At 65.7% G+C, this 109,879-nt stretch carries 116 protein-coding genes, 1 tRNA gene and 2 pseudogenes (1 of these 119 cut by a window edge); 62 read left to right on the forward strand and 57 right to left on the reverse strand.

The window, feature by feature from the left end; all coding sequences use genetic code 11:
• On the forward strand, positions 1-250 hold the 3' portion of the coding sequence (locus tag JQ617_RS03640; protein WP_212025958.1) for a hypothetical protein. It extends 17 nt beyond the left edge of the window; 250 of the gene's 267 nt are visible here — the last part of the coding sequence; its start codon lies off the left edge, out of view; the stop codon is at positions 248-250.
• A gap of 50 nt (positions 251-300) precedes the next feature.
• Here JQ617_RS03640 and JQ617_RS03645 read toward each other — a convergent pair.
• The 4 genes and pseudogenes from JQ617_RS03645 to JQ617_RS03660 all read right to left on the reverse strand — a co-directional run bounded on the left by JQ617_RS03645 (position 301) and on the right by JQ617_RS03660 (position 4,666).
• A pseudogene (locus tag JQ617_RS03645) lies at positions 301-1,527 on the reverse strand (ABC transporter substrate-binding protein).
• Positions 1,528-1,543: 16 nt separating this feature from the next.
• Positions 1,544-2,530 (reverse strand): Bug family tripartite tricarboxylate transporter substrate binding protein, encoded by a 987-nt coding sequence (locus JQ617_RS03650; RefSeq protein WP_212024480.1) that lies wholly within the window; start codon positions 2,528-2,530, stop codon positions 1,544-1,546.
• A 50-nt stretch (positions 2,531-2,580) separates the two neighbouring features.
• The gene (locus JQ617_RS03655; protein WP_212024482.1) at positions 2,581-3,777 is read right to left on the reverse strand and encodes a CaiB/BaiF CoA transferase family protein; all 1,197 of its coding nucleotides are present in this window, start codon (positions 3,775-3,777) and stop codon (positions 2,581-2,583) included.
• A 1-nt stretch (position 3,778) separates the two neighbouring features.
• Entirely contained in the window at positions 3,779-4,666 is an 888-nt protein-coding gene (locus JQ617_RS03660; protein ID WP_212024484.1) for an IclR family transcriptional regulator, read from the reverse strand.
• A gap of 224 nt (positions 4,667-4,890) precedes the next feature.
• On the opposite strand from JQ617_RS03660, the gene JQ617_RS03665 reads away from it, so the two are divergent.
• Entirely contained in the window at positions 4,891-5,733 is an 843-nt protein-coding gene (locus JQ617_RS03665) for a hypothetical protein (RefSeq protein WP_145660213.1), read from the forward strand.
• 4 nt (positions 5,734-5,737) lie between these two features.
• On the opposite strand, the gene JQ617_RS03670 is transcribed toward JQ617_RS03665, so the two are convergent.
• Both JQ617_RS03670 and JQ617_RS03675 read right to left on the reverse strand, forming a co-directional pair.
• Positions 5,738-6,400 (reverse strand): response regulator, encoded by a 663-nt coding sequence (locus JQ617_RS03670; RefSeq protein WP_063682861.1) that lies wholly within the window; start codon positions 6,398-6,400, stop codon positions 5,738-5,740.
• Positions 6,397-7,782, reverse strand: coding sequence for a sensor histidine kinase (locus JQ617_RS03675; RefSeq protein WP_212024486.1), 1,386 nt, complete (start codon positions 7,780-7,782; stop codon positions 6,397-6,399). Before JQ617_RS03675 ends, JQ617_RS03670 begins: the two co-directional genes overlap by 4 nt.
• A gap of 189 nt (positions 7,783-7,971) precedes the next feature.
• On the opposite strand from JQ617_RS03675, the gene JQ617_RS03680 reads away from it, so the two are divergent.
• Positions 7,972-8,826 carry a DUF3280 domain-containing protein gene (locus JQ617_RS03680; RefSeq protein ID WP_212024488.1) on the forward strand — a complete coding sequence of 285 codons (855 nt, stop codon included), beginning with the start codon at positions 7,972-7,974 and terminating at the stop codon, positions 8,824-8,826.
• Position 8,827: 1 nt separating this feature from the next.
• On the opposite strand, the gene JQ617_RS03685 is transcribed toward JQ617_RS03680, so the two are convergent.
• The 3 genes from JQ617_RS03685 to JQ617_RS03695 are packed head-to-tail and all read right to left on the reverse strand — an operon-like array spanning position 8,828 to position 11,866.
• Positions 8,828-9,859 carry an L-idonate 5-dehydrogenase gene (locus JQ617_RS03685; protein ID WP_145660198.1) on the reverse strand — a complete coding sequence of 344 codons (1,032 nt, stop codon included), beginning with the start codon at positions 9,857-9,859 and terminating at the stop codon, positions 8,828-8,830.
• Between the two features lie 27 nt (positions 9,860-9,886).
• Positions 9,887-10,654, reverse strand: coding sequence for a glucose 1-dehydrogenase (locus tag JQ617_RS03690; protein ID WP_063682865.1), 768 nt, complete (start codon positions 10,652-10,654; stop codon positions 9,887-9,889).
• 12 nt (positions 10,655-10,666) lie between these two features.
• Positions 10,667-11,866, reverse strand: a complete 1,200-nt coding sequence (locus JQ617_RS03695; RefSeq protein WP_212024490.1) for a mandelate racemase/muconate lactonizing enzyme family protein — start codon at positions 11,864-11,866, stop codon at positions 10,667-10,669.
• A 178-nt stretch (positions 11,867-12,044) separates the two neighbouring features.
• Here JQ617_RS03695 and JQ617_RS03700 point away from each other — a divergent pair, with 178 nt between their 5' ends.
• A complete protein-coding gene (locus JQ617_RS03700) occupies positions 12,045-12,812 on the forward strand; it encodes a GntR family transcriptional regulator (protein ID WP_063682867.1) in 768 nt (255 codons plus the stop codon).
• Between the two features lie 25 nt (positions 12,813-12,837).
• Complete coding sequence (locus JQ617_RS03705; RefSeq protein WP_212024492.1) at positions 12,838-14,202, forward strand: MFS transporter; 1,365 nt, start codon at positions 12,838-12,840, stop codon at positions 14,200-14,202.
• Between the two features lie 109 nt (positions 14,203-14,311).
• Here the strand turns inward: JQ617_RS03705 and JQ617_RS03710 are convergent, their stop codons facing one another.
• The 4 genes from JQ617_RS03710 to JQ617_RS03725 all read right to left on the reverse strand — a co-directional run bounded on the left by JQ617_RS03710 (position 14,312) and on the right by JQ617_RS03725 (position 19,060).
• A complete protein-coding gene (locus tag JQ617_RS03710; protein ID WP_212024494.1) occupies positions 14,312-14,548 on the reverse strand; it encodes a hypothetical protein in 237 nt (78 codons plus the stop codon).
• Positions 14,549-14,676: 128 nt separating this feature from the next.
• A complete protein-coding gene (locus tag JQ617_RS03715; protein ID WP_212025959.1) occupies positions 14,677-15,927 on the reverse strand; it encodes an arsenic transporter in 1,251 nt (416 codons plus the stop codon).
• A gap of 63 nt (positions 15,928-15,990) precedes the next feature.
• Complete coding sequence (locus tag JQ617_RS03720; RefSeq protein WP_212024496.1) at positions 15,991-16,431, reverse strand: EamA family transporter; 441 nt, start codon at positions 16,429-16,431, stop codon at positions 15,991-15,993.
• A 151-nt stretch (positions 16,432-16,582) separates the two neighbouring features.
• Complete coding sequence (locus JQ617_RS03725; RefSeq protein ID WP_212024498.1) at positions 16,583-19,060, reverse strand: hybrid sensor histidine kinase/response regulator; 2,478 nt, start codon at positions 19,058-19,060, stop codon at positions 16,583-16,585.
• A 214-nt stretch (positions 19,061-19,274) separates the two neighbouring features.
• On the opposite strand from JQ617_RS03725, the gene JQ617_RS03730 reads away from it, so the two are divergent.
• From JQ617_RS03730 to JQ617_RS03745, 4 genes are all read left to right on the forward strand, one after another.
• Positions 19,275-20,393 (forward strand): zinc-binding metallopeptidase family protein, encoded by a 1,119-nt coding sequence (locus tag JQ617_RS03730; RefSeq protein ID WP_212024500.1) that lies wholly within the window; start codon positions 19,275-19,277, stop codon positions 20,391-20,393.
• 175 nt (positions 20,394-20,568) lie between these two features.
• On the forward strand, positions 20,569-22,584 hold the full coding sequence (locus JQ617_RS03735; protein WP_212024501.1) for an acetyl-CoA carboxylase biotin carboxylase subunit: 2,016 nt from the start codon (positions 20,569-20,571) through the stop codon (positions 22,582-22,584).
• A gap of 189 nt (positions 22,585-22,773) precedes the next feature.
• Positions 22,774-23,640 carry an isocitrate lyase/PEP mutase family protein gene (locus tag JQ617_RS03740; RefSeq protein WP_212024503.1) on the forward strand — a complete coding sequence of 289 codons (867 nt, stop codon included), beginning with the start codon at positions 22,774-22,776 and terminating at the stop codon, positions 23,638-23,640.
• The gene (locus JQ617_RS03745; RefSeq protein WP_063682877.1) at positions 23,637-23,936 is read left to right on the forward strand and encodes an acylphosphatase; all 300 of its coding nucleotides are present in this window, start codon (positions 23,637-23,639) and stop codon (positions 23,934-23,936) included. The genes JQ617_RS03740 and JQ617_RS03745 overlap by 4 nt, the downstream gene beginning before the upstream one ends.
• 167 nt (positions 23,937-24,103) lie before the next feature.
• Here JQ617_RS03745 and JQ617_RS03750 read toward each other — a convergent pair whose 3' ends face one another.
• A complete protein-coding gene (locus JQ617_RS03750; protein ID WP_212024505.1) occupies positions 24,104-25,624 on the reverse strand; it encodes a PAS domain-containing hybrid sensor histidine kinase/response regulator family protein in 1,521 nt (506 codons plus the stop codon).
• A gap of 154 nt (positions 25,625-25,778) precedes the next feature.
• Between JQ617_RS03750 and JQ617_RS03755 the strand changes: the two genes are divergently transcribed.
• The 4 genes from JQ617_RS03755 to JQ617_RS03770 are packed head-to-tail and all read left to right on the forward strand — an operon-like array spanning position 25,779 to position 28,886.
• Positions 25,779-26,336 carry a GbsR/MarR family transcriptional regulator gene (locus tag JQ617_RS03755; protein ID WP_063682879.1) on the forward strand — a complete coding sequence of 186 codons (558 nt, stop codon included), beginning with the start codon at positions 25,779-25,781 and terminating at the stop codon, positions 26,334-26,336.
• 16 nt (positions 26,337-26,352) lie between these two features.
• A complete protein-coding gene (locus tag JQ617_RS03760) occupies positions 26,353-27,018 on the forward strand; it encodes a DUF4166 domain-containing protein (protein ID WP_212024507.1) in 666 nt (221 codons plus the stop codon).
• Complete coding sequence (locus tag JQ617_RS03765; protein ID WP_212024509.1) at positions 27,015-28,451, forward strand: TIGR01777 family oxidoreductase; 1,437 nt, start codon at positions 27,015-27,017, stop codon at positions 28,449-28,451. The genes JQ617_RS03760 and JQ617_RS03765 overlap by 4 nt, the downstream gene beginning before the upstream one ends.
• A gap of 9 nt (positions 28,452-28,460) precedes the next feature.
• A complete protein-coding gene (locus tag JQ617_RS03770; protein ID WP_212024511.1) occupies positions 28,461-28,886 on the forward strand; it encodes a hypothetical protein in 426 nt (141 codons plus the stop codon).
• Between the two features lie 3 nt (positions 28,887-28,889).
• On the opposite strand, the gene JQ617_RS03775 is transcribed toward JQ617_RS03770, so the two are convergent.
• Entirely contained in the window at positions 28,890-29,741 is an 852-nt protein-coding gene (locus tag JQ617_RS03775) for a LysR family transcriptional regulator (protein WP_212024513.1), read from the reverse strand.
• 111 nt (positions 29,742-29,852) lie between these two features.
• Between JQ617_RS03775 and JQ617_RS03780 the strand changes: the two genes are divergently transcribed.
• Positions 29,853-30,275, forward strand: coding sequence for a tautomerase family protein (locus JQ617_RS03780; RefSeq protein WP_212024515.1), 423 nt, complete (start codon positions 29,853-29,855; stop codon positions 30,273-30,275).
• 45 nt (positions 30,276-30,320) lie between these two features.
• Here the strand turns inward: JQ617_RS03780 and JQ617_RS03785 are convergent.
• Positions 30,321-31,033 (reverse strand): annotated as a pseudogene (locus tag JQ617_RS03785) (DNA helicase).
• A gap of 200 nt (positions 31,034-31,233) precedes the next feature.
• Entirely contained in the window at positions 31,234-31,971 is a 738-nt protein-coding gene (gene lipB / locus JQ617_RS03790; RefSeq protein ID WP_212024518.1) for a lipoyl(octanoyl) transferase LipB, read from the reverse strand.
• Between the two features lie 81 nt (positions 31,972-32,052).
• On the opposite strand from lipB, the gene JQ617_RS03795 reads away from it, so the two are divergent.
• Complete coding sequence (locus JQ617_RS03795) at positions 32,053-32,295, forward strand: FliM/FliN family flagellar motor switch protein (RefSeq protein WP_008141759.1); 243 nt, start codon at positions 32,053-32,055, stop codon at positions 32,293-32,295.
• A 173-nt stretch (positions 32,296-32,468) separates the two neighbouring features.
• Positions 32,469-32,553, forward strand: a tRNA-Leu gene (locus JQ617_RS03800).
• Between the two features lie 140 nt (positions 32,554-32,693).
• On the opposite strand, the gene JQ617_RS03805 is transcribed toward JQ617_RS03800, so the two are convergent.
• On the reverse strand, positions 32,694-33,515 hold the full coding sequence (locus JQ617_RS03805) for a DUF2182 domain-containing protein (protein ID WP_212024520.1): 822 nt from the start codon (positions 33,513-33,515) through the stop codon (positions 32,694-32,696).
• Between the two features lie 51 nt (positions 33,516-33,566).
• Positions 33,567-34,196 (reverse strand): DUF1326 domain-containing protein, encoded by a 630-nt coding sequence (locus tag JQ617_RS03810; protein ID WP_212024522.1) that lies wholly within the window; start codon positions 34,194-34,196, stop codon positions 33,567-33,569.
• A gap of 406 nt (positions 34,197-34,602) precedes the next feature.
• Between JQ617_RS03810 and JQ617_RS03815 the strand changes: the two genes are divergently transcribed.
• The 5 genes from JQ617_RS03815 to JQ617_RS03835 all read left to right on the forward strand — a co-directional run bounded on the left by JQ617_RS03815 (position 34,603) and on the right by JQ617_RS03835 (position 38,416).
• Positions 34,603-35,778, forward strand: coding sequence for a lipase family protein (locus JQ617_RS03815; protein ID WP_212024524.1), 1,176 nt, complete (start codon positions 34,603-34,605; stop codon positions 35,776-35,778).
• A 235-nt stretch (positions 35,779-36,013) separates the two neighbouring features.
• Positions 36,014-36,622 (forward strand): cysteine hydrolase family protein, encoded by a 609-nt coding sequence (locus JQ617_RS03820; RefSeq protein ID WP_212024526.1) that lies wholly within the window; start codon positions 36,014-36,016, stop codon positions 36,620-36,622.
• 85 nt (positions 36,623-36,707) lie between these two features.
• On the forward strand, positions 36,708-37,784 hold the full coding sequence (locus tag JQ617_RS03825) for a flavodoxin family protein (RefSeq protein ID WP_212024528.1): 1,077 nt from the start codon (positions 36,708-36,710) through the stop codon (positions 37,782-37,784).
• A gap of 104 nt (positions 37,785-37,888) precedes the next feature.
• Positions 37,889-38,218, forward strand: a complete 330-nt coding sequence (locus JQ617_RS03830) for a four-helix bundle copper-binding protein (protein WP_212024530.1) — start codon at positions 37,889-37,891, stop codon at positions 38,216-38,218.
• 9 nt (positions 38,219-38,227) lie between these two features.
• Positions 38,228-38,416 (forward strand): hypothetical protein, encoded by a 189-nt coding sequence (locus JQ617_RS03835; protein ID WP_212024532.1) that lies wholly within the window; start codon positions 38,228-38,230, stop codon positions 38,414-38,416.
• A 20-nt stretch (positions 38,417-38,436) separates the two neighbouring features.
• Here JQ617_RS03835 and JQ617_RS03840 read toward each other — a convergent pair whose 3' ends face one another.
• A complete protein-coding gene (locus JQ617_RS03840; protein WP_063682946.1) occupies positions 38,437-38,694 on the reverse strand; it encodes a hypothetical protein in 258 nt (85 codons plus the stop codon).
• A gap of 248 nt (positions 38,695-38,942) precedes the next feature.
• Between JQ617_RS03840 and JQ617_RS03845 the strand changes: the two genes are divergently transcribed.
• Complete coding sequence (locus tag JQ617_RS03845) at positions 38,943-39,317, forward strand: hypothetical protein (RefSeq protein WP_063684780.1); 375 nt, start codon at positions 38,943-38,945, stop codon at positions 39,315-39,317.
• A 63-nt stretch (positions 39,318-39,380) separates the two neighbouring features.
• Here JQ617_RS03845 and JQ617_RS03850 read toward each other — a convergent pair whose 3' ends face one another.
• Positions 39,381-40,661, reverse strand: a complete 1,281-nt coding sequence (locus JQ617_RS03850) for a polysaccharide deacetylase family protein (RefSeq protein ID WP_212024534.1) — start codon at positions 40,659-40,661, stop codon at positions 39,381-39,383.
• Between the two features lie 162 nt (positions 40,662-40,823).
• Complete coding sequence (locus JQ617_RS03855; RefSeq protein WP_212025960.1) at positions 40,824-41,594, reverse strand: polysaccharide deacetylase family protein; 771 nt, start codon at positions 41,592-41,594, stop codon at positions 40,824-40,826.
• 116 nt (positions 41,595-41,710) lie between these two features.
• Here JQ617_RS03855 and mgtE point away from each other — a divergent pair, with 116 nt between their 5' ends.
• The 4 genes from mgtE to tolA all read left to right on the forward strand — a co-directional run bounded on the left by mgtE (position 41,711) and on the right by tolA (position 45,815).
• On the forward strand, positions 41,711-43,132 hold the full coding sequence (gene mgtE / locus JQ617_RS03860; protein WP_212024536.1) for a magnesium transporter: 1,422 nt from the start codon (positions 41,711-41,713) through the stop codon (positions 43,130-43,132).
• 374 nt (positions 43,133-43,506) lie between these two features.
• Positions 43,507-43,824, forward strand: a complete 318-nt coding sequence (locus tag JQ617_RS03865; RefSeq protein WP_212024538.1) for a helix-turn-helix domain-containing protein — start codon at positions 43,507-43,509, stop codon at positions 43,822-43,824.
• 121 nt (positions 43,825-43,945) lie between these two features.
• On the forward strand, positions 43,946-44,764 hold the full coding sequence (locus JQ617_RS03870; RefSeq protein ID WP_212024540.1) for an aldo/keto reductase: 819 nt from the start codon (positions 43,946-43,948) through the stop codon (positions 44,762-44,764).
• Between the two features lie 49 nt (positions 44,765-44,813).
• On the forward strand, positions 44,814-45,815 hold the full coding sequence (tolA, locus tag JQ617_RS03875; RefSeq protein ID WP_212024541.1) for a cell envelope integrity protein TolA: 1,002 nt from the start codon (positions 44,814-44,816) through the stop codon (positions 45,813-45,815).
• Between the two features lie 187 nt (positions 45,816-46,002).
• On the opposite strand, the gene JQ617_RS03880 is transcribed toward tolA, so the two are convergent.
• Positions 46,003-46,722, reverse strand: a complete 720-nt coding sequence (locus JQ617_RS03880) for a DUF599 domain-containing protein (RefSeq protein WP_212024543.1) — start codon at positions 46,720-46,722, stop codon at positions 46,003-46,005.
• 123 nt (positions 46,723-46,845) lie between these two features.
• On the opposite strand from JQ617_RS03880, the gene JQ617_RS03885 reads away from it, so the two are divergent.
• From JQ617_RS03885 to JQ617_RS03905, 5 genes are all read left to right on the forward strand, one after another.
• Entirely contained in the window at positions 46,846-47,508 is a 663-nt protein-coding gene (locus tag JQ617_RS03885) for a glutathione S-transferase family protein (RefSeq protein WP_212024545.1), read from the forward strand.
• Positions 47,451-47,963, forward strand: a complete 513-nt coding sequence (locus tag JQ617_RS03890; protein WP_349630593.1) for a YidB family protein — start codon at positions 47,451-47,453, stop codon at positions 47,961-47,963. Before JQ617_RS03885 ends, JQ617_RS03890 begins: the two co-directional genes overlap by 58 nt.
• Positions 47,964-48,151: 188 nt before the next feature.
• Positions 48,152-48,355 carry a hypothetical protein gene (locus JQ617_RS03895; protein WP_018647393.1) on the forward strand — a complete coding sequence of 68 codons (204 nt, stop codon included), beginning with the start codon at positions 48,152-48,154 and terminating at the stop codon, positions 48,353-48,355.
• A gap of 156 nt (positions 48,356-48,511) precedes the next feature.
• Positions 48,512-49,504 carry a hypothetical protein gene (locus JQ617_RS03900; protein ID WP_212024547.1) on the forward strand — a complete coding sequence of 331 codons (993 nt, stop codon included), beginning with the start codon at positions 48,512-48,514 and terminating at the stop codon, positions 49,502-49,504.
• Between the two features lie 42 nt (positions 49,505-49,546).
• The gene (locus tag JQ617_RS03905) at positions 49,547-49,987 is read left to right on the forward strand and encodes a DUF1489 family protein (protein WP_145666537.1); all 441 of its coding nucleotides are present in this window, start codon (positions 49,547-49,549) and stop codon (positions 49,985-49,987) included.
• On the opposite strand, the gene panC is transcribed toward JQ617_RS03905, so the two are convergent.
• Positions 49,984-50,835 (reverse strand): pantoate--beta-alanine ligase, encoded by an 852-nt coding sequence (gene panC / locus JQ617_RS03910; protein WP_145666534.1) that lies wholly within the window; start codon positions 50,833-50,835, stop codon positions 49,984-49,986. The genes JQ617_RS03905 and panC overlap by 4 nt on opposite strands.
• A gap of 281 nt (positions 50,836-51,116) precedes the next feature.
• Between panC and JQ617_RS03915 the strand changes: the two genes are divergently transcribed.
• The 4 genes from JQ617_RS03915 (at position 51,117) to JQ617_RS03930 (ending at position 54,903) form a co-directional block, all read left to right on the forward strand.
• Complete coding sequence (locus JQ617_RS03915) at positions 51,117-52,040, forward strand: division plane positioning ATPase MipZ (protein WP_063682960.1); 924 nt, start codon at positions 51,117-51,119, stop codon at positions 52,038-52,040.
• A gap of 341 nt (positions 52,041-52,381) precedes the next feature.
• Complete coding sequence (locus JQ617_RS03920) at positions 52,382-53,242, forward strand: alpha/beta fold hydrolase (protein WP_212024548.1); 861 nt, start codon at positions 52,382-52,384, stop codon at positions 53,240-53,242.
• Positions 53,243-53,363: 121 nt separating this feature from the next.
• Positions 53,364-54,110: a vWA domain-containing protein gene (locus JQ617_RS03925; protein WP_063682963.1), complete on the forward strand. Its 747-nt coding sequence runs from the start codon at positions 53,364-53,366 to the stop codon at positions 54,108-54,110.
• 67 nt (positions 54,111-54,177) lie between these two features.
• Positions 54,178-54,903: a DnaJ domain-containing protein gene (locus tag JQ617_RS03930; RefSeq protein WP_212024550.1), complete on the forward strand. Its 726-nt coding sequence runs from the start codon at positions 54,178-54,180 to the stop codon at positions 54,901-54,903.
• Positions 54,904-55,116: 213 nt separating this feature from the next.
• Here the strand turns inward: JQ617_RS03930 and JQ617_RS03935 are convergent, their stop codons facing one another.
• A complete protein-coding gene (locus tag JQ617_RS03935; RefSeq protein ID WP_212024552.1) occupies positions 55,117-56,967 on the reverse strand; it encodes a D-alanyl-D-alanine carboxypeptidase in 1,851 nt (616 codons plus the stop codon).
• 388 nt (positions 56,968-57,355) lie between these two features.
• Between JQ617_RS03935 and JQ617_RS03940 the strand changes: the two genes are divergently transcribed.
• The 4 genes from JQ617_RS03940 (at position 57,356) to clpA (ending at position 61,396) form a co-directional block, all read left to right on the forward strand.
• Positions 57,356-57,691 carry a phasin family protein gene (locus JQ617_RS03940; RefSeq protein WP_063682966.1) on the forward strand — a complete coding sequence of 112 codons (336 nt, stop codon included), beginning with the start codon at positions 57,356-57,358 and terminating at the stop codon, positions 57,689-57,691.
• Between the two features lie 49 nt (positions 57,692-57,740).
• Positions 57,741-58,013, forward strand: a complete 273-nt coding sequence (locus tag JQ617_RS03945; RefSeq protein WP_212024554.1) for a hypothetical protein — start codon at positions 57,741-57,743, stop codon at positions 58,011-58,013.
• Positions 58,014-58,368: 355 nt separating this feature from the next.
• The gene (gene clpS, locus JQ617_RS03950; RefSeq protein WP_026312603.1) at positions 58,369-58,701 is read left to right on the forward strand and encodes an ATP-dependent Clp protease adapter ClpS; all 333 of its coding nucleotides are present in this window, start codon (positions 58,369-58,371) and stop codon (positions 58,699-58,701) included.
• Positions 58,702-58,984: 283 nt separating this feature from the next.
• Positions 58,985-61,396: an ATP-dependent Clp protease ATP-binding subunit ClpA gene (clpA, locus tag JQ617_RS03955; protein ID WP_063682967.1), complete on the forward strand. Its 2,412-nt coding sequence runs from the start codon at positions 58,985-58,987 to the stop codon at positions 61,394-61,396.
• Positions 61,397-61,466: 70 nt separating this feature from the next.
• On the opposite strand, the gene JQ617_RS03960 is transcribed toward clpA, so the two are convergent.
• The 6 genes from JQ617_RS03960 to JQ617_RS03985 form a co-directional block, all read right to left on the reverse strand.
• Complete coding sequence (locus tag JQ617_RS03960; protein ID WP_212024556.1) at positions 61,467-61,925, reverse strand: PEGA domain-containing protein; 459 nt, start codon at positions 61,923-61,925, stop codon at positions 61,467-61,469.
• 130 nt (positions 61,926-62,055) lie between these two features.
• Positions 62,056-63,477 carry an MFS transporter gene (locus tag JQ617_RS03965; protein ID WP_212024558.1) on the reverse strand — a complete coding sequence of 474 codons (1,422 nt, stop codon included), beginning with the start codon at positions 63,475-63,477 and terminating at the stop codon, positions 62,056-62,058.
• Positions 63,478-63,625: 148 nt separating this feature from the next.
• On the reverse strand, positions 63,626-63,787 hold the full coding sequence (locus JQ617_RS03970) for a hypothetical protein (protein ID WP_212024560.1): 162 nt from the start codon (positions 63,785-63,787) through the stop codon (positions 63,626-63,628).
• 71 nt (positions 63,788-63,858) lie between these two features.
• Complete coding sequence (locus tag JQ617_RS03975; protein ID WP_212024562.1) at positions 63,859-64,884, reverse strand: aldo/keto reductase; 1,026 nt, start codon at positions 64,882-64,884, stop codon at positions 63,859-63,861.
• A gap of 117 nt (positions 64,885-65,001) precedes the next feature.
• On the reverse strand, positions 65,002-65,232 hold the full coding sequence (locus JQ617_RS03980; RefSeq protein WP_212024564.1) for a hypothetical protein: 231 nt from the start codon (positions 65,230-65,232) through the stop codon (positions 65,002-65,004).
• A gap of 92 nt (positions 65,233-65,324) precedes the next feature.
• The gene (locus tag JQ617_RS03985; protein WP_212024566.1) at positions 65,325-66,281 is read right to left on the reverse strand and encodes an AraC-like ligand-binding domain-containing protein; all 957 of its coding nucleotides are present in this window, start codon (positions 66,279-66,281) and stop codon (positions 65,325-65,327) included.
• 198 nt (positions 66,282-66,479) lie between these two features.
• Between JQ617_RS03985 and JQ617_RS03990 the strand changes: the two genes are divergently transcribed.
• Complete coding sequence (locus JQ617_RS03990) at positions 66,480-67,496, forward strand: carbon-nitrogen hydrolase family protein (protein WP_212024567.1); 1,017 nt, start codon at positions 66,480-66,482, stop codon at positions 67,494-67,496.
• 27 nt (positions 67,497-67,523) lie between these two features.
• A complete protein-coding gene (locus tag JQ617_RS03995; RefSeq protein ID WP_212024569.1) occupies positions 67,524-68,564 on the forward strand; it encodes a phenylacetaldoxime dehydratase family protein in 1,041 nt (346 codons plus the stop codon).
• Here the strand turns inward: JQ617_RS03995 and JQ617_RS04000 are convergent.
• Complete coding sequence (locus JQ617_RS04000; protein WP_212024571.1) at positions 68,561-69,199, reverse strand: HAD family hydrolase; 639 nt, start codon at positions 69,197-69,199, stop codon at positions 68,561-68,563. The two genes, JQ617_RS03995 and JQ617_RS04000, sit on opposite strands and share 4 nt — an antisense overlap.
• A gap of 71 nt (positions 69,200-69,270) precedes the next feature.
• Positions 69,271-70,287 carry a TRAP transporter substrate-binding protein gene (locus tag JQ617_RS04005; RefSeq protein WP_212024573.1) on the reverse strand — a complete coding sequence of 339 codons (1,017 nt, stop codon included), beginning with the start codon at positions 70,285-70,287 and terminating at the stop codon, positions 69,271-69,273.
• A 21-nt stretch (positions 70,288-70,308) separates the two neighbouring features.
• Here JQ617_RS04005 and JQ617_RS04010 point away from each other — a divergent pair, with 21 nt between their 5' ends.
• The 4 genes from JQ617_RS04010 (at position 70,309) to tsaA (ending at position 73,062) form a co-directional block, all read left to right on the forward strand.
• Positions 70,309-71,349, forward strand: a complete 1,041-nt coding sequence (locus tag JQ617_RS04010; protein ID WP_249156613.1) for a lytic transglycosylase domain-containing protein — start codon at positions 70,309-70,311, stop codon at positions 71,347-71,349.
• 101 nt (positions 71,350-71,450) lie between these two features.
• Positions 71,451-72,191: an AzlC family ABC transporter permease gene (locus JQ617_RS04015; RefSeq protein WP_212024575.1), complete on the forward strand. Its 741-nt coding sequence runs from the start codon at positions 71,451-71,453 to the stop codon at positions 72,189-72,191.
• A complete protein-coding gene (locus JQ617_RS04020; protein WP_212024577.1) occupies positions 72,188-72,538 on the forward strand; it encodes an AzlD domain-containing protein in 351 nt (116 codons plus the stop codon). The genes JQ617_RS04015 and JQ617_RS04020 overlap by 4 nt, the downstream gene beginning before the upstream one ends.
• Before the next feature lie 32 nt (positions 72,539-72,570).
• Positions 72,571-73,062 (forward strand): tRNA (N6-threonylcarbamoyladenosine(37)-N6)-methyltransferase TrmO, encoded by a 492-nt coding sequence (gene tsaA, locus JQ617_RS04025; protein WP_212024579.1) that lies wholly within the window; start codon positions 72,571-72,573, stop codon positions 73,060-73,062.
• 191 nt (positions 73,063-73,253) lie between these two features.
• Here tsaA and JQ617_RS04030 read toward each other — a convergent pair whose 3' ends face one another.
• From JQ617_RS04030 to JQ617_RS04045, 4 genes are all read right to left on the reverse strand, one after another.
• Positions 73,254-73,682, reverse strand: coding sequence for an HIT domain-containing protein (locus tag JQ617_RS04030; protein WP_212024581.1), 429 nt, complete (start codon positions 73,680-73,682; stop codon positions 73,254-73,256).
• Between the two features lie 52 nt (positions 73,683-73,734).
• Positions 73,735-74,976, reverse strand: coding sequence for a GNAT family N-acetyltransferase (locus JQ617_RS04035; protein WP_212024583.1), 1,242 nt, complete (start codon positions 74,974-74,976; stop codon positions 73,735-73,737).
• Between the two features lie 221 nt (positions 74,977-75,197).
• Positions 75,198-75,944, reverse strand: a complete 747-nt coding sequence (locus tag JQ617_RS04040; protein WP_212024585.1) for a glycerophosphodiester phosphodiesterase — start codon at positions 75,942-75,944, stop codon at positions 75,198-75,200.
• Between the two features lie 5 nt (positions 75,945-75,949).
• Positions 75,950-76,417 carry a RidA family protein gene (locus JQ617_RS04045; RefSeq protein WP_014494672.1) on the reverse strand — a complete coding sequence of 156 codons (468 nt, stop codon included), beginning with the start codon at positions 76,415-76,417 and terminating at the stop codon, positions 75,950-75,952.
• A gap of 231 nt (positions 76,418-76,648) precedes the next feature.
• On the opposite strand from JQ617_RS04045, the gene JQ617_RS04050 reads away from it, so the two are divergent.
• The 3 genes from JQ617_RS04050 to JQ617_RS04060 all read left to right on the forward strand — a co-directional run bounded on the left by JQ617_RS04050 (position 76,649) and on the right by JQ617_RS04060 (position 78,580).
• Entirely contained in the window at positions 76,649-77,494 is an 846-nt protein-coding gene (locus JQ617_RS04050) for a cell envelope integrity EipB family protein (RefSeq protein ID WP_212024587.1), read from the forward strand.
• Positions 77,495-77,764: 270 nt separating this feature from the next.
• Complete coding sequence (locus JQ617_RS04055; RefSeq protein ID WP_063682982.1) at positions 77,765-78,166, forward strand: RidA family protein; 402 nt, start codon at positions 77,765-77,767, stop codon at positions 78,164-78,166.
• A 12-nt stretch (positions 78,167-78,178) separates the two neighbouring features.
• The gene (locus JQ617_RS04060; RefSeq protein ID WP_212024589.1) at positions 78,179-78,580 is read left to right on the forward strand and encodes an NUDIX hydrolase; all 402 of its coding nucleotides are present in this window, start codon (positions 78,179-78,181) and stop codon (positions 78,578-78,580) included.
• Positions 78,581-78,659: 79 nt separating this feature from the next.
• Here the strand turns inward: JQ617_RS04060 and JQ617_RS04065 are convergent, their stop codons facing one another.
• Positions 78,660-79,067 (reverse strand): ACT domain-containing protein, encoded by a 408-nt coding sequence (locus JQ617_RS04065; RefSeq protein WP_212024591.1) that lies wholly within the window; start codon positions 79,065-79,067, stop codon positions 78,660-78,662.
• A 193-nt stretch (positions 79,068-79,260) separates the two neighbouring features.
• Here JQ617_RS04065 and JQ617_RS04070 point away from each other — a divergent pair, with 193 nt between their 5' ends.
• The gene (locus JQ617_RS04070) at positions 79,261-79,416 is read left to right on the forward strand and encodes a hypothetical protein (protein WP_167358202.1); all 156 of its coding nucleotides are present in this window, start codon (positions 79,261-79,263) and stop codon (positions 79,414-79,416) included.
• Between the two features lie 16 nt (positions 79,417-79,432).
• Here the strand turns inward: JQ617_RS04070 and JQ617_RS04075 are convergent, their stop codons facing one another.
• Positions 79,433-80,722 (reverse strand): DNA polymerase IV, encoded by a 1,290-nt coding sequence (locus JQ617_RS04075; RefSeq protein WP_212024592.1) that lies wholly within the window; start codon positions 80,720-80,722, stop codon positions 79,433-79,435.
• Positions 80,719-81,030, reverse strand: coding sequence for a DUF3572 domain-containing protein (locus tag JQ617_RS04080; RefSeq protein ID WP_145666728.1), 312 nt, complete (start codon positions 81,028-81,030; stop codon positions 80,719-80,721). Before JQ617_RS04080 ends, JQ617_RS04075 begins: the two co-directional genes overlap by 4 nt.
• A gap of 237 nt (positions 81,031-81,267) precedes the next feature.
• On the opposite strand from JQ617_RS04080, the gene JQ617_RS04085 reads away from it, so the two are divergent.
• Positions 81,268-81,633 (forward strand): response regulator, encoded by a 366-nt coding sequence (locus tag JQ617_RS04085; RefSeq protein ID WP_027553080.1) that lies wholly within the window; start codon positions 81,268-81,270, stop codon positions 81,631-81,633.
• A gap of 14 nt (positions 81,634-81,647) precedes the next feature.
• A complete protein-coding gene (locus tag JQ617_RS04090; RefSeq protein WP_212024594.1) occupies positions 81,648-83,021 on the forward strand; it encodes a PleD family two-component system response regulator in 1,374 nt (457 codons plus the stop codon).
• Positions 83,022-83,222: 201 nt separating this feature from the next.
• Here JQ617_RS04090 and JQ617_RS04095 read toward each other — a convergent pair whose 3' ends face one another.
• On the reverse strand, positions 83,223-83,828 hold the full coding sequence (locus JQ617_RS04095) for a TetR/AcrR family transcriptional regulator (RefSeq protein ID WP_212024596.1): 606 nt from the start codon (positions 83,826-83,828) through the stop codon (positions 83,223-83,225).
• 129 nt (positions 83,829-83,957) lie between these two features.
• Here JQ617_RS04095 and JQ617_RS04100 point away from each other — a divergent pair, with 129 nt between their 5' ends.
• Positions 83,958-85,196, forward strand: a complete 1,239-nt coding sequence (locus JQ617_RS04100) for an MFS transporter (RefSeq protein WP_212024598.1) — start codon at positions 83,958-83,960, stop codon at positions 85,194-85,196.
• A gap of 75 nt (positions 85,197-85,271) precedes the next feature.
• On the opposite strand, the gene JQ617_RS04105 is transcribed toward JQ617_RS04100, so the two are convergent.
• Positions 85,272-86,189, reverse strand: a complete 918-nt coding sequence (locus tag JQ617_RS04105) for an NADP-dependent oxidoreductase (RefSeq protein WP_212024600.1) — start codon at positions 86,187-86,189, stop codon at positions 85,272-85,274.
• A 348-nt stretch (positions 86,190-86,537) separates the two neighbouring features.
• Here JQ617_RS04105 and JQ617_RS04110 point away from each other — a divergent pair, with 348 nt between their 5' ends.
• Together JQ617_RS04110 and JQ617_RS04115 are read left to right on the forward strand one after the other, a co-directional pair.
• Complete coding sequence (locus JQ617_RS04110) at positions 86,538-87,221, forward strand: type 1 glutamine amidotransferase domain-containing protein (protein ID WP_212024602.1); 684 nt, start codon at positions 86,538-86,540, stop codon at positions 87,219-87,221.
• 538 nt (positions 87,222-87,759) lie between these two features.
• Positions 87,760-89,409, forward strand: coding sequence for a winged helix-turn-helix domain-containing tetratricopeptide repeat protein (locus tag JQ617_RS04115; RefSeq protein ID WP_212024604.1), 1,650 nt, complete (start codon positions 87,760-87,762; stop codon positions 89,407-89,409).
• Positions 89,410-89,433: 24 nt separating this feature from the next.
• On the opposite strand, the gene JQ617_RS04120 is transcribed toward JQ617_RS04115, so the two are convergent.
• The 3 genes from JQ617_RS04120 to JQ617_RS04130 all read right to left on the reverse strand — a co-directional run bounded on the left by JQ617_RS04120 (position 89,434) and on the right by JQ617_RS04130 (position 92,424).
• Positions 89,434-90,666: an acyltransferase family protein gene (locus JQ617_RS04120; RefSeq protein ID WP_249156617.1), complete on the reverse strand. Its 1,233-nt coding sequence runs from the start codon at positions 90,664-90,666 to the stop codon at positions 89,434-89,436.
• A gap of 531 nt (positions 90,667-91,197) precedes the next feature.
• Positions 91,198-91,497: a hypothetical protein gene (locus JQ617_RS39890; RefSeq protein ID WP_249156619.1), complete on the reverse strand. Its 300-nt coding sequence runs from the start codon at positions 91,495-91,497 to the stop codon at positions 91,198-91,200.
• A 597-nt stretch (positions 91,498-92,094) separates the two neighbouring features.
• The gene (locus JQ617_RS04130; protein WP_212024610.1) at positions 92,095-92,424 is read right to left on the reverse strand and encodes a hypothetical protein; all 330 of its coding nucleotides are present in this window, start codon (positions 92,422-92,424) and stop codon (positions 92,095-92,097) included.
• Positions 92,425-92,506: 82 nt separating this feature from the next.
• Between JQ617_RS04130 and JQ617_RS04135 the strand changes: the two genes are divergently transcribed.
• Entirely contained in the window at positions 92,507-92,752 is a 246-nt protein-coding gene (locus JQ617_RS04135; protein ID WP_186467613.1) for a hypothetical protein, read from the forward strand.
• Positions 92,753-92,857: 105 nt separating this feature from the next.
• On the opposite strand, the gene JQ617_RS04140 is transcribed toward JQ617_RS04135, so the two are convergent.
• The 4 genes from JQ617_RS04140 to JQ617_RS04155 form a co-directional block, all read right to left on the reverse strand.
• A complete protein-coding gene (locus JQ617_RS04140; RefSeq protein ID WP_212024612.1) occupies positions 92,858-93,097 on the reverse strand; it encodes a hypothetical protein in 240 nt (79 codons plus the stop codon).
• 247 nt (positions 93,098-93,344) lie between these two features.
• On the reverse strand, positions 93,345-93,512 hold the full coding sequence (rpmG, locus tag JQ617_RS04145; protein WP_057756569.1) for a 50S ribosomal protein L33: 168 nt from the start codon (positions 93,510-93,512) through the stop codon (positions 93,345-93,347).
• A gap of 207 nt (positions 93,513-93,719) precedes the next feature.
• Positions 93,720-95,045, reverse strand: coding sequence for an LLM class flavin-dependent oxidoreductase (locus JQ617_RS04150; protein WP_212025962.1), 1,326 nt, complete (start codon positions 95,043-95,045; stop codon positions 93,720-93,722).
• Positions 95,046-95,228: 183 nt separating this feature from the next.
• Entirely contained in the window at positions 95,229-96,566 is a 1,338-nt protein-coding gene (locus JQ617_RS04155; RefSeq protein ID WP_212024614.1) for an amidohydrolase, read from the reverse strand.
• Between the two features lie 119 nt (positions 96,567-96,685).
• On the opposite strand from JQ617_RS04155, the gene JQ617_RS04160 reads away from it, so the two are divergent.
• On the forward strand, positions 96,686-97,237 hold the full coding sequence (locus JQ617_RS04160) for a hypothetical protein (RefSeq protein ID WP_212024616.1): 552 nt from the start codon (positions 96,686-96,688) through the stop codon (positions 97,235-97,237).
• A gap of 10 nt (positions 97,238-97,247) precedes the next feature.
• On the opposite strand, the gene JQ617_RS04165 is transcribed toward JQ617_RS04160, so the two are convergent.
• The 4 genes from JQ617_RS04165 to topA are packed head-to-tail and all read right to left on the reverse strand — an operon-like array spanning position 97,248 to position 103,592.
• On the reverse strand, positions 97,248-97,997 hold the full coding sequence (locus JQ617_RS04165) for an NUDIX hydrolase (protein WP_212024618.1): 750 nt from the start codon (positions 97,995-97,997) through the stop codon (positions 97,248-97,250).
• 39 nt (positions 97,998-98,036) lie between these two features.
• Positions 98,037-98,477 (reverse strand): DUF983 domain-containing protein, encoded by a 441-nt coding sequence (locus JQ617_RS04170; protein ID WP_212024620.1) that lies wholly within the window; start codon positions 98,475-98,477, stop codon positions 98,037-98,039.
• A complete protein-coding gene (rnr, locus tag JQ617_RS04175) occupies positions 98,471-100,825 on the reverse strand; it encodes a ribonuclease R (RefSeq protein ID WP_212024622.1) in 2,355 nt (784 codons plus the stop codon). The genes JQ617_RS04170 and rnr overlap by 7 nt, the downstream gene beginning before the upstream one ends.
• 19 nt (positions 100,826-100,844) lie before the next feature.
• Complete coding sequence (gene topA / locus JQ617_RS04180) at positions 100,845-103,592, reverse strand: type I DNA topoisomerase (protein WP_212024624.1); 2,748 nt, start codon at positions 103,590-103,592, stop codon at positions 100,845-100,847.
• Positions 103,593-103,915: 323 nt separating this feature from the next.
• On the opposite strand from topA, the gene JQ617_RS39895 reads away from it, so the two are divergent.
• From JQ617_RS39895 to JQ617_RS04195, 3 genes are all read left to right on the forward strand, one after another.
• Positions 103,916-104,059, forward strand: coding sequence for a hypothetical protein (locus JQ617_RS39895; protein WP_232992230.1), 144 nt, complete (start codon positions 103,916-103,918; stop codon positions 104,057-104,059).
• A gap of 247 nt (positions 104,060-104,306) precedes the next feature.
• Positions 104,307-104,549: a hypothetical protein gene (locus JQ617_RS04190; RefSeq protein WP_212024626.1), complete on the forward strand. Its 243-nt coding sequence runs from the start codon at positions 104,307-104,309 to the stop codon at positions 104,547-104,549.
• An 86-nt stretch (positions 104,550-104,635) separates the two neighbouring features.
• Entirely contained in the window at positions 104,636-104,986 is a 351-nt protein-coding gene (locus JQ617_RS04195) for a hypothetical protein (RefSeq protein WP_212024627.1), read from the forward strand.
• Positions 104,987-105,035: 49 nt separating this feature from the next.
• On the opposite strand, the gene JQ617_RS04200 is transcribed toward JQ617_RS04195, so the two are convergent.
• Both JQ617_RS04200 and JQ617_RS04205 read right to left on the reverse strand, forming a co-directional pair.
• Positions 105,036-105,590: a flavodoxin family protein gene (locus JQ617_RS04200; RefSeq protein WP_212024629.1), complete on the reverse strand. Its 555-nt coding sequence runs from the start codon at positions 105,588-105,590 to the stop codon at positions 105,036-105,038.
• A 203-nt stretch (positions 105,591-105,793) separates the two neighbouring features.
• A complete protein-coding gene (locus JQ617_RS04205; RefSeq protein WP_212024631.1) occupies positions 105,794-106,261 on the reverse strand; it encodes a winged helix-turn-helix transcriptional regulator in 468 nt (155 codons plus the stop codon).
• A gap of 121 nt (positions 106,262-106,382) precedes the next feature.
• Here JQ617_RS04205 and JQ617_RS04210 point away from each other — a divergent pair, with 121 nt between their 5' ends.
• Both JQ617_RS04210 and JQ617_RS04215 read left to right on the forward strand, forming a co-directional pair.
• Positions 106,383-107,156: a glucose 1-dehydrogenase gene (locus JQ617_RS04210; protein WP_063683006.1), complete on the forward strand. Its 774-nt coding sequence runs from the start codon at positions 106,383-106,385 to the stop codon at positions 107,154-107,156.
• A 177-nt stretch (positions 107,157-107,333) separates the two neighbouring features.
• Positions 107,334-107,516, forward strand: coding sequence for a hypothetical protein (locus JQ617_RS04215; protein ID WP_063683007.1), 183 nt, complete (start codon positions 107,334-107,336; stop codon positions 107,514-107,516).
• 58 nt (positions 107,517-107,574) lie between these two features.
• Here JQ617_RS04215 and JQ617_RS04220 read toward each other — a convergent pair whose 3' ends face one another.
• The gene (locus JQ617_RS04220; protein ID WP_212024632.1) at positions 107,575-108,183 is read right to left on the reverse strand and encodes an FMN-dependent NADH-azoreductase; all 609 of its coding nucleotides are present in this window, start codon (positions 108,181-108,183) and stop codon (positions 107,575-107,577) included.
• Positions 108,184-108,266: 83 nt separating this feature from the next.
• On the opposite strand from JQ617_RS04220, the gene JQ617_RS04225 reads away from it, so the two are divergent.
• Positions 108,267-108,677: a winged helix-turn-helix transcriptional regulator gene (locus tag JQ617_RS04225; RefSeq protein WP_212024634.1), complete on the forward strand. Its 411-nt coding sequence runs from the start codon at positions 108,267-108,269 to the stop codon at positions 108,675-108,677.
• Here JQ617_RS04225 and dprA read toward each other — a convergent pair.
• A complete protein-coding gene (dprA, locus tag JQ617_RS04230) occupies positions 108,674-109,816 on the reverse strand; it encodes a DNA-processing protein DprA (RefSeq protein WP_212024636.1) in 1,143 nt (380 codons plus the stop codon). The genes JQ617_RS04225 and dprA overlap by 4 nt on opposite strands.
• Between the last annotated feature and the right edge of the window lie 63 nt (positions 109,817-109,879).

Genomic DNA, 109,879 nt, shown 5'->3' on the forward strand with positions numbered 1-109,879 from the left:
CAGTGACTACCGCAACGCGGCCGCCGCGCAGGCTTACGAGATCGCCTGGGACTTCCTCACGCGGACCGGCGCTGTCCGCGATGACTACGAGGCTTGCGTGTTCCTGGCCCAGCGCGTTGCCGCAATGGTCGACGAGGGTCAGAGCAACCGCATCCGCATGGCCAATCGCGCCATCTCCGAATATCAGCGCTTTGTCGCGGAAACCGATGACCTCATCCGCACCGGAGGTCGTCGCAGTAGCAGGCTTTGAGGGCCGCATCGGATGCGGCTCGGGATCGGTCGGGCCGTCTCGCCGGCAACCTACTCCTTTGCGTCGTCGGTCACGACGCCGCCGATCTTCTGCCAGCGCTGACCGTCGAACTGCACCATCTGAAACTGCTTGTTGACGCGGTAATCGGTCGGCGTGGTCGTGACCGAAATGCCCGGCAGGGTCAGGTCGAGCTCGATGTTCCTGAGATTGGCGGCCTGACGCATCACGTTCTCGCGGGTGAGGTCGTCGCCGCATTGCTTCAGCACCTGCACGAGAAGCTGTGCGGTGATGTAGCCATAGACGTTCAGGTTCGAGTCCTTGTCGCCGTCGGGGTAGTACTTCGCCATGAAGGCCAGATAGCGCTTCATGCCGGGATCGTCCGTCCATTCGGGATCGGCGGAGTCCTTGACATAGCCGACGCTGACGACGCCCTTGGCGTTGTCGAGCCCGGCCGGCTTCAGCACGGCGCTGACCGAGGAGGCGTTGATGTCGATGATGTGCAGCGGCTTCCAGCCGATCTCGGCGACCTTCTTGATCGCCTGCGCCGCCTGCTTCGGCGTCGTGGCACTGAACAGTACATCGGCGCCGGCGTCCCTCAGCCGCAGGATCTGGGAGTCGATGGTCGGTTCAGTGATCTCGTAGGACGTCTCGGCCACCACCATCTTCGCCTTGTCGCCGAGACCGGCCTTGAGACCGGCGAGGTAATCCTTGCCGAGGTCGTCGTTCTGGTAGAGCACGCCGATCCTGGCGTTCGGATGATTCTTCAGAAGGTATTGCGCGTAGATCCGGCCCTCGACGAGGTAGGACGGGTTGAAGCCCATGGTCCATGGAAAGTTCTTGGGATCGGTGAAGCGTGCCGCGCCGGTCGCGGCGAAGAGCTGCGGGACTTTCCTGGCATTGAGATATTTCTGCACGGCGACGTTCGGCGCGGTGCCGATGATCTGGAACGTCAGCAGCACCTCGTCGCTTTCGACCAGCCTGCGGGTCTGCTCGACCGTCTTCGGCGGCGAATAGGCGTCGTCATACTGGATCAACGCGACCTTGCGGCCGTTCACGCCGCCCTAGTCGTTGATCATCCTCATATAGGCGGCCTGGGTCTTGCCGATCACCGCGTAGGCCGAGGCCGGACCGCTGAGCGGCACGGTCTGGCCGACCTTGATCTCGGCGTCGGAGGCGCCGGGATCGTACTTCTTCTGCGCCTGTGCGGGTGCAACGAGCAGCGCGAGGGCGACCGCCGCGCCCGCGGCGCGCTTGAGACAATCCTTCGTCATGTGCATGTCCTGTGCGTGAGGCTCATTCGCCCTTGAGACCGGCCTCGCGGATCAGCGCGGTCCATTTGCTGGTTTCGGTGTCGATGAACTGGCCGAACTCGGCGGCGGTGCCGGCGCGCACTTCCAGGCCCTGGGCTGTCAGCTTGTCCTTGATCGCGGGCTCGGCGAGCGCGCGGAGCACTTCGGCCTGAAGCTTGTCGACGATCGCGCGCGGCGTCGTCGATGGCGCCATGAAGCCGTACCAGCCGGCAGCAGCCACGTTGGGAAAGCCCTGCTCGCGCAGGGTCGGCGCTTGCGGGTAGAGCGCGCTGCGCTCGGGAGAGGCGACGCCGAGCACGATGAACTTGCCGCTCTGGATATAGGGCAGTGCGGTCGGCAGCGCCGTCAGCGTCGCATCGACGCGGCCGGCGAGCAGCTCGGTGTAGGATGCCGCATCGCCCCGGAACGGAATGTTGAGACCCTTGACGCCCGCATCCCTGAACAGCAGCTCGCCGGCAAGATGCGGCTGCGAGCCGGCGCCGGGCGAGGCGAAGGTCAGCCCGTCCGGCTTCGACTTGCCGTAGGCGACCAGCTCGGGGAGCGTCTTGAACGGCGCGTCCGCGCTGATGATCAGGAACAAGGGCGCGATCACCGCCATGGCGACCGGCTGGAGGTCCTTCCGCTCGTAGGTCAGCTTGCCGAACAGTGCTTCGGCCGTGGCGTAGGGCGCGGCGACATAGAGGAGGGTGTAGCCGTCGCCCGGCGCATGCGCGACGGTGTCGTTGGCGATGCGGGTGCCGGCGCCGGGCTTGTTCTCGACGATGAACTGCTGACGCAAATTGCGGCCGAACTCCTCGGCGAGAAGACGCAGCGAGATGTCGTTGGAGCCTCCGGGCCCGTAAGGCGAGATCAGCCGCACCAGGCGCGAGGGCCAGGCGTCCTCGGCGGTGGCGCTCGAGCCCGGGCAGGCGATAAGGCCGCCGGCGATCGTGCCGAACACGGTCCGGCGTGTGACCTTGAACGATGCCACTGTGTTGTCCTCCCTTTTGTTTTTGTTGTTTCGCTATTGTCGTTTCGACGTCAGATCACCTTCCGTTGGGTGAGCTGTTCGATTTGCTGCTCGGAGAGACCGAGCCAATCGCGGTAGACCTCGCGATTGTCCTGGCCGACATCGCCGGCGGCGTTGCGCATTCGGGTGGGATCGACGGTGAAGCGCGGAACGGCGTTGGTCATCGCGACGGTGCCGAAATCCCGATCGGGCACGCGCGTGATCACCTCGCGTGCCTTCACCTGCGGATCGCTCGCGATCTGGTCGATCGCATAGATCGGCGCGAGCGTGCCCTCGGCGGCGTTGAATTTCGCAAGGACCTCGTCGAGCGGATGCGCGGCGCACCACGCGGCGAAGATGTCGTTGAGCTCGGAGGCGTGCTTGACGCGCCGGTCATTCGTGGCGAAGCGGGGATCGTCGATGAGGTCGGGCCGTCCGATCGCCCGGCAGTTCGCGGCGTAGAGCGCGTTGGTCGATCCCGCGAGCGTCACCCAGTGACCGTCGCTGGTGCGAAACACGGCGGCCGGAGCCGAATAGCCGTTGGCGTTGCCGATGCGGCCGCGGACGACGCCGAGCTGGTCGTGCTCGATGGCGAGGACGTCGAGCAGGCGGAAATTGGCCTCGGTGAGGGCGAGATCGATTTCCTCGCCGGGAGCATCGGGGTCGCGCGCCCGCTTCCACAGCGCGGCGAGCACACCGACGGCGCCGAACAGGCCGCCAATCGAGTCCCCGATCGGATATCCGGGATGGGTCGGCTCGCCCGCGCTCTCGCCGGTGATGTAGGTGAGGCCGCCCATGGCCTCGAAGATGCGGGCAAAGCCGGGGCGCTCGCGGTAGGGCCCATCCTGCCCGAACGCGGTGGCGCGCAGGATGACGAGGCGCGGCTGGATCGACCACAGCACTTCCTTGGACAAGCCCCAGCGGTCGAGCGTTGCCGGACGGAAATTCTCGATCAGCACGTCGAAGCGTGGAAGCAGCCGCTTGAACAGGGCAAGCCCGTCCGGCGTGCGCAAATCGAGGGTGGCGAACTTCTTGTTGCGGTTGGCGGCCTTCCACCACAGCGGCTTGCCGTCCTTGAACGGCGGAAACGAGCGCACGCCGTCGCCAGTCCCGGGCATCTCGATCTTGAGGACATCGGCGCCGTAGTCGGCGAGCAGCGTTGCAGCGAACGGCGCGGCGATGATCGTCGCGATGTCGAGAACCTTCAATCCCTCGAGCGGCCCAGCCATGTCATTTCCTTGCGCCTATGATCTTCTTCTGTTTTTGCGGCGCCGTCTGGGAGGCGGCCGTCTGCTTGACGATGGCGCGGATGCTGTCGGCGAGTGCCGCGATGCGCGGGCCGATCTCGCTCTCCAACTGTCCCGGCTGGAGCCGGAACGCGGGGATGCCGCAATTGATCGAGAAGGATTGCCGACTTTCGCTCATGTGAAACAGCGGCGCGGCGACGGCGTGGATCGAGGCCATGTACTCGCCCCAGCAGGTGCAGAAGCCGCGGCCGGCGCATTGCGTAAGGCCGGCGCGGTAGCTGTCGCGAAACGCCGCCCAGAGCTCGGCATCCTCGCTTGCGATGCGTTGCTCGAGCATCGTTGCGTCGGATGCGGACAGGGTCGCAGCCGCGGCACGGCCCATCGCCGTCAGCACGACCGGAATGGGCATGCCGATGTCGGGGACGTGCGGGCCGACGTCGCCCGAGCGTGCGGTCTCGACATAGATCATCGAGGTGCCGTCGAGCAGGCCGATCGAGACGGTGCCGCGCACGCTCTGCGCCAGTTCCTGCATCATCGGGCGCGCGATCTGGCGGAACTGCATGTCGGCGAGCAGCGGATGGGCCATGCGCAGGGCCCGCGCGCCGACGCGATATTTGGCGCGCGCGGAATCGTAACGGAGATAGCCGAGCTCGGCGAGCGTGTGCGTCAGCCGCGCCACCGTCGGACGCGGGATGCCTGTCAGCCGCGACAGCTCCAGATTGCCGAGCAGCGTCGACCCGGCCTTGAACGCCTCGAGCACCACGAGACCTTTGGCCAGCGTGGTCGCGAAGGCGGCGTCATCGGCGCTCGAAGCGAGCGTCGCGGCTGCGGAAGGAAGGGTGTGAGTGGGTTTGGCCGCGGTTCGATCCATGCGGCTTTCATGGACCTTGCGCAATCAGCTGTCCAATAGATTCGCTATTTTACGCTAAAGTGTCCATTATACGGACATCAATGCGCGTCAGATTGCGCGCTCCGCCCTGGGAAAAAATGCCCAGAGAGCACTGCTGCACACAGATTTTTGTCGTGATTCCGTAGCTTCCTGTGACAGGATTATTACGAAGACGTGTCACGTCGATTACAGCGGAGCGATTCATCATGTTGCAGTGGCAGGCGCGGTCAAATCCCCTCGCGTGGTGGTGGGGGTCCCTGACGCTTGTCAGTGCGGCCAACATTCTCGTCTGGTTCATGCTGTACCGCGAGTTCTACCCGACGGTCGCGGGCAGCATCAGCGGCGGCTCCGACATCGGGCTGATGCTGCTGCTCTGCGCCGGCTATGTGTTCGGCTGTGCCTTCCGCTCGGTGCTGCCGCGCGCCGACGTGCAGCGCATCTGTCTGTTCGACACCTGGCTGTCGAGCGTCGTGGTCGGCCGCACCGTTGCAACCGTGGCCGAGCTCTGCTTCGTCGCGCAATGGGCGATCATCCTGCATCAGCTCGGTCGCATGACGGGGGCGGAAACCGCGGTGAACATCGCGCTCGTGATCGTGCCCATCATCATCATCGCGGAGTGCTTCTCCTGGTACGCGGTGGTGACGACGAACTTCCTTTTCAACGCGATCGAGAACTCGCTGTGGGCGGTGACCTTCTTCCTCGCCGGCATCGCGCTGTGCCGCCTGATGCCGGAATTCCAGGGGCCGGTGCGCTGGGCGATGATCGCGGGCATCATCGGCATCGCCTGCTTCCTCGCCTTCCTCGTCACCGTCGACGTTCCCATGTATCTCAGCCGCTGGCGGGCAGGGCATGCCGAGGGCAACAAATTCCTCGGCCTGCTCGAAGGCCTGCATGACGTCTCGACGCGCTGGGTGGTGACCCACGACATCGCGCACTGGAAGGGCGAGCTGACCTGGATGTTCCTGTATTTCAGCGCGGCGGTGTGGTCGAGCCTCGCGCTCTGCGCGCTCTACGCCATGGAAGGCTATCTGACGCGCTACCTGGCCTGAGCGATCACGCCTCGCCGAGATCCACCTGCGTCAGCAATCCCTGGCGCAGCGCGAGGCGCACCAGCTCGATGTCGGAGCCGACGCCCAGCTTGTCCTTGATCAGCGAGTGCAGGTTCGCCACCGTCTTCGGGCTGACATGCAGCGTCTCGGCGATCTCGTCGGTCGTCCTCTCGGCGAGCAGCAGCCGCATCACCTCGAACTCGCGCGGGGTGAGCACGTCGGCCGCCGAGCTCTCGCCGGCGAGCCGGCTCATTGCAAGCTCGTGGTCGATGTCGGGGCTGATGGCGATCTTGCCGGCGAGCACGTCCATCACCGCGCGCACCAGCGTCTCGGGCGGGCTGGTCTTGGTGACGTAGCCGCGCGCGCCGGCGCGGATCGCCTGCACGGCAAAGCCGGCATTCTGGTGCATGGTGAAGACCAGGATCTTCGCGCCCTTGTCCCATTGCCTGATGCGTCTGACGGCCTCGATGCCGCCGATGCCGGGCATGCTGAGGTCCATGACCACGAGGTCGGGCGCCTCGGATTTGAACAGGCGATAGGCTTCGGTGCCGTCGGCGGCTTCCGCGATCACGCGAAGGCCCGGCTGTTTCTCGAGCACCGAACGATAGCCCTCGCGGACGACGGAATGGTCGTCAACCAGCAGGATGGTGGCATCGCCCGCGCTCATGCCGCGTGATCCAGCATCGGCCGGTCGGCGGCTTCGAGCGGGATGACGACGCGCAGCGCCGAGCCGCCGTTCGGTCCGGCCTCGAAGCTCAGCCGGCCGCGCAGCGCCGCGACGCGCTCGCGCATGCCGAGCAGGCCCATGCCGGATTTCGCAGCGGGATCGTTCGAGCGTCCGTCATCGTCGACCGCAAGTGCGATCTCGCCGGGGCGCATCGTCAGTTCCAGGCTGACCTTGGAGGCGTCGGCGTGCTTGGCGGCGTTGGTGAGCGCTTCCTGCACGATGCGGTAGAGGTTGGCGCTGATCGCGGCCGGCAGGGTCTCGACGGCGCCCTCGAAGCGGATCGAGAAGCGCGTCTGGCCGCGGCTGCGCCCGTTCCAGCCCGCGACGAGGCCTTCGAGGCTGGCGACGAGCCCGAGCTCCTCGACATCGGGCGGCCGCAGCCGGAACAGCGCACCGCGCAGCGTCTCCATCATGCCGGTCGCGGTCCGCGAAATGCCGTCGCATTCGGACAGCAGGGAAGGGCAGTCCTGCGCCGCGGTCTGGCGGGCGGATGCGGCAAGCGCGCGGATGGCGGCGAGCGACTGGCCGAACTCGTCGTGCAGCTCGCGGGCAAGATGGCGCCGCTCCTCGTCCTGCAGCGCGATCAGCTTCCGCGTCAGCTCGTTGCGCTCGGCCAGGGCGGTGTCGAGGCTCTGGGCGAGATGGTTGAAGACGTCGCGGATGGCGGAGAGCTCGGCGAGGTCGAACGGCGGCAGCCGCGTGGTCAGGTCATTGGCGGCGATGCGCTCGAGACCGGTCCGGATCATGCGGGTCGGGCGCAGCGCGCGCGCCAGCGCCGCGTAGACCAGCACGCAGAGCAGCGGCAGGGCGATGGCAAGCGCCAGCATCAGGCGGCCGGCCTCGTGCCAGGCCTCGGCGGTCTGCACGGCCGGATCGACCGAGACCACGGTCTCGCCGAGCCTGGTGCCGCGCACGATCACGGGCCGCGCCGCCTCGCGGCCGGGGTCGAACAGGCTGCGGTAGAAGGCGGCGAAGACCTGCGGGGGCGGGTTGGACGGGATCGGCGCGCCGCTGCAGAAGCGCTGCAGGATGTCGCCGGCAGGTCCCCGGAAGGCCAGGCAGAGGCCGGGCGTCATCACATAGGCCGAGACCGGGTCGAGGTTGGGAAAGTCCGAGCGCGGGTTCGCCACCCACTGCACCTTGCCCTGCTGCAGCTCCAGCGATTTCGCCACGATGGCGGCGATGCTGTCGCTGCGCGCATGCGCGGCGCGGTCGGCCTCGAGCAGGAAATAGGCGGAGATCGCGGCGAAGCATGCGGCCAGGATGGCGGCCACGCGCAACGTCAGACGGACCTTGAGATCGAACCTCGGACGGTTCCACATCGGCAGGCACCTGATGCGAACGGAATTGTCGCCTCCGCATTAAACGGCAGAACGCAAGCGGCGGGAAGGCTGGGCGTTACCGCAGTGCAATGTCGTGAAATTTTCCCGGTGCTCGCCGGGACGGGCGCTGCTGCGCGGCGCCAGGACCGCCGTCCAGACTGTCGCGCCGCTCCATCGCACGAGGCCCGCATGCGCCGTATCGCTCTGATCCTCTCCGCCCTTCTATTTGTTCTCCCGGCAAGCCAGTCGCCGGCCGGTGCCGAGGCCATCGGCGTTGCCATGGACGATTTCAGCTATACCGACACATCGGCCGAGCCGGCCAACCAGACCGCGGCGCACGAGCGGCGGCTTCAGGCGTTCATGGCGGCGCTCAGGCGGGATGTCAGTGCGGATGGCCGGTACCGGCTCGCATCGGCCCAGGACGGCGCGGCGTTCAAGGTCATCGGCGGCATCCAGAAGACGAGCACGCTGGTGCAATGGGCCAAGGTCGCGGTGATCGACGTCGGCGCCAAGAAGCTGGTGATGGACAAGCTCTACACCTTCCGCGGCGACAATGATGAATCATGGGAGCGGGCCGAGATGTTCGTGTCCCGCGAGGTGATGGCCGCGCTCAGCACGCCCGCACCGGTCGCGCTGGCGGTGTTCGATTTCGAGCTGGAGGACACGACTGCCGCATCGGCGGGGGCATCAGCCGCCTCGGATGCGTCCTACCTTGCCGAAGTCACCGCCGGCGTGCGGGAGGAGCTAAGCCGGTCCGGCCGCTACCGCATCGTCGATGTCGGCGGCGAGGTGAAGGCGCGCGCCTTGCGCGACTGCGGCGGCTGCGAGGCCGCGATCGCGCAAAAGCTCGGCGCGGACCAGTCGTTGATCGGCGTGGTGCGGCGGGTCAGCCGCACCGAATACACGCTGGGCTTCCAGGTCCGCGACACCAGGACCGGCGCGGTGCTGGCGCGTGGCGACAGCGGCCTGCGCATGGGCGCAGACTATTCGTGGAAACGCGGGGCGGTCCGGCTCGTGAGCGAAAAGCTGGTCACGAGCCAGTAGTTCAGAACGTCAGCTGCACCTTCATCGACTGCGAGCGGTCGCTGGCGAGCTCGAAGGCGGCGACCGCGTTCTCGAACGGCATGGTCGCCGTGATCAGCGGCTTCACGTCGATCAGGCCTTCGCCCATCAGCCGCACCGCAAGCTCGAACTCGGGATCGAAGCGGAAGGTGCCGCGGAGCTGCAATTCCTTGGCGACGATGGCGTTGATCGGCAGCGTCATGTCGCCGCCGAGGCCGAGCTGTACCAGCGTCGCGCCGGGACGGAGCACGTCGAGCGCGGCGCGCAGCGCCGCCTGGTTGCCGGAAGCCTCGAACAGCGTGTCGAACACGCCCTTGCCGGCGCGCCAGGGATCGAGGGCGGTGGCGTTGGCGGCGACATTGATCGCGTGCGTGGCGCCGAGCTTCTTTGCGACCGCGAGCGGCGCATCGGCGACATCGGTGACGACGATCTCGGACGCACCGCCGAAGCGCGACACCAGAATCATCAGCGCGCCGATCGGGCCGCAGCCGGTGATCAGCACGCGCTTGCCGAGGAGGGGGCCGGCCTGCTTGCCGGCGTGCAGGCACACCGCGAGCGGCTCGGCGACCGCGGCCTCCGCCAGCGAGAGCTTGTCGGAGATCGGCACGGCCTGCGTCGCATCGACCGTGATGAATTCGCGGAACCCGCCCTGCACATGGGGAAAGCGCATCGCGCTGCCGAGGAAGCGCATGTCGAGGCACTGGTTGCGCATGCCTTCCTGGCAATGCAGGCATTGGCCGCACGGCTTGCTCGGATTGACCGCGACGCGCGTGCCAGCCTTCACGCTGGTGACGCCGTCGCCGACCGCCGCGACGACGCCGGCGATCTCGTGCCCCAGCGCCATCGGTTGCTGGATGCGCACGACGCCGAAGCCGCCGTGATGGTAATAATGCAGGTCGGAGCCGCAGATGCCGCCATTGGCGATCTTGACGCGGACCTCGCCCGGGCCGGGCGCCGGATCCGGATAGCTGTCGATCCGCAGGTCTTTCGGGGCGTGGATGACGACGGCGCGCATGGCCTGCTCCTTCGTTGTCTTCTCAGGTCACATCGCGGCGATCATGCCGCCGTCGACATAGATGATCTGGCCGTTGACGTAGGTGGACGCATCGGAGGCGAGGAAGATCGCCGCGCCCACGAGCTCGTCCGGCTTGCCCCAGCGCTTGGAGGGAATGCGGCCCATCAGCCAGTTGTTGAAGTCGGGGTTGTTGACCAGCGCCTCGTTCATGTCGGTCAGCATGTAGCCGGGGCCGATCGCATTGGCCTGGATGCCGTGCTGCGCCCATTCCACCGCCATCGAGCGGGTCAGGTTCTTGATGCCGCCCTTGGCCGCCGTGTAGGGCGCGATGGTGGGGCGGGCGAGCTCGCTGCCGAGCGAGCCGATATTGATGATCTTGCCGCGCTTGCGCGGGATCATGCGCTTGCCGGCCTCGCGGCCGATCACGAAGGCGCTGGTGAGATCGGTCTCGATCACCTTGCGCCATTCGTCGGTGGTGAACTCCGCCAGCGGCTTGCGGTGCTGGATGCCGGCATTGTTGACGAGGATGTCGACCGCAAGCCCCTCGCGGTCGAAGCGCTCGAAGGCGGCGACGATGGCGGGCTCGTCGGTGACGTTGAACGCCGCGCCCTCGGCCTGATGCCCGGCGGCGCGAAACTCGGCGACGGCCTGCTCGACGCGCTTGGGATCGACGCCGTTGATGATGATCTTGGCGCCGGCCTTGGCCATGCCCTCGGCAATGGCGCGGCCGAGTCCGCGGGAGGAGCCGGTCACCAGCGCGGTGCGGCCGGAGAGATCGAAGAGGGAGGTGCTCATCCTAGGAAATCCTCAGACGTTGGAGCGGCGCACGGTGAGATCGGTGCGGTCGAAGACGGCGGGCAGCAGGTCGACGCCGAGGCCGGGCCCTTCCATCGGGAAGACATAGCCGTCCTTGATCGTGGGCATCGTCGTGACGAGCTCATTGTACCAGCCCTTGTAGAAAGCGCGCACCGATTCCTGGATCAGCGTGTTGGGCTGGCTGAAGGACATGTGGATGGCGGCGATGAAGCCGATCGGGCCGATGCAGTCATGCGGTGCGAAGGGCCGGTGATAGGTCTCGGCCATTGCCGCGATCTTGCGGCCTTCCGTGAGACCGCCGGTCCAGCACAGATCCGCCATCACCACGTGCATGGCATCGCGGTCGAGCATGTCCTTGTAGGGGAAGCGCGAGCCCAGCGTCTCGCTGGCGCAGACCCAGACGTCGGTCGAGCGGGCGTATTCGGCCAGCGCCTGCGGCGAGTTCATGCGGATCGGGTCTTCGTACCAGGTCGGCTTGTAGGGCTCGAGCGCGCGCGCGATCTGCTTGGCGGTCGGCAGATTCCACAGCGAGTGGAGCTCGACCATGATCTCCATCTTGTCGCCGACAGCCTTGCGGATTTTTTCGAACGGCTCGATCGCCTGCTTCATCTGCGCGGCGGTGATGTAGAGGCCCTTGTTTTCCTGCGCGGCGGGGTCGAACGGCCAGATCTTCATCGCTGAGATGCCGCTTTCCAGCAGGCTTTCGGCGAGCGCGTCGGCGCGGTTCATGAAGCCGTCGAGGTCCTCATAGGGACCCTTGTTGGCGCCGAGATTCCAGTTCGCGACCGGGCTGATATTGGTCGAGCGCACATACTGCGTGCCGGCGCAGGTGTTGTAGATGCGCTGCTTGTCGCGGCAGAGGCCGCCGAGCATCTGATGCACGGGCTGGCCGCAGACCTTGCCGAACAAATCCCACAGCGCGATGTCGATCGCGGACGCCGCGCGATATTCGACGCCGGTGGAGGACTGCGCCATCGGCAGGTTCAGCATGTCGCGATGGATCGCTTCGATGTGCAGCGGATTGCGGCCGAGCAGGCGGCCGGCAAAGGTGTCGTGGATCTGCGCCTCGACGGCGCCCGCGCCATAGAAGGTCTCGCCGAGACCGATCACGCCCGCGTCGGTGTGGACGCGCACCCAGATGACGTTGGAGAATTCCTCGGTACGCAGCGTCTCGATCGACGTGATCTTCACGGCCATTATCCTCCCATCGCACGGCGCCTCGCGCCGACTTCTCATTTCGCAGTGCAGCATGCTGCATGTCGTGCGGAAGTCTTACGCCTGCTTGTAATATATCACAACATGTTTTAAGGGTGCCACAAACAAGGCGCCGCGGAACAACGAGAGCGCGAACCTGACGGGAGTGAACGACATGGCACGGCGCAAGCGCGCGCTCGAGGTGGTGCGAAACGACGACGACGGCGAGGGCAGGCCCTCCCGGCGTAACCGGCTCAACTTCTTCGAGCTGGCCTACCAGAAGATCGAAGAGCTCCTTGTTCATTGCGAGCTCAAGCCCGGACAATTCATGACGATGCTGGAGTTGCAGCAGATCACCGGCTTCGGGCGCACACCGGTGCATCACGCCGTCAATCGTCTGTCCGCAGATACGCTCATCATCATTCGTCCGCGCCACGGCCTGCACATCGCGCCGATCGACCTCGCGCGCGAGCGCATGCTGCTGGGCCTGCGCCGCGACATGGAGCGTTTCGTCATTCGCCTTGCGGCCGATCGCGCCAGCCTCTCGCATCGCAATCAGGCGCTGCACATCGAGCGGCTGCTGCGCGAGCGCCGCGCCAGCCTGACGCTGGACGAATTCAACAGCATCGACCGCCGCATCGACGCACTGGTGCTCGAGGCGGCCGGCGAGCCGTTCCTGATCCATACGCTGCGGCCGTTGCACACGCTGTACCGGCGCATCGGCTACATCCATCACCGCTTCATGCCGGGGCAGGCCGACCTCTCCGGCACGATCGATCATCATCTCGCCATTCTCGCCGCCGTGGCGGGCCGCCGCGTCGAAGAGGCGGTGAAGGCCAGCGACGCGCTGATCGACTACATGGGCGAGATGTTCACGGGCATGGAGGCGGGGATCGACCCGCGCCTGCTCGATTGCAGTATCGAGCCGCTGCTCGGCGCGTAAGAGTTTCGAAGAGAGGACCAAGAGAATGTCAACGATGGCAATGCCACAACCGACCGCGAGCGAAGCCGCGGTCCGCTATCTCATCACGAACTACAGTCCCAAGGGCAACAAGGTCGGCTGGCTGATGATGGCCTCGATCCTGGTCGAGGCCTGGGACCTCTATTCGATCGCCTTCGTGCTGATCTTCATCAAGGAGCAGTACAATCCTTCTGCACTGATGCTCGGCCTTGCTGCGGCAGGCACGCAGGGCGGCGCGCTCATTGGCGCGCTGCTCGGCGGCTGGCTGTCCGACAAGATCGGCCGCCGCGTCATGTTCCTGACCACGATGGTGATGTTCATCGTGCTGGCGCTGGCGCAGGCCTTCGTGCCCGATATCACCTGGCTGATCGTGATCCGCTTCCTGCTCGGCATTCCGCTCGGCTCTGATATCTCGACCGGCTACACCTACATCATGGAATCCATGGCCAAGGGTGAGCGCGAGGTCATGGGCAACCGCTGGCAGTTCATGTTCGCGGTCGGCGAGGTGCTGACTATCGGCGTCATCGTCATCTTCCTGCTGATCGACATGCAGCACGAGATGCTGTGGCGCGTGACGCTCGGCCTCGGCGCCGTACCGGCACTGATTATCCTGATCATGCGCCATGACGTGCCGGAGACGGCGGTGTGGCTGGTGCAGAAGGGGCGCTATCGCGAGGCCAAGCAGGTCGCGCGCGAGATGTTCAACGACAATCTCGACATGCTGCCGGACCACGACGTGGAGATGCCGAAGGTCTCGACCCGCGACTTCCTCGCCGACCTCAGGAAGGACCCGATCCGCTGGCGCGCCACGCTGTACGGCTGGATCGCCTGTTTCGTGCAGGCCAGCGAATTCTCGACCTTCGCATTCTACCTGCCGGTCCTCTTCGTCATGGTCGGCGTGTCGAGCGTGCTCGGCATCAACCTGGTGACGATGGCGCTGTTCTCCTTCGCCGCCCTGTCGGGTTGGGTCGGGCCGCTGCTGACGCCGAAGATCGGCCACCGCGGCATCTCGATCGCGGGCTTCGCGATCGTGCTGGCCGCGTTGCTGGTCGCAGCCTTCGCGCTCTACACCGACAACAAGATCCTGCTGCCGTTCGCGGCGGCTGCGATGCTGTGGGGCCATTATTGGGACGCGTCGAACTGCATGACGATCCCGACCATGGTCGCCAGGCCGAAATATCGCGGCACGGCCAGCGGCTTCGCCTACATGTTCGTGAAGCTGCCGTCGTTCCTGGCGATCTTCCTGTTCCCGACGGTGTTCGCCGCGATCGGGCAGGCGAACGCCACGCTGATGGTCGCGATCTTCCCGCTGATCGGATTGCTCGCCGCAATCTTTATCCTGCCGGAAGTCTACGGCTACGAGAACGACTAGAGCATGATCCGGAAAAGTGCGAAGCGGTTTTCCGACAAGATCATGCTCGAACAATAGACTCTGAACGTTGCCCGGTCGCGGCCTTGCGGCCGCGATCGGGCTTCTCCCGCTACGGGCTCAGGAAGACCGGGTCGATTCCGGCTCCGTGGCCGAGCAGGCCGATGGCCTGAAGCTGGGCGGTGTGAAGATCGATCTGAACGATGGCGAACAGGGTGAACAGCGCCGCTGCGGTGACGATCAGCAGGGGGTGAGACGTCTCGGCCCGTCTCTCGTTCGGCGCAATGAAGCCCTGAATCGCGCGACGCAGGGAAAAGCCCCGCGGCAATGCCTTGGATTGGATCTGCATGATGAACCTTCCTTGCCGCGCCAAATCCGTCTGACCTGCGCGACAATGAGAGTCTAGCCGCGGCTTCGCCGGCGGCATTGATGCACCGCAAATAGCTGCAACTGATTTCCGAGACGGCTCTGCCGCCGCTACCTGATGGCCGCCGCCAGCGCCGCGATCAGGGCCGGTGGCGTCACCAGCATGCCGAGCTTGAGGAACGGCCAGGCGCCGACCTCGATCTTCTCGCGGCGAAGCGCGACCAGCCACAGGATGGTGGCGAGCGAGCCGGTCACCGACAGGTTGGGGCCGAGATCGACGCCGATCAGGATGGCGCTGACGACGGGCGCGGGCAGGTGATCGCTGGCGGCGACCGAGCCGGCGACGAGCCCGACGGGAAGGTTGTTGGCGATATTGGTGGCGAGGGCAGTGGCGATGCCGACGCTCCAGGCGGCCTGGGGCACCGATTGCGCGACGGCCTGGTGCAGCAGCGCGCTGAGCTGTCCGATCACGCCGGTCTTGATCAGGGCCTCCACCATCACGAAGAGCCCGCCGACCAGCGGCAGCACGCTCCAGGATACGCCCTTCAGCACGGGCAGCGGCGACTGGCTGCTGATCAGCAGCACCAGCGCGGCCGTCACCACGCCGCAGATGAAGGTCGGCAGGCCCAGTTGCTTGTCCAGTGCAGAGGCCGTGACCAGCACAATGCCGATCGCGACGATGCCTATGGCGGTCAGCTTGCCGCCGCGGCCGAGCTTCGGATGCGGCACGCTGCGCGCAATCGTCTCTTCCCTGAGCGCCCGGTGCTGGGTCAGGCGCAGGACGATGTAGGTCAGCAGGATCGAGGCCGCCGAGGGCAGGGCGAACAGGCGCAGCCATTCGGTCAGTTGCGGCATGCGCGCGCCGAACACGACGAGGTTGGCGGGGTTAGAGATCGGCAGCACGAAGCTCGCGGCATTGGCGATGAAGGCGCAGACGAACAAATAAGGGAGCGGCTTGGCGCCGGCCGCGCGCGTCGCGGCGTAGACGGCGGGTGTCAGCACGATCGCGGTGGCGTCGTTCGAGAGCAGCACCGTTACCAGCGTGCCGACGAGATAGATCAGCAGGAACAGCCGCTGCGGCGAGCCGCCTGCATATTCCACCGCGAGCGCGGCGAGATAGTCGAACAGGCCTTCGAGCCGGGCGAGCTCGGCAATCAGCATCATGCCGATCAGGAAGAGATAGACGTCGAGGCCCTTCTCGATGCCGACAAGCGCGTCCTGCCAGGACAGCAAGCCGAGCAGAACGAGGGCGCCGGCGCCGATGACCGCCCAGATCGCCTCGGGCAGGCGAAACGGCCGGATGATGACGCCTGCGGTCGCAAGCGCAATGATGCTCCAGGCCCAGATGGCGTCAGACGGCACGGTCGGCAAGTTGATCTCCAGAAACCGCCCCTGACTACCGTTCCCCGGATCAATCCGCCAGCCTCAAAACTTGACCGCAAGCAGCACCGCGCCGGCACCGATCATGGCGATGCCGAGCCAGCCTTGGCCCGTCGGACGCTCGCCGAGAAAGGCGAAGGCGAAGAGGGCGACGAGAACGACGCTGAGCTTGTCGATCGGCGCCACCAGCGTGGCGGGCCCGAGCTTCAGCGCGCGGAAATAGCAGAGCCAGGACGCACCGGTCGCAAGTCCCGACAGCACGAGAAACAGCCAGGTTTTCGACGAGACCGCCGAGGGCACGACGAATTGCCCGGTGAAGAACAGCAGCACCGAGAAGGCGAGCAGCACAACGATGGTGCGGATGAAGGTGGCGAGGTCCGGATTGATGTTCTCGACGCCGACCTTGGCGAAAATCGCGGTCAACGCGGCAAAGCAGGCCGAGAGCAGCGCCCAGGTCTGCCAGGCGGAGAGGAGGGCGGGTTTCATATCATCGGGATCCGTTGTTTCGGGACGGCGACCAGCGCCGTTATTGCGAGCACAGCGAAGCAATCTAGGAGTCTTTCCGCGGGAGACAGTCTGGATTGCTTCGCTACGCTCGCAATGACGAATTTGTGGCAGCTTCGTGCAACTATAGCACTCACCTCGCCACCGACAGCTTCTCCGTGATCGCCTTGCGCAGGATGCGTGAGAGCGACTCGACTGAATAGGGCTTCTGGATCAGCTCGAAACCGCGATGGGCGTTTTCGGCGAGCACGTTGCTGTAGCCCGAGGTGAGCACGACGGGAAGGCCCGGATAGCGCTCGCGGATGATGCCGGCGAGCTCGACGCCGTTCATGCCGGGCATGATGACGTCGGAGAAGACGAGATCGACGGCGAATTCGTTCTCGCCGAGGATGGCGAGCGCGGCATTGGCATTGGCGACGCGGCGGGTGACATAGCCGAGGTCTTCCAGAAGCTCGGTCGAGAACTGGCCGACATCGTCGTTGTCCTCGACCACGAGCACGCGATAGCCGCGCCCGGTGGTCGCGGCCTCGCTGGTCAGCGCTGCCGCTTCCTTGTCGGCGGTCGGACTCTGCGCCTGCGGCAGGTAGATGGTGAAGGTCGCGCCTTCGCCCTGCGCGCTCGTCACCGCGATGTCGCCCTCGGACTGCTTGGCGAAGCCGAAGGCCTGGCTGAGGCCGAGGCCGGTGCCCTTGCCGACCTCCTTGGTGGTGAAGAAGGGTTCGAAGATGGATTCGAGGTGTTCCGCCGCGATGCCGCTGCCGGTATCCCTCACCGAGATCGCGACATAGTCGCCGCCGCGGGCCGATTGCGCGCGCAGGCCCGGTATGCCCTGGACCTTGCAGACCGCGATGGTGAGGCGGCCTTCGCCGTTCATGGCGTCGCGGGCGTTGATGGCGAGGTTGATCAACGCGGTCTCGAACTGGGCGACGTCGGCGACCGTGAAGCAATCGGCGTCCTGGATTTCGACGGTGATCTCGATGCGACCGCCGACCAGCGGCCGGACCAGCTGCGCCACGCCCTCGACCTGGCTGCCGACGTTGAAGATCTGCGGCTTCAGCGGCTGCCGGCGCGCGAAGGCGAGCAGCTGCGCCGTCAGCTTCGAGGCGCGCTCGACGGTGTCGGAGATGGCATCGACATAGCGGCGGCGGCGCTCTTCCGGCAGCTCGCGCCGGCGCAGGAAGTCGGTCGCCGAGCGGATGATGGTGAGGAGGTTGTTGAAGTCGTGCGCGACGCCGCCGGTGAGCTGGCCGATCGCCTCCATCTTTTGCGACTGCCGCAACGCTTCCTCGCCGCGTCTGCGCTCGGTGATGTCGACGGCCTCGGGCACGGCGCCCGTGATGTTGCCGTGACGGTCGAGCACGGGGCGCATGCCGAATTCGAAATCGCGTTCGCCGATCGGCAGGCGCAGCCGCATCTCCAGCCGCACCGCTTCGCCCTTCAGCACCGTGTCGAAAGCGTCGCGCACGGCGGCGCTCATGCGTTCGGTGCCGGTGAACCAGGGCGTCTCCCAGAACGGCTTGCCGATCACGTCGGCAGAGCTCGCCTTGATGCCGTCGAGCGCGGTCTTGTTGGCGTAGAGCAGCTCGCCCTTGAGATTGACGAGGCCCTGATACTGGTTGCTGGTCTCCAGGATCGCGAGCAGCCGGGCCTCGTTGGCTTCGAGCTCGGCGGTGCGCTCGGCGATACGCTCCTCTAGCGTCTCGTTGAGCTGCCGGAGCTCGATCTCGGCCTGCTTGGCCACGGTGATGTCGTGGGCGACGCCGATGAAGCCGATGTGCTTGCCGGTCGGGTCCCAGCGCGGCTGCGACTCCGAGCGCAGCCAGCGCCATTCGCCGTCGGCATTCTTGTAGCGCGCTTCCAGCACGAACGGTTTCAGCGAGGCCTCGCCCTGCACCGATTGCTGCAGCACATGCGGCAGGTCGTCCGGATGCAGCACCTTGCGCCAGTCGAAATCGATGGCCTGGTCGTAGGGCAGGCCGACGAAGTCGACATAGGCCTGGTTGGCGAAGGAGCGCTTGCGGTCGAGCTTGGTGACCCAGATCGGCACCGGCGCGCTGTCGGCGATCAGCCGGAAGCGCTCCTCGCTCTCGCGCAGCGTCTCGCGCGCCAGCGCTTGGTCGGTGATGTCGATGTGGGCGCCGACCAGGCGGGTGGCGCGGCCATCGCCGTCGCGCTCGAGCTTGGCGACGACGCGGATCCAGCGGGTCTCGCCGTCGCTGGGGCGAATGATGCGGTATTCGGCGGTGTAGTCCTCGCTGGTCCCGGCGAGCGCATCGAAGAAATGGTTGACCGCGGCATCGCGGTCGTCGGGATGGATGCGGTTGACCCAGTCTTCGTGCGATTCATCGGTGGCCTCGGGAGGCAGGCCATGGATCATCAGATATTCCGGCGAGCGGCGGTTCTTGAAGCCTTCGCGGAAGTCGACCTCGAGGCCGCCGACCTTGCCGATGCGCTGGATCCGCGCGAGCTCGGCTTCGCGCTCCTGGAGCGCGCGATAGGCGTTGTCGCGCTCGCGCGCGACGTCTTCGAGGTGCTGGCGCAGCCGTTCGGCGGCGATGGTCTCGGGCAAGGGATCGTTCAAGGCGTCGGCCGTTGTGATGCGTGAGCGCACGTGCCGGCCCGATATTCACACAGACAAAGCGCGATAGCCATTGCTCAAAAGGGAATAACAGGGAAATGCGCCGCCGGACTGCGTTTGGCGGGTATGAGCGAACGCCCGGTCTGGCTATTTGTTCCAAACATTGGAACGATGAGCCGCCGGCGCGCGTATCTGCGAGGCGCCGCAACTCTCATGCGTAAGACTCCCTTTCCGAAGAGGCTAAATCTTGAAGCTCTTTGTCTGCCAGGCCTGCGGCAACGTCCTCTATTTCGAGAACCGCGCCTGCGAACGCTGCGGTCACCGCGTCGCCTTCCTGCCGGAGAAGGAGACGATGTCCGCGATCGAGCCCGTGGGGGAGGGTGAGGCTGCGTCCTGGACGACGCTGGCCGACAAGGGCAAGGGGCGCATGTTGTGCCGCAACGCCGACTACGATGCCTGCAACTGGCTGACGGATGCCGGCGACACCACGGGCTATTGCCGTGCCTGTCGCCACAACGGCATCGTGCCCGACCTCTCCGATCCCGCGCAGCTCGCCGGCTGGCGCGAGCTGGAGGTGGCGAAGCACCGGCTGTTCTATTCCCTGATCCGCTGGAAGCTGCCGCTCAAGACCCGGCAGGACGATCCCGAGCACGGCCTGCTCTTCAACTTCCTCGCCGACGATCCCAACAGCGGACAAAGGGTCATGACGGGCCATGACAACGGCCTGATCACCATCGCTCTGACCGAGACCGACGACATCGAGCGGGAGCGGCGTCGGCTCGAGATGGGCGAGCCCTACCGCACGCTGCTCGGGCATTTCCGCCACGAGGTCGGGCATTATTTCTGGGACGTGCTGGTCCGCGAGGGCGGCAAGCTGGAGGCCTGCCGCGCGGTGTTCGGCGACGACACGGCGGATTACGGCCAGGCCCTGCAGCGCCATTACGCGGAAGGCGCGCCGCCGGACTGGCAGCAGAACTACGTCTCGGCCTATGCGACGATGCATCCCTGGGAAGACTTCGCCGAAACCTGGGCGCACTATCTCCACATCGTCGACACCCTGGAGATGGCGTCCGAGTTCGGCATGGAGGTGCGGCCCAAGGTGGACCGCGACGGGGAGTTGACGGCGCGCATCCGTTTCAACCCCTACGAGGCAAGGGACGTCCAGGCGCTCGTCGATGCATGGCTGCCCTTCACCTTCGCCATGAACAGCGTCAACCGGGCCATGGGCCTGCGCGACCTCTATCCGTTCATCCTGTCGCAGGCGGTGGTCGGCAAGCTGGGCTTCGTCCACGGCCTTGTGCGGGACGTGGCCAAGGCGAGGACCAAGGACAGCACCAAGGACAGCACCAAGGCCGGGAAGGCCTGAGGCCGCCGGGGGCTTGCCGAGCCGTTGCGGTCTTGCGCTGGTACGCCAGAGCGGGCCGGATTTAGACCGTTGCCTCCGGCCCATTTTGATGTACCACGGGAGCCACACGGCCCGTCCCGATAGGCCCCAACGGGTAAGGGAAGGGTCCCGCCCAAGGTCGAGACTCAAGAAAAGCATGTTCAAACGCATTCTGATCGCCAATCGCGGCGAAATCGCCTGCCGGGTCATCAAGACCGCTCGCCGCATGGGAATTCAGACGGTTGCGGTCTATTCCGAGGCCGACCGCGACGCCCTCCATGTCGAGATGGCCGACGAGGCCGTGCTGATCGGCCCGCCCGCCGCGGCCGAGAGCTATCTGGTGATCGAGAAGATCGTTGAGGCCTGCCGCAAAACGGGGGCCGAGGCCGTGCATCCCGGCTACGGCTTCCTGTCGGAGCGCGAGGCGTTCCCGCGCGCGCTGGAAGCCGCCGGCATCGTCTTCATCGGCCCGAACCCGGGCGCGATTGCCGCGATGGGCGACAAGATCGAATCCAAGAAGGCGGCCGCCAAGGCCAAGGTCTCAACCGTGCCGGGCTATCTCGGCGTCATCGAGGACGACAAGCACGCGGTCCGCATCGCCGACGAGATCGGCTATCCCGTGATGATCAAGGCCTCCGCCGGCGGCGGCGGCAAGGGCATGCGCATCGCCCATTCGAAGGCCGAGGTCGCCGAAGGTTTCAACCTCGCCAAGGCCGAGGCCAAGGCCTCGTTCGGCGACGACCGCGTCTTCGTCGAGAAGTTCATCGTCGATCCCCGCCACATCGAGATCCAGGTGCTGGGCGACAAGCACGGCAACGTGATCTATCTCGGCGAACGCGAATGCTCGATCCAGCGCCGCAACCAGAAGGTCATCGAGGAAGCGCCGTCGCCGCTGCTGGATGAAGCCACCCGCCGCAAGATGGGCGAGCAGGCCGTCGCGCTGGCCAAGGCCGTGAACTACGATTCCGCCGGCACCGTCGAGTTCGTCGCAGGCCAGGACAAGAGCTTCTACTTCCTGGAGATGAACACGCGTCTCCAGGTCGAGCATCCCGTCACCGAGCTCGTCACCGGCGTCGATCTCGTCGAGCAGATGCTGCGCGTTGCCGCCGGCGAGAAGCTCGCGATCAGCCAGAAGGACGTCACGCTCACCGGATGGGCCGTGGAATCGCGGCTCTATGCGGAGGACCCGTTCCGCAACTTCCTGCCCTCGATCGGGCGCCTGGTGAAGTATCGTCCGCCGGCCGAGGTGAGCAAGGACGGCATCACCGTGCGCAACGACACCGGCGTGCAGGAAGGCGGCGAGATCTCGATCCATTACGATCCGATGATCGCGAAGCTCGTCACGCACGCGCCGTCGCGCGCCGCGGCGATCGAGGCGCAGGCCACCGCACTGGACTCGTTCTATGTCGACGGCATCCGCCACAACATCCCGTTCCTGTCGGCGCTGATGCATCATCCGCGCTGGCGCGAAGGCAATCTGTCGACCGGCTTCATCGCCGAAGAATTCCCCAAGGGCTTTTCGGTGCGCGTGCCCGAGGGCGAGGTCGCGCGGCGGATCGCCGCGGTCGGCGCCGCCATCGATCACGTGCTCGGCGAGCGCAAGCGCCAGATCTCCGGCCAGATGGGCGGCCGCGTCGTGCAGCGCGAGCGCCGCCGCGCGGTGTGGCTCGACCGGCAGGAGATCCAGCTCGAGGTCGCGCGCGAGGGCGAGGCGATCGCGATCCGTTTCATCGATGCCGAGGGCAAGGCGGGCAAAGCCCATCTGCTGCAGTCGCCGTGGAAGCCGGGCGATCCGGTCTGGCAGGGCACCATCGACGGCCATTTCGTCGCGGTGCAGGCGCGGCCGGTTCCGAACGGCATTCGCCTTGCGCATCAGGGCGTCGAGGTGCCGGTCTATGTCTGGACCGAAGCCGAGGCTGCCTCGGCCCGCCTGATGCCGGTGACGACGGCGTCCGACACCGGCAAGAAGCTGCTCTGCCCGATGCCCGGCCTGATCGTCTCGATCGCGGTGACCGAAGGGCAGGAGGTCAAGGCCGGCGAGACGCTCGCGGTGGTCGAGGCCATGAAGATGCAGAACGTGCTGCGCGCCGAGCAGGACGGCACCGTGAAGAAGGTCCACGCCAGCGCCGGCGCGACGCTCGCGGTGGATGCGCTGATCCTGGAGTTTGCGTAAGCGTGGGTTGGCCCGGTGGGGCCACAAACGCCGTCATTGCGAGGAGCGTAGCGACAAAATTGCGAAGCAATTTTGCGCTGGCGACGAAGCAATCCAGAATGCCTCCGCGGATGCATTTCTGGATTGCTTCGCTTCGCTCGCAATGACGGAGTATGGTGCGGCCTCCGTGACCTAACCGAGATATCACCCATGGCCTTTCGTTCCCGCCGCGAGAAACTGCGCTCCATCCTGTCGGGCGGGACCTGCGTCCATCCCGGCTCCGTCTACGACGCGATCTCGATCCGCATCGCCGAGGATCTCGGTTTTCCGCTCGGCATGTTCGGCGGCTCGGTCGCTTCGCTCGCCGTGCTGGGCGACCCCGACATCACCCTGATCACGCTCACCGAGCTCTGCGAGCAGATGCGGCGGATGTCGCGCGCCTCAGCGCTGCCCGTGCTGGTCGATGCCGATCACGGCTACGGCAATGCGCTCAACGTACGCCGCACGGTGCAGGAGCTGGAGACCGCGGGCGCGGCCGGCCTCACCATCGAGGACACGCTGCTGCCTGCCGCCTATGGTGAAGCCAAGGCGCAGCTGATCTCGCTGGAGGAGGGCGTCGGCAAGATGAAGGCGGCGCTGAGCGGGCGCAACGATCCCTCGCTCGTCATCATGGGCCGCACCGGCGCTGCCTCGATCAGCTCGATCGAGGATGCGATCCGCCGTGCCAGGGCCTACGAGGCCGCGGGCGTCGATGCGCTGTTCTTCACCGGCATCAAGTCCCGCGCCGAGCTCGAGGCGATCGCAGCGGCGACGCGCCTGCCGATCGTGCTCGGCGGCGCACCGGACGAATTGAACGCGATCGACTACCTCCAGAGCCAGCGCGTGCGCATCGCGCTGCAGGGCCATGCGCCGATCGCGGCGGCGACGCAGGCCGTCTACGAGACGCAGAAGGCGCTCCGCGAAGGCACGCCGCCGAAGGCGCTCAAGGGCCTGGCCTCCGCCGAGCTGATGGGCCGGGTCATGCGCGAGGCCGAGACCAAGGCGCGCAGCGCCGATGGTCTCGGGCTGAAGACATGAGCCGGGCGATCCTCCAGGTCATGGTCCGCGGCCGCGTGCAGGGCGTCGGCTATCGGGCCTGGGTCGAATATCAGGCGACCGCGAGCGGCCTCGAAGGGTGGGTCCGCAATCGCCGCGACGGCAGCGTCGAGGCACTGCTTGCTGGCCCGCCGCAGCACGTCGCCGAGATGGTGGCCCTGTGCCGCCACGGTCCGCCGTCCTCGCGCGTCGACAGCGTCACCAGCGAGACGGCGAGCGCAGATGAGCTGAATCTGCGGAGGGCAGGGGAAGCGTTCTCGGTGCTGCCGACGGTTTAGGTGCGCCTGGACGGAAGGTCGTCATGCCCGGGCTTGTCCCGCCTGCGCGGCCGAAGCCGCTTCGGCGAGGCGAAGGCCCGGGCGATCCACGTTCTTCGTATTGCGCGGCAAGGCGTGGATGGCCGGGTCAAGCCCGGCCATGACGGTGAGGGGTGAGCCCGAGATCGTCACCTCGGCAGCTTGGCGATTGCCTCGCTCAGCTCGTGGATCTCGTACGGCTTGCGCAGAATCGGGAAGTCGCCGCGGACGTGGGCGGCGACGTCGCTGTAGCCGGTGGCGAGCAGGATCGGCAGGCCGGGACGGATCTGGCGCAGATGATGGGCGAGGCTGAGCCCGTCCATCTTGCCGGGCATCACGATGTCCGAGAACACGAAATCGACGCCGTTGGTCTCGATCTCGCGCAAGGCGGCTTCCGCGTCCGCCACGCGGCGCACCTGGTAGCCGAGCTGCTCCAGCAGCCCGATGCTGACGAGCGCGACATCGGGATTGTCCTCGACCAGCAGCACCGTGCCGCTGCCGTGGAACGCCGGTCCTCCGGTCGGCTCGCGCGCGGGCGTGCCCTCGGCGCGCGGCAGCAGGATGGTGAACGTCGTACCCTTGCCGAGCTCGCTTGCGACCTTCACCGTGCCGCCGGCCTGATGGGCGAAACCGTGTACCTGGGACAGGCCGAGCCCGGTGCCCTTGCCGATCGGCTTGGTGGTGAAGAACGGCTCGAAAATCTTGTCGACGACGTCGGCGGGAATGCCGAGCCCGGTGTCGGCGATGTCGATCGCCACGAACTCGCCGGCGAGGTGAGCCTCGTCCAGCGCGACGTTGCGGGCGCGGATCGTCACCGTGCCGCCGTCCGGCATCGCGTCGCGCGCGTTGATGACGAGGTTGAGCAGCGCGGTCTCGAGCTCCGAGACGTCGGTCTTGAGCGGCCAGACCTTGCGGTCGATGTCGAAGGCGAGGCGCACGGAACTGCCGACGCCGGCGTCGAGCACCTCCCGGATCGCCGTGATGCGCTCGGCAAAATCGATCAGCTGCGGGTTGACGCTCTGCCGCCGCGCGAAGGTGAGCAACTGGTTGGTCAGCGCGGCGCCGCGCTTGGTCGCGGTCTCGATCGCCGAGATCGCGCGCTGGAGCCTGATATCGTCGTCGACGCTCTTCTTCACGATGTGAAGGCTGCCGCTGATGATCATCAGGAGGTTGTTGAAGTCGTGGGCGACGCCGCCGGTGAGCTGGCCGAGCGCATCGAACTTCTGGGATTCGGCGAGCTGTTTCTGCATCGCCTCGAGCTTGACCTGCGTGTTGCGCCGCTCGGTGATGTCGCGCGTGATCTTCGCAAAGCCGATCAGCTCGCCGTCCTCGTAGATCGGGTCGATCACGACGCTCGCCCAGAAGAAGGTGCCGTCCTTGCGGACGCGCCAGCCTTCCTCCTCGTAACGCCCCTTGTCCCGGGCGATGCCGAGGGCGCGGGCGGGCTTGCCGTTGGCGCGATCGGTCTCGGTGTAGAAGCGGGAGAAGTGCTGGCCGAGGATCTCTTCGGGCGTATAGCCCTTGATGCGCTCCCCGCCGATGTTCCAGCTCGTGATGATCCCCTTGGGATCGAGCATGTACAGGGCGTAGTCGGCGACTCCTTCCACCAACAGCCGGAAACTGCGTTCGCTTTCGAACAAGTCTCTCTGCTGACTGGACTTTTTAACCATTCCGGACCCCGCCTCGACCCGGGCAAACGCTCGGGCGGGCGTTTGGTTCCGGCCGTCTGGGAACTTTTTAGGCAAATGCCGCGGACGGTATGCAGGAGCGCGCATCCGAGCAAACGCCCTTGACAGTCAATCGCATCTATCAGATATTTCTGTCATGACAGAAATAACCGGAAAGAAGAAACTCCCTGCCGCCGTCGAGCGCTTCATCCTGCATTGGGGCGACATGGGGGATCAGTGGGGCGTCAACCGCTCGGTCAGCCAGATCCACGGGCTGCTGTACCTTGCCGAGGCGCCGATGACGGCAGAGGACATCGCCGACACGCTCGGCATGGCGCGCTCCAACGTCTCCAATTCGCTGAAGGAGCTGCTCGCCTGGAATTTGATCCGGCGCGTGCCGATCCTCGGCGACCGCCGCGACCATTACGAGGCCGAGACCGACATCTGGGAGGTCGCAGCCCGCATCGCGGCGCGGCGCAAGGAGCGGGAGCTCGATCCGGCGATCGCGGCGCTGCGCGCCTGCGTCTCCGATGCCACCGACGATCCCACCATCAATCCGGTCGCGAGCAAGCGGCTGAAGGAGATGCTCGCCTTCACCGAGCTCGCCGATCACTGGTTCATGCAGATGCTGAAGGTGCCGCGGCCGCGGCTGGTCGCCCTGATGCGGCTTGGCGAGAAGATCGCCAACCTGCTGCCGCTGGGCAAGGTCAAATAGTGTTGAGGAGGTTGCGATGACGTCGGCGAGATTATCAGGCTCCAACGTTCCAACCTCCGCTCACATCAAACTGCTCGACGACCGCCGCTTCCGCGCGCTGCTGTCGGCCGAGGATTGGGGCCGCTTGCCGCTGGCAACCTGGCGGCGCTTCTCGAAGCGCGTCGCCGACGGCGACAGCGTGGTCTATGTCGGCGTGGTCGACGAGGTCTCTTTCAGCGACATCGGCTGGTGGTTCGCGCAGGCCGCACGCCTGATCGGCGGCCCGTTGCCGACGGGGCGCGACATCGGCGTGCCGATGATCGTGACGGTCACCGAGGACGCTGCGACCAGCGGCCAGACCTGGACGCGCATCTGCGCGCGCAAGCGCGGCTTTCCGCAGGTGATCCATTCCGCCAAGCGTTTCGCCGGCCCGACCGGGCTCGAGGAATATGTCGGCTTCGGCGTCTCGATGGCGCTGCGCATCGCGGTCGAGGGACAGGCGCTGACCTTCCGCAGTGCCGGTTACGGCCTGCAATTCGGACGTCTGTGGATCCCGCTGCCGCAATGGCTCACGCCGGGCGATCTCACGGTGACGCACAGCGATCTCGGCGAGGGCGCCTTCCGCTTCACCCTCGATGTCATTCATCCGCGTTACGGCGCGCTGATCCACCAGTCCGCCGTCTTCAGGGAGGCCGTATCATGACGCCGCTGCTGTGGACCCTCATCGCCATCCAGATCGTGATGGGTGTGTTCGACACTTTCTATCACCACGAATTCACCGAGCGCCTGGCCTGGCGCCCATCGCAGCGCTTTGAGCTGAAGCTGCACGGCATTCGCAACATGCTTTATGCGCTGCTGTTCCTGCTGCTGGGCTGGCTCGAGGTCTATGGTGTGCTGGCGCTGCTGGTCATCGCGGTGCTGGTCGCCGAGATCGTCATCACGCTGATGGATTTCGTCGAGGAGGATCTGAGCCGCAAGCTGCCGCCGAGCGAGCGCATCAATCACACGCTGCTTGCGATCAATTATGGCGCGATCCTGGTGCTGCTGCTGCCGGTGCTGATCGCCTGGGCGATGCAGCCGTTCGGCGTGAGCGTCGTCTATCAGGGCCTGCTCAGCATCGCCGCGACCGCCTGCGCGGTTGGCGCAGCGCTCTGCGGCATCAGGGACTTTGCCGCGATGCGCCGGCTCGGCCGCATGCGCAGCGTTCCCGCAGCCGGGCTCGTCGAGAAGCTTCCCGGCCGCAAGACCGTGCTCATCACCGGCGCCACCGGCTTCATCGGCAGCCGGCTCGCCGCGAGCCTCAGCGGGGCAGGGCATCACGTCATCGCGCTGATCCGCAATCCCGCCAAGGCCGACATGCTGCCGCCGCCGGTGACGCTGATCACCAGCCTCGAGCAGCTTGCCGCGGACGCGCCAATCGACATCATCGTCAATCTCGCGGGCGAGCCGATCGGCAATGGCCTGTGGACCGACGCGAAGCGCGCAAAGATCATCGGTTCGCGCATCGACATGACCGGCGAGGTCGTGAAGCTGATCGAACGGCTCGAACGTAAGCCGGAGGTTCTGGTCAGCGGCTCCGCGATCGGCTGGTACGGATTGTGGGCCGACCAGGTGTTGACGGAGTCGGCGAAGTCGCACGCCTGCTTCAGCCACGAGCTCTGCGCGGCCTGGGAAAAGGCGGCGCGGCCGGCGGAAGAGCTCGGCGTTCGCGTGGTGTACTTGCGCATCGGCCTCGTGCTCGGCACGGAGGGCGGCTTCATCACGCGCATGCTGACGCCGTTCGAGTTCGGCCTCGGTGGTCCCATCGGCACCGGGCGGCAGTGGATGTCCTGGATCGAGCGCGACGATCTGATCCGGCTGATCGCCTATGTGATCGCAACGCCGGATCTCGCAGGACCCGTCAACGCCACCGCGCCGATCCCGGTGACCAACGCAAAGTTCACCGAAGAACTCGGCCGCCGTCTGCACCGGCCCGCGGTGTTCCGCATTCCCGGCGGCCTGTTGCGCCGGATCGGCGGCGGCCTTGCCGACGAGCTCCTGCTCGGCGGTCAGCGCGTGCTGCCGAACAAGGCGCTGAGCCGCGGTTTTGTGTTCCGGCACGAAACGCTGCGTAGTGCGTTCGAGGCGATCTTGTGAGATGCTGTCATGTCCTGCGAGGCTTGCGCACGAACAAGGCGAGGTTGGTTTGGCGGATGCCTGACGGCCACGGCCGTTATTCAGTTGTTCGTTCTGTTCCTTGTCTCATTGGTCGGCGCCAGGCGCTTTGCCGTACTGTCCGTGTGGGATTTCGTCTTCGCGATCTTGTTCGGCGCGCCGGTGATTTTGTTCTTTGTTTGCGTGCTTAGCGGCATTCCGTCAGTTGCGATAATTTGGCTGAGCGAGCGGTTCTGCATCCGGTCATCGCTATTCTTCAGCTCTGCTGGCGGGCTGGTCGGAGCCGTGAGCCAAACTGTGTTCTCTGGAGGGTTCGACGGCCTGAGCTGGCTCTTTGTCGTGGCCGGATTCTCTGCTGGAGTGGCCTATTGGAAAATCGCGGGACGATACGCAGGCGAGGAAACGTCGCCGGTCTGAGCGCTAAGCCGTCACGCTCCGGAACGTCGCCGCCACCGCACGCAGGGCAGCCAGCTTGGCGGGATCGCTGACTTTCGAATGCAGCATCACCTTCGAGCTGCCGAGCTTCGGCAGCTTGTGCGCCGGCCCGATGTCGATCAGCCCGGGTGGCGCGATCCGTCGCGCCAGCGGCGCGATGGCGAGCCCTGCAAGCGCTGCGGCAACCACCGCCGTGACGCCGCCGCCGACGAAACGCTCGCGCCAGGCGATGCCGGCCTTGTCGAGTGCGCGCACGGCAACGGCGCGGACGCCGCAGGGCGGGGCGAGGGTTGCGAGCGGCAGTGGCTCGCCCTTCGGCAAGGCGAAGCGTCGTGCGGCGAACCAGGCGAACTCGTCCTCCGTCAGCTTCTCGCCGCCGCGACGGCTGCCTTCCTGGCGGACGATCACGGCATCGAGCTCGCCGGCGTCATGGGCATCCTGCATCTCGCGCGAGAAGCCGATGGTCACGGCGAGGGTGAGGTTCGACGACACCGCGTGCAGGCGTTCGAGCAGCGGCACCAGTTCGGGGCCCGCCGCGTGATCGGAGATCCCGAGCGAGAGCGATTGCGCGGCCGGCGCTTCGCCCGAGAGCGCGCGGTCATGCGCCGCCATCAGCGCGCGGGCGCGATCGAGGAAGCCTGCGCCATCCGCGGTGAGCCGGACCGCGCGCGGCGAGCGCTCGACGAGACGCTTGCCGAGCAAGGTTTCCAGCCGTTGCAGCTTGAGGCTGACCGCCGCCTGCGTCGTGCCAAGCGCTTCGGCCGCACGCGTAAAACTCTGGAGGTCGGCGACCAGCAGGAAGGCCTGGACCGTGGCGATGTCGAGTGTTGCTTTCATTATGAATCGTTATCACTGGTATCAGAGGAGATAAGATACCAAAATGACGAGGGAAGGTCTAGCTTCTCACCAACGCCGCGCAAACAGCGCGACTTCCTGAGGAGAACGACAATGCCCCTGATCACCGTATCCTATACTTCGTCCCGCCAGTCGCCCTCGCTGAAGGCCGACATCGCAAGCGCCGTGTCCGACCTCACCGCAAAGATACTGCACAAGGACCCCAAGGTCACCGCCATCATCGTGAAGCCGGTCGATGCGAACGACTGGTTTGCCGGCGGCAAGTCGCTCGCCGAGCAGAAGCTCGCCAGCTACTGGATCGACATCCACGTCAGCGAGGGTACCAACACCAAGGACGAGAAGGCGGCCTATCTCGCCGCGATGTTCAAGCGCATGGCCGAGATCCTGGGCCCGCTGCATCCCGAGACCTATCTGCATGTCGACGAGGTCAAGGGCGACGCCTACGGCTTCGGCGGCCTGACCCAGGAGCGGCGCTACATCGCCGGCAAGCTCGAGGTCGCGCTGCAGGCGGCTTGATCCCGCAGGCCGCGGGTGAACCATCTCGCCCGCGGCCTGAGGTCTTCAGCTTGCGGCCCGGAACTGAACTTCCGCATTGTTGATGAAGCACGTCTTGTCGAACAGCGACAGGTCCAGCGGGTTCGGCAAGCGGACGTCGTCAAGATCAGGGCAGGGCTTGGCTGCGGGATCGTAGGACCGGTCGATCTGCGAGATGAAGGCGACGATCAGACCCCTGTCGCGCGCGAACGACTTCAGCGTGCGCACCTGCACGGTGAGGTCGGGGTTCTCGCGCCTCTGGTCGAGCAGTTGCAGATAGTCGATCACGACGAACGTGCCGCGCTTCGCCGAAGCCATTTGTTTCACGACGTAGTCGGCACTGATGGCGTCGGAGCAATCGACCTCGAACAGCTTGTCGAACTGCGCCGGCTCCACGCCGATTGCGCGCAGCCGGTCCAGCACGTCCCGCTCGGTGTATTCGAGCGAGAAGAACGCAGCGCGATGGCCCGCCTTCATGGCCTCGACGGCCAGTTCGAGGCTCATCAGCGTCTTGCCCTGACCGGGCCGAGCGCCGACCAGCACGAGGTCGCCGGGCCGGAATTGCGGAAACATGCGATTGGCCGGCGTTATGGCCGCGGCCTTCGCCGCGAGCATGCTCCAGGCGGAAACCCCTCCGTTGCGGCGACGCGGTCGAGCGCGTCGTGCAGCGGAATGCCGGCCTCGCGGGACAGGCGCTTTGCTTTTCGCTTGAGATGATAGATCGGCGCAGACAGCTTCATCGTCAAAACCTCCCATTGCGAGCAGAAACGCAATCCCTCCTTATGCCGGGCGCTCGAACAGTCGGTCCGATGATCAACTCGCCCGGCATGAGGTCTGCTTTCCCGGCGGAGGGGGGAGGCGTGGGCGGCGCCGGACTCGAACGTAACCGATTCCGCGCCTGCAGAGAACGCGCGAGCTTTAGCTGTCCAGCGGGAAGGGGTCAGACGGCCGCTTCGGGCACCAACGCCTTGGTCGGTCCGAACAGCTCTTCAAAGGCCTGCCGCAGCGCGACGTCGACATCGGCCAAGGTCACGAGCTGGCCGAGATCGACCAGCGAGGTGACGCCGTAGCGGGGATCGGCAACGCCGCAGGGCACGATGCCGGCGAAATGGGACAGCTCCGGCTCGACATTGATGGCGATGCCGTGGAACGAGACCCAGCGCTTCAGCCGTACCCCGATCGCCGCGATCTTGTCCTCGTAGTCAGGTCCCTTGTCGGGCCGCCTGACCCAGACGCCGACCCGGTCCTCGCGCCGCTCGCCGCGGACGTTGAAGGCGGCGAGCGTCTTGAGGATCAGCTCCTCCAGGCTCGCGACATAGGCCCGCACGTCCGGCCGGCGGCGCTTGAGGTCGAGCATGATGTAGGCCACCCGCTGGCCGGGCCCGTGATAGGTCAGCTGCCCGCCGCGCCCGGTGGCGAAGGTCGGGAACCGGGGATCGAGCAGGTCCGAGTCCTTGCCCGAGGTGCCCGATGTGTAGAGCGGGGGGTGCTCGAGCAGCCAGACCAGCTCCGGCGCCTCGCCCGCGGCGATCGCTGCAACGCGCGCCTCCATGGCGGCGACGGCCTCCGGATAGGGCACAGGGCCATCCGAGATTCGCCATTCGACGGGTTCGCCGCCTGCGGCGGAAAACGACGTCAAATCGAGCTCTTGGCGGGGGTTTTGAGGCGAATTAACCATTGGCTAACCATAACGTGGTGATCATCTCGGGAGCAAATGCCAAGTCCTTGGCGTAAGTCTCCAGTTGCGGCGGTCCCGACAGTGCCCACTCTCGATAAAGTCACCGTGGATCTCATGGTCGTCCTCGGGACGACCACGATGCCGATCCATCAAGTATTACGTCTTTCCCGCGGCGCCATCATCGAGCTGGACGCAACCGAGGCCGACGAGGTCAAGGTGCTCGCCAACAACCTGCCGGTCGCCTCCGGCGTCGTGCTGGTCGACCGCAACCGAATCGCGGTCGAGGTCAAGCAGATGCTGCCGCGCACGCAGGGGACGCGGTAGCGCGCTCGGCAGCCGATAGGACCGATCCGGGCAGGGATCGGGATTTTCTTGCCAAGTTTCCTGCCAGGCTTGTGGAATTCAGGGCCTTTGCAGGCTTGTATCCCCCTGATGGATTTGTTAGATCGGCGGCCGCTGATCCGGCCAGCCTAATCACCTCAGGCCGGTATCTTCTTGCGCTCGTGGCGGAACTGGTAGACGCGCTGCCTTGAGGTGGCAGTGGGTAACACCGTGGGGGTTCGAGTCCCTCCGAGCGCACCATACCCTCATCAAGTATTTGATATTTTGTCTCTTTCGTGAGTCCCGCTCGGGATTCGCCTCCTGCCAGCGGCAGTTTGGTCGCTCCGTGGGACTCATGCGAGTCGCTGCTTGTTGCGAGCTCGGCGTCCGCGACCCGCAAATCACCGCGGCAAGGACAGCAGCAGCCAGCCGCCCGCGGCCACGCATCCAATGCCGGCAGCGCGCGCGATCCAGCGTCCGATCGGCGTGAGCTTCTCCAAAAGGACAAGCAGCGCCAAAAGCGCGATCCAGAGCACGTTCATCGCACCGCCGACGAACAGCAGCGCCATCAAGAACCAGCAGCAGCCGACGCAATAGCCTCCGTGCCGAAAGCCCAGCAGCAGGCAGCCTCGCAGGTCGCCGCGAAAGCCGCCGTGGCGCATCAGGAACAGAAACGGCGACTGGCATTGGGCGAGACAGACGTCCTTGAGCGGTGTCCACTGATAGACGCCCGCCGCGATCAGCACGATGGCGCCGAGCAGGTTGCTCGCGATCGCCATCCGGGAATCCAGCAGGGCTGCCCGCTCGATCGCCCATTGGACAAAGGTGGCTGCCAGCGAGAAGCCGCACCAGGCGAGGAGATAGCCGGCGGCAAACCAGCCGGTCGCGGCGAATGGCTTGCCTTGCGCCTTACCCTGCCGGCCGACGCGGGCGTACATCAGGATCATGGGCGCGGCCGAGGGCGCCATCATTCCGACCATCATCACCGCCCACATCAGGAACACATAGGCGAACTCGATCGTTCGCCAGGGTTCACTGGCCGGCAGCATGATTCCGATCCCGGCCGGGATCATGCGGAAGTCGGTCATGTCCATGCCGCCCATGTCCATGTCGTTGGCGAGCCAGAGCACATAGCTCCATGCCAGCGCGACAAGGAGGCCGATCGCGCCGCCGACGATCCAGCGATCGCGTCTCAGCACGGTTTCCAGGGGGCTGTCCGTCATCTGCGAGCGACGTTGGCGGCCCTGATGCGGGGCCGGTCTCGGGAGTTTACGTCACGCCTGGTTCGACCAGCGGATCGGCGCGTAGAGGCCGTTCCTGCCGGAATTGTCCCAGTGCATGCCATGATCGCTGAAGGTATTGCCGGCGGCGCCGACGGCCATCACCATCGCGTCGGGGCTGACGGGATGGCCGATGTTCGCCCACATCTCCCCGCTCGGATGCATGGTTGGCAAGGGATCGACGGACATGTGCAGGATGCCGGGGATTTCCGCGGACCGCGTCTTGCCGTCGATCCGGAACGTGATCGGCACCTTGCGCACCCCGAGGTTCTTGCTGATCAGCGGCGCGAACGCGGCCATCGGGCCGCCGGCACTGCCGGTGAAGATCGCAGCCAGGGCCTCGGTCTGCTCGTCATTGGCGCGCTGATCGATATAGGCGGCCACCGACCAATCTCCGTCCGCCATGACTCCAGGCGCGTGGAGGACGACGAGCACATTCATCCCATCGAGCGCGACATCGCCATACCGGCCACTCTCGATGTGGAAGATCAGCGGTACGTTGCAGAAGCCCTCGGTCGGCCGCGCGGTCAACGGGGGCGCCGCCGACACCAGGCAGGGACACACGATGCTGCAACTGCAATTCTCGAAATAGTCACCGGAAAGGTGCCATGGGACATCCGCCATTGCTCTCTCCCGCCTGGCTGAACCCGATAGATGCTTTCGAATGAGCTACGTAGGGTTGAAAGCTACGCCCCGTGGGGAAGCGCCGCAAGCCGATTCCACCGGCAGATGCCTGGTGTCGTTTCTCGCAAAGCCCAATCGGATCGAGATCGCCGATCGCCACAGTCGACGTGCCGCCGAATCCCGAACGATGGACGCGCCGCGGTTTCGGCCTGCGGATTCTCCCTGCTCACGCAAATGTTCCCCGGAATAGCCCGTCAGGGACGTGGATCGATCGACATCTTATTATTGCAATCCAGTGCTATTACACCCTATAATTGATCAACTCCAAGAGATGCCAAATGTTGGTTGCTGGCTTCCGGGTTCCGAACACGGGCCTGGAGTCGAGCACCTTTGCAGGGAGGGTAGCATGACGCTCAAGCCGGGATTCCAGTTCGCGGAGGCGCAGCTTCTGCTCGAGATGGCGCAGCATGCCTATGCCGGGACACCATCGCTGACCGAGGTGGTGGCGACCTGCGGCGTTCCCCCCGTGCCCGATCCAAGCTCGAACTGGACGATCCGCAAGGACCTCACCCCGACGAGCCCCACGCTGTTGGATAATTACTGGCAGGTCTGGCAGAACCAGAGTGACACCACCCAATACGCAATCGCCGTGCGCGGCACGGTCGCAACTGCTTCCAGCGTATTGGCCGACTTGCTGTTCCCCCTGATCAACGCGCGCTTTGACGTGAAGCTCGGTTCGATCTCGCTGCCGTTCTACCTCGCGCGAGACGAGGGCGACAGCGCGGTAAAAGCGGGCGTGCATTCTGGCTTCGCTCTGAGCTTGATGCTCATGCTGTTCACCACCAATAGCCCGTTGTTCGTGACCTTGGCGCTGCTCGCGCAGCAGGGCAACGACGTCTACATCACCGGGCACAGCCAGGGTGCCTCGATTGCCACGCTGCTGACCTCGCTGGTCCGGCACTCGACGGATGCTTTCAAGGGGCCGGCCTACAAGACCTATACGTTCGCGCCTGCCAAGGCCGGCAACGACCATTACGCATACGATTACGCGCAGCTTGCCGCGGTCGACGGAAACGCCTGGGCGGTGACGTCGACCCAGGACTGGGTGCCGCAGGCGCCGTTTGCGCTGGAGTGGATATCAGACCTCAACACGCCAAATCCGCTGCGTGGGTTCGGCGGCAGTCCCGATCCCGAGGCAATGATCACGCTCGGCAGCGTGGCCGCCGACGGTCAGGCCGCGGTCAATCGCGTTCGCGACGATGCGGTGGGACGGCTCAAGCAGCGGGTCGAGAGCCTGTCCCGAAGACTGACATCCGAGACGATCCATTTGAACACCGCCGATCTCGGCGCGCCGACCGCCGCACCGATCACGGGATCGACGATCTCGGACGTGATCCAACAGATCCTCGACCAGATTCAGGCTTCGCTGAATTATGCAGACGCCGGCGCGCTGCTGCCGCTCTTCGCCACCCCGGGCGGCAATCCGAGCGACGGGACGCCGGGATGCCAGAAGCTGGACTATTTCTGGCAGCACCACCTCGGCAACTACCTGAAATACATGAAGCAGCAGTACGGCGGCTGAGCCGACAAAGACTGCGTGCGCCCTTCGGGCGCTTGCCCGCCGGTCAAAACGACCGGCAGGAAGATGCTGTCGTACATCGCGCTACGAGCGGATGAGGCGCTTTCGCTCGAGTTCCGGGCGAGGGCGCTTGACCCGTCGCAACGATCCGTTTGAGGAACGATAGCCGTCGGCATTGCATTTCCGTCGGGAAACGCGCCGCGGAGATGCCGCGGCCATCGGCTGGCAGTGGAGGATCATGAGAGACAGCGCGTCGGAGGTTGCCGGCATCAGGGACGCCGTTCACCTCTGCATCGACATGCAGAACATCTTCGCTCCCGGCGGCTTGTGGGCGACACCGTGGATGGAACGCGTGCTGCCCACCATCGCCGCGATCGTCGCGCACCACGAGGCCCGAACGGTCTTCACGCGCTTCATCACGCCGGAGGATCCCCAAGATCGTCCCGGCCAGTGGCAGAGCTATTTTCGTCGCTGGCAGCAGGCGACCCGCAACCATCTGCCGCCATCCGCGCTCGAGCTCGTGCCGGCCCTGCAGCGGTTCGTTCCACCGGCCGCCGTCGTCGACAAGCCGGCCTATTCGGCGTTCAGCAATCCTCGCCTTGCAGGCTTGCTGCGGGACAAGAATGTCGGCACGGTCGTGATCTCAGGGGCGGAGACGGACGTGTGCGTGCTCTCGACGGTGCTGAGCGCGGTCGATCTCGGCTTCAGGGTCGTCATCGTCGAGGACGCGCTGTGCAGCTCATCCGACGTCGGGCACGATGCGCTGATGACCATGTATCGCACCCGCTTCCACGGGCAGGTCGATCTCGTGACCGCGGAGGAATTGGCGGAGTTCTGGCACGAGTAGGGCGGCCCGCGCCCAGTCACCGCGCGCATTGGAACTGTGAGCCGCACCTCAAGTTGGTCGCAGGACCGATTGGTGAGGTGCCGGCATGACGGAAGTCGACGTTCGCAGGGGAATGCCGCCCGTCAAATTGTCGCGTGCGGAGTTCGAGAGAAGCTACCGGAGCCGGTTCGTCGACCCCGCCTTCGCGCCGCTCCAGCGCGAGCTCGATGCAATCGTCAGCGCCGCCTGGGACGCCTACAGTCATTCGCGCAAGGCGCCGCTGACGCGCAAGGCGGGCGCGGGTTTTTCAGATCCCGATTACGAGCTCGCCGTCGATTGGCTGGAGGCACGCGCCGCTGTGCTGGCGGCGCAGCGACGACACGACGATGCCGGCGAGACCCCGCGCATCCTCATCATCAACGGTTCGGCGCGCAGCGAGCACACCTGTCCCGGCGAGATGTCGAAGACCTGGCGCCTGGTGAAGCTGGCGGAGCCCGTCTTCGTCGAGATGGGATTTGCCGTCGACATCCTCGATCTCTCTCGCCTGGCTTCCGAGTTCGGCAAGAGCATCCATCCCTGCAAGTCCTGCGTCGGAACGGCGATGCCGCTGTGTCACTGGCCGTGCAGCTGCTATCCGAACTATTCGCTCGGCCAGACCGGCGACTGGATGAACGAGATCTATCCGCTGTGGGTTGCCGCCCACGGCATCCTGATCGTGACGCCGGTGAACTGGTATCACGTGCCGTCCGGGCTGAAGGCGATGATCGACCGCATGGTCTGCGCCGACGGCGGCAATCCCGATCCGACCTCGACCCACGGCAAGACCGCCACTGAAGCCAAGGCGATGGAGTTGAAGGGCTGGCCCTATCCGCGCCATCTCGCCGGCCGCTATTTCGGCGTCGTCGTGCACGGCGATGCCGTCGGCGCCGAGGGCGTGCGCCGCGCCTTGTCCGACTGGCTCACCGACATGGAGCTGATCTCGGCCGGCCGCTTCGCCGAGCTCGACGGCTATGTCGGCTACATGGAGCCATACGCGACCTCGCACCGCGCGCTCGATGATGACGACGAATTCCAGCAGGAAGTGATCAATGCGGCGCGGGCGCTCGGCAACGCGGTCCACCTCGCGCGGGCCGGACGCCTTGGGGAACCCGGTGCCGGTCTGCAGGATCCCAATCCGAAATGAACTGAGCGCCGCATCAGCTCACAATCGCCTCTGAACCAGGAACGAATGACAGCGCCTCGCCTTGGTTGAGCGGGGCCGCACCGCTGCGCAACCGGAGAGAACCGATGGCTCAATCGGAAGAGATGACGCGCTGCATCGCGCAGTGCATGAGCTGCTACCAGACCTGCCTCGGCACGGCGATGAACCATTGCCTCGAGACCGGCGGCGAGCATGTCGAGTCCAAGCATTTCCGCCTGATGATGGCCTGCGCCGAAATGTGCCGGACAGCCGCGCATTTCATGCTGATCAACACGCCGCATCACCGGCATACCTGCGGCGAGTGCGCCGAAATCTGCAGCGAATGCGCCGCGGACTGCGAGCGGATCGGCGGCATGGACGAATGCGTCGCGATGTGCCGTTCCTGTGCCCAATCCTGCCGCGCGATGGCGGCCTGAGGACAACCCATGCTGGAAGAGAAACTGAGGGAAGCCATCGTCGGCGAGCTGGAACGCCAGGCGGCCGACCGGCCGCAGGCGCTGAAGGTCCAGGGCGCGCGCGATGCAAACCGTTCGGAAGAGCTGACCGTCAACGGCAGGATCGACCTTGCCGCCCTGGTGATGGTGATCGCGGGTTCGGTCGCGGGCGGACCCTAGCTCGCCGGCCGGCCCGACCGTCAGCCGTACTCGTCGCCGATCCCGTACTCCTTGTAGATCTCCAGCGGATCGGACTCCGGGAACAGGCGGCATTTGGCCTGGGCGAGGTGCAGGCTCACCGCCGACGCCTCCTTGCCGTTCGCAAGCATCTTGCGGATGTCGTCCATATGCGCGCTCGGCTGGTGCTTCGGCTCGAGCTGCTCGAGCGCGACCAGCGCGGTCGCGAGGGCCTCGGTCAAAACCCATTCGTCGTGGCCCGTGATTCCCTTTTTCGGCATCGGCAGACCCCAGATATGGCGGCACGCCCCAGTCTATCGCGTCTTCCGCCAAATCGCCATTGAGCCGTTGCGGGCGGGAGGGGCGCTGGCTAAAAGGCGGCAAGTTGCCGGGCCTTGGTATCTTTGTTGAAACATTGTTGGCGTAGACGGGCGCCTGCAGGGATCCTGCCGGCAGTTCCGGCCCGGGCCTCCCTGACCCCGCATTCGCGACACGCTTTCCGTTGCGCATCCTCAAGGCTCAAGCCAGCATGGTCTTTCTCAGCTTCGTCTACCGCTTTGTCACCAATTTCGCCTTCATGGCGATGGTGTATTTCAGCCTGAACTTCATGGAGAAATATCAGAACCGGGCGATCATCGCGATCCTGGTGCTGATCTATGCCGGCATGCGCGCGGCCTCGACGCTGCGGGCGTTCTACTTCTACCAGAAGATCGAGAAGCTGGAGGCCGAGACGAAGCGGCTCCAGGCGCCGATCAACGACGGCTCGGGCGGAACCAGCGCGCGCAAGCAGGTCGTCGCCGACGTCGCGCGGCTGCGGCGCGACGGCGAGCTCAAATCCTATATGGACCTGTTCTTCCTGGCGTTGATCGTGCTGCTCTGCGTCGCGGCCATCTTCCGGCAGTAACGGACGCCGCGGCGTCCCGAAGGGATCACCTGACAGCAGCCTGACGCGCCGGCAAGCCGCGCCTCAGGCGCGCTTCTTCGCGCTTGTCGCGACGCGGGTCGGGTGGGCCGTGCCCTTGGGTGCGATGTTCTTGGCCTGCGCACCATGCTTGGCGGCGGCGGGCGCCGCATGCGCGGTGCGGCCAGCGTGAGGCTTGCCGGCCTTGCCCTTGGCGGTCCTGCCCCTGGCCGTGCCGGGCGTCTCGGCTGCCATGGCAAGCCGTGTCGCGGCGCGCCGCGACAAGCTGGTCGACAGCAGCACCTCGACCGAGCCCTCGGGGATCGCGAAGAGATCGCGGCCGGGCACGGGCAGGGTGGATGCGATATCCGCCTGCGCCCTGGTCCGGCGCGGCAGCAGCGGCTGATGCTCGGTCTGCGCGTTGAGGTCGGCAAGGGAAGGCGCCGGCAGCGTCTGGGTCTGTGCGAACACGAAGCCCGGCACGCGCGGCCAGCGCGCGATCGGCGTCGTCTCGGTCGGCGGATGCAGCAGCCACTCCACCGGCGTGGTCGGCGTCGCCGGACGCTCGGCAGTCGCGGGCACCACATGCACGATGCGATAGCCGCGCGCCTTGAGGTCGCGGATGATCTTCGGGAACGCCGCCACGGTGCGGGCCTGGATGTCGTGCAGCAGCAGGATGCCCTTGCCCTTGGCCTCCAGCCGCTGGATCGCGAGCTGATAGACGCGGTCGGACGACACGTGCCGCCAGTCGTCGGCCGGGAAGTCGGCGCTCCAGACCTGGATGCCGCGCGAGATCAGATAGTTCTCGACGGCCTCGGCCCGCATGAGGCCGGGAATGCGGAAGAACGGCGCGAGCTGCTTCGACGGATCGGTCATCGCGGCCGAGGTCCACTGGATGCCGCCGTTGATCTCGGGCTCGAACTTCTCGATTGGCATCCGGTCGAACGTCAGCGGATGGTCCATGCTGTGGGTGCCGACGGTGTGGCCGGCCGCGATCAGCTTGCGCACGCCTTCCGGGTTCGCCTTGGCCTGCTGCCCGATGATGAAGAACGTCGCCTTGATGCACTCGTCGTCGAGCATCTTGAGGATCTGGTTCGAATATTTCGGCAGCGGACCGTCGTCGAAGGTGAGGACGACCTCGTGGTCCTTCAGCGGCAGCGTCTCGCGATACTGCATCGTGCCGATCAGCGGATGCTCGCGCGGATCGACGACGAGGGTGCGGGAGGTCCCGAGCGCGTCCGGATGGCCAGGGCAATCGGCAGCGTAGGCCGCCGGTGCACCGGCGGTCAGCAATCCCAGAAGGACGATCCACGATCGCGTCCGAACAACAACGCTACTTCCGATCATGAACCCGGTCTGCCCTCATGCGCGACTGCCGCCATCATTAGGTCGGAGCTGCACCGAAACGGTTCAGGCGCAAGTCCCCTTCCATCTTTGCATGGCGTAGCATGAACGGACTGTTAATAGGGCCAAAATCACCCCATTTTGCGCCGGCGTGACATTCCGGCATCAGCGCGTGTCGGCGCTCTTCTGTGACGTGCCGGGGACCACGTGAACCACGCGAAAACCGTTGTCTTTCAGGTAGCGCAGGAAGGCCGGCATGATCGCCGCCGTGCGCGCCTTGGGATCATGGAACAGGATGATACCCTTGCCGGCCGCAGCCAGGCGCTCGGTGACCAGCTTCAATTCCTGCTCGGGCGTCATCTCGTTCCAGTCGCTGGCCCAGAGGTCGGCCCCGAACACGACGATGCCGCGCGACTGCAAGAGATCGAGCTGTGCTTGCGTCGCCTCGAAATAGGGGAAGCGGAAGAACGGCGTCGACGGCGTCGTGGCCGAGACCCCGTTGAGCGCCATTTCGTCGGCCGCGATGCCGCGGTCGATCTCGCCCTTCGCCTTCTCGAACGGGATCCGCGCCATGAACGGGTGCGAGAAGGTGTGATGGCCGATGGTGTGGCCCTCGCGCGCGATGCGCTTGACCATCTCGGGGTGCTCGGCGGCGTGCAGGCCGATCAGGAAGAAGGTCGCGCGCACGCATTCCTGCGCCAGCGCCGCCAGCACCTTCGACGTGGTCGGCGGATGCGGGCCGTCGTCGAAGGTCAGCACGACCTCGTGATCGGCCAGCGCCAACGTCTGCGGAAAGCTCTTCAAGCCGACACGCGGCGTGGCCTTGGCGTCGACGCTCAGGATGCGCGAGGTGCCGAGCGCGTCCTTGCGCGGGCACTCGGCAGCCTCCGCAGAGGCGATGCCGGCGAGGGCCGCGAGGACCGCGCCCGCCGACATCGATGTCCATTTCAGCCGAAGCATCTTTGCCATTGCGCTTGGAGTCGCCTTGTGGGTATTGCCTGAACCATCAGCTCAGACCACTCGTTCCAACCTGTCAAACGGCGAGGCGCGCCATGGATGAACATATGGACGGTGCCCCATCCGCCGCGGATTCGGTACTCGACCACGTGCCGATGCGCAATGAAGACGGCGAAATTCGTCACGAATTCGTCGAGGAAATCGCGCATGCGATCGAGGCCGGCGACAGTGTGTCGCTGCGCGCCTGCGTCGCCGAGCTGCACGAGGCCGATCTCGGCGACCTGATCGGGGCGCTGGCGCCCGACGACCGCGTCCGCCTGGTCGAGCTCACGGGCCGCGACTTCGACTTCTCGGCGCTGAACGAGGTCGACGAGAGCGTCCGCGAGGAGATCCTCGAGGAGCTGCCGCCGGAGACGGTCGCCGAAGGCGTCCGCGAGCTCGAATCCGACGACGCGGTCGAGCTGCTGGAGACCCTCGACGAGGCCGAGCAGGAGGAGATCCTCGAGAAGCTGCCCTTGCAGGAGCGCGTCGCGCTCGAGCGCAGCCTGCTGTATCCGGAAAACTCCGCCGGCCGCCGCATGCAGACCGAGTTCATCGCGGTGCCCCAGGATTTCACCGTCGGGCAGGCGATCGACTACATGCGCGAGACGCCGGATCTGCCCGACCGCTTCTACGAGATCTACGTCGTCGACAAGGAGCAGCATTGGCAGGGCGCAGTCCCGCTCGACGTGCTGCTGCGCGCCCGCCGCCCGGTGGCCCTCACCGAGCTGACCGACGAGGACCGCCGCCGCGTTTCCGTCCTGGAGGACCAGGAGGAAGTGGCGCGCATGTTCGGCAAGTACAATCTGGTCGCAGCGCCCGTACTCGACACCCAGGATCGCCTCGTCGGCGTCATCACCGTCGACGACGTCGTCGACGTCATCGAGGAGGAGGCCGACGAGGACCTCAAGGCGCTCGGCGGCGTCACCAGCGACGAAGAGCTGTCGGACACGTTCCTCACCATCGCCCGCGGCCGCTTCAACTGGCTGCTGGTCAACCTCGCCACCGCGTTCCTCGCGTCCTCCGTGCTCGGCCTGTTCGAGGGCCAGCTCGAGAAGATGGTCGCGCTCGCGGTGCTGGCGCCGATCGTGGCGAGCCAGGGCGGCAACGCCGCGACCCAGACCATGACGGTCGCGGTGCGCGCGCTCGCGACCCGCGAGCTCGGCTCCTCCAACGCCTGGCGCGTGGTGGTGCGCGAGTTGCTGGTCGGCCTCGTCAACGGTCTCGCCTTTGCCGTGATCACGGGCATCGCGGCGGTGGCCTGGTTCAAGATCCCGGGCCTCGGCATCGTCATCGGCCTCGCCATCATCTGCAACCTCGTCGCCGGCGCGCTCGGCGGCATCCTGATCCCAATGGCGCTGGAGCGCGTCAGGGCCGACCCGGCGGTGGCGTCCGGCACGTTCGTCACCACGGTGACGGATGTGGTCGGCTTCTTCTCCTTCCTCGGCATTGCGACGTTGTGGTTCGGGTTGAAGTAGGGGCGAGTTTGGGGCCGCTCTCTCCCCGTCATTGCGAGCGCAGCGAAGCAATCCAGACTGTCGCCGCGGAGGGATTTGGGATTGCTTCGTCGCAAGAGCTCCTCGCAATGACGGGGGAGGCGGCGGGGGCAACTCGTGCTCTCGTGTCCCGGGCGCGCTGCAGCGCATAGCGCTGCTGCGCTGAACCGGGACCCAGAACGCGGCACGGTCCACTGGGCAACATGGGCCCCGGCTCTGCAGCGCATCACACCGGACGATGCTTCGCATCGCCGGGCGTGCTGCGCAGCGTCCGGGGCACGAGACCGTCTACGCGACGCCATCATCTTTAATCCGAACTTAAGCGACCTGCCGCATCATCATGCCCGCTTGGGGGAATGGACATGCGGTTGCGGCTGAAGGCGGACGGACGGGTCGTTGAGTTGCGGGATGGACAGGAGTTTCCGGTCCAGCCGCTGGCGGCCGAACCCGCGGCCCATGCTGCCGCTGCCGATACCAGCTCGCTCGCGGTGCGCGATCTTCGCCGCCGCGCTTGCCTGACCCAGATGGAGTTCGCCGCCAAGCTCGGCGTTCCCGTCGAAACCATCCGCAACTGGGAGCAGGGCAAGCGCGCCCCGCGGGGACCCGCCCGCGCGCTGCTGGCCGTGATCGCGCATGCGCCCGACACCGTGTTCCAGGCGCTCGCCAAAGCCTGATACGAACCTCCTGTTAGCATTGCGCTGAAGATCCGGCCCGCCGGCCGCCGACGTCCGTTGGCACCATGACGGGCGAGGTCCATAATCGCGACCGGGGCTGCCGTAACAGAGAGGATTCCTCATGCTGTTCGTCGAGGCCAGTGGCGCAAGGATTCCCGCAATCGGGCTCGGCACCTGGGAGCTGGAAGGGCGCACCTGTGCGCGCGTGGTCGAGCAGGCGCTGCGGCTCGGCTATCGTCACATCGACACCGCCCAGGTCTACGAGAACGAGCGCGAGGTCGGCGACGGCTTGCGCGCCTCCGGCGTGCGCCGCGACGACGTCTTCCTCACCACGAAAGTCTGGACCAATCATTTCGCGCCCCACGACCTGGAGCGTTCGGTCAAGGAGAGCCTGGCGCGCATGCGGCTTCCCAGCGTCGATCTCCTGCTGCTGCACTGGCCCAATCCGCATGTGCCGCTGGCGGAGACGCTCGGCGCGCTGTCGCATGCCAGGCGCATGGGCCTGGCGCGCCACATCGGCGTCTCCAACTTCACGGTGGCGCTGATGGAGCAGGCGGTCGCGCTGTCGTCCGAGCCGCTGGCCTGCAACCAGGTCGAATACCATCCCTATCTCGATCAGGCGAAGGTGAGGGCGGCCTGCGACCAGCACGGCCTCGCGCTGGTTGCCTACAGCCCCGTCGCCAAGGGCCGCATCAAGTCCGACCAGACGCTCGCCGCGATCGGCCGCGCGCATCGCAAGACGCCGGCGCAGGTCTGCCTGCGCTGGCTGGTGCAGCAGAATGTTGCGGCGATCCCGCGCACCTCGCGCGTCGAACGCCTGTCGGAAAACATCGATATCTTCGATTTCGAGCTCGCCGACGACGAGATGACGCAGATCGCCGCGCTGGCCAGCCCGAGGGGCCGCCTGACCGATTTCGGCTTCGCGCCGAAATGGGATTGAGAGGACACTGGGGTATGCTAGGACCGCGACGGCAACCCAAGATCGGTCGATGGAACTGCGGAAGATCATACGGACGGACATTGCGGCGTCGGCGATTGCGCATCTGACGCTGGTGGCGCTGATCATCGTGATCAGCGAGGTCCATCCGTTTCACGCCGCGGCGCCGGAGACCGTTGCGGTCGACATCGTCACGCCCGAGCAGGTCAAGCAGGAAGAGGCGCGAGCGGAGGAGAAGGCCAAGGAAGAGGCCAAGGAGAAGCCGCCGGAGCCGCTCCCCGACCTGAAGCTGCCGAAGCTCGATGCCACCGACAAGTCGGAGCCGGTGTCGAAGCCGGCGGCCAAGCAGCCGGCTGCAGCGCAGCCGTCGCCCGAACCCCAGCAGCAGAAGCCGCCGCAGCAGCAATCGCAGCCACAGCCACAGCCACAGCCGTCACCCGCGCCGAAACCGCGCGAGGCCAACGCACAGCCGCAACAGGCGCAACAGCCGCCTCAGCCGACGCCGCAACAGCCGCCTCAGCAGACCCCGCAATCGCCGCCCCAGGCGATGCCGCAACCGCCAGCAGCGCAACCGCCGCCTGCCGCGATGTCGCAGCCCGAGGCCGCGCCGCCGCCGGCCTATCGGGCTCCGGAGCCCGACGTCACCGTCAAATATGGCGTCATGCTGGGCCTGCCGCCCGAACTGCCGGTCGAGCCGAAGGACGCGCCCAAGGACGACGGGGGCGACTCCAAGGATTCCATCGCCGCGAAGCTTCCGCCTGAAGTCATCGCCGAGCTGCGGCGGCATTTGCGAAGCTGCTCGAAACTGCCGGCCGGGGTCGATCCAACCGACAACGTCCACATCAAGCTGCGCGCGGTGTTCGCCACAGACGGCACGCTGGCGCGCGAGCCGATCCTCATGGCAGCCCCGCCATCCGCCAAGGGCGTGGCCATCGTGAAGTCTGCGATGAGCGCGCTCCAGGCCTGCCAGCCCTACAAGATGCTGCCGCGCGATCTGTACGGGGAGTGGAAGGTGATGGACCTGCCGTTCAGCCCGCGGGATTTTGGATCGTAGCCCTGCCGTAGCCCGGATGGAGCGCAGCGTAATCCGGGGCCGTCGTCGCTCGTGGCGAGATCCCGGATTACGCTGCGCTCCATCCGGGCTACGAGACATCGAGAGAGTACGCGTCATACCCCGTTCTCGTGCCCCGGACGCAGCGCAGCAGCGTTGCACGCTGCGGCGCGTCCGGGACACGGGCGCGTCAATGACCGCGCTTCACCACTCCCGCATCGTCACCCACGACCTCAGGCGCCATCGCCGCCCAGGCACTCGATGCGAACTGCCGCCGCCAGGTCACGATCACCACCGCGGCCGTGGTCACGAACAGCACCCACGGACTGACGAACCAGCCGAGATAGCCGAGCGCGAAGAAGAAGGCGCGCTGGCCGCGGTTGAAATGGCGGCCGGCGGATTCGAAGACGCGCGAGGTGCGGATGACGTGAGCCTCGGCCTGCTGCGTGCCGGCTTGCGAGGCCGGCGGCATGCCGCCGAACAGGATCGCGACGTAGTTGAACAGGCGATAGGCCCAGGCGAACTTGAAGAACGCGTAGACGCAGATCAGCACGAGGCCGACGCATTTCAGCTCCCACATCGCCGGCGAGGTGCTGAGGTCGATCGGCAGCTTGCTCAGAATCGTGATCGCGTCGTTGGTGGCGTGCAGCAGCGCCAGCGCGCCGCCGAGCGCGAACAGGCTGGTGGAGGCGAAGAAGGCGGTGCCGTTCTGCAAGGAGGCCATGATCTGCATGTCGACCATGCGGGTCTCGCGATCGAGCAGGCGGCGCACCCAGACCTCGCGATAGCGGTTCATGCGCGCCGACAGGCTGTCGCGGCCATAGGCCGAATGCTCCAGCGTCAGGGCATAGGCCAGCCATTCGATGATGAAGAAGCCGACCGCGGTGATGTCGACCCAGTGCCTGCTCATGTCTTGCTCCCTCGGGGATCGCAACGATTGCCACGCATGTCCGGGCGCGGCAACGATTGATTGGCGGCAGGCGATGGCGCTAAAAGCAGCCGCACCAGACGGACTTTCGAAGGGATCAGTGACATGGCAACGCTCAAGCTCGCGATCGGCAACAAGAACTACTCGTCATGGTCGATGCGGCCCTGGCTCGCGCTGCGCGCGAACGACATCCCGTTCGTGGAGACCGTGATCCCGCTCTACACCGACAATCCCGCGGACAAGCAGCAGATCCTGTCCTTCAGCCGCGCCGGCAAGGTGCCCGTGCTGGTCGATGGCGAGACCACGGTGTGGGATTCGCTCGCCATCATCGAATACATCGCCGAGCGTTATCCCGAGAAGAAGCTGTGGCCCGACGACGCCGCGGCCCGCGCCCATGCCCGTTCGGTGTGCGCCGAGATGCATTCCGGCTTCGTAGCCCTGCGCAGCGAATGCGGCATGAACCTGCATCGCCCGGTCAGCGCCGTGGCGCTGTCGGCAGACGCCAAGGCCAATGTCGCGCGCATCGAGGAGATCTGGCGCGAGTGCCGCGCGCGCTATGGTGCCAATGGACCGTTCCTGTTCGGCCGCTTCGGCGCGGCGGATGCCATGTATGCGCCGGTCGTGCACCGCTTCCGTACCTATGCGATCGACGTTGCGCCGGACACGAAGGCCTACATGGACACCATGATGGCGCTGCCGGCGTTCCAGCAATGGACCCGCGAGGGGATCGCCGAAACGCTCGTCATCGCGAAGTTCGAGGATGCCTAACCCGCGAATGTGATCGGGCGCCGCTTGACGATCAGCAAGCAGGCGGCGCTCAATCATGCGGCAACCAAGGCTTGGGAGAGGGCGCCATGGGAATCCTGGACTCGCTGGAAAACAATCCCGCGCTCCGCAGCGCACTAGGCCAGCTCGGCGCCGCCGTGCTGCCGGCCGTGCTGAACGAAGTGCTCGGCAGCAACAATCAGGGTGGCCTCAGCGCGATCGTCGCCAAGCTCCAGCAGGCCGGCTTCGGCGACCAGGTCAAATCCTGGCTCGGCAATGGCCACAATTTGCCGATCTCGGCCGACCAGCTCCGCGCCGTGCTCGGCAACGACACCGTCCGCCAGCTCGCCGCGCGCTACAACATCCCGGTCGACCAACTGGGCCAGATTCTGGCCCAGGAGCTGCCCAAGGCGGTGGACCAGGCCAGCCCGCAGGGGCATCTGCCCCATACCGCCTAGGGAGCCGGTTCCAGCGGTATTACCGTGGTCCGCAGGCCTGCTTATCGTCCTGAAAAGACTTACTGATTTGTATATTTACCGGGCTTGCATGAGACTGGTCAAAAACGCCGCATGCGTGCTATACAGCACACGGGTTTCCGGCCGGCCATCGCAGTGGGACCATGGGCGAGGCAGGCGTTGTTTGAGTAATGGAGAGGGTGTTGAAGCACAAATTCCCCGTTGGAACGCGCGTTTTGTTCACGGCCAGCAACGTCGCGCGCCCCGCTGCCAGCGGCTCGTATGAAGTGATCCGCCTGCTGCCGACGGAAGGCGACGATTGCCAGTACCGGATCAAGAGCTCGACCGAAGCGTTCGAGCGGGTCGCCAAGGAAAGTCAACTGGCGCTGTCCTGACGCGCCGACGATCGCGCCCATTGCTTTCGCGGACGAATTTGCTTTGCTCGCCGTTAAAAGGCCCGCTTCGCCTTCACAAGGTGAGGCGGGGGCAGTTGCCGACTCGCGGTGCTCGCTTGACCATTCGCTCTTTGCTCGCGTGAGGGGACGTCGCGCATGAACTGGGCATGGGCCTCTTCGTTCGACCAAATCTGGCGCTCGGCGGCCTTTCCGATGTGGATGACGCTGGCGGCGGCCGGATTCTTCGGATTGATCCTGCTGATCACGCTGCTGCGCGCCGAGAAGTCGGTCGCCAACGGCGCGTTGACCGTCATCACGCTGCTGTCCATCGCGATCGCGGGGGCCGCCATGGTGCGCGTCTACGGGCCGGGCGCGGAGGACGCGCCGACCGAGGCGCGTGCGCAGGCCGCGGTCACCGCAAGCCTGCCGGCGCTGTCCTGTCTCGATGGTCTCGCCGGTGATGCCGTGGCCGCCGGCTGCGAGAAGGCACTGTTCGGCGCGCCCGAGACCGCGGCGGCGGCCGTCGCCTATACCGCGGCCCGGATCGACCGGCTGACCGCGCTCGGCGATGCCGCCACCGCCGACAAGAGCCTGACGCTGGACATGAAGGTGCTGCGCAAGGCGCTCGAGCGCGACCGCTACGGCCTCGTCGCGCAGGTGCTGGTCGCCCGCGACGGCTGCACCCAGTTCGACTGCGCCGCCTTCCGCTCGCTGACCGATCAGCAGCAGGTCGCCGCCAACATGGATTCCCATCTCTACGATACGCTGGTCGCTCGCTACGCGCCGATCTGGAACGCGCCCGCAGGAGCGCCGGCGATGCCCGCCACCGCTGCGCTCGCCGGGCTGCCGCCCACGATGCCGACGGGCAAGCCGACCAATGCCGAATTCCCGAGCGCGTCGTCGACCCCGCCGGTGAGCATCATGAATCCGGAGCCGCCCACCGCGACGACACGCCAGGCCGCCCCTGCCGGTGGCGCTGCGCCGGCGGCGCGTGCGCCGGCCGCCAGCTCTGCGCAGGCCGCAGCTCCCGCGGCACCGGCCGCCAAGAAGCCGCCGGCGCCGAAGGCCGCGCGTGCGCCGGCTCCGGCACCGGTTCCGCTCGCTCCGCCGCCCGCAGCGGCAGCTCCCGCGCCTGCGGATAACGAGTAGTTCGGCATTCCAAATGCGTGGCTGCCCGGCTAATGCTGGGGCATGCCGCTACATCTCATCAAGCTCGCCGTCGGCTGCGACTCCGTCAAGGAATTGAAGGAGTGGGTGGCCGAACGGATGCAGACCGCCAAGAAGAAGGGTCTGCCGCAACATCACATCCACATCACCCGCATGGTGCCCAAGCGTGACGCCGAAATCCTCGGCGGCGGCTCGCTCTACTGGGTCATCAAGGGTGAGATCGCCGCGCGCGAAAAGATCATCGGCATCGAGCCGTTCCGCGACAAGGACGGCATCGGACGCTGCCGGATCGTGATGCAGCCGAAGGTGATCCCGGTCTCGCCGCGGCCGATGCGCCCATTCCAGGGCTGGCGCTATCTCACCGACGATTCGGTGCCGTCCGATCTCGGCAAGTCCGCCGCCGGCTCGATCGCGGCGATGCCGGAGCCGATGCGGCGCGAGCTGCGCGATCTCGGACTGCTCTAAACCGCGATATTGTCGATCAGCCGCGTCGTGCCGAGCTTGGCCGCGACCAGGATCCGCAGCGGCCCGTCCTTGCGCGAAGTCACCTCCGCCAGCGTCTCGGCGTGGCGGACCTCGAAATAGTCCAGCGCAAAGCCGGCCGCCTCGATCGTCTCGGCGCCGCGCGCCATCGCCGGCGCGATGGCTTCGCCCGCCTTGATCCGTCCGGCGCTGTCCTTCATGGCGCGGTAGAGGACGGTGGCGGTCTGGCGCTCCTCGGCCGAGAGGTAGACGTTGCGCGAGGACATCGCGAGCCCGTCGCGCTCGCGCACGGTGCGGGAGCCGATCACCTTGACGCCGAGATCGAGGTCGCGCGCCATCTGCGCCACCACCCGCAACTGCTGGAAGTCCTTCTCGCCGAAGATCGCAAAATCGGGCCGGCATTGCGTGAACAGCTTGCCGACGACGGTGGCGACGCCGCCGAAGAAGTGCGGCCGGAAGCGATCCTCGAGGCCGGCGAGTGCCGGCCCCTCCGGCACGATGCGGGTCGCAAAGCCCTGCGGATACATGGCCTCGACGCCGGGATGCCAGACGATATCGACATCCTCGGCGGCGAGCTTGGCGATGTCCGACTTCCAGGTGCGCGGATAGGCGCCGAAGTCTTCGGTCGGAGCGAACTGCGTCGGGTTGACGAAGATCGACACCACGACGCGACTCGCGCGCCGCTTGGCGAGGCGCACCAGCGACACATGCCCGTCATGGAGGGCCCCCATGGTCGGGACCAGCGCGATCGTGGCCTTCCGCTTGCGGAGATTGTCGGTGGCGCGCCGCAAGCTTGGGACCGTGCGGGCAATCAGGGGGCTTCGTGACATCAGGACTCGGGGGCTGGGGGATCGGTGGGCGCGGTCTGCCGCGCAGCCGGCTAACCTTAACAAGCAGCAGTCGTGGACGCCATGCATGGGGATGCGGCACAGCATCCCGCGCAAGGCCGCGCAGGGCGTCGCGACATTGTGGGCCGGATCACAGACGAACGATGGCGCCGCTGTTCATGATAAAGAGCGGCGCACTGCTATTTGCATTTCCTGTCACGCATTTCACTTGACCGCAGACGCGGCCAACTCGAAGATATTGCTTAGGGGTGTTGAGGATCGCCATGCTTGTGCAGGCTAGCCAAAGCCAATCCGGCTCGGCGCACGTCGTTGTGCTTGGTAACGAGAAGGGCGGCTCTGGCAAATCGACCACCGCCTTGCACATTGCTGTTGCGCTTCTCAAGGCCGGCCAGCGCGTCGCCACCATCGATCTCGACTGCCGCCAGCAGAGCTTCACCCACTACATCAACAACCGCGCCGCCTGGGCTCGCCGCACCAAGCTCGACCTCGAGCTCCCGGTGCACCGCTGCATCAAGCTCGGCGAGACCATGCAGATCGCCGACAACGAGAACTCCGAGTTCCAGCAGTTCATGGAGGCGGTGTCGGCGGTCGAGAGCAGTTTCGATTTCATCGTCATCGATACGCCCGGCACCGACAGCTACCTGATGCGGCTCGCCCATTCGATGGCCGACACGCTGGTCACGCCGATCAACGACAGCTTCCTCGATTTCGACGTGCTCGGCACCGTCGATCCCGCCAGCTACGCGGTGACGGGCGAGAGCCATTATGCCGAGATGGTGCGGGACGTCAGGCGCAAGCGCCGCCAGCTCGACGGCTCGAGCACCGACTGGATCGTGGTGCGCAACCGCCTGTCGATGCTCGGCTCGCGCAACAAGCAGCTCGTCGCCGACGGCCTGAAGGATTTGTCGCTGCGGCTCGGCTTCCGCTATGTCGACGGCTTCGCCGAGCGCGTCGTCTACCGCGAATTCTTCCCGCGCGGCCTGACCGCCCTCGACGAGATCGACGAGGCCACGCTCGGCATGCGGCCCAATCTCGGCCATCTCACTGCGCGGGAGGAGGTGACGAGCCTGCTCCGCCAGCTCAAGCTGCCGCTCGACGAGCGCGGCCGGCGCCGTGCGGCAAATCGCGCCGAGTGGTTCAGCCAGGTCGACAAGCCGCTTGAGGTTCACGACATCCTCGGCGCCTGAGGCGGTATAAGGCTACTTCCGGTCCATCCATATGGTTGGTTCCTGCGGGAACCAGACCGGAGCTTGGCCGTTTCACCCCATGTTTACTGCGAAATTGAACCCCATCGCGACCGGTTGCGTCCGATAGTGACCTGCACCCTGACGTAGCCGTAAAAGAACGGGGTGCCCACGAAACGAGTGCGGCGCACAATGAAAGGGCTGATAGTTCACAATATTTAGCCTTCCTGTCACGCGGCTGTGACATATATTAGGGAATAGGCGACCAGGGGCCGAAGAGCCTCGGAAGAACACGATTTTCAACAGGGTATTCAGGCCGCAAGAGCCTGAGGCTGAGGACGAAAATGAAGCGTGGAATTGCCGTTCTGGTTTCGGTCAGTGCCCTCTGTGGCGTCGCCTATTTCACGGCGAGCAAGTGGGCGATCAAGCACGAGACCATCACCTTCTACGACGCTTCGCGCGACAATCGTCCCGTGCCTGTCGACATCGCGATCCGTCGCGACAAGGAAATGCAGGCCAATGCCGGCATGATCACGCTGCCGGTCGCCGTGATCAATCACGGCAACACCGTCAAGAACACCGAGTACGGCTTCCTCGCCAACATGTTCGCTGCGCGCGGCTACATGGTCGTCAGCCCGCAGCATGATCTGCCGACCGATCCTCCGATGGTGACCAAGCCCGGCGAGCTCTATGTCGGCCGCCTGCCGCAGATCCTGCGCGGCGTCGCCAACATCCATCTCGCCATGCAGGAGCTGAAGAAGGTCCAGCCCAACGCCGACTACGACAAGGTGACGATGGTCGGTCACTCCATGGGCGGCGACATCACCATGTACTTCGCCAAGCAGTATCCGGACGAGGTCAAGAAGGTCGTCACGCTCGACAATCTGCGCGTGCCCTTCGTCACCGCCGGCAAGTTCAAGATCCTGTCGTTCCGCTCCCAGGATCCGCAGTTCAAGACCGATGCGGGCGTGATCCCGACGGACGAGGAATGCGAGAAGGCCGGCATTCAGGTCGTGAAGACCGAATTCCAGCATAACGACATGCGCGACACCGGCCCCGACGCAGCCAAGAACTCGATCCAGAGCATGCTCGACAAGTTCCTGAGCGCGACGGACAGCGAGCTGGCGCCGGTCGACACGCAATCGTCGCCGCCCAAGATCCTCGAGCCCGGCCCGGTCGCTCTGATGGCGCCTGCCAAGAGCTGACGCGTCGCTCATCATCCGTACCGACTTCGAAGCCTCCGCCGGCATCCGCCCGCGGAGGCTTTGCACATTGACCGGGCTCTTCGCGCGCACCACATTAGTCCCCCAGCTTGGTTGAGCAGCGATGTCGGGCGAACCCATCAAGCCGCGCGGTGATGCGGTTTCGACGAAGGCGGGCGGCGCGGTGCCGCAGGCCGGCGCGTCGACGTCGGAAGACATTGCCGCCTTCGTCGCCAGGGCCCGCGCGCTGTCACCGCATGCGCCCGGCGCGAAAGGGCGGTTGATCTTCGCGCTGGATGCGACGCTGAGCCGGCAGCCGACCTGGGACATGGCCTGCGCGCTGCAGGCCGACATGTTTCGCGAGACCGCGGCGCTCGGCAGCCTCGACATCCGGCTGGTCTATTACCGCGGCTACAACGAGTGCCGCGCGACGGGGTGGATCTCCGACAGCGCCAGGCTGGCGACGCTGATGAGCAAGATCGATTGCCGCGGCGGCGACACCCAGATCGGCAAGGTGCTGAGCGAGGCGCGGCGCGAGGCGGTTGCATCCGGCGTGCGCGCCGTTGTCTTCGTCGGCGATGCCATGGAGGAGAATGTCGACGAGCTCTGCGCCAAGGCCGGCGAGCTCGGCATGCTCAAGGTACCCGTCTTCCTGTTTCAGGAAGGCCACGACGCCGTCGCCGAAAAGGCCTTCCGCGAGATCGCACGACTGACCGGCGGCGCCTGGTGCCGATTCGATCCGGGGGCTGCGGCGCAGCTGCGCGAGTTGCTGCGGGCGGCTGCCGCCTATGCCGCCGGCGGCCGCGAGGCGCTGTTGAAGCTGGCCGGCAGCGTGAGCGGCGCGGCGATGTTGATCGGCCAGATGAAGTAGCGCGCCGCGCGATCTGCGTGATCGAAGACGCCATGCTTTTTGACGCGAGGACGACTATATTCCGGCCATGACCCTGATCGCCGGCGCCGTCGCCGTTATCACGCTTTATCTGCTGCTCCAGATGTTCCGCTCGGCCAATCCGGCGGTGCTGGCGCGTACCATCAAGTTTGGCGGCGGCGTGGTGGCGCTGGCGGTCGCGGCCTTCACGGGCCTGCGCGGCGAGCTTGCGGTCGCGATCCCGCTCGGGATTTTCGGCGCCGGGCTGCTCGGCTGGACGCCTCTGGCGAATGCCGGCTTCGGCAATGTCGGCGGCCTGTTCGGCGGCGGCGCGGCGCGCCCGACCGGTCAGGCCTCGCGGGTGCGCTCGTCGTTCCTGGACATGCGGCTGGACCACGATTCCGGCCGGCTCGGCGGCCAGATCATTGCCGGCCCTCATGCCGGGCGCGATCTCGACGAGTTCGATCTCGCCGGCCTCTTGGCGATGGTCCCGGCGTTCGACGCCGAGAGCGTGGCCTTACTTGAAAGCTATCTCGACCGCCGGTTTCCCGCTTGGCGTCAGAACGCGCAGGGCAATGCGGCAGGGGGGCAGCGCCGTACGGCGACGAGCGGCAAAATGACGGCGGAGGAAGCCTATCAGATCCTTGGCCTGCAGCCGGGCGCGGGGCGTGACGACATCAGCCGGGCTCACAAGTCCCTGATGAAGAAACTCCATCCCGACCAGGGGGGCTCGACGTATCTCGCTGCCCGGGTAAACGAGGCCAAGGATACTCTGCTTCGCACGCATAACGGCTAACTCCGGCACCACGCTACAAACGCCCGTACCCGCGTGAGCTCCGTTTGCTCTGTTCTCGCCCGATGCCCGCCATTGTCGGCGTGGTCGATCCCTTGAGTAAAAATTTAACCGTAAATCGTTGACGAGAGGTTGTCGCGGAACAGGCTTCCGCGCATGCCGAAAACAAAAATGCCCGCGCAAGGCGCGGGCATTTTTTCGAAGCGATGCGGAAAATCAGTTGCGGACGGTGATGCAGGAGATGTCGGCGCGCTTCAGGGCGCGGCAGACGGCTTCGGCCTGGTCGCGCTCGAGGCCTGCGAAGCGGGCACGGTAGAGCTTGCGATTGTCCTTGGCGAGGACGGGCTCGGTGAACGGATCGGCCTTGCTGAGCAGGCCGCGGGCCGAGCTGCGCGCGGCGTCGATGCGCTGCTGGGCTTCGTTCTCGCTCTCGAGCGCGCCGACCTGGACGATCCAGCCGCTATGGGTGACGGCCGGCTTGGTGGTGGCGCTCATCTGGATCGGCTGCGGCGCCGGATCGGCGGAGGCGAGCTTCGGAGCGGCCTGGGCGGGCGCAGAGGCGGTCGCGGCCGGCAGCACGCCGAGGATGCCGTTGCCGGTGCCGAAGCCGGCCGGCTGGCGCGGCAGCTCGGCACGGGCGAGGTCCGCCTTCGGCGCTTCCGGCTGGCTCTGGGGCTCGGGCTTGTTGATCAGGTCGGCCCGGGCGACGACGGCGCCGGAGGTTTCCGCGACGTCGGAGCGGGAGGCAATCGTGCTGGTGACTTGCGGAGCAACCTGGGCCGGGGCGGCGGAAGCGACCTTCACGGCACCGGCCTTGACCTGAACGGTCTTGACCCGGACCGGCTTCATCGGTTCGGACGAGCCGGGGATGATCGAGAGCGGCTGGCTCGAGATCACGCCGTTGGTGAGCGGTGCTGGCTCGATCTTGGATTCAGTCGGCCGAACCTCGGGCTTGCTGGCTTCCGGCTTGGGCGGGGCCGGCGGCACCGCAGCCGTCGCCGCGGCAAGGGTCGAGAGGCGCGCAGCGAGACGGGACGGGGCGGATTCGGGAGCAGGGGCGGCAGCGGCCTGAACCGGCGCGGCGGGCCGGGCCGGCGCATCCGACGCATCGGCGACCTCGGCAGCGGCGTCAGCGCCGTTACGCTCGGTGACGGCGACGACGGTACGGGTGGTCGCGCCCTTCTCGAGGTTCTCCGCGAGCAGGTTGCGCATGATGGCATCGCGCGAGCCGCCACTGCGGCCGCCCAGCACCACGCCGATCAAATGGCGGTTGCCGCGGCGCATCGAGCTGACGAGGTTGAAGCCGGAGGCACGGGTGTAGCCGGTCTTGATGCCGTCCACGCCTTCCACGCTACCGAGCAGGTGATTGTGGTTGCGGATCGACTGGCCGCGCCAGTTGAACGTCGAGGTGGCGAAATAGCGATAGTAGCGCGGGAAGCGCTCCTGGATGGCGCGGCCGAGCGTGGCCTGGTCGCGCGCGGTCGTGACCTGCTCGTCGTTGGGAAGGCCGTTGGCGTTGCGGTAGACCGTGCGGGACATGCCGAGCGAGCGCGCCTTGCGCGTCATCATCTGGGCGAAGTCGTCCTCGTCTCCGGCGATCGCTTCGGCGATGACCACGGCGGCGTCGTTGGCGGAGCGGGTGACGAGACCCTTGATCGCGTCCTCGACGCGAATGGTCTGGCCGGGACGCAGGTTCAGCTTGGTCGGATCCTGGTCGGCAGCGTGCTGGGACACCGGCATCTCGGTGTCGAGCTTCATCTTGCCGGACTCCAGACGCTCGAACAGCAAATAGAGCGTCATGATCTTGGTGAGCGAGGCGGGGTGGCGGATTCCGTCGGGGTTGTTCGACTGCAGCACCGCGCCGGAATTACCGTCGACGATGATGGACGCGAATTTCGGGCTGGAGCTCTCGGATACGTCGCGCTGCACCCGGTGGTGCGCGTAATGACGCCGGTGGCGCCGCGCATCGGCAGCGTCAGTGGTGAAGATGACTGCGGTGGTGACCGTAAGAAGCCCGAAAACGCCAACCCGCGCCAAGCGCGAGGAAGACAAGTTTTTACGAAGCATGGAACCCCGTCCCCGTTTCTGACTAGATCACCGGCTCGTGAGGCGAAATTGTGCCCATGGGACCCGGGATCATTACCTGCTCAGGCTGTCCCTCCGCTGGTGTTCGCCGCGGGAGACGTTGGGCCTGAGCCGCTATTCTGGCTAAGGTGATGTTCTCAAACGGCTTTTGGCCGAATGCGGAAGCTGAACACGTCCAGGGAATCAGGGTAGGGGCCTGCGGTTTCCAAAAGCTTAAGGAACCCTTGCGGGAAACCCCGGGAATCTCAGCGATTTGCATCTAGTTTTGTGCGTCGCACAAGATTCTTGACTTTTTTGTGCGTTGCACTAATTATGGGCACGGTCAGGGAGCCGGGGCTTCCCGACGAGAGCCAGGGAAAAGGATTCCGAAATGTTCAAGGTTGAAGACTTTCAGAACTACGGGAAAGAGCACTTCGAGCAGTGCGTTGCCTCCGCGACCTCGGTGCAGCACGGCCTCCAGGCGATCGCCAGCGCCTATGGCGACTACACCAAGAAGTCGTTCGAAGACACCAAGTCCTTCGTCGAGAAGCTTTCCGGCGTGAAGTCGCTGGACAAGGCCGTCGAAGCGCAGACCGAGTTTGCCCGTTCCGCCTACGAGACCTTCGTTGCGGAGTCGCAGAAGATCGCCGGCCTCTACAGCGACCTCGCCAAGCAGGCGTTCAAGCCGGTCGAGACCGTCGTGTCGAAGTTCACCCCGGCCAACTAATCCCTTTCCGGATATCTGGAAGCAAAGCCCGGCTGAACAGCCGGGCTTTTTGTTTGTCGCGATGGATCGTCCCGGGGCCGAGCGCGGCCTCGAACGGCATGGTCCGTTCGACGTCTCTCAGGTCGAGCCGGTCGGCAGCGCGCGCAATGTCGCGGCACGCGGTTCGCTTCCGGCGTTAACCAGCAAGCCGATCATGATGGTCGTCGGCCCCGATGTTCGCCGACTGTCTTCCAGGCGATTCAGTGGCGATGGGTTGGTCCGTAAAAATCCGGAGATGATTCCGCGCGAAAGCGTCGCAGCCCGGTTGCCAACCGGTTCCTGATCAATACGTTCTAACCATGTGGCGCGGAAATTTTTGTCAAACCGGCCCGGATTGATTAACCTCGGTCAGGATCGTCCGGATCGGGAATCGGGACCGTCGCGGCCGCATCGGCCGGACCTTCGCACGCTTGCGGCGAAGGGGGGCCGGGCCCATATTGCTGACGACCGATACGGCTTGGACCGGACCGGTTGGAAGCGGCGATCCAACGAGGCGGCGCGCCTGTGTGAAGCTCCCAAGCCTGGGGCTCCGCGGCGGACCGTCATACGCTTCCGTGGGGAATTTGAACGCCTGAGCCATGCCGCAACTGACTTCCAGATTCGACCTGTCCGCGGCCACCGCCGCCGTCGCTCCCCGGATGAGCAATGACGAGAACCGTTCCGGCAACCCGACGGGGCCGAACACCTCTGTCATCACCAAGGTCAAGCCGAAGACCAAGCGGCCGAACCTGTACCGCGTGCTGATCCTGAACGACGACTACACGCCGATGGAATTCGTCGTGCACGTGCTGGAGAAGTTCTTCCAGAAGGACGTCGAGGCGGCGACCAAGATCATGCTGCACGTTCACCATCACGGTATCGGCGAGTGCGGCGTGTTCACCTACGAGATCGCCGAGACCAAGGTGACGCAGGTGATGGACTTCGCCCGCAAGCACCAGCATCCGCTGCAATGCGTGATGGAAAAGAAGTAGTCGCGCGTTCGCGTTCTTTAGAGTGGTTCTGTTCGTGTGCCGTGTGATGGCAGCACATCCTGCTGCATGATCCCGCTTAACATCGCGCCGACTTCAACCTGCCCAAATGGGTAGTTCTGCCCAAATCGGAACGGGTTTTGCATCGAAAATACCGCAGGCGTGTTGCTTGCCCAGTCGCGGAACCGGTCTTTCGCGGCGGTCTTGTATAACTATATGTGACAAAGGTTGTTGTTGCCTGACCGGGCGATCACGACCATGATGGTGGGGGCCATAGAGGACGCGAATGCCGACTTTTTCCCAAAGCCTTGAACAATCCCTGCATCGTGCGCTGGCGATCGCAAACGAGCGTCATCACCAATACGCGACGCTCGAGCATCTCCTGCTCTCCCTGATCGACGACTCCGATGCAGCCGCCGTCATGCGCGCCTGTAGCGTCGATCTCGACAAGCTCCGCACGAGCCTCGTCAATTATCTTGAGACCGAATTCGAGAACCTGGTGACGGATGGCGCCGATGACGCCAAGCCGACCGCCGGTTTCCAGCGCGTGATCCAGCGCGCGGTGATCCACGTTCAGTCGTCGGGTCGCGAAGAGGTGACCGGCGCCAACGTGCTGATCGCGATCTTCGCCGAGCGCGAGAGCCATGCCGCGTACTTCCTGCAGGAGCAGGACATGACGCGCTACGACGCCGTCAACTACATCAGCCACGGCATCGCCAAGCGGCCGGGCGTCTCCGAGGCGCGGCCCGTGCGCGGCGTCGACGAGGAGACCGAGACCAAGGGCAACGAGGACGCCAAGAAGAAGGGCGAGGCGCTCGAGACCTATTGCGTCAACCTCAACAAGAAGGCGCGCGACGGCAAGATCGATCCGGTGATCGGACGCAATTCCGAGATCAACCGCGCGATCCAGGTGCTGTGCCGCCGGCAGAAGAACAATCCGCTGTTCGTGGGTGAAGCCGGCGTCGGCAAGACCGCGATCGCGGAAGGTCTTGCCAAGCGCATCGTCGACAGCGAGGTGCCGGAGGTTCTGGCAGCCGCGACCGTGTTCTCGCTGGACATGGGCACGCTGCTCGCCGGCACGCGCTATCGCGGTGACTTCGAGGAGCGTCTCAAGCAGGTGCTCAAGGAGCTCGAGGCGCATCCCAACGCCATCTTGTTCATCGACGAGATCCACACCGTGATCGGTGCGGGCGCGACGTCGGGCGGGGCGATGGATGCCTCGAACCTGCTCAAGCCGGCGCTGGCCTCGGGCACGATCCGCTGCATGGGCTCGACCACCTACAAGGAATATCGTCAGCACTTCGAGAAGGACCGCGCGCTGGTGCGGCGCTTCCAGAAGATCGACATCAACGAGCCGACGGTCGAGGACGCCATCGCAATCCTGAAGGGCCTCAAGCCGTACTTCGAGGACTACCACCGTCTCAAGTACACCAATGAGGCGATCGAGGCTGCGGTGCAGCTCTCCTCGCGCTACATCCACGACCGCAAGCTGCCCGACAAGGCGATCGACGTGATCGACGAGTCCGGCGCGGCGCAGATGCTGGTCGCCGAGAACAAGCGCAAGAAGACCATCGGCATCAAGGAGATCGAGACCACGATCGCCTCGATGGCGCGGATCCCGCCGAAGAGCGTGTCGAAGGACGACGCCGAGGTGCTCAAGCATCTCGAGCAGACCCTGAAGCGCACCGTGTTCGGTCAGGACAAGGCGATCGAGTCGCTGGCAGCTTCGATCAAGCTGGCACGCGCCGGCCTGCGCGAGCCGGAGAAGCCGATCGGCTGCTACCTGTTCTCGGGTCCCACCGGCGTCGGCAAGACCGAGGTCGCGAAGCAACTGGCGGCAACGCTCGGCGTCGAGCTGCTGCGCTTCGACATGTCCGAGTACATGGAGCGGCACACCGTGTCGCGCCTGATCGGCGCGCCTCCCGGCTATGTCGGCTTCGACCAGGGTGGCTTGCTGACCGACGGCGTCGACCAGCATCCGCATTGCGTGGTGCTGCTCGACGAAATCGAGAAGGCGCATCCCGATCTCTACAACGTGCTGCTCCAGATCATGGACCACGGCCGGCTCACCGACCACAACGGCAAGCAGGTCAACTTCCGCAACGTGATCCTGATCATGACCACGAATGCGGGCGCGGCGGATCTGGCCAAGCAGGCGTTCGGCTTCACGCGCTCGAAGCGGGAAGGCGACGACCACGAGGCGATCAACCGGCAGTTCGCGCCGGAATTCCGCAACCGTCTCGATGCCATCGTCTCGTTCGGCCATCTCAGCGTCGAGGTGATCGGCACCGTGGTCGAGAAGTTCGTGCTTCAGCTCGAGGCGCAACTCGGCGACCGCGACGTCACCATCGAGCTGTCGGAGCCCGCCAAGACCTGGCTGGTGCAGCATGGTTACGACGAGCAGATGGGCGCACGTCCCATGGCCCGCGTGATCCAGGAGCACATCAAAAAGCCGCTCGCCGACGAGGTGCTGTTCGGCAAGCTCAAGGGCGGCGGCCATGTTCGCGTCGTTCTCGTCAAGGACGAGGCTGACGAGACCAAGGAGAAGATCGGCTTCGAGTTCCTCGATGGCCCGGTGACGCCGAAGCAGGAAAAGCTGCCCGGCACCCGCAAGCGCCCGCCTGGCAAGCCCAACAAGCCGGGCGGCCCCGGCGGCTCCAAGGGGCCGACCTCCAAGGGACCGCTGGTCAAGGCGTGATCGGCGCGCAATGAAATCGAAAAGGCCGGCTGAGAAGCCGGCCTTTTTGTTTGCGTCCGCCGTGCGGGCTCTAGGTGCCGGTGTCCGGCGCAGCCGCAGCGGGCGGCCGTGGTTTCTTCGGCGCGGGCGGCCGCGCGCGGGCAGGGGCGGATGGCTGCATGGTTACGATGACCGGATTGGGCTTGTGATCGGTCGCAGCTCCGGTTGCCGCATCGACGCCCATGCCGACGACGCCACCGAGCAGGAGATTGCCGGCGAAGCCCGCGGCGCCGCCGGTCTGGATGTCCCGGGTGAGCGGCACGATTTGCGGCTCATAGCCTTCCTTCTGGAAGGTGATGGAGATGTCGGCGTTGCGCTTGACGACCACGGAGCAGGGGGTCGTGCAGGTGGTCGGAACTTCCATTCCGCTGACCACGGCTTCCACGCCTGAAGGTGTCGATGAGATGCTGATATTTTCCGTCGTGCCGCGCGTGACAGACGCGCAGCCGCCCAGCATGACGCTGAGCGCCACAATTCCAAATGAACGCATGAAATGCCCCTTTTTCCCGGCGCCAATCAAGCGCAACCGGAGCGGGAGGGCAATAGGTCATAGGTCCGGATAGTTAAGCCACGCACAAGTTGCGGGAGAGGATGGAGATCGCCTCTGGCGTGGGCACCTGCTATTCGCCGCGCAGGCGCTGATCGTCCTGCACCCGGACATGCTCGGCGCCGCGCGCGCCCGTAGGAGACAGCCGCAGCATGCTCAGCATCGCGCCGCAGAGCGCAAATCCGACGCCGGTGAGAAGCGCCAGCCGCGTTCCGTCGACCGGATAGCGGCCGAGCAGCAGCGCCACCAGCGCAGCACCCGTCGTCTGCCCGAGCAGCCGCGCCGTGCCCAGCATTCCGCTGGCGCCGCCGGCGCGTTCGCGCGGGGCGGCTGCGATCATGGTGCGGTTGTTGGGCGTCTGGAACAGGCCGAAGCCGGCGCCGGCCAGCGCCATCCGCCAGATCACGTCGAACGGTGTGGGCGCGGCCGGCAGGAAGGCGAGCGCGGCGAGGCCGCAGGCGAACAGCGTCAGCCCGATGCCGCCGAGCAGGCCCGCCGGATAGCGCTCGACCAGGCGCCCGGCCAGCGGCGCGGCGAATGCCACCGCGATCGGCCACGGCGTGATCAGCAAGCCCATATGCACCGCCGAATAGCCGAAGCGGCTCTGCAGGTAGAAGGGGATCGCGACGAAGGCCAGCATCTGCCCGCAGAACGAGGCGATCGAGGTCGCGATCGACAGCGCGAACACCGGGATCCGCAGCAGGTCGACCGGCAGCAGCGGCGAGGTCATGTGGGTTTCGCGATAGACCAGCATCGCGCCCGCGATGATGGCGATGGCAAACTGGATGAGGCAGGTGATCGCGGCCTCGCCGTGACCGACACTGTCGACGGCCGCAATGCCGACGCCGAAGGTGATGGCGGACAGGCCGGCGCTTTGCCAGTCGAAGGAACGGCTGGCCGGCGTCGTGTGCGGCAGACTGCGCAGGCCGAGCAACAGCGTCACCGCGCCGAGCGGCACGTTGATGGCGAACAGCCAGGGCCAGCTTCCGACGGCGAGGATGCCTGCGGCAAGCGTCGGGCCGACCGCGGCCGAGAAGGCGACGACGAGAGCGTTGAGCCCGATGCCGCGGCCGAGCTGGCTGCGCGGATAGGTGAAGCGCACCAGCGCCGCGTTGACGCTCATGATGCCGGCGGCGCCAAAGCCCTGGATGATGCGCGCGATCGTCAGCAGCGGCAGCGTATGGGCCAGCGCGCAGAAGGCGGATGCGAGCGTGAACAGCACGAGCCCGACCAGATAGACGCGGCGATAGCCGACGATCTCGCCGAGCGAGGCCAACGGCAACAGCGAGATCGTGATCGCGAGCTGATAGCCGTTGACGATCCAGATCGAGAAGGCCGGGCTGGCATTGAGGTCGGTCGCGATCGTCGGCAGCGCGACATTGGCGATGGCGCTGTCGACCACGGCCATGATGATGCCGAGTGCGATCGTCAGAACCGCGTAGTTGCGCTGCGGTTGCGGCAGGCCGTCGGCATGTTCGATCGGTGCGGACGACATGATGGTGGCGCGGTTGATTTGGGCCGTGGTGCGTCTCCGGATTAGGAAATTGCAGGCTGGATCGCAACCCGGCAGAACCACGGACGGTTCCAGCGCCCGCGGCAGGCCTGCCGTGCGGCAAAATGGGTTGGAAAACGCCGCCGCCGGACTACCAGCGCCCCGTCCACTTTCCGAAGATGTAGAACGTCACGAGGCCGAGCGTCACCGCGGTCGAGGCGGCGATGACGGTGCGATCCCAGTCGATGCGCGTCCGCTCGGCGCGGTTGAGACTGAGCACCGCGAACAGGGCCTTCATGGCAAATCGGTGCATCGGAAGCCTCGCGAGGGCCGCAGGATGGCACGGCCGACGCAGGCGGGCTTGATGCAGCTCAAGGGCGGTCGCTACACCGCCGGCGGATTGCGATCGGTGAAGGTGGTGCGCTGGTGCCAGTAGGGATAGGGCAGCGTCACCTTGCTCGCGGCATCGAGCTTGGCCATCTGGTCCTTGGTCAATGACCAGCCGACCGCGCCGAGATTCTCGCGCAGCTGCGCCTCGTTGCGCGCACCGATGATCAGCGTCGAGACGGTGGGGCGCTGCAGCAGCCAGTTGAGAGCGATCTGCGAGACGCTCTTGCCGGTCTCCTTCGCGATCTCGTCGATCGCGTCGACCACGCGATAGACGTGCTCGTCCGGCACGGGCGGGCCGAACTCGGCGGTCTTCGGCAGGCGGCTGACTTCGGGCTTCGGCTGGCCGCGCCGGATCTTGCCGGTGAGGCGTCCCCAGCCGAGCGGCGACCACACCACTGCGCCGAGGCCCTGGTCGACGCCGAGCGGCATCAGCTCCCATTCGTAGTCGCGGCCGATCAGCGAATAATAGGTCTGGTTGGCGACGTAGCGCGGGAAGCCGTGCTTGTCGGCAACATTGAGCGACTTCATCAGGTGCCAGCCCGAGAAATTCGAGACGCCGACGTAACGGATCTTGCCGGCGCGCACCAGCACGTCGAGGGTCGAGAGCACCTCTTCGGGCGGCGTGAAGGCGTCGAAGCCATGGAGCTGGAACAGGTCGATGTAGTCGGTGCCGAGCCGGCTCAGCGAACCGTCGATGGCCGCGAGCAGATGCTGCCGCGACGAGCCGATGTCGTTGGGGCCGTCGCCGAAGCGGAAGGTGGCCTTGGTCGAGATCAGGACCTTGTCGCGGCGGCCTTTGATGGCCTCGCCGAGCACGCGTTCGGACTCGCCGAGCGAATAGACGTTCGCGGTGTCGAACATCGACACGCCGGCCTCGAGGCAGATGTCGAGAAGGCGTCGCGCTTCGGTCGCGTCCGTCGTGCCCCAGGCCGCGAGGCGGCCGACGCCGCCGAACGTGCCGGTCCCAAGACTCAAAGCGGGCACCATGAGGCCGGACCGGCCCAAGCGTCGGTATTCCATCGATATGCTCCTCGGCTGGCCGCTGATTGATCGGCGCGGCCTTTCGTTCGGGATGTTAGTGCAAGCAGGCGCGCCGTCCTACGACGCGCTCACATACCGGCCTTGCTTGGGAGCGGGCTAGTCGTGCCGAAGCATGTCATCGAAGGCCGTATCGGCAACGCGCGTGCCGACCGGATTCGATGCAGCCAGAGCCTCAATTCTTGTTGAAGGAGAACAGGCGGCATCGCCATCATGCGGCTGCCGCGGCAACAAGGTGAGGCTCCAGCCGACGAGAACCAGCATCGCGAGCCGGAATGCGATCGCGCCCAGCAGCAGCTCCGATCCGCTTATGGTGGCGTTGCTCCTCATGTGCCACAGCCTGCGGCAGGCCGGACGGCAAGACAATCTGCAATTGGCGAGCGCTGCCTTCGTCCCGAACGAAGGCTCCGCGTGATAGCTGCTCAGTGCGGCAACTGGCTCTGCCTGAACTCGCGCGGCGACATCCCGAAATGTTCGCGGAAGACGCGGCCGAAATGCGAGAGGTCGTTGAAGCCCCAGGCGAATGCGATCTCGCTGATGTGGCGATGGGTGAGCACGGGCGAAACGAGGTCGCGCCGGCATTGGCCGAGACGTTCGGCGAGAACGTGGCGCTGGAACGACGTCTCCTCGTCGGCGAGGAGATCGTTCACGTAGCGAGGCGAGATGCCGAGCGCGGCTGCAGTCTCGGCCAGCGAGAGGTCGGGGTCGGCGAGATGCGCGCGGATATGGGCCTTCAGCCGGTAGAGCAGGGCGGAGCGATGGGTCGAGGATGGCAGCGTGGTCTTGCCGAGCCGCTCGCTCAGCGCCATCGCCAGCAGGTCGACGGCCTGCTCCGACAGGGCGGCCGCATTGTTCGGCGCGAGACGGTCCGCGCTCTGGCAGAGCCTGATGATGAAATCATAGGCGAGCCGTTCCAGCGGTGCATCGGCGCCGAACGAGATCGCGGTGAGAGTCTCGGTGGCACCTAACCGGCGCTGCAGCATCTCGCGCGGCACCTTGAAGATGGTCTGGGTGAAGCTGTCGTTGAACTTCAGCTCATAGGGGCGCGTGGTGTCGTAGAGCGCGAACTCGCCGGGATGGATCACGGTCTCGCGGCCGTCCTGCACCACACAGCCGTCGCCGCGATTGCCGAGCGCGACGAGGACAAAATCCTGATCCGAGCGCGCGATGCGCGAGGGTGTGCGGAACACATGCTGGCGGTCGGAGCAGACGTCGGAGCACACCGCCTTGCCGAGCGAGGCTTGCGTCACCGAGCCGTGGAAGGCGCTGCCGAGGTCGGACTTGCAGTCGAGCCCGACGAAGACGTCGCAGACGATGTCCTGCCAGAGGGCGAGCCGCCGGTAGCCGGGGCTGCCGTCGGTCGTGAACTGGATAGTCATCGGCAAGCCTCCCTGTCCCATCCCCGCAAAGCCGCATGTTGGTGCCGGTCAAGCCTGACCTGAGGCAAATCCCGTACCGGGGCGGCGGTCCCTTCCAGTCGAGTTTTTGTTCCGCCGCGGTCGAGCGCCCGGCCGCCCGGCTTGGCCAAATAGACTGCATCGGACGAGGTCCGCGATCAACCGGCAATGGAGGCGGCCATGGGCATCGAACATCCCAAATACAAGGTGGCGGTGGTGCAGGCGGCGCCCGCCTGGCTCGATCTCGACGCCTCGATCGACAAGTCGATCGCGCTGATCAAGGAGGCGGCCGAGAAGGGGGCGAAGCTGATCGCCTTCCCGGAAGCTTTCATCCCCGGTTACCCCTGGCATATCTGGATGGACTCGCCGGCCTGGGCGATCGGCCGCGGCTTCGTGCAGCGCTATTTCGACAACTCGCTGTCCTATGACAGCCCGCAGGCCGAGCGCCTGCGCGACGCGGTCCGAAAGGCGAAGCTGACGGCGGTGATCGGCCTGTCCGAGCGCGACGGCGGCAGCCTTTACCTCGCGCAGTGGCTGATCGGGCCTGACGGCGAGACCATCGCCAGGCGCCGCAAGCTGCGGCCGACCCATGCCGAGCGCACCGTCTATGGCGAAGGCGACGGCAGCGATCTCGCCGTGCATGCGCGGCCCGACATCGGCCGGCTCGGCGCGCTGTGCTGCTGGGAGCATCTCCAGCCGCTGTCGAAATACGCGATGTACGCACAGAACGAGCAGGTGCATGTCGCGGCCTGGCCGAGCTTCTCGCTCTACGATCCCTTCGCGCCGGCGTTAGGGGCGGAAGTGAACAATGCCGCGTCCCGGGTCTATGCGGTGGAGGGCTCGTGCTTCGTGCTGGCTCCGTGCGCGACGGTGTCGCAAGCAATGATCGACGAGCTCTGCGACCGGCCGGACAAGCACGCGCTGCTGCATGCCGGCGGCGGCTTTGCCGCGATCTACGGCCCCGACGGCAGCCAGATCGGCGACAGGCTCGCGCCGGACCAGGAGGGGCTGCTGATCGCCGAGATCGATCTCGGCGCCATCGGCGTTGCAAAGAACGCCGCCGATCCCGCCGGGCATTATTCGCGGCCCGACGTGACGCGGCTGCTGCTCAACAAGAAGCGCTACCAGCGCGTCGAGCAGTTCGCGCTGCCGGTGGACACGATCGAGCCCACGGACATTGCCGCGGCGGCGAGCTGATCGCCGCAACCAAGGGGAGGACACGGCATGGAATCCGCAATCCCTCTGCATCTCGAAACCCCGCGCACGCGCCACAAGCGCGTGCCGGACGATTACCGGCCGCCATATCCGTCCTTCGTGGCGCGCTACAAGCCGGCCGTGAATCGCGTCGTGATGGCCTATTTCGGCCTGCAGTATCGTGGTGCGGCGCCGCCCGGCGCAATGGAGGCGCTGAGGGACCTTGCAGGGCTGTTCGCGGGCGAGGGTGGTCCGTCCCATTGGGACCGCGCGCAATACGCCGACCAGGCCGGCTACGAGACCATCGTCACGGTTGCCTATTGGGACGACGTCGTGCGCTTCGATGCCTGGTTCGCACCGGCGCGGGAGGCGTGGACCGGCAAGGCGCGGGAAGGCATCGGTACCTTTATCGAGGTGCTGCGTCCCGTCGTGGCGCGGCACGAGACGCTGTTCTCCTCGCCCGACCGGCCCGAAGGTGTTGCCGTCATCGCGGATGGCATGAGCGGCGAGGTGCAGGAGCACGCCTATTGGGGTGGCATGCGCGACCGCATTCCGCTGTCGCAGACCGACGCGATGTCACCGGGCGGTAGCCCGGAGCTGATCCGCGACGGCGCGCGCCTGCGCGTCAAGGCGCATGAGAATCTCTGCCTGATCCGCTCCGGGCAGGACTGGAGCGACACCGAGGCGTCCGAGCGAAAGCTCTATCTCGACGACGTCGAGCCGGTGCTGCGCGAGGGCATGGACTTCTTGCAGAACGACGGCCTCGCCATCGGCTGCTACGCCAATCGCTACATGAATGTGATCGCGGCCGACGGCAGCGTCAGCGAAAAGTCCTACGGCCAGAGCTGGTGGAAAAGCCTCGCCGCGCTGGAGCGCTGGGCGGAGTCGCATCCGACCCATGTCAGGATCTTCGGTGCGGCGATGAAGTATCTCTCGACGCTCGGGCCGTCAGCGAAGCTGCGGCTCTATCACGAGGTCACGGTGGCGGCCGCCGACGAGCAGTTCTTCGAATATCTGAACTGCCACGCCAAGACGGGGATGCTCACAGCGGTCGAGACTGTGACCGCTTAGGCAACGCAGTGGCCGAGCAGCTCGGGATGGGCGGCGCAGATGTGATGCGCTCCGGCGTCCCGCAGCTCGGTCTCGCTGCCATAGCCGTAGAGCACGCCGATCGCGGTCATGCCGTTGGTACGGGCGCCGACGACGTCGTGGCTGCGGTCGCCGATCATGATCGCCTGCCGCGGATCGACCTTGGCCTCGTCGAGCGCGTAGCGCAGCAGGTCGCGCTTGTCGACGCGCGTGCCGTCGAGCTCCGAGCCGAACACCCGCTCGAAATACGGCTTCAAGCCGAAATGTTCGACGATGCGGGAGGCGTAGACCGCGGGCTTGCTGGTCGCCACGAACATGCGCGGCGTCGTCGCCGCAAGCGTCGTCAGGGTGTCCACGATGCCGGCATAGGCCTCGTTCTCGAACAGCCCGATATCGGAAAAACGCTCGCGGTAGAGCAGCAGCGCGCGGTCCGCGAGTTCCGCGCTGCCGGTGAGCTTCTGCAGGCTGGCATGCAGCGGCGGCCCGATGCACCAGGTCAGCTCGTCCTCGCTCGGGACCTTGAGGCTCAGCCGCTCCAGCGCGTACTGGATCGAGCGGGTGATCCCGGGCTTCGGGTCGGTCAGCGTGCCGTCGAGATCAAAATAGATCGTGGTCATCAGGGCGGAACCGGCGTTGAGACTGCCGCCCGTTGCTAGTTGGCTGGGCCCTCAAGTCAAGCCCCGTTGCGTCATTGCTGCCGGGCCCAGGCGACGATGGCGGCGGCGTCCGGGCCGGCCTGGGCCTCCCAGGCGGTGATCGTGCCTGACGCGGCGCTGCGCAGGGCGGCGACGAGGGATTGCGGCGCGGGCTCGACGATGCTCACGCCGTTCTCGCGCATGCGCGCGTAATTCTCGGCGGTGCGATGGGCGAGCAGCGCGAACTGGCGCTGTTCGGTCTCGGCAGCGGCCGCCAGCACCTCGCGCTGCATCGGCTCTGACAGCGCGGCAAAGTCCTCGCTGCGGACGAAGGCGATCGAGACCGGCATCGCATAGTTGATGGCGGTGAAATGCGGCAGGAAGTCCCACAGTTTTCGCCCCGCGCCGCCGTCGCCGGAGGTGAGGAAGGCGTTGAGCTGATGGTCCTTCAGGCCGGCCAGCGCCTTGTCCATCGGCAGGAACTGCGCATTGGCGCCGGCCGCGCGCATCACCGCGCTGGAGTTGGCGTCATAGGCCCGCAAATTCAGCTTCGCCAGATCGTCGGCACCCGTAAGCGCATGATCCGACCAGAGGCCGGTCGCCGGCCAGATCGTCAGATAGAGCAGCTTGAGGCCGCGCGCGGCGAAGGCCTTCTCGTAGAGCGGGCGTGCCCGCGCGTTGGTGGCCCGGGCGAGATCGACCGATTGCACCACAAAGGGCAGGGTGGACAGACCGAGCACCGGGTCGAGGCCGGACAGTGCGCCTGCGAAGGCATCGCCGCCGGCGATGCGGCCATCCAGCGCGGCGCGCGGCATTTCGCCCGAGCTGATCTTGAGCTCGTTGTCGAAGGCGTTAGCTACGGTCACGAAACCGTTTGTGCGCGCCGCGACGCGATCGGCGAAAGTGGTGAGGCCGATCCCGGAAATGTTGTTTTGCGGGTATTCCGTGGTCATCCGCCAGCTGACCTGCGCCAAGGCCGGCGCGGCGGACAGGACGAGAGAGGCGAGGATCAGGATCGCGCGGATCCGTTTGGCGAGGAAACGCGTTGGGCGAAGCAGGTCAGGCAGCATATATTGGCAACTCGTTGAACCATGGCACGATGCCACGACATGGCGGATCATCTTGTCGCATGCCGCGCCGCAGCGCGCCACGTTGATGCTTGGGCAGTGTTGGCGCGGATTGCATCAATCCTCATAGCCGCACTGCTCGTCTCGACGTCGCGCGTTGCAGCCTGGGACAGCTCCCCGGCAAAAACCAACGTCGCCGTTCCCAGCGTCGAGGAGCTCGCGGTGGCGCCGCAGAAGCCCGCGGATGCGCGCGAGAGCGACACGCGGGAATCGATCTGCCTGATCGTCGAAGCCGCCGCACGCGATGCCAGCCTGCCGCTGGAATTCTTCGCCCGCGTGATCTGGCAGGAAAGCCGCTTCCAGGCCGATGCGGTCGGGCCCATGACGCGCAGCGGCGAGCACGCCCAGGGGATCGCGCAGTTCATGCCGGGCACCGCCAGCGAGCGCGGGCTGCTCAATCCCTTCAACCCGGTGCAGGCGCTGCCGAAGTCGGCCGAATTCCTGAACGAGCTGCGCAACCAGTTCGGCAATCTCGGCCTTGCCGCAGCCGCCTACAACGCCGGTCCGCGCCGCGTGCAGGAATGGCTCGCCGGCACCGGGCCGATGCCGGAGCAGACCCGCAACTATGTCTACGCCATCACCGGTACGAGCGTTGACGCGTGGGCCAAGGCAGGCAGCACCGGCAAGGGGCCACCGAGCTCGCCGCCCACCAGCTGCCGCGATCTCATGGCGCTGTTGAAGCGCGCGCCAAATCCGTTCGTCGCCGAGCTCGAGCAGCATGTCGAGCTTGCCGCGGCCAAGATCTGGGGCGTGCAGCTTGCCGCCGGCTTCGACCGCAACAAGGCGCTGGCGATGTATTCCCGCGCGGTCACGCATCTGAGCGCGGTGATCGGCGAGCGCGATCCGAGCCTGCTGCGCTCGGTGATGCGCAGCCGCGGCACGCGCGCGTTCTACCAGGTGCGGATCGGCGCGGACACGCGTAGCGAGGCGGATGATCTGTGCAACCGCATCCGCAAGGCGGGCGGCGCCTGCTTCGTGCTGAAGAACAGAGGTGTAACAGGCTAAGGGCCTTGCGCGCATGCCAGCCCCGCCTGGGCCTTCCTTGACGCGAGGCGCTACATTGCCCGTTATGCAGGCACGATTCCGCAACTTCAGCCGGCCGTTCCGTGGCGCTCCCTCCGCTCGATTCCCCTCAATGGCAAAGTCCCTTGCGCGCCTTCGGTTGGGGGCTGCGCTCGATCACGCAGACGATCCTCACGCTCGTCCTGTTCGCGACTTATCTCGGCATCGGCGCGCTGGCCCATGACAGCCATTTCAGCCTGCTCTGGGCGCTCTGCTCGACGCTGTTCGTCTGGGCGGGACCGGCGCAGATCATCCTGATCACCACGCTCGGCTCGGGCGCCACCATCATCCAGTCGGCGATTGCCGTCACCGTCAGTGCGATCCGGCTGTTTCCCATGGTGGTCTCGGTGCTGCCGCTGATGCGCACGCCGACGACCAGGCGGCGTGAGCTGTTCTTTGCGGCGCATCTCACCGCCGTGACGCTGTGGGTCGAATGCCATCGCTTCCTGCCGCAGGTGCCGCGCGAGCGGCGGATCGCCTTCGTCAACGGACTTGGCTTCGGTCTGGTCTCGGTGTGCCTCACCGCCAACACGGTCGGCTATTTCCTCGCCGCCAACCTCACGCAGACGCTGGGCGCGGCGATCCTGATGCTGACGCCGCTGTCGTTCCTGTTCTCGACGGCACGCAACAGCCGCGAGGCCGCCGATGTCGTCGCGCTGGCGCTCGGCGTCCTGCTCTATCCGCTGGCCGCGAAGATGAACTCGGGCCTCGACATCCTCGTCAGCGGGCTTGTGGCCGGCACCATTGCCTATGGTGTGCATTGGTGGCGGGAGGTGCGCGCATGAGCTACGCGCAGCTCATCGGCGACTGGCAGGCGCTCGTCGTGCTGTTCGTCGCCGGCGTCGTTCCCAACCAGATCTGGCGCATGCTGGGCCTGTGGTTCGGCGGCGGCATCGACGAGGGCTCAGAGCTGCTGGTCTGGGTGAGGGCGGTCGCAACCGCCATCCTGGCCGGCGTCATCGCCCAGATCGTGGTCCAGCCGCCGGGGGCGCTCGCTAGCGTGCCCGATGCCCTGCGCTACGGCGCGGTCGGCGCCGGCCTCGTCGTGTTCCTGCTGAGCCGCCGCTCGATCTTCGCGGGCGTGGTGACGGGCGAAGTCTTCATGCTGGTCGGCAAGTGGTGGTTGGGCTAAAACCGCTTCCGACAAGCCAAGGAACAGGAAATATGGTTCGCGAAAACGAGCTCCGCGAAGGCGAGGTCGCCATCGAGCTGCCGTCCACCGAGGATGCCGGCCTCGTCTTCATCGGCCGCATCCGCACGCCCTGGACGTCGCGGCTGGAGACGCCGCGCCAGGGGCGCCAGGACGGCCCGATCTGCCGCCTCGTGATCTACGAGCCGTTCGTGCCGGCCATCAAGGGCGTCGACTTCTACAGCAATCTTGAAGTGCTCTACTGGCTTGACCGGTCGCGGCGCGACATCATCCTGCAGAGCCCGAAGAACAACGAGAAGACCCGCGGCACGTTTTCGCTGCGCTCGCCGGTGCGGCCCAACCCGATCGGGACGTCGATCGTCAAGCTGGTCGGCATCGAGGGCAATGCCATTCTGGTGCGCGGCCTCGATTGCATCGACAACACGCCGCTGATCGACATCAAGCCCGACCGCTGCGAGTTCACCCCGCTGGCCGCACCGCAGCCGGGCGATTTCCAGACGGAGTGAGGTCTCTCCTCCGTCATTGCGAGGAGCCCTTGCGACGAAGCAATCCAGACTGTCTCCGCGGAAAGATTCTGGATTGCTTCGCTCCGCTCGCAATGACGAGTGGAGAGAGCTCGTAGCCCGCATCGAGCGCAACGAAGTGCGGCGAAGGTCCCGGATTGCGCTGCGCTCCATCCGGGCTACGGGGCTGACACCTACCCCGCCTTCAACGCCGCGATCAGCTTGGTCGCGTTCTCTTCCAGCACCTTGACGTCTTCCTTGCGGCTCGCGGGCGGCAGCATGGCGACGCCGTCGTGGCGCGGCATCACGTGCATGTGCAGGTGAAACACGACCTGGCCGCCGGCGGCCTCGTTGAATTGCTGCACTGTGATGCCGTCGGCCTTGAACGCCTTCATCGCGGCAGCCGCGATCTTCTTCGCGCCGCGGGCGACGTGAGCGTAGTCGTCGGGCGCGATGTCGAGGATGTTGCGGGCAGGGGCCTTCGGGATCACCAGCGTGTGGCCGGGGACGCGCGGCATGATGTCGAGGAAGGCGAAGACGTGCTCGTCCTCGTACACCTTGTGGCAGGGCAGCTCGCCGCGCAGGATCTTTGCGAAGATGTTGTTGGTGTCGTAGGCGGTCATGGCGGCGGCTCCCAAGATTTTCGCGCTTACTGTCACCAGCGACGGCAAACCGTCAAGGCGCCTCGTCGGCGCCTTTGCGGAACGGGCCGAGCTCGGCGAGCTCCCGTCCGGCCTCGGCGACATAGGCGCGCTCGCGCTTGAGGTAATCGTCGATGGCGCGGCGGAGGCCCGGATCGGCGATGAAGTGGGCGGAGTGGGTCGTCTTCGGCAGGTAGCCGCGCGCGATCTTGTGCTCGCCCTGCGCGCCGGCTTCGACATTCCCAAGGCCATGTTTGATGGCGAAATCGATCGCCTGGTAGTAGCAGACCTCGAAATGCAGGAAGGGATGATGCTCGACCGCGCCCCAGTTGCGGCCGAACAGCGTGTCCGAGCCGATGAAGTTGATCGCGCCCGCGATCCAGCGGCCGTTGCGGCGGGCCATCACCAGCAGCACGTCCTCTGCCATGGTCTCGCCGACCAGTGAGAAGAACTCGCGCGTCAGATACGGCCGGCCCCATTTGCGCGAGCCGGTCTCCATGTAGAACATGAAGAACGCGTCCCAGGCATCCTCGGTGATGTCCTTGCCGGTGAGCCAGTGGATGGTGATCCCCGCGGCGAGCGCGTCGCGCCGCTCGCGCTTGATCGACTTGCGGTGGCGCGAGTTCAGCGTAGCCAGGAAATCGTCGAAGCCGGAAAAGCCCTCGTTGTGCCAGTGGAACTGCTGGTCGGTGCGCTGGAGGAAGCCGTGCTCGGCGAGCAGCTTCCATTCCGCCTCGCGCGCGAAGGTGACGTGAACGGACGAAGCCTTGCTGACGCCGCACAGCGCCACGAGCCCGCTTGCGAGCGCGTCCGTGATGCGCTCGCGATCGACGCCGTCGCGGACGAGCAGCCGCGGCCCCGTCGCCGGCGTGAAGGGAACCGAGACCTGGAGCTTCGGGTAATAGCGACCGCCCGCGCGCTCATAGGCGTCGGCCCAGCCGCGGTCGAAGACGTACTCGCCCTGGCTGTGCGATTTCAGATAGCAGGGCACGATTCCGGCGACGCGGCCGTCGAGCTTGGCCACGAGATGCCGGGGGCCCCACCCGGTGCGGATCGTCGCCGAACCCGATTTCTCAACGGCCGACAGAAAGGCGTGCGAGACGAACGGGTTATAGGCGGGTCCTAAGAGGCCGAGAGAATCGCCTGGGAGGGGGGATGAGGTTCCGTTGCCAACCCCAGTGCAGCGGCCGCCGGGATTGGCGCAGGCGTCCCAATCCTCTGCAGACACTTCATCGATGGAAGGGACCGCCTCAAGCGTGATTTCAGATGATGCCATCGTGCCCAAGATCGTGCATTGCAGCAGCGACTTCAAGAGGGCGGGAACTGACACTCTCGTGCCCCAGACGCAGTGCAGCGCCCCCGGCGATGCGAAGCATCGTCCGGTGCGGTGCGCTGCGGAGCCGGGGCCCATCTCACCGCGCAGCGCGCCACCTTCTGGGTCCCGGCTCTGCGCAGCGGCGTTTCACGCCGCAGCGCGTCCGGGACACGAATGTGTGGTTACGGCACGAACCCCTCGAAGATCATCTGATCGGCATACTGCCCGACCCGCGTCCGCTGCTCGCTCGTGCGCACGGTCCAGCCGAGCAGGGCGCAGCCGAAGACGTTGCGGGCGATCCAGGGGGCGGGGGCCGGCAGGTGATCGACCTTGAAGGCGACGAAATGCGGCTGGGTCCGGAGGCCGTGGCGCAGGTACAGCATGCTGTCGCGCTGCTCCTGCGTCAGGTAGGCCCAATATTCGTCCTCGTAGCTCCGCTGCGCGACGATGCCGCGCGGGCGGTTCGGCAGCAGCTCGCGCAGCGCCAGCACCTGGTCCGGATCGAAGGACATGCCGACGGCAGGGCCCTGATAGGACGCCAGCACCTCGGCCATCCGCGTCACCAGCTTGCGGTCGCCGCCGAAATGGCTCTTCACCTCGATCACCAGCGGCACCCGGCCGGCGACCATGGCGCAGAGGTCGGACAGCGACATCATGCGCTCGTCCGTGTCCTTGAACCTGATCGCCCTCAACTCAGCCGCCGTTTTCGAGACCACCTCGCCGGTGGCCTCGGTGAGGCGGCCGAGCGCGTGGTCATGGTGCACCATGGCCTCGCCGTCGGACGAGAGCTGGATGTCGACCTCGATCGAGAAATTGCCCGCGATCGCAGCCTGAACCGCGCCCGGCATGTTCTCGACGATGCCGCGGGAGATGTCGTGCAGGCCGCGATGGGCGACCGGCCGGGCTGTCAGCCAATCCGGAGCGCGCATGCGCGTCAGGCGACCTCGAACACGCCTTCGACCTCGACCGCCGCGTCCGCGGGCAGCGAGGCGACACCGACGGTGGTACGGGCATGCCGGCCCTTGTCACCGAAGGCGGCGACCATCAGGTCGGAGGCGCCGTTGAGCACCTTCGGCCCGTCCAGGAAGTCCGGCGCCGAGTTGATGAAGCCGCCGAGGCGCACCACGCGCACGACCTTGTCGAGGTCGCCGAGCGCGGCCTTGACCTGAGCCAGCAGATTGACCGCGCAGCCGCGCGCAGCGGCCGCGCCGTCCTCGATCGAGACGCCGGCGCCCAGCTTGCCCTTGGCGATCAGCTTGCCGGCGGGGTCGAAGCAGACCTGGCCCGAGACGAACAGCAGGTTACCGGTCCGCACGAACGGGACGTAGTTGGCGACGGGGGTGGGGGCCTCGTGCAGCTTGATGCCCTGTTCCGCCAGTTTCTGCTCGACCGTGCCCGCCATGTCCGACCTCGTTGTCCAAAAATCATTCATCCCGGCTCCCTTTGAGGCCGCCGGGCGCGCCCTGTTTCGCCCATCGTGCCGCCACATGCAAGCAACTGGAGGGGGCTGCAGTTTGTTGAGGCAGGCCAGCAGGTTCAACGCCGGGGCCGCAACTTTACGTGAAACGGCCTCAGTTGCGACGCAATGGAACGGTCATTAAAATGTCGAATCTGCGCTTTCCAGGGATGAGACATGGTGCACCTTTTCCGGACTTCGCTCGGTGTGATGGCGCTCGCGGCGGCCGCTTTCGGCTCGGGCGGAATGGCGCAGGCCGCCAACGGTCCGTTCCTCGCGCACCAGGCGCTCTATGACCTCAGCCTCGTCAAATCGCGCTCCAATTCGGTCAACAGCGCGCGCGGCCGAATCCTCTACAATTTCACCGGCAGCTCCTGCGAGGGCTACACCTCCGAATTCCGCCAGGTCTCCGAGCTCGACAGCGGCGAGGGCAAGGTCACGCTGAGCGACCTCCGCTCCAATTCCTGGGAAGACGCTGGGGGGAAGAGCTACCGCTTCAAGATCGAGACGCGGATGAACGAGGCCGATGCCGGCCGTGTCGACGGCTCGGCGGAACGCGACGGCGACCACATCAACGTCAAGCTCAAGCTGCCGGCGCCGAAGAGCTTCACGCTCGACGGCAAGATCGTATTCCCGACCGAGCAGATCCAGCGCATCATCGCCGCCGCCAAGGAGGGCAAGTCGCTGCTCGAGCTCTCGGTCTATGACGGCTCCGACGACGGCCAGAAGGTCTACAACACGCTGACCGTGATCGGCCAGCCGATCGCTGCCGACCGTGCGACCTCGGCCGATCCGTCGACGTCGGACGAGCACATGAAGTCGCTGAAGCGCTGGCCCGTCACGGTCAGCTATTTCGACCGCGAGGCCCAGCAGAAGGAAGGCGAGCAGACGCCGGTCTATGCGATGGCATTCGAGCTCTACGAGAACGGCGTCTCGCGCCAGCTCGTGCTCGACTACAACGATTTCGTCATCTCCGGCGCGATGGGCAAGTTCGACGCCAAGGACAGCAAGCCCTGTAATTGAGGGGCAGTGCAGCTGCGTACCGCGCACGTCACTCCATCACCGTCACCCTGAGGTGCGCGTCCTGCGGCTTGCCGCAGGGCGAGCCTCGAAGGGCGACGGCCCAGCTGCAGCACCTCGGCCGTACATCCTTCGAGGCTCCCCGCGCGCCGCTTCGCGCCACGCGGCTCGCACCTCAGGATGACGGGGGCATCAGCGCTGCTCGTCGCATCTAGCTCTCGTCACACTCTCCGGCTACGCTACCTCCCAACCACAAACTCCGGGGAGCCAACCATGCCCAAGCTCGACCATCTCCGCCCCAGCGGCCTGCATCACAATCCCGCTTATTCCCACGTCGTCACCGCCTCCGGTGCGCGCACCATCTATATCTCCGGCCAAGTCTCGACCGACGAGGAGGGGCGGATCGTCGGCGAGGGCGATATCGCCGCGCAGACCACGCAGGTGATGCAGAATCTCGGACATGCGCTGAAGGCGGCCGGCGCGAGCTATTCCAACATCGTGAAGATCACGACCTTCGTCGTGAACTACAAGCCGGAGCTGCGCCCGATCATCGGCAAGGCCCGTTCGGCCTTCTTCGAAGGCATGGAGCCGCCGGCCTCAACGCTAGTCGGAGTCTCCGCGCTCGCAGCGCCGGAATGGCTGATCGAGATCGAGGCGATCGCAGTCGCGGATTGAGGTGTTGACGGAATGACGTCGGAGAATATCCGGATTGCTGCCGCACTGATGAGCAGGAGCGACGGACGCGTCCTGCTGGTCCGGAAGAAGGCGACTGAAAGCTTCATGCAGCCCGGAGGAAAGATCGAGACCGGCGAGCATCCGCAGGCCGCGCTGAGGCGCGAATTGTCGGAGGAGCTCGGGATCGATGTCGATCCGAGCGAGATGACCTATGTCGGGCGATACACGGCGCCGGCCGCCAACGAGCCAGGCCGGCTGGTCGATGCGGACATTTTTCGTGTCGTCATCGCCCATTCCGTCACGCCCGCGGCGGAGATCGAGGAGATCCTGTGGCTCGATCCGTCCTCGCCCGGAGCTGTCAAGCTCGCACCTCTGACACGCGACAAGCTGCTTCCGCTGTGTTCGCGGCCGTAGCCCGGATGGAGCGAAGCGTAATCCGGGAAATCCGTCGCTGAGGATGCACTGTCCCGGATTTCGCTGCGCTCCATCCGGGCTACGGGTGTCTCGCCTTGGATATCTCGTGCAGAATGGCCATCGCTTCGTCGGCCCGGTCAACCGGCACGAAGAGGTGGTCGTGATGAAAGGCCGACACGGCGTTCACGCTGATGCCGGCCCCGGCGAGGCGCGCGGTGATGGCCGCCAGGAAGCCGACTGCATCGAGTGCGGAGTGAACCGTCAGCGTGATCAGGCGCGAGGCGAATGCGTGGCTTAGTCCCGCCGCTTCGGCTTCCTCGCGCAGCATCACCAGCGTTATTCCTTCGCGCTCCCGGAATGTCAGCATCGGGTTGATCGTGGCTGGAATGTTCACGCCCGGCGCAAGCACGCAGAACACGAAGGTGCCGTCCATCATCTCCGGATTCATGCCTTTCAGCAGCGCGTCGAGATCGCGTTCGCCGGTCACGGTGCGGGCCTCCGGACAGGGAGGGGCGCCCTTGCGAAGCTGTCGGCGCCGACGGCCGTGGAAGCCATGTCCAACATACCTTTGTATATCTCCTCTAATCCTTCTCATGCGCCGAGCTTACGCTGGTACAATTGAGCGACGGCGGGAGATTCTTACAATTTGAGTCCACTCGGGTCACTGCGAGGAAACTCAAATGAACGTGGTCATTCGAAAGCTCAACGGCTTATGGCACCTCATCGTCGGATCTTGCCAGATCCGAACGCCGTTCCTGGAAACGCAGGATCGGCAGCTGGTCGTTCAGTACGCCAGGCGCGCCTATCCGGGTGCACGGGTCTTCGAACGCGACTGAGCTAAACCGGACTCGTTCACTCCTGCGCCTTCTCCGGCCCGTCATAGGCGATGCCGCGGATCACCGCGGCGCTGCCGAACTTCTTGCGCAGGCTGTCCACCGCGCGCTCGGCGTGGGCGGCACGGCGGTCGAGCATGTCGGTGTCGTCGATCGCCGATCCCTCGCGCAGCGCGCTGACGCCGGCCCCCATCAGGCGGAAAGCGGTGCCGTCGATCTCCTTCGCCAGCATTTCGCGGCAGATCGAGAAGATCTTCGCGGCGAGCTGCGTCGGTGCGGCGATCGACTGCGAGCGGGTGCGCTGGCGGAAATCGGCGGTCTTCAGCTTCAGCGTCACGGTGGAGCCGGCGAGCTCGCTGCTCTTCAGCCGCGACGACGTCTTCTCGCAGAGCCGCCACAGGATCTTCTCCAGCGTCGCAAAATCGCGGATGTCGGTCTCGAAGGTGGTTTCGCTGGAAATCGTCTTGGCACCGCGGTCCGGTTCGACGCGGCGGTCGTCGATGCCGCGCGCGAGCCGCCACAGCCTGCGGCCGTCGCTCGGAAACTGCCGCATCATCTCGATCTCGTCGGCCTTCTGCAGGTCGGCGATGACGCGGAAGCCGCGCTGCACCAGGCGCTCCTGGGTCGCAGGCCCCACGCCGAAGATGAAGCCGACCGGCTTGTCCGCCAGCATCACGCGCGCCTCCTCCTGATCGAGCGCGGCAAAGCCGCGCGGCTTGTCGAGGTCGGAGGCGATCTTGGCGAGGAACTTGTTGCAGGACAGGCCGACCGAGACGGTGATGCCGATGTCGCGCTCGACCTCGCGGGCAAAGCGCGCCAGCACCTTTGCCGGGATCATGCCGTGCACGCGCTCGGTGCCGGAGAGATCGAGGAAGGCTTCGTCGATCGAGAGCGGCTCGACCAGCGGCGTCAGCGCCTGCATGGCCTGGCGCACCTCGCGGCCGACGCGGACATATTTGGCCATGTCGGGCGGGATCACAGTGGCATGCGGGCAGGCGTCGAGCGCCTTGAACATCGGCATCGCCGAGCGCACGCCGTAGGTCCGCGCGATGTAGCAGGCGGCCGACACCACGCCGCGCTTGCCCCCGCCGATGATGACGGGCTTGTCGGCGATATCAGGATTGTCGCGCTTCTCGACCGTCGCGTAGAAGGCGTCGCAGTCGATATGGGCGATGGTCAGGCTCGCCAGCGTCCGGTGGCGGACGAGGCGGGGGGAACCGCAGGCCGTGCAGCGCCGTACAGTTACGTCCAGATCGGCCAGACAATCCCGGCAGAAGCAGCGGGGCCCGGCCGGGTCGGGCGCGCTCACGGCACGTCGCGCTCCCAGGAGGGGTCGCCGAGCGCGTCGCCGAGCACCTGCCGCGCTGCCGCAACGTTGGTCGGATGCAGCTCCGAGGCTGTCGCGAAGGCCTTCACAGTGGCGTCATCGCGCAGCACGAAATCGAGCACGTTGAGGAGGAAATTCGGGTCCGCGGCGGCGTTCCGGAGGGTCTCCGGACCGACCCCTGTCTCAGCCAGGAACAGGCCCAGCCGCTCGGGGTCGCCCGCGACAAAGGACAGGGCCTGAATCGCAACGATTTCAGCGACTTCGCGAGGGTTGTGAACAGGCTTTTTCACGGGGCCGGTTTGCCTTTCCGTTAACTTTCGGTGTCTACTTTGCATCATGCCCGAGTCTCCGCCTTGAGTCTTCCGGCCCGGGGCAAGCAACTGGAAACCACGTCGCAGAAAGTGGCCCCTCGGGTTTAACGAAACTAGAGCGAATCTGAGGCTAGTTTGAATCCAGTTTTCGAAGCGCCGGAAAGCGGCGCCTGAGGCGTCACATGTATCCGGCTTCGTGCCAATCAGGAGGACGGGATGGCTAAGACCGTCCTGATCGTGGAAGACAACGAGCTCAACATGAAGCTCTTCCGCGACCTGTTGGAGGCCCACGGCTACCAGACCTCCGGCACCAGCAACGGCTACGAGGCGCTCGACCTCGTGCGCAAGATGCGGCCCGACCTCGTGCTGATGGACATCCAGCTGCCGCAGGTCTCAGGCCTCGAGGTGACGCGCTGGATCAAGGACGATCCGGAGCTGCGCACCATTCCCGTCGTCGCGGTCACGGCGTTCGCGATGAAGGGCGACGAAGAGCGCATCCGCGAGGGCGGCTGCGAGGCCTATTTGTCCAAGCCGATCTCGGTCGGCAAATTCATTGAGACGGTCCGGCGTTTCATCGGATAGGAAGTGAGTGCAAAGTGTCCGCGCGTATCCTGGTTGTCGATGACGTTCCTGCCAACGTCAAACTCCTCGAAGCCCGCCTGTCCGCCGAATATTTCGACGTGATGACCGCTTCGAACGGCACCGAGGCGCTGGCGCTGGCACGCCGCGCCGAATGCGACATCATCCTGCTCGACGTGATGATGCCCGACATGGACGGTTTCGAAGTCTGCCGCCGCCTGAAGACCGATCCGGCGACGCACCACATCCCCGTCGTGATGGTCACCGCGCTCGACAGCCCCGCCGACCGCAATCGCGGCCTCGAAGCCGGCGCCGACGATTTCCTCACCAAACCCGTCTCCGACGTCGTGCTGATCGCGCGTGTGCGCTCGCTGACGCGGCTGAAGATGATGACCGATGAGCTGCGCATGCGCGCCATCACCTCGCTCGAGATCGGCATGCAGGCGCCCGAGCGCAGCGCCGTGGCCGACACCGGCAAGGGCGGCCGCATCCTCCTGGTCGACGACCGCGAGTCCTCCTATGAGCGGCTGGCGACGATCCTCGCCGCCGAGCACACCATCGACGTCGAGCCGAACCCGACGGAGGCGTTGTTCCACGCCGCCGAGGGCAATTACGACCTGCTGATCGTCTCGCTCGACCTCAACAATTTCGACGGCCTGCGCCTGTGCAGCCAGGCGCGCTCGCTGGAGCGGACGCGCCACGTGCCGATCCTCGCCATCGCCGACCCCGAGAACTCGACGCGGCTGCTCCGCGGCCTCGAGATCGGGGTCAACGACTATTTGCTGCGCCCCGTCGACAAGATCGAGCTGCTGGCGCGCGCCCGCACCCAGATCCGCCGCCGCCGCTACACCGATCACCTGCGCGACAACGTGCAGAACTCGATCGAGATGGCGATCACGGACGCGCTGACCGGCCTGCACAATCGCCGCTACATGGAGAGCCATCTGGCAACGCTGGCCGAGCAGGCCGCGACCCGCGGCAAGCCGCTGGCGCTGATGATCCTCGACATCGACTACTTCAAGTCGATCAATGACAATTACGGCCACGACGCCGGCGACGACGTGCTGCGCGAGTTCGCGGTGCGCGTGCGCAAATCGATCCGCGGCATTGACCTTGCGTGCCGCTACGGCGGCGAGGAGTTCGTCATCGTGATGCCGGAGACCGATCTGCACGTCGCCGGCATGGTCGCCGAGCGCCTGCGCCGCTCGATCGCGGGCGAGCCCTTTGCGATCCACAAGGGCGCCAAGCGCATCGAGGTCACCATCTCGATCGGCCTCACCACGCTGGAGCAGAAGGGCGAGGCGGTCGGCGACGTCCTCAAGCGCGCCGACACCGCGCTGTACCGGGCCAAGCACGACGGCCGCAACCGGGTGGTCTCGCACGCGGCGTGAGGCTGCTCGCGACCCAAAAGTTCGAAAACAACCCCATGCACAGTAGCCGGCGCCAGCGGGATCAACGGGTTATGCCGGTGGCAGGGAAGGGTGCGCAGGCGGAGTGCGCGGTTTGACTTGTCGGGCAAAACAGGAGCATTTTGGCAGGGTCGGCGCTGCGTGGGACGAATGCTGTTGCCACGCCCTCAGTCGTCGTCGACACTATTTTTGCCGCGGCCGCTTGCCCTTCACCGGCTCCACACCACCACCCACATCCACCCCCGCATTCCGCAGCAGCACCGTCGCCGCTTCCTTCGCCGCGCGCGCCATTGCGGGATCGTCGCGCACCAAGTCCTGGGCGATCGAGCCGTCGACCAGCAGCACGAGCTGGGTGGCGAGCGCATCGGCGTCGGCAACGCCGAGCTCGGTGAGGCGGTCGCGAAACCAGACGCGGCGGCTTTCCTTGAAGGCGATGGCGATCTTCTTCACGGCGCGGTCGGATGGGCCGAGCTCGGCGACCGCATTGACGAACGGGCAGCCGCGAAAATCCTTCGCCGCAAAGCGGCGCTCCAGCGAATCGAAAGTGGCGAGAATCTGCTCGGCCGGCGGCTTGTCGGAGGGGCCGGCGTGCACGAAGCGGCGCTCGAGATAGGCCGCGATCAGCGCGTCCTTGGACGGGAAGTGGTTGTAGAGCGTGCGCTTGGAGATGCCGATCTCGGCCGCGATGGTATCGACACCGATGGCGCGAATGCCCTGCAGATAGAACAGCTTGTCGGCGGTCTCGAGGATCCGCTCTTTCATCGTCTGTGGGGCGGGCGGGGGAGCCATGCGATAGCGCGCATCCTGTTGGCTTGACAGTACCGGCCTTTCATAGCCTAAGTACACAGGTCTGTGTAACCAAAATCAACCGATATTGCAGACGACGGCACGCGTGCCGCGCCGCCGAGGGAGATAAACATGCCCCTGTTGCAGGTCCTGCGTCCGACCTTGCCGATCCTGATCGGCGCCTCGATCATGCTGACGCTGAGCATGGGGCTGCGGCAGAGTCTCGGCATCTTCATGCAGCCGCTGACGCACGACATCCACATCTCGATCTCGGATTTCACGCTGGCGCTGGCCGTCCAGAACCTCGCCTGGGGCTTCCTGCAGCCGCCCGCAGGCGCGCTCACCGTGCGCTACGGCTTCCGCCCGATCATGATCGTGGGCGCGCTGATGTATATCGCAGGCCTGGCGCTGATGGCGACCGCCAACGGCCTGCTCAGCATCATGATCGGCGCGGGCATTCTGATCGGGACGTCGCTGGCCTGCACGGCGGCCGCGATCGCGATGTCGGTGGCGGCGCGCGCTGTGCCTGAGACGGTGCGCTCCACCGTACTCGGCATCGTTTCCGGCGCCGGCTCGCTCGGCGCGCTGCTGTCGGCCCCGATTGGGCAGATCCTCAACGAAGGCTTTGGCTGGCGCTTCGGTCTTGCCGGCTTCGTCGTCATGTCGGTGCTGATGATCCCCGCGGCCTGGTATGCAGGGCGCATCGACAAGATCCCGCTGCCGAAGCCGGCCGCCGACGACATCGGCGATGCCACGGCCGCGACGGCGGCGAAGACCGCGTTCGGCAATGCCTCCTTCGTGGTGATGACCTGCGCCTATCTCGTCTGCGGCATGCAGCTCGTGTTCCTCACCACGCATCTGCCGTCCTACCTTGCGATCTGCGGCCTCGATCCGATGCTCAGCGCGCAGACACTCGGCATGATCGGCGGCTTCAACGTGCTGGGCTCGCTGTTCTTCGGCTGGGCCGGCCAGCGCTGGAACAAGCTGGCGCTGCTCGGCGGCATCTACATCCTGCGCTCGATCGCGCTCGCCTGGTACTTCACGCTGCCGGCGACGCCATTCTCGACTCTCTTGTTCGGCGCGATCATGGGCTTCCTCTGGATGGGCGTCGGCCCGCTGGTCGCCGGCGCCGTCGCCGAGATGTTCGGCCTGCGCTGGCAGGCGATGATCCAGGGCCTTGCCTTCATGAGCCACCAGATCGGCAGCTTCCTCGGCGCCTACGGCGGCGGGGTGCTCTACGACGCGCTCGGCTCCTACACCATGGCCTGGCGCATCGGCGTCGCGCTTGGGCTGGCCGGCGGCATCATCCAGGTCGCGTTCGCGCTGATCCGGCCGTCGCAACCGCCGACGCCGGTGTTGAAGGCGGCGTAGGCGGGAGGTCGTTCACGAGTATCTGCCGGAGGGGAGCCGACGACGGTGTGCCTCCTGTGCCCGATAGCTTCTGCTTCAGGGACGAACGCGGATGATCGTATTTCCCTTGCGCCGGCCGCTCGGATTTAAGGCGGCGACCGCATCGTCGAAGGTGGAGACCTTGCCGATGTTCGTCCGCAGTCGGCCGTCCCGCACGCGCTGGACGATCTCACTTAGCTGGGAACGATCTGCCTCGACGACAAAATCGAGAGCCAGTCCATTGGATGGCTGCGCCTCGGCCGGCCCGACGATGGTGACCAATGTTCCTCCGGCTCGGATCAGTGCTGCGGACCGCTTCTGGATGTCACCGCCGATGACATCGAACACCAGATCGACCTTGCCGACGTCTTCAAGGGCGTCGTTGTCGAGGTCGACGAATTCCTTCGCCCCGAAGTCGAGCACCGTCTGACGGTCGGAGGCGCGACCGGAGCCGATGACGTAGGCACCGGCTTCTCGTGCGAGCTGCGTCACCATCGAACCGACGGCGCCCGCCGCGCCGTGTGCGAGCACGCGTTGCCCCGCCTGCAGGCGGCCGTGCTGGAACAGCCCTTGCCATGCGGTCAGGCCAGAGACCGGCAGGCTCGCGCCCACCGTGAAGTCAACGTCACCAGGCAGCGGCGCGAGATTGCGGGCCTCGATCGCCACATACTCGGCCAGCGTGCCATCGCGATACCAATCCGCAAGCCCGAACACCCGCTGTCCCACCGAGAGCCCGGTCGTGCCATATCCGAGAGCCGTGACCACTCCGGCCAGCTCGTGTCCAGGGATCGACGGTGTTCGATCACGCTCGACGCGATCGGTCCAGGTCGAAGGCCACGTCAGCTCGGTCGGGACGAATCCCGACGCGTGAACCTGGACAATGACGTCGTTGATCGCTGCTTGCGGCTCGGGCCGGTCCACCAGCTTCATTCCGCCCGTTCCCGCAGCCTGTTCCGTGACAACGATTGCCTTCATGGGAATTATCTCCTCGATCCTGATCTGGTTGGGCCCAGCGATCGGCGCCGTCTGCACCGGCCGGGCCTCCCGCAAGACTGGCGGATCGGGATCGCTCCGGTCGCTGGTACTAGCGGATAAATGCGCTGCGCCCGGCCATAGAACAGTACCAAGATTGCAAATTGCGCATGTACCAGGCGCGATGGGCTGCGAGCTGAAGGCGCTTGCCGGATATTCCCCATTTACCGCATTTAACCACCATTGGGCCGACTGCGGTGCTAGCTACGTTCGCGTATCGCGCGCCGGGCGCTCATGGCGGAAACGCTTGGAACCGAATTCCTGAACGCCTCTTCAAATCGAGGATCCAACGTGACCCAGCATGTTCTGTTCATCGTCACCAACGCAGCCGTGATCGGTCCGCACAGTCGCAAGACCGGCTTCTTCTTTGCGGAAGTCGCCCATCCTTTCGACGTGCTCGACAAGGCGGGAATCGCGGTGGAATTCGCATCACCTGCCGGCGGATGGACGCCCTACGACGCATATGACGAGAAAGACCCGGCCCAGAAGGCGTTTCTCGAGAGCAAGGCTTTTCGTCGGCTCAATCACAGCCGCAAATTGTCCGAAGTCGACGCCGCGGACTACGATGCGATCCTGGTGCCCGGCGGCCTCGGGCCGATGGTCGACATCGCGCGAAACGCCGACGTGCAGAAGGCCGTCGTGCGCGCGTGGAGCACGGGCAAGCTCGTGAGCGCTGTTTGTCATGGTCCGTGCTCCCTTCTCGGCGTGGATCTCGGGGATGGCACGCCGTTCGTGCGCGGCAAGAAGCTCACGTCGTTCTCGACAAAGGAAGAGTACGACTACGCCCGCGATGACGTGCCCTACGAACTTGAGGATGCTTTGAGGGCAGAGGGTGCCGAGTACTCGTCTGCATCCAACTGGCAACCTCATGTCGTTGTTGATGGCCGCCTCATCACCGGCCAGAACCCGGCATCGGCGGGACCGCTGGCGAAGGAACTGTTGACGGCCCTCGAACGGGCTGCCGCTGCAGGCTGATGCCTTCGGGCGCGCTTCGGATTGACGGTCTGAAACGCGATCACTCACGCCCCAGCGACGTAGCCTGAGAGCATGCATCCGATCATGGCGGTGCTCGTTGAACGCCGCCTTGCGCCGCACGGGTCGATCGCGCCGCGGCAGCAGAGATCCCGCGCGATGCCGGCAGTTGTCCGGCAGCTGTTGCGGCCTGATGCGCGAGCGACGCTGCAGCCCACGTATTGAACAGACGCCTCAGGCGGGCCGCCAGCAGGAGAACCTTCTTCCGCAAGCTCGGACGCGTCGCGGACGGGAGGGATGCAAGCGCTTGCACGGAACCGCGATGTGCCAAGACGGCAAACCATCCGGCGCAATAGCGGTGCAGACGATCGGACGCACGGACCATGTGGCATCTCCGGTTGAACGGCGATTGACCGATCTCTAAACTCGACCGATCCCTCGCGCTTGACGGAGTCCTTCAGGACACATTGGTTTTTCCCTGAGTTGGAGATTGTTTCGACGACGGCCGCCATATGCGGTCAGCCTCGCTAGGAAAGTGATAATGGTAGTTAAATACCGTTTTTCGGATTTCGAGGTCGATCTAAGCCAGCAAGAGCTTCGACGTGAGGGGACGCCTGTCCATATTGAACCTCAGGTCTTCGATCTCATCGTTCATCTGGTGCGCAACCACGAGCGGGTGGTGAGCAAGGACGAGCTCATCGACATCGTGTGGCATGGCCGCATCATTTCCGAAGCGGCTTTTTCCAGCCGCATCAACGGCGCGCGGCGCGTGCTCGGCGACAACGGAACCGATCAGCTCTTCATCAGGACGCTGCACAGGCGCGGCTTTCGGTTCGTCGCCCAGGTGCATGCGATCGGCGGCTCCGACGCCGAAGCGATCCGGCTTGCACCGGAGCAGCGCGCGACGATCGACGTTCCGAAACAGGCATCGCTCTCCACCGACGTGTCGCATCTCGACGACGTCGTTTCGGAATCGGTCAAGGCAGAGGCCAACGCGCGTTCGTTCATCGCGGTGCTGCCGTTCACGAACATGTCGAACGATCCGGAGAACGAATATTTCAGCTATGGATTGACGGAAGACATCATCCGGCTGCTCGCCCGCAACCGCTGGCTTTCCGTGATCTCGCGCCACTCGACGATCGGGTTTCAGGGGCGGGTGGTCGACGCGCGCGACGTCGGTGCGCAACTCGGCGTGAGCTATGTCATGTCCGGCAGCGTTCGCAAGAGCCGCGATGTCGTGCGGATCACGGCAGAGCTGACCCGGGCCGCGGACGGGATGCAGCTTTGGTCCGACAAGTACGAGCTTCAGCTCGAGAACATCTTCGATATCCAGGAGGAGATGGCCAAGCAGATCGCCGCCACCATCGAACCCGAACTGTCGAAGGTCGAGCAGCAACTCGCCGCGCGAAAGGCGCCCGAAAGTCTGGATGCGTGGGACTGCTACCAGCGCGGGCTATGGAATCTCTGGCGGTTCACCACGCCGGGATTCGACCTGGCCGAGGAATATTTCCAGCGTGCGATCGCGGCAGATCCCGGCTTCGCGCGTGGTCATGGTGCGCTGGCCTACGTCAATATCCAGCGCGCGCTCTATGATGATCCGAAGATCCGGCCCGGGCGGCTGGAAACGGCGCTGCGCCAGTCCCGTCTCGCCGTGACGCTCGACGAGCTCGATTGCTTCTGTCATTGCGCGCTCGGGCGAGCGCTCTGCCTGACGCGTCGGAACGACGAGGCGCTGGCCGCCATCGACACCTCGCTGGAGCTCAATCCGAGTTTCGCGCAAGGGTATTTTGCGCAAGGGTTCAACCTTTTGTGGTGCGGGCGGGAGATCGAGGCCGAAGCGCTGCTTGATCGCGCGACAATGCTCAGTCCCCGCGACAGCCATCTCTGGAGCTTTCATCACGTGCGCTCGTGGACGCATTTCTCGCTCGGGGAATACGACATTGCCGTCGAGTTTGCCCGCAGGGCGACGCGGCAGCCGAATGCCACATATCGTGCTTATGCCACGCTGGCCGCGTCCCTCGGCCACCTCGGCGACAAGGCGCAGGCCCATGCGGCAGCGGTCGATCTGCTGCAGCGCAAGCCGGATTACAAGATCGCGACGGCGCGGCAGGAGCTGTTCTTTTGCAACGATCAGGGCTTCGTCGAGCGGTTCGCCGAAGGGCTGGCCGTTGCCGGGGTCACCGGTCGCTGAAGACAGCAATACTGCGCGCGCCGGCTAGGATGCGGCGACCTTCACCTTGATCGGGGCGGGCAGGGGAAGGCGCAGTCCCAGGCCCCGGGCCAGCGCCGCGCGGCGCGATGCCGGCAGCCGCTTCGGCAGCTTGCCGAAATGTGCCAGCGTTTGCGTCAGCGCTGACCTGACGGCCGGCTCGATCCTCGCACAGATGAACCAGCAGACCAGCACGAGCATGCCGAGCGCAACCCATATCGCCGAAGAGGCATCGAGGCCCGCCTCGACCAATGCACGGATGATCGCAGAGCCGATGACGTTGTGGGTGAGATAGAGCGGGTAGGTGATCAGTCCGAGCGTCCTCAGCCAGGCCGGTGCTTCGCGAGAAGCTACGGGCGCAGGGTGCCTGTTCCTTTTTGCGGCACGGGCGACGAGGAGCACCGCGGTCGCCCAGACGGTGATCGGCACCAGGGCCGATTGATCCGAGATGGCGGGGATGGAGGTGAGGAAGAACGAGGCGAAGACGTAGATCTCCGCGGCGCCCGACAGGCAGGTGACGGCGACGGCGACCTGTTCGAGCGCCGTCAATTCCCTGTTCGCGGAAATGAACAGCCAGATCCCCAGCGCGAAGAAGCAGCCGTGCGTCAGCAGGAATGCCGAGCACGGCACGCGGAACATCAGGATCACGAGAAAGGGCAGGTCGGACGGCGTCGTGCATGACGCGACCAGCAGCGCGATGGCGTTGAACACCGCGCTGTAGATGGTGAGACCAAAGGCGAGGTGCCGCAGCGTGATCTTCCGCGTGAGCATGGCGCAAAACACCAGCCCATAAAACGCCGTCTCGGCCGCCAGCGTCCAATAGACTTCGTCGAGCCACTGACCGGTGACGCCCTTCGGCACCATCAGCATGGCGTGGATATAGGGCAGGATGATCTCGGACGCCGGTCCGCTGCCGAATAGCAGCAGGACGAGGAAGGTCGCGGTGGCGCAGACCCAGACCGCCGGATAGAGCCTGAGCACGCGGCCAAGCAGAAACTCGCCGGGCGAGGATGTGCTTGCGGAATTCGCGATCACGAAGCCGGAAATGACGAAGAAGATTTCAACGCCGACCCAGCCGAACCACGTGAAAGGCGCAGCGGAGGGGTAGAGCAAATCGGCTGCAACGGTGCGCTCGAAACCGGGGACGCCGATCGATGCCCAGGCCCAGGACCAGAACATCTGGTGGAAAATGGCAACTCCGAGCGCGGCTCCGAAGCGCAGCGGATCCAACAGCGGCAAATGGCTCTTCACGGGAATGGACCAGGTTCATGCAACAATCCCGCTGGAGGTATTGGAGCCTGCCGCCGGCCTCTGCGACATGGGTCACACTTGGTTCGCCCGTGTCTGGTGCGCCAATCGTGGAGTGGGCCCCAGCTCTCACACCCCGGGCGCCGGCAGCCCGGGCGTAGCCGGGACGAGAGTGACCCCAGTTGTCAGCAACATCCGTCATTGCGAGCGCAGCGAAGCAATCCAGAGTGCCTCTGCGGAAGGACTCTGGATTGCTTCGTCGCAAGGGCTCCCGCAATGACGGCGCGGACAGAGCTTCGTGCGTTGGCTTGGGTTTCATGCCCCGGACGCAGCGCAGCGTCCCCGGCGATGCGAAGCATCGTCCGGTACGGTGCGCTGCAGAGCCGGGGCCCATGTCTCCGCATTCTGCCGTGTCGCCTCCTGGGTCCCGGCTCTGCGGAGCAGCGCTGCGCGCTGCACCGCGTCCGGGACACGAGAGGGTTTGAAGCTCGACCGCAACAGAAGGCGTGTGGAGAGAAACAACTAACGAGAGCGTGCCGGCCGCTTGAGGTCGGCGACCTTGAACCTGTTGCCGGCGGCGAGGCTGCTGCAGAACCAGTGGGCTCTGTTTCGATTCTCGCCCAGGAACACTTTCGTCTCGACGCAAGTCTCGTAGGACGTATGAGTGATGGTGTCCCGGCACGTTGGCGAGAAAGGTCCGTAGTTCAGACCGCCGCCCGACTCGCTGCAGCCGATCCAGGGCTCATTGCCGTGCCGGAAGCTTGAAGCACAGCCACCGTTGCAGCTGCTGGCGACCTTCTCCAGGCTGGCAAGCCGCGCCATGGGTGAGCCCGGCGCATACGAAGGCGTCCGCGCGGTTGATGTTGGGGTTGTCGACGCCGTCCGGCGCGGCGCGGTTGTGGTTGCTCCTCGCTCCGACACGTGCGGCCTTGCCGTCTGCTTCGGCGCGTCGACCGTGACGGGGGGAAGTGTGGCGGCGGAGCCGGTTGGGATCTGCGATGCGGCCGGGGCGCACAGCAGGACGGTTGACAGAACAGCGACAGTTGAAGGCACGACAAGGCTTGATGACAATCTCATGACCATGTCCTTCCTGATCCGGGACGGAAATGCCGTGCCGGTAAGTGCACGCTAACATACATTTGGAGCTGGGCAACCAAGGGTTGATGTCTGTCGATGAACGTGGCGTCGAAGTCACAGTGGATGACGCTGGCTGCTGGCGCCGTCATTGCGCGTGCAGTGAAGCAGTGCCTGTGCGAACGGTCCCTGAGCGCTTCGTCGAGCGGCGACGCCACGGCGTGTCGAAGGCGCGCGCGAAAGCGCTTATCAAGCTGCAGCACGTCCGGCACGCGAGGTGCCGGGACGTGCTGCCACGGTCATCGGGAGAGGCGGGCAAACGGCCCGCTATCTGGTCGTGCTGGGCTAGCGACGTGCCGATCGCTTGAGCTCGGCGACCTCGCGCTTCTCAGCAACCAACGTGGTCAGCTTTTCCCCCTTCAGCTTCCCGCCGGCGAGCAGGCTGCTGCAATGCCAGCGCGCTTCTCGCGTGATCCAGCCCAGGAAAAGTTTGGTGTCCATGCACTCCGCGTAGGTCTTGTAGGTGAGCGTGTCGGTGCAGGTTGACGAGACCACCGAATTGATTCCCGCCGAATAGCTGCAGCCAACCCAGGGGGCGTTGCCGGTCTTGAAGCTGGTCTCGCAGCCGCCGTTGCAGCTGCTTGCAGATCGCTCCAGCTTGGCGATCTTCGCCATGGTCGATCCCGGCGCATAAGACGGCGTTCGGGCGGCCGACGATGTCGTCTGAGTTGCCGACGATGTCCGGCGGGATGTGCCGGTGCCTGCCGCGCGCTGCGGCGCAGATGGTTTTGCCGCCGGCTTCGGCGCGTCGACGGTGACCGGAGGCAGCGTGTCGGTGGAGCCCGCGTTGATTTGCGACGCGGCGGGGCCGACCAGCAGGACGGTCGACAAGGCGGCGATGGCTGAAGGCACGACAAGGCTTGGCGACAATCTCATGACCATGTCCTTCCCAAATCCGGCGCGGAAATGCCGCGCCGGTAACGGCACGCTAACATACATTTGAGGTTGAGCAACCGACGGTTGATGAGATGCCTGCCGATAAACTCGTCAGCGCGATGGCGGGCAGGAGAGGGCTGTCCTTGCGATCAGGGCCGTCGCGGCAATTCGTCTAGCCGCGCAAGGATTTGGCTAGCCGGATGGCACCTTTGGCTCCGGCGGCGCCGCCCACTGCAAAGCACACCAGGGCTGCAAAGAACACGACGAGAGCCCAATCGCTGTGAATGCCGCCCGGTGCGTGACCGAGAAACGAGATACCGATCCACAAGGCTGCAAATCCCAGCGTGGCTGCTCCAAGCGCGAACCCCACCAGGCCAGCGATCAGAGCAGCGAGCGACGTTCTGGCTTCCATCGGAAAATTCCCCGGGCACCTCGAGCGTCCCCGATGATGACGGCAGGAGTCAACTCAGCTCGATGCGAAGCATCGTCCAATGCGGTGTGCGGCGGGACCCGTCTTTGCAGCCTGCCGAGTCGCTCTCCAGGTCCCGGCTTTGCGCAAAGCGTTGCACGCTGCAGCGCGTCCGGGACACGCGAGGAGGGGCCAAAATAAAACGGGGCCCGAAAGGGCCCCGCAAAAGTCTTCAGCGTATGCCGCGATCTTACTTGATCTTGGCTTCCTTGAATTCGACGTGCTTGCGCGCGACCGGGTCGTACTTCTTCTTGACCAGCTTGTCGGTCATGGTGCGCGAATTCTTCTTGGCGACGTAGTAGAAGCCGGTGTCGGCCGAGGACACGAGCTTGACCTTGATGGTGACCGCTTTGGCCATGTTCTGAACCTCAGAAAATTGGGGAATCTGGAGCCGGCCAAACGGCCCGCGTTGGCCGGCAACCTAGCCAGAAACCGCCTGATGTCAAGGTTTCGAAGCGTTTTCCAGCGAAGTGGGCACCGGTTCGCGTCAAGAAAATGCGTCAAAAACAACAACCTAGAGCCCCAACGGGGCTCCAGGCGGTGGAAACTGCCCGAAACGGGCCTTTTACCTCTCGAAGAAGCGGTTTTTCGGCCGCGGCAGGCCCAGATTCTCCCTCAAAGTGGTCCCTTCGTACTCTTTCCGGAAAATCCCGCGCTTCTGCAGCTCCGGGACCACCTTGTCGACGAAATCGTCGAGGCCGGCGGGCAGGAACGGGAACATGATGTTGAAGCCGTCGGAGCCGCGCCCGACCAGCCATTCCTCCATCTGGTCGGCGATGGTCTTGGCCGTGCCGACGAACGACAACCCGCCATAGCCGCCGACGCGCTGGGCGAGCTGGCGCACGGTGAGCTTGTCGCGCTTGGCGAGGTCGACCATGCGCTGGCGGCCGCTCTTGCTGGCATTGGTCTCGGGGATCTCGGGCAGGGGACCATCGGGATCGAAGCCGGAGGCATCGGTGCCGAGGATGACGGACAGCGAGGCGATGGCGCTGTCGTAATGCACGCGGCTGTCGAGCAGCGCCCGCTTTTCCTTGGCCTCGTCGACGCTGTCGCCGACCACGACGAAGGCGCCGGGGAGGATCTTGAGGTGCTCGGGATCGCGGCCGATCTTCTCCATGCGGCCCTTGATGTCGGCGTAGAGCTTCTGGCCGTCGGCGAGGCTGCCGCCGCCGGTGAACACGGCTTCCGCGGTTTCGGCCGCGAGCTGCTTGCCGTCGTCCGATGCGCCGGCCTGCACGATTACCGGCCAGCCCTGCACCGGGCGGGCGATGTTGAGGGGACCGCGCACCTTCAGATATTTGCCGTTGTGGTCGAGCGTGTGCATCTTGGCGGGATCGAAGAACAGGCCGCTCTCGACATCGCGCACGAAGGCGTCGTCGGCGAAGGAATCCCACAGGCCGGTGACGACGTCGTAGAACTCGCGGGCGCGCTTGTAGCGCTCGGCGTGCTCCATGTGGTCGTCGAGGCCGAAGTTGAGCGCCGCGTCCGGGTTCGAGGTGGTGACGATGTTCCAGCCTGCACGGCCGCCGCTGAGATGGTCGAGCGAGGCAAAGCGGCGGGCGACGTGGTAGGGCTCGTCGAACGTGGTCGAGCCGGTCGCGATCAGGCCGATCCGCTCGGTGACGGCCGACAGCGCCGAGAGCAGCGTAAACGGCTCGAACGAGGTCACGGTGTGGCTGCGCTTGAGCGCGTTGACCGGCATGTTCAGCACGGCGAGGTGATCGGCCATGAAGAAGGCGTCGAACTTGCCGGCCTCGAGCTTTTGGATCAGCGTCTTGATGTGGCCGAAGTTGAAATTGGCGTCGGGCCAGGCCCCGGGATAGCGCCAGGCGCCGGTGTGGATGCTGATCGGGCGCATGAACGCGCCAAGCTTGAGTTGCCGTTGTGCCATCGCCGCCCCGTGTCCGTTCTGGGTGTCGTTGAGGGAAGACATAGGCATGCGCGGGAACTCCGCCATCGGGGGCGGCGGGAAGAATTTTTTGTTTTTCGATCGACTCTCAGCACGTTCGCGTCATTCCGGGGCCTCGCGGAGCGGCGAGCCCGGAATCCATCAGGCAGACGTTGACGCGAGGGGCTACTGGCCCCGCGCCCTCTGGTCGAAGGCGCTCAGCACGGCGAGCGTCATCGCGGTGACGCCGGTCTGGATGGTCGGTTTCGGTACCGGGGCGAATTGCGGCGAGTGGTTGCCGGGAAGCGGCGGACCGCTGCCGTTGCGCGCGGCGGCGACGCGCTCGGGCTCATAGACGCCGATGTTGAAGAACATCGAAGGCACGCCGGCGTTGATGTATTCCGAATAGTCCTCGCTGGTCGTGCTCGCGGGGCTGATGTTGAACTTGTCGCCGAAGGCCGCTTTCAGCACTCGCTCGGCCTGGCCGACGACAGCGGCGTCGTTCATCACTGCCTTGGTGCCCTCGTCGAGATGGATTTCGGGCGCCGGCGCATCCGCCATCGCCGCCACCGCTTTTGCCGTCCGCTCGATACCGGCTAGCATCCTGGCGCGCACCTGCGGCTTGAAGCTCCGGATCGTGCCGACCAGCCTGGCTTCGTCGGGAATGATGTTGCCGGCGGTGCCGGCGTGGATCGCGCCGATGGTGACAAGGCCGAATTCCGTCGGGTCCTTCTCGCGGCTGATCACGCTCTGCACGTCGACGACAAAGCGCGACGCCATCATCACGGGATCGATGGTCGCCTGCGGGATCGCTCCGTGTCCGCCGCGGCCAATGAATTTGATGAAGAGACCGTCGACATTCGACGATCCGGCCCCGACCCTGTAGGTCAGGGAGCCGTAGGCGCCACTGCCGTCGTGCAGGGCAAAACCCGCATCGGGCTTGGGAAAGCGGGTGAACAGGCCATCGTCGATCATCGCCTTTGCGCCCCGGACCTCTTCCTCGGCGGGCTGCGCGATGAACATCAACGTGCCGTGCCACTGGTCCTTGAGGCTGACCAGGGTCTTCGCCGTACCGACCCAGCTCGCCATGTGGATGTCGTGGCCGCAGCTATGGGCGACAAAGGTCTCGCGACCCTGCCAGACCTGCTTGTCGCGGCTGGCATAGGGCAGGCCGGTCTTCTCCTCCATCGGCAGCGCATCGAGCTCGGTGCGGACCATGATGGTGGGACCGTCGCCGTTCCTGTAGATCGCCACAACGCCGGTCTTGCCGACGCGCTCGGTGACCTCGAAGCCTATCGCACGCATCTCGGCGGCGAGCTTCGCCGCGGTCTTCTCCTCCTGGAAGGCAAGCTCGGGATGGGCGTGGATGTCCTTGTAGAGAGCGTCGAGCTTCGGATAGTCGCTCTCGAAGGAGGTCTCGATCGTCTGCTTCAATCTGGCGACGTCGAGGTCGGCATGGGCAGGCGGGGCGAGCAGGCCGCATAGTGCCATAGAAGCGAGCAGGGGCTTCACGAACCGCGTCATCCCATCCTCCAAACGTTCAAGCGAACTTTCCTAGACGTAGCACATCCGGGGCGTCTCTTCGAACCAATCTGTCCGTCACACCGACCAAGCCATGACCTTCGCTCCCGAGGAGACCTCTCATGGCCGGCGCAATGACGGTGGACGGCAATTTGATCCGCGTCGAGTGGCCCGGGCAATGGATTGCCCGGATCCTGTCGCTGCCGTTCCTCGCGGCGGGCTCGTATCTGCTCTGGAACGTTGCGCTCGGCGTGCGCAATGATCTCGCGGGATTCGGCAGGCTTGCCGACGATCTGGTCCCGATCCTGGTCTTTTCGGGGATCGGCCTCGTGATCGTGATTCCCGGCCTTTGGCTGGCGACCTACCGCTATTTCGTCGAGCTCAACAAGCTGATGTCCGAGGTCGTCGTGATCCGCGCCTGTGGTCCGCTGCGGGTGCGCAGCCGGCGGAAGCTCACCGAATTCAGCTTTCTCAGTGTCACCGATCAGGGCGCTACCGATGAGGATCCGCCGTCGACCTTCGACGTTGCCCTCTGCGGCAAGCGCGGCACCGAGCCCGTGGCGCTGAGCAGCTTCAACACGCGTGAAGAGGCCAACGCGTTCGCGCAGGAGATCGGTCGCGCGCTCAAGCTGCCGGCACGCGACTATGTCGGCACCGAGCCGGACGCGGATTGAACCCGCGAGCTCAGCTCAAAATATCCTTCTGCATCTTGCCGCCGTAGAAATGGAAGAACGGCACCGGCGCGTCGTGGCGCAGCGGGCCGGTGGCAAGGCGGGTGTCGAGCTCGTTGAGCACGTTGCGCGTCATCGGATGCAGATCGGCGAGCGGCTTCGAGCCGAGCTCGACCCAGACCAGCTCGACCAGCTCGGCATCGGCATGGATCACGCCCTCGACGCGATGGGTGATCGCGGACGCATCGGCGGTGAAGAAGCGGGTGTCGAAGCGTTTGACGCGGCCGGGCGGCGTGATCGCACGTGCGATCAGGAACAGGCTGGAGGGATCGGGCAGGAGGCCCGCATCCGCAAACGGCTTCCAGGCGCCTTCGAGCTTCGCCTTTACCTCAGCTCTGCGGCCGAGGCAGAGACCGGTCTCCTCGCAGGCCTCGCGGATCGCGGCGATCGTCAGCGACTTCGCGCGCGAGGCTGGCGTCTTCGGGCTGCCCTTGGCAAGATTGGCTTCCAGCTCCGCGGTGACGGGCGCCGCAACAGGCACGCGATAGTCGTCCTTGTCGACGCGGCCGCCGGGGAAGACGAACTTTCCGGGCATGAACACCACCTTGTCGTGGCGCTTGCCGACCAGGACCTTCGGGGTCGCGCCGCTGCGATCGACCAGGATCAGCGTCGCCGCATCCTTCGGGCGGAAGTAGGGATGATGGTCGGCTTCCTTGCCCTCGTGGATTTTTGCCTTTTCGTCCGCCTGCGCCGTGTCCGTCATGTCCTCACCCAAAACGCTTTTTGATTTTTGATTATTTGCTTACACCGGCGGAATACCATCCGGAGGGTTCTCGTCAAAGCCGTGCATGCGCAGAGCCCATTGCAATCCGACCACGGCGCCCTTCACCGGCTGCAGCAATCCGAGCGAGGCAAAGAACGTGAAGGGCAGATAGGCCGCGAAGCTGAGCCAGACCGGCGTGGTGTAATTGGTCTCGATCCAGAGGATGGTGGGCACCACGATGTGGCCGACGATGACGATGACGAGATAGGCTGGCAGATCGTCGGCGCGGTGCGGCGTGAAATCGAGGCCGCAGACCGAGCAATTGTCGGCGGTCTTCAGGAACGCGCGGAACAGCTTGCCCTCGCCGCAGCGCGGGCAGCGGCTGCAGAAGCCGCGCTTCATCGCCGTCCAGACGTCGCGCTTCTCGACGAGGCCGGTCTCGCGCGTCCAGATCTTCGGGGCCGTGCTCATCGTCACCACACCTTGCCCTTCTTGCCCTTGCCTTTGCCCTTGTTCTTTCTCTGCTTCTTTCCCTTGCCTGACTTCTGCTTCTCCGGCTTGCGTTTTCTGTCCGGGCTGCGTCCGGGATGGGCCTTGAAGGAGGGGCGGCGTTGCGGATTGGGCCGCCTGCGGTCGCGTGGAGCGGTCTCGCTCTCCGAGGACAACAATTCAAAGCGCAGCGCGCCTGCGATGGGAGCGGCTTCGATCAGGCGGACGTCGACGACGTCGCCGAGCTGGTACATGGTGCCGCTGCGGGTGCCGACCAGGGCGTGACGGCCCTCGTCATAGTTGAAATATTCCGTGCCGAGGGATCGGATCGGGATCAACCCGTCGGCGCCGGTCTCGCTCAGCTTGACGAACAGGCCGGCGCGGGTGACGCCGGAGACGCGGCCCTGGAAGCTCGCGCCGATGCGGTCGGCGAGGTGATGGGCGATCAGGCGATCGACGGTCTCGCGCTCCGCCTTCATCGCGCGCCGTTCGGTCAGCGAAATATGCGCGGCGACCTCGCTCAGGGTTTCCGGCGTCTCGCTGTCGGGCAGGGCGCCTTCGCCGAGGCCGAGGGCGCGCACCAGCGCGCGGTGCACGACGAGATCGGCATAACGGCGGATCGGCGAGGTGAAATGCGCGTAGCGGCGCAGGTTCAGGCCGAAATGACCGTAATTCTCGGAGGAATATTCCGCCTGCGCCTGGGCGCGCAGCACCACCTCGCTCACCAGCGGGTAATAGTCGTGGCCCTCGAGCTGGGCCAGCACGCGGTTGAACGTGGTGGGTCGCAGCGCGCCTGACTTGGCGAAGGGAACGTCGAGCGTCTCCAGGAACTCCGCGAGCGCGTGGACCTTCTCCAGCGTCGGCTCGTCATGGACGCGGTAGATCAGCGGGAGCGATTTCTTCTCCAGCATCTCGGCTGCCGCGACGTTGGCGAGGATCATGAACTCCTCGATCAGCTTGTGCGCATCGAGACGTTCGGGGACGACGACGCGGTCGACCGTGCCGTCGCTCTTCAGCAGGATCTTGCGCTCGGGCAGGTCGAGATTCAGCGGATCGCGCTCGTCGCGGGCGCGCTTGGCGCAGGCATAGGCTGCATAGAGCGGCCTCAGGATCGGATCGAGCAGGGGCCCGGTGGTGTCGTCCGGACGCCCGTCGATCGCGGCCTGCGCCTGCGCGTAGCTCAGCTTTGCGGCCGAGCGCATCAGGATGCGATGAAAGCTGTGCGAGCGCTTGCGGCCGTCGGGGCCGAGCACCATGCGCACCGCCAGCGCGCCGCGCGGCTCGCCCGGCACCAGCGAGCAGAGATTGTTGGAGATGCGCTCGGGCAGCATCGGCACGACGCGGTCGGGGAAATAGACCGAGTTGCCGCGATCGAGCGCGTCGCGGTCGAGCGCGGTGCCCGGGCGGACATAGAAGCTGACATCGGCAATGGCGACGTTGACGATGAAACCGCCCTTGTTGTTGGGGTCGTCGTCGGGCTGCGCATGCACCGCGTCGTCGTGATCCTTGGCGTCGGGCGGATCGATGGTGACCAGCGGGACGTCGCGCCAGTCTTCGCGTCCCCTCAGATTCGCCGGCTCTGCGGCTTCCGCCTCGCGCTCCGCTGCGGAGGAGAATTGCAGGGGGATGTCATGGGCGTAGATCGCGATCAGGCTGATCGCCTTCTCGGATTTGACCGAGCCGAGCTTCTCTTTCACCCGGCCGGACGCGAGGCCGAAGCTGCGCGTGCGGACGATGTCGACGCTGACGAGGTCGCCGTCCTGCGCGCCGTTCGTATCGGCGGGGGCGATGTTCAATTCGCGATCGGCAGACTTCTTGTCGACGGGGACGAGCCGTCCACCGCCTTCGGGAAGGCTGCGGAACACGCCGAGGAGGCGGGTCTTGGTCTTGTCGAAGACCTTGATGACGCGGCCGCGATAGGCCGGTCCTTCGGTATCCTCGGTGCGCTCGACGCGCAGCAGCACGCGGTCGCGTACGCCGGCGGCGGTGCCGGGCTTGGGCCGGCGCGGCATCTCGATGATGATCTTCGGCGGCTCGCCGCTCTCGACCTCGTCCCATTCGGTGGGCGTGGCGATCAATTCGCCGTCGCGGTCTCGGCCGGTGATGTCGGCGACCAGCGTCGGCGGCAGCGTGTCCGGTTCGGACACCTTGTGGCGCTTTTTCTTGATGGTCCCGTCGTCGGCGAGCTCGCGCAGCATGCGCTTGAGCTCGACGCGATCGGCGTTCTTCAGGCCGAACTCGCGCGCAATTTCGCGGGTTCCGACCTTTCCAGGGTTTGCCTTGATGAAGGCGACGATGGCTTGCCGGTCGGGAAAGCCACGGTCATTGTTGCGTTTCACTTAACCTCTAATTCTTCACTTAAGTCTTGCCGGCACTCTTCTTGGCCGGAGCCTTGGCGGTGGCGGCCTTGGTCGGCGACGTCTTTGCGGTCGACGACACGGCGGCGCGCGCCTTGCTGGTGGATTCGGATTTGGTTTTAGCCGCAGCTTTCTTCGCGGCCGGTTTCTTCTTCGGCGCAGCGTCCTCGCCGTCGGCGGCCTTCGCTGCAGCCTTCTTGGCCTTGGCGGGCTTCGCCGCCTTCTTCGCCTTGGCCTTGCCGCCGCCCTTGGCCGCGCGCTCGTCGATCAGCGCGATCGCCTGCGGCAGCGTGATGGCGTCCTTCTCGAACTCGGCGGGGATCGTCGCGTTGACGCCGCCGGCCGTGACATAGGCGCCGTAGCGGCCGCTCTTCACGGTGACGGTGCCGAGCGTCGGATGATCGCCGATCGCCTTGCCGGGATCGGCGCCGAAGCGCCGGCTCGGGCCCTTGGCGACCTTTTCGGCGATCAGCGTGACCGCGCGGTTGAGGCCGATGTCGAAGACCTCGTCGCCGGCTTCCAGGCTGGCATAGGTCTTCTCATGCTTCACGAACGGCCCGAAGCGGCCGAGGCCTGCCGTGATCGGCTGACCGGTCTCGGGATGCTTGCCGATCTCGCGCGGCAGCGACAGCAGCTTCAGCGCAAGCTCGAGCTCGACATCGCTGGGCGAGGTGCCCTTCGGAATGCCTGCACGCTTCGGCTTCTCGCCTTCCTCGTAATCCTTCTGCTCGCCGAGCTGGATGTAGGGGCCGAAGCGGCCGGCCTTCACCCAGACATCGCGACCGGTGTCAGGATCCTGGCCGAGCGAACGGTCGGCCGTCTGCTCGCTGTCGGCAGCGAGCTGGCGGGTGTAGCGGCATTCCGGATAGTTCGAGCAGCCGACGAAGGCGCCGAACTTGCCGGCCTTCAGATTCAGCCGGCCGGTGCCGCAGCTCGGGCACTGCCTGATGTCGCCGCCATCCGCGCGCGGCGGATAGATGTGCTGGCCCAGCATGTCGTCGAGCACGTCCAGCACCTGCGCGACGCGAAGGTCCTTGATGTCGTCGACGGCACCGATGAAGCCGGTCCAGAAATCCTTCAGCACCTGCTGCCAGGAGATCTCGTTGTTGGAGATGCGGTCGAGCTGCTCTTCGAGGCTGGCCGTGAAATCGTATTCGACGTAGCGGGCAAAGAAGCTCTCGAGGAACGCGACCACGACGCGGCCCTTGTCCTCGCCGTGCAGACGCTTCTTCTCCAGCTTGACGTAGCCGCGGTCCTTCAGGACCTGGAGGATCGAGGCATAGGTCGAGGGCCGGCCGATGCCGAGCTCTTCCATGCGCTTGACGAGCGACGCCTCCGAGAAGCGCGGCGGCGGCTCGGTGAAATGCTGGGTGACGGAGAGCGAGTCGCGCTTGATCGGCTCGCCCTGGCTCATCGCGGGCAGGCGGCGGGAGTCTTCGTCCTCCTCGTCGTCGCGGCCTTCCTGGTAGAGCGCTAGGAAGCCGTCGAACTTGACGACCTGGCCGGTGGCGCGCAGCTCCAGCGTGCGGCCGCCGGCCTTGGCGGTGATGTCCACGGTGGTGCGCTCGAGCTCGGCCGATTCCATCTGGCTCGCAATGGTGCGCTTCCAGATCAGCTCGTAGAGCCGGGCCTGATCGGAATCGAGCCTGCGGCTCATGCTGTCGGGGCGGCGGGAGAGGTCGGTCGGACGGATCGCTTCGTGCGCTTCCTGGGCGTTCTTGGCCTTGGCCTGGTACTGGCGCGGAGCATCCGGCACGTAGGCGTTGCCGTAATCCTCGCCGATCACCTTGCGCGCCTGGGTGATCGCCTCGGGGGCGATCTGCACGCCGTCGGTACGCATATAAGTAATGAGTCCGGTGGTCTCGCCGCCGATATCGATGCCTTCATAGAGGCGCTGGGCGATGCGCATGGTGTGCGCCGGGGCAAAACCGTATTTGCGGCTGGCTTCCTGCTGCAGGGTCGACGTCGTGAACGGCGCCTGCGGATTGCGGCGGGCGGGCTTGGCGTCGACCGCGGTGACCGCGTAGGTGGCAAGCTCCAACGCCTTCTTGAAGTCTTCGGCTTCCGCGCCGGTGCCGATGTCGAGGCGCTGGATCTTCTTGCCGTCGGCGCCGACCAGACGCGCCTCGAAGGCATCGCCGCGCGGGGTGAGCAGGGTCGCGATCAGCGACCAATATTCGCGCGGCACGAACTTCTCGATCTCGAGCTCGCGGTCGCAGACGAGGCGCAGCGCCACCGACTGCACGCGGCCGGCCGAGCGGGCGCCCGGCAGCTTGCGCCACAGCACGGGGGAGAGGGTGAAGCCGACCAGATAATCCAGCGCACGGCGCGCCATGTAGGCGTCGACCAGCGCACCGTCGATCTCGCGCGGATGCTTCATCGCGTCGGTGACGGCCTGCTTGGTGATGGCGTTGAACACCACGCGCTCGATCTTCTGATCCTTCAGCGCGCGCTTCTCCTTCATCACCTCCAGAACGTGCCAGGAGATGGCCTCGCCCTCGCGATCAGGGTCGGTCGCCAGAATCAGTCGGTCGGCGCCCTTCAGGGACTTGGCGATATCGTTGAGCCGGCCGGCCGCCTTGGGGTCGACCTCCCAGATCATCTTGAAATTGCTGTCGGGATCGACGGAGCCGTTCTTCGCGGGCAAGTCGCGGACATGGCCGAACGAGGCCAGAACCTCATAGGACGAGCCCAAATACTTGTTGATCGTCTTGGCTTTCGCCGGCGACTCCACAATGACGATATTCATGTAGTTCCAGTAACTTACGGGAAAATCTTGGGCCGAAAACGAAAGGACTCGGGTCGGCCGTTTCGACCCGAACATGGGTGGTGAGGCGGTCCCTGTCAAATCGAGGGGTGTTGAAAGCGCTCCGAATGGGAAAAGTTTCATATCGAGAAAGTTGCAAATTACCACCTTGGAGTTGCGATCCCGATCGGCGTAATGTTTCCGCGGGGCATGGATTCGGGGTGGGGACGGTGACAAGGCCGGGAAAGAAACGGGCGCGCGCTGCAGCAGGCGCGCCGGCAGGCTCGCGCAATGAGGAACCCGGGGAAGGCGGGGCGGACGAGGCCGTGGCCTTCATCGCCGAGCAGGTCGCCGCCATGCGCAAGCTCGCCGAGCGCCACAAGCTGGACGTGCTGCATTATCTCCTGGGCATGACGCAGCTCGAGGCCGACGAGCATTTGCGGCTGCGGACGCGGCGCAAGCTGTCGTAGCGGACGGTGTCGCACGTGTCGCCCGGATGAAGCGAAGCGTCATCCGGGGCGACTTGCAGCGAGGAGAGAACAGATCCCGGATGACGCTTTGCTCCATCCGGGCTACGGGTCATCTCCGCTCAAAGGGCGAACGCGCGGTAATGGGCATGCGGTCGATCGATCGGGCATGTCGCTTCGGCGTCCAAAATGCATGCCTGCATGCGTTGCTGCCGTGGTAGATTTGCTCTCGCGAAACCGGAGGTTTGCGATGATGTCGATCAAGCCGCTTCCATTCGTCGGGACGGATCTCGGGCGCGCGCGCCAGATCCTGAAGTCCTGGACCTCGCTCCGGCGGCTGACAAGCGATGAAACCGACATCGTCGTACGCATGATCGCACAGGGCCTCGCGGAGGGCCGGAAACACGGCTTCGAGCTGGCTGGTGCCGAAGGGCCGTCGGCAAGCCAGGATTATGTCGAGGAGCTGCCGGACGCTGCCGGCGCCCAATCGTAGATCTCACTGCCACATTTTGAACCGGCCGAACCTGGTTCGGGCGCGCAGCTGCGCGCGTGTTTTCGTAAGCAACCGCGGAGACTGGGATGTTCGAAGTAACCCGCGCGCTGCTGCTGCTGGCCGTCGTCGTCGTCGCAGCGCCGGCGCTCGGGCGCGACGACGGCCGTTACGCCAACTCGCCGCTCAAGTCGTGGTTCGAGAGTTTGCACAGCGAATTTGGACAGTGCTGCACCAATGCCGACGGATACATCGTCTCCGATCCGGATTGGGATACCGATGGCGTGAATTATCGCGTTCGCATCGACGCAGAATGGGTGAACGTTCCTGCCGGCGCCGTGATCAAGCAGCCCAATCGTGCGGGGTTGACGATGGTGTGGAAACATTACCTCGACGGTCATCCCAAAGTCCGGTGTTTCATGCCGGGTAGCATGGGCTGAGGCATGCCTCGCCAATGCGAGAGATTGCGACGCTCGCAGCGACGGCTGGTCAGCTGTGGCGGCCTGCGATCCTCGCCAATCGCCGGCCGAGATATTCGGCCGTGACGAGGTCGCTCTCAGGCAAGGCGCCGTCGATCAGGTGCGTTGCGAGTCCAAGCTGGCTGCCCAGCCGATTGCGGCCGGCCGGATCCTCCCCGCCCGGAATATCCAGTCCGCACCAGAGCATGCCGTGCTGGGCAGCCAGAATGGAGAAATAGGTCAGCGTGTGCAGTTGATCGCCGCTGGCGCATGCGCCCGTCGTGAAGCCGCCCGCGATCTTGTCGGCCCATCGCTGCTGGCTCCATCGGTCGCTTGAAGCGTCCGCGAAGGCTTTGAATTGCGCGGTTGGGCCGCCCATGTAGGTCGGGCTGCCAAATGCCACTGCGCCGGCGCGGTCGATCGTCTCAAGCAACCGCTCGTTCCGGAAACGGCCCGACACGATGTCGTCGCCGGCGATGCGGCAAAGCGCGATCTCCGCCATTCCAGCGGCCCCGCGCGCCACTGCATGTGCCAGCTGTTCGGTGGTGCCGGAGATCGAAAAATAGACGATGGCGAGCAGGGGCATGTTGGCGCCGCTTCGGGATGCCTAGCCATCTTTGATGCTGTCGAGCTTTTGCACAAGGGGGACGGTGAGGGATTGGGGCGCGGTGCTCCAAGGTCGTCATTGCGAGCGGAGCGAAGCAATCCAGAGTGTCTCCGTGGAGGCAGTCTGGATTGCTTCGTCGCAAGCGCTCCTCGCAATGACGGCGTGGTGGCAATCGTGCCCCGTCACGCCGACCGCCGGCGCGGGGCCGGTCTTGGCTTCACCATCGTATCCGCGGGGCTGAGCAGGCGGCCGTCCTCGGCGCGCATTTCGAGCTTCTTCACCGGGCGGCCTTTCTCGCGATCGACCAGGACGGTCGCGATCTGCTCGGGGCGGTCGTCGAACTCCTCGCTCCATTGCCGGAGCGCAACCAGGATCGGGAAGGTGCCGCGCCCCTTCGGTGTCAGCACATATTCCTGATAGGCGCTGCCGTCGGAGGCGGGGGCGGTCTCCAGGATGCCGTGGTCCACGAGCGCGTGCAGTCGGGCCGACAGGATGTTCTTGGCCATGCCGAGCTTGCTCTGAAACTCGCCGAAGCGGCGCAGGCCGAACAGCGCCTCGCGGATGATCAGCAGCGACCACCAATCGCCGAGTGCGTCCAGCGAGCGCGCGATGGGGCAGGAGTCCCCCTCAAAGCTCGTTCGTTTCACCATCGTTCAGGTCCTTTCGCGTTCGCACGGTCCGGCCGCCGATCACGCGCTTGTGTGGTTGCATCATAAAACCAAATGCCCTAGATGGCAATCTAGTTTCATAATGAAACCACTGGAGGCGAGCATGAGACTTCAAGGCAAGACGGCACTGATTACGGGCGGCAACAGCGGCATCGGGTTTGCGACGGCAAAGCTGTTCGTCGCCGAGGGGGCGAAGGTGGTGATCACTGGACGCAACAAGGAGACGCTGGCGGCGGCTGCCAAGGAACTCGGCCCGAACGCGCTCGCGCTGGCGGCCGATGCGACCGACATCGCCGCGACGGAAGCAGCGATCAAGCAGGGTGCCGAGAAATTCGGCAAGTACGACATCGTGTTCGCCAATGCCGGCATTCCCGGCGGAACGCCGCTCGGCTCGGCGACGCTGGATGTCTTCGAAAAGGTCATCAGCACGAACCTCACCGGCGTGTTCTTCACGGTGCAATCCGCGCTGCCCTATCTCAACGACAACGCTTCGATCATCCTCAACGGGTCGGTGATCTCCGTGCTCGGCATTCCCGGTTATTCGGCCTATGGCGCGGCGAAAGCCGGCGTGCGCGCGATGGCGCGGATCATGGCTTCGGAACTGTCGCCGCGCGGCATCCGCGTAAACGTGGTCGCGCCGGGCGCGATCCGCACGCCGATCTGGGGCGCCGCGATCGCAACGCCGGAAGCCGAGAAAGAGTTCGAGAAGCGCATCGCGCTGTCGACGCCGCTCGGCCGCATTGGTGAACCAGATCACATCTCGAAGACGGTGCTGTTCCTCGCCTCGGATGATTCGGCGCATGTGCAGGGCCAGGAGATCTTCGTCGACGGCGGCGCGGTGGCATCGCCGAGCGGCGCGCCGATTTATCGCGGCTGATCAAATAAGCTGCAAATTGAATCGGTCGGCGCCGTCAACTCGGTTGCGCCGACCGGTTCCCTCGCGTTGCGCGACCTATTTTCTAAACCTTTGCGTGAGGTGTTGAACCTTCGCTTGTGCTGCAAAGACATTTTTACGGGCAGAGGGTCACAAGACTCATTTTCAAAGGAGCCCGTGATGCCGAAGGCAGCTCGCATTTTTTCGTCGATTTCAGCACCGCGTATTTTCACCGAACGTTCCGCCATTCCCGCCAAGCGCTCCGACACTTCCGAATTCATCGGCGTGGCTCTGTTCTCCGGTATCGGCCTGTTCATTTCGCTCGTGGCCGTCATCCTCGGTATTCAGGGCGCCTGGTTCTAACTTCGTCGATCTGTCAGCCGCCGCCGGAGTCCGGCAGCGGCTGGTGTCGGTGTGAATCTTACGCAGCGCGCAGGCTGGTGGCCGCCTGGAGCGCGCTTGCGATCGACTTCTCGCGATGCTCCGGCCCGACCTGGATGCCGTCGGCGATGATGAATTCGGGATCGGTGATGCCCATGAAACCGAATATGCCGCGCAAGTACGTTTCCAGGTGCTCAAGCGCCGCAGCCGGCGAACCCGCGCCGTAATATCCGCCGCGCGAGATCGCCACGATCACACGCTTGCCGCCGGCAAGACCCTGCGGCCCGTTCGCCCCGTAGCTGAACGTCTTACCCGCCACCAGGACGCGGTCGATCCAGGCCTTGAGCTGGCTGGGAATGGTAAAATTGTACATGGGCGCGCCGATCACGACGACGTCCGCGGCGAGGAACTCGTCGAGGGCAGCGGCGCTGGCAGCAAGGTCGGGGCCGAGCTCGGCCGGGGCGGGTGCGCCTTGTGCGGCGGCCAGATGCGAGCCCGAGAGGTGGGCAAGCGGGGTCTGGGTCAGGTCGCGATAGGTCACTTCGAGCGAGGGCGTCGCCTGCCGGAGCCGGTCGACGATGGCGGCGGAGACCTGCCGGCTGACGGAGTGGGGGCCGAGGACGCTGGAGTCGATATGGAGGAGTTTCATTTGGGTCACCCATGGTATAGATTTGTAACCCGCACTACATGAGTGACCATCGAAATCCCCGCAAGAACGCACTTTTTTGAGCCATGAGCACATTATTGAAACCTGCACACACCGATTTACCTGCTCCGCAGCTGCCGAGTCCCGACCATGCCGACTGCCGCGGCGTGGCCTCGGTCCTGTCGCGGGTCGGCGACAAATGGAGCGTGTTCGTCATCATGAACCTGAGCGACGGGCCCAAGCGCTTCAATGAGCTCAAGCGCATGATCAGCGGCATTTCGCAGCGGATGCTGACATTGACCTTGCGCGGGCTCGAGCGCGACGGCCTCGTCACGCGCACGATCTTTCCGACCATTCCGCCGCGCGTCGATTACGAGCTGACCGATCTCGGCCGGGGGCTGCAACAGCCGGTGAAGGCGCTCGGGCAGTGGGCCATGGACCATCTGACGCAGATCGAAGCTGCGCGTAAGCAGTTCGATCGGCGCAACGACAGCTAGAGCAACGACACCAGTCCGCCGCCGTGGCGCTCGAGCCGGCCGGCGAGCTCGAGCTCCAGCAGCACGGTGCGCACGATCGCAGGCGAGGCGCCGGACATCCGCACGAGATCGTCGGTCGTCACGGGGGCAGGGCCGAGCAGGCCGGTGATCTGGTCGCGGTCGTGGCCTTGCGGATCGCTCTCGAACGGCTCGCTGTCGGGCTCGCTCATGGGATGCATCAGCGGCCGCTCCATGATCGGCTGAACCGCGTTGACGATGTCGGCGGCTTCCGTGACGAGCGTTGCACCCTGCTTGATCAAATCGTTGGTGCCGGCGGCGCGCGGATCGAGCGGCGAGCCCGGAACTGCGAACACCTCACGGCCCTGTTCGGCCGCCATGCGCGCGGTGATCAGCGAGCCCGAGCGATGCGCGGCCTCAACCACGACCACGCCGAGCGAGGCGCCTGAGATCAGGCGGTTGCGGCGGGGGAAATCGCGGGCGCGCGGCTCGTGGCCGAGCGGCATCTCGGAAATCGCCGCGCCGGCGTGATCGAGGATCGCCGTGAGCAGGTCGCCATGTTCGGGTGGATAGATGCAGTCATGACCGCCGGCGAGCACCGCGATCGTGCCGCTCTCGACACTGGTGCGATGCGCCGCCTGGTCGACGCCGCGGGCGAGACCCGAGATGATGACGAAGCCGACTTCGCCGAGCTCGCGCGCGAGCTGGCCGGCGAACTTCAAGCCGGCGCCGGAGGCATTGCGCGATCCCACGATCGCGATCATCGGCCGCATCAGGGTCTTGGTGTCGCCGCGCACCGCGAGCAGCGGCGGCGCATCGTCGAGCGTTGCGAGCCGCGCCGGATAGCCGTCCTCGCCGGGCGCGAGCCAGGCGATCCCGAACGTGCGGCTCGCGGCGAGCTCGGCCTTGGCCTCGTCCACACTGCAGATGCGCCCCGATCGCTGCGCGCCGCCGCGGCGGGCGAGGTCCGGCAGCCGCTCCAGCGCCGCGCGCGGGCTGCCGAAATGATCGACCAGCGAACGGAACGTGCGCGGGCCCACATTGTCGGAACGGATCAGCCGCAGGCGGTCGATCCGCTCTAGCTCGGTCAGCTCCACGCTTGGATTGATGGCGTCCACGGCGTCTCCTTGTGGGCGCAGCATGGAGCAACCTGAGGGCGTAGGGAAGGGGTGGACCCGGCCGCGGCACCCCAATAAATGGTTGGT

This window comes from Bradyrhizobium sp. KB893862 SZCCT0404 (assembly GCF_018130885.1).
GTDB lineage: Bacteria > Pseudomonadota > Alphaproteobacteria > Rhizobiales > Xanthobacteraceae > Bradyrhizobium > Bradyrhizobium stylosanthis.

Coding starts and splice junctions, on each gene's coding strand:
- JQ617_RS03655 (WP_212024482.1), bottom strand. CDS start 3,777: ATGGCTGGGCCGCTCGAGGGATTGAAGGTTCTCGACATCGCGACGATC.
- JQ617_RS03660 (WP_212024484.1), bottom strand. CDS start 4,666: ATGGATCGAACCGCGGCCAAACCCACTCACACCCTTCCTTCCGCAGCC.
- JQ617_RS03665 (WP_145660213.1), top strand. CDS start 4,891: ATGTTGCAGTGGCAGGCGCGGTCAAATCCCCTCGCGTGGTGGTGGGGG.
- JQ617_RS03670 (WP_063682861.1), bottom strand. CDS start 6,400: ATGAGCGCGGGCGATGCCACCATCCTGCTGGTTGACGACCATTCCGTC.
- JQ617_RS03675 (WP_212024486.1), bottom strand. CDS start 7,782: ATGTGGAACCGTCCGAGGTTCGATCTCAAGGTCCGTCTGACGTTGCGC.
- JQ617_RS03680 (WP_212024488.1), top strand. CDS start 7,972: ATGCGCCGTATCGCTCTGATCCTCTCCGCCCTTCTATTTGTTCTCCCG.
- JQ617_RS03685 (WP_145660198.1), bottom strand. CDS start 9,859: ATGCGCGCCGTCGTCATCCACGCCCCGAAAGACCTGCGGATCGACAGC.
- JQ617_RS03690 (WP_063682865.1), bottom strand. CDS start 10,654: ATGAGCACCTCCCTCTTCGATCTCTCCGGCCGCACCGCGCTGGTGACC.
- JQ617_RS03700 (WP_063682867.1), top strand. CDS start 12,045: ATGGCACGGCGCAAGCGCGCGCTCGAGGTGGTGCGAAACGACGACGAC.
- JQ617_RS03705 (WP_212024492.1), top strand. CDS start 12,838: ATGTCAACGATGGCAATGCCACAACCGACCGCGAGCGAAGCCGCGGTC.
- JQ617_RS03710 (WP_212024494.1), bottom strand. CDS start 14,548: ATGCAGATCCAATCCAAGGCATTGCCGCGGGGCTTTTCCCTGCGTCGC.
- JQ617_RS03720 (WP_212024496.1), bottom strand. CDS start 16,431: ATGAAACCCGCCCTCCTCTCCGCCTGGCAGACCTGGGCGCTGCTCTCG.
- JQ617_RS03735 (WP_212024501.1), top strand. CDS start 20,569: ATGTTCAAACGCATTCTGATCGCCAATCGCGGCGAAATCGCCTGCCGG.
- JQ617_RS03740 (WP_212024503.1), top strand. CDS start 22,774: ATGGCCTTTCGTTCCCGCCGCGAGAAACTGCGCTCCATCCTGTCGGGC.
- JQ617_RS03745 (WP_063682877.1), top strand. CDS start 23,637: ATGAGCCGGGCGATCCTCCAGGTCATGGTCCGCGGCCGCGTGCAGGGC.
- JQ617_RS03750 (WP_212024505.1), bottom strand. CDS start 25,624: ATGGTTAAAAAGTCCAGTCAGCAGAGAGACTTGTTCGAAAGCGAACGC.
- JQ617_RS03755 (WP_063682879.1), top strand. CDS start 25,779: ATGACAGAAATAACCGGAAAGAAGAAACTCCCTGCCGCCGTCGAGCGC.
- JQ617_RS03760 (WP_212024507.1), top strand. CDS start 26,353: ATGACGTCGGCGAGATTATCAGGCTCCAACGTTCCAACCTCCGCTCAC.
- JQ617_RS03765 (WP_212024509.1), top strand. CDS start 27,015: ATGACGCCGCTGCTGTGGACCCTCATCGCCATCCAGATCGTGATGGGT.
- JQ617_RS03770 (WP_212024511.1), top strand. CDS start 28,461: ATGTCCTGCGAGGCTTGCGCACGAACAAGGCGAGGTTGGTTTGGCGGA.
- JQ617_RS03775 (WP_212024513.1), bottom strand. CDS start 29,741: ATGAAAGCAACACTCGACATCGCCACGGTCCAGGCCTTCCTGCTGGTC.
- JQ617_RS03780 (WP_212024515.1), top strand. CDS start 29,853: ATGCCCCTGATCACCGTATCCTATACTTCGTCCCGCCAGTCGCCCTCG.
- lipB (WP_212024518.1), bottom strand. CDS start 31,971: ATGGTTAATTCGCCTCAAAACCCCCGCCAAGAGCTCGATTTGACGTCG.
- JQ617_RS03805 (WP_212024520.1), bottom strand. CDS start 33,515: ATGACGGACAGCCCCCTGGAAACCGTGCTGAGACGCGATCGCTGGATC.
- JQ617_RS03810 (WP_212024522.1), bottom strand. CDS start 34,196: ATGGCGGATGTCCCATGGCACCTTTCCGGTGACTATTTCGAGAATTGC.
- JQ617_RS03815 (WP_212024524.1), top strand. CDS start 34,603: ATGACGCTCAAGCCGGGATTCCAGTTCGCGGAGGCGCAGCTTCTGCTC.
- JQ617_RS03820 (WP_212024526.1), top strand. CDS start 36,014: ATGAGAGACAGCGCGTCGGAGGTTGCCGGCATCAGGGACGCCGTTCAC.
- JQ617_RS03825 (WP_212024528.1), top strand. CDS start 36,708: ATGACGGAAGTCGACGTTCGCAGGGGAATGCCGCCCGTCAAATTGTCG.
- JQ617_RS03830 (WP_212024530.1), top strand. CDS start 37,889: ATGGCTCAATCGGAAGAGATGACGCGCTGCATCGCGCAGTGCATGAGC.
- JQ617_RS03835 (WP_212024532.1), top strand. CDS start 38,228: ATGCTGGAAGAGAAACTGAGGGAAGCCATCGTCGGCGAGCTGGAACGC.
- JQ617_RS03840 (WP_063682946.1), bottom strand. CDS start 38,694: ATGCCGAAAAAGGGAATCACGGGCCACGACGAATGGGTTTTGACCGAG.
- JQ617_RS03845 (WP_063684780.1), top strand. CDS start 38,943: ATGGTCTTTCTCAGCTTCGTCTACCGCTTTGTCACCAATTTCGCCTTC.
- JQ617_RS03850 (WP_212024534.1), bottom strand. CDS start 40,661: ATGATCGGAAGTAGCGTTGTTGTTCGGACGCGATCGTGGATCGTCCTT.
- JQ617_RS03855 (WP_212025960.1), bottom strand. CDS start 41,594: ATGTCGGCGGGCGCGGTCCTCGCGGCCCTCGCCGGCATCGCCTCTGCG.
- mgtE (WP_212024536.1), top strand. CDS start 41,711: ATGGATGAACATATGGACGGTGCCCCATCCGCCGCGGATTCGGTACTC.
- JQ617_RS03865 (WP_212024538.1), top strand. CDS start 43,507: ATGGACATGCGGTTGCGGCTGAAGGCGGACGGACGGGTCGTTGAGTTG.
- JQ617_RS03870 (WP_212024540.1), top strand. CDS start 43,946: ATGCTGTTCGTCGAGGCCAGTGGCGCAAGGATTCCCGCAATCGGGCTC.
- tolA (WP_212024541.1), top strand. CDS start 44,814: ATGGAACTGCGGAAGATCATACGGACGGACATTGCGGCGTCGGCGATT.
- JQ617_RS03880 (WP_212024543.1), bottom strand. CDS start 46,722: ATGAGCAGGCACTGGGTCGACATCACCGCGGTCGGCTTCTTCATCATC.
- JQ617_RS03885 (WP_212024545.1), top strand. CDS start 46,846: ATGGCAACGCTCAAGCTCGCGATCGGCAACAAGAACTACTCGTCATGG.
- JQ617_RS03890 (WP_349630593.1), top strand. CDS start 47,451: ATGGACCCGCGAGGGGATCGCCGAAACGCTCGTCATCGCGAAGTTCGA.
- JQ617_RS03895 (WP_018647393.1), top strand. CDS start 48,152: ATGGAGAGGGTGTTGAAGCACAAATTCCCCGTTGGAACGCGCGTTTTG.
- JQ617_RS03900 (WP_212024547.1), top strand. CDS start 48,512: ATGAACTGGGCATGGGCCTCTTCGTTCGACCAAATCTGGCGCTCGGCG.
- JQ617_RS03905 (WP_145666537.1), top strand. CDS start 49,547: ATGCCGCTACATCTCATCAAGCTCGCCGTCGGCTGCGACTCCGTCAAG.
- panC (WP_145666534.1), bottom strand. CDS start 50,835: ATGTCACGAAGCCCCCTGATTGCCCGCACGGTCCCAAGCTTGCGGCGC.
- JQ617_RS03915 (WP_063682960.1), top strand. CDS start 51,117: ATGCTTGTGCAGGCTAGCCAAAGCCAATCCGGCTCGGCGCACGTCGTT.
- JQ617_RS03920 (WP_212024548.1), top strand. CDS start 52,382: ATGAAGCGTGGAATTGCCGTTCTGGTTTCGGTCAGTGCCCTCTGTGGC.
- JQ617_RS03925 (WP_063682963.1), top strand. CDS start 53,364: ATGTCGGGCGAACCCATCAAGCCGCGCGGTGATGCGGTTTCGACGAAG.
- JQ617_RS03930 (WP_212024550.1), top strand. CDS start 54,178: ATGACCCTGATCGCCGGCGCCGTCGCCGTTATCACGCTTTATCTGCTG.
- JQ617_RS03935 (WP_212024552.1), bottom strand. CDS start 56,967: ATGCTTCGTAAAAACTTGTCTTCCTCGCGCTTGGCGCGGGTTGGCGTT.
- JQ617_RS03940 (WP_063682966.1), top strand. CDS start 57,356: ATGTTCAAGGTTGAAGACTTTCAGAACTACGGGAAAGAGCACTTCGAG.
- clpS (WP_026312603.1), top strand. CDS start 58,369: ATGAGCAATGACGAGAACCGTTCCGGCAACCCGACGGGGCCGAACACC.
- clpA (WP_063682967.1), top strand. CDS start 58,985: ATGCCGACTTTTTCCCAAAGCCTTGAACAATCCCTGCATCGTGCGCTG.
- JQ617_RS03960 (WP_212024556.1), bottom strand. CDS start 61,925: ATGCGTTCATTTGGAATTGTGGCGCTCAGCGTCATGCTGGGCGGCTGC.
- JQ617_RS03965 (WP_212024558.1), bottom strand. CDS start 63,477: ATGTCGTCCGCACCGATCGAACATGCCGACGGCCTGCCGCAACCGCAG.
- JQ617_RS03970 (WP_212024560.1), bottom strand. CDS start 63,787: ATGCACCGATTTGCCATGAAGGCCCTGTTCGCGGTGCTCAGTCTCAAC.
- JQ617_RS03975 (WP_212024562.1), bottom strand. CDS start 64,884: ATGGAATACCGACGCTTGGGCCGGTCCGGCCTCATGGTGCCCGCTTTG.
- JQ617_RS03980 (WP_212024564.1), bottom strand. CDS start 65,232: ATGAGGAGCAACGCCACCATAAGCGGATCGGAGCTGCTGCTGGGCGCG.
- JQ617_RS03985 (WP_212024566.1), bottom strand. CDS start 66,281: ATGACTATCCAGTTCACGACCGACGGCAGCCCCGGCTACCGGCGGCTC.
- JQ617_RS03990 (WP_212024567.1), top strand. CDS start 66,480: ATGGGCATCGAACATCCCAAATACAAGGTGGCGGTGGTGCAGGCGGCG.
- JQ617_RS03995 (WP_212024569.1), top strand. CDS start 67,524: ATGGAATCCGCAATCCCTCTGCATCTCGAAACCCCGCGCACGCGCCAC.
- JQ617_RS04000 (WP_212024571.1), bottom strand. CDS start 69,199: ATGACCACGATCTATTTTGATCTCGACGGCACGCTGACCGACCCGAAG.
- JQ617_RS04005 (WP_212024573.1), bottom strand. CDS start 70,287: ATGCTGCCTGACCTGCTTCGCCCAACGCGTTTCCTCGCCAAACGGATC.
- JQ617_RS04010 (WP_249156613.1), top strand. CDS start 70,309: ATGGCACGATGCCACGACATGGCGGATCATCTTGTCGCATGCCGCGCC.
- JQ617_RS04020 (WP_212024577.1), top strand. CDS start 72,188: ATGAGCTACGCGCAGCTCATCGGCGACTGGCAGGCGCTCGTCGTGCTG.
- tsaA (WP_212024579.1), top strand. CDS start 72,571: ATGGTTCGCGAAAACGAGCTCCGCGAAGGCGAGGTCGCCATCGAGCTG.
- JQ617_RS04030 (WP_212024581.1), bottom strand. CDS start 73,682: ATGACCGCCTACGACACCAACAACATCTTCGCAAAGATCCTGCGCGGC.
- JQ617_RS04035 (WP_212024583.1), bottom strand. CDS start 74,976: ATGGCATCATCTGAAATCACGCTTGAGGCGGTCCCTTCCATCGATGAA.
- JQ617_RS04040 (WP_212024585.1), bottom strand. CDS start 75,944: ATGCGCGCTCCGGATTGGCTGACAGCCCGGCCGGTCGCCCATCGCGGC.
- JQ617_RS04045 (WP_014494672.1), bottom strand. CDS start 76,417: ATGGCGGGCACGGTCGAGCAGAAACTGGCGGAACAGGGCATCAAGCTG.
- JQ617_RS04050 (WP_212024587.1), top strand. CDS start 76,649: ATGGTGCACCTTTTCCGGACTTCGCTCGGTGTGATGGCGCTCGCGGCG.
- JQ617_RS04055 (WP_063682982.1), top strand. CDS start 77,765: ATGCCCAAGCTCGACCATCTCCGCCCCAGCGGCCTGCATCACAATCCC.
- JQ617_RS04060 (WP_212024589.1), top strand. CDS start 78,179: ATGACGTCGGAGAATATCCGGATTGCTGCCGCACTGATGAGCAGGAGC.
- JQ617_RS04070 (WP_167358202.1), top strand. CDS start 79,261: ATGAACGTGGTCATTCGAAAGCTCAACGGCTTATGGCACCTCATCGTC.
- JQ617_RS04085 (WP_027553080.1), top strand. CDS start 81,268: ATGGCTAAGACCGTCCTGATCGTGGAAGACAACGAGCTCAACATGAAG.
- JQ617_RS04095 (WP_212024596.1), bottom strand. CDS start 83,828: ATGGCTCCCCCGCCCGCCCCACAGACGATGAAAGAGCGGATCCTCGAG.
- JQ617_RS04100 (WP_212024598.1), top strand. CDS start 83,958: ATGCCCCTGTTGCAGGTCCTGCGTCCGACCTTGCCGATCCTGATCGGC.
- JQ617_RS04105 (WP_212024600.1), bottom strand. CDS start 86,189: ATGAAGGCAATCGTTGTCACGGAACAGGCTGCGGGAACGGGCGGAATG.
- JQ617_RS04115 (WP_212024604.1), top strand. CDS start 87,760: ATGGTAGTTAAATACCGTTTTTCGGATTTCGAGGTCGATCTAAGCCAG.
- JQ617_RS39890 (WP_249156619.1), bottom strand. CDS start 91,497: ATGGCGCGGCTTGCCAGCCTGGAGAAGGTCGCCAGCAGCTGCAACGGT.
- JQ617_RS04130 (WP_212024610.1), bottom strand. CDS start 92,424: ATGGCGAAGATCGCCAAGCTGGAGCGATCTGCAAGCAGCTGCAACGGC.
- JQ617_RS04140 (WP_212024612.1), bottom strand. CDS start 93,097: ATGGAAGCCAGAACGTCGCTCGCTGCTCTGATCGCTGGCCTGGTGGGG.
- rpmG (WP_057756569.1), bottom strand. CDS start 93,512: ATGGCCAAAGCGGTCACCATCAAGGTCAAGCTCGTGTCCTCGGCCGAC.
- JQ617_RS04150 (WP_212025962.1), bottom strand. CDS start 95,045: ATGGCACAACGGCAACTCAAGCTTGGCGCGTTCATGCGCCCGATCAGC.
- JQ617_RS04155 (WP_212024614.1), bottom strand. CDS start 96,566: ATGACGCGGTTCGTGAAGCCCCTGCTCGCTTCTATGGCACTATGCGGC.
- JQ617_RS04160 (WP_212024616.1), top strand. CDS start 96,686: ATGGCCGGCGCAATGACGGTGGACGGCAATTTGATCCGCGTCGAGTGG.
- JQ617_RS04165 (WP_212024618.1), bottom strand. CDS start 97,997: ATGACGGACACGGCGCAGGCGGACGAAAAGGCAAAAATCCACGAGGGC.
- topA (WP_212024624.1), bottom strand. CDS start 103,592: ATGAATATCGTCATTGTGGAGTCGCCGGCGAAAGCCAAGACGATCAAC.
- JQ617_RS04190 (WP_212024626.1), top strand. CDS start 104,307: ATGATGTCGATCAAGCCGCTTCCATTCGTCGGGACGGATCTCGGGCGC.
- JQ617_RS04195 (WP_212024627.1), top strand. CDS start 104,636: ATGTTCGAAGTAACCCGCGCGCTGCTGCTGCTGGCCGTCGTCGTCGTC.
- JQ617_RS04200 (WP_212024629.1), bottom strand. CDS start 105,590: ATGCCCCTGCTCGCCATCGTCTATTTTTCGATCTCCGGCACCACCGAA.
- JQ617_RS04205 (WP_212024631.1), bottom strand. CDS start 106,261: ATGGTGAAACGAACGAGCTTTGAGGGGGACTCCTGCCCCATCGCGCGC.
- JQ617_RS04210 (WP_063683006.1), top strand. CDS start 106,383: ATGAGACTTCAAGGCAAGACGGCACTGATTACGGGCGGCAACAGCGGC.
- JQ617_RS04215 (WP_063683007.1), top strand. CDS start 107,334: ATGCCGAAGGCAGCTCGCATTTTTTCGTCGATTTCAGCACCGCGTATT.
- JQ617_RS04220 (WP_212024632.1), bottom strand. CDS start 108,183: ATGAAACTCCTCCATATCGACTCCAGCGTCCTCGGCCCCCACTCCGTC.
- JQ617_RS04225 (WP_212024634.1), top strand. CDS start 108,267: ATGAGCACATTATTGAAACCTGCACACACCGATTTACCTGCTCCGCAG.
- dprA (WP_212024636.1), bottom strand. CDS start 109,816: ATGCTGCGCCCACAAGGAGACGCCGTGGACGCCATCAATCCAAGCGTG.